Source organism: Streptomyces sp. NPDC041940 (assembly GCF_055589465.1).
Window position 1 is genome coordinate 513099 of the sequence record NZ_JBVJBP010000001.1, and the last position, 108377, is coordinate 621475.

Consider the following 108377-nt stretch of genomic DNA (forward strand, 5'->3'; position numbering starts at 1 on the left):
CAGGCCCTGCCCCGCCTCCGTCCACACGATCAGCTTCCGCTTGTCCCACGCGTCGGCGAGAGCCCCGCCGTACAGCCCGAACACGACCAGCGGCACCAGTTCCACGGCCCCGATGGCCCCGACCGCCGCGGCCGACCCCGTCAGCTCCTTCAGCTGCACCGGCAGGGCGACGAACGTCAGGAACGTCCCGAAGTTGGAGATCAGCCCCGAGATCCACAGCCGGCGGAAGTCGGCGGAGGCCCGCCAGGGGGACAGGTCGGGGAGCAGGGCGCGCGGGCCGGGGGAGCGTTCTGGGGAGTCGTCGGTCACGAAGGGCCATGCTCTGGGTCGGGGTGGCGACGGACAACTGCTTTTCGGGACCGGAGAGGGCCGCGGCCGGGGTGGGGCCTTGACTGTGGCCGCTGATCAGGATCGGCAGGCCGGCTGCGGAGATGTCACCAGCGGGCCGGAGGGGGCGCCGTCAGGTGTTCCGCCAGTCTCGACACCCTGTCCCGGAAGCGGTGGCGGCCTCGTGGGGTCGGCAGGGCGTTCTCGCCGGCTGCCGCGCTGACCAGGTGCTGGACCGTGTCCAGGTCCAGTTCCGAGCCGGTGGGGACGGCCAGGTTCTCGTGGGCCATCGCCGGCAGTTCGCCCGCGTCGGGGCCGAGGGTCAGGACCGTCGCACCGGCGCGCCGGGCGTCGGACACCCGTTCGAGGAGTGGCGCGGCGGGTCCGGGTCCTTCGGGGGACACCACCAGCAGCGTCTCGCCCCGCCGGGCCGCCTCCAGTCGCCCGAGGCCGACCGCCAGGTGCGCCGGGTCGCAGGGGCGCGCGTCGTGCCGTACCAGTGTCGGGGCCAGCTCCGGCGTGCCCGACCACGCGGCCTCGTCCACCAGATGCGCGGCCAGATGCCACGGCTCGTACTCCGGCGTGCCCACGAGCAGCAGCCCGCCCCCGTGCGACACCACCGACCCGCGCAGCGCCCCGGCGAACCGCCGCGTGGCGCCCAGCCACTCGGTTCCGGCGAGCACTTCCCGCAGCAGCGCGACCCGTACGGCATCCATGCGCCGCATCCTGCCCGAGCCGGTCGCGGGTGAGGAGGGAGTCGCCACGGATTCGCCCGGCCCGGGCAGTTGGGTCGCTCACCCGTGCCAGAGGCGAACGGCCGGGGGAGACATCGGGCCCACCGGGGCGGACGTAGAGTCGGGGCCATGACCTCTACCGACAGTGCTGCCACCGACAACGCCCAGAAGGCCCCCGCCAAGGACCCCTGGGACCTGCCCGACGTCTCCGGACTCGTCGTCGGTGTGCTCGGCGGAACCGGCCCCCAGGGCAAGGGCCTCGCCTACCGGCTCGCCCGGGCCGGCCAGAAGGTGATCATCGGTTCGCGTGCCGCCGAGCGCGCCCATGCGGCGGCCGGGGAACTCGGGCACGGCGTCGAGGGCGCCGACAACGCCGAGACCGCGCGCCGCAGCGACATCGTGATCGTCGCCGTGCCGTGGGACGGCCACGGCAAGACCCTCGAATCCCTGCGCGAGGAACTGTCCGGCAAGCTCGTCGTCGACTGCGTCAACCCGCTCGGCTTCGACAAGAAGGGCGCCTACGCGCTCAAGCCCGAGGAGGGCAGCGCCGCCGAGCAGGCCGCCGCCCTGCTGCCGGACTCCCGGGTCACCGCCGCCTTCCACCACTTGTCGGCCGTGCTGCTCCAGGACCCGGAGATCGACGAGATCGACACCGACGTGATGGTGCTCGGCGAGGTGCGGGCGGATGTCGAGATCGTCCAGGCGCTGGCCGGCCGTATCCCCGGTATGCGCGGCATCTTCGCGGGGCGGCTGCGCAACGCCCACCAGGTGGAGTCGCTGGTGGCGAACCTGATCTCCGTGAACCGCCGCTACAAGGCACACGCCGGGCTGCGCGTCACCGACGTGTGAGCCGGTGAGGTGCATGGGGGACACTGGGCGTCGTAGCAGTGTCCCCCGACAGGAGTCGACCGAAATGCCCCGCCTCGCCGTTTACGCCCTGATCGTCTGCGTCCTCTCCGTGGCCGCCGCCGTGGTCTCCTTCGTGCAGGGCAGCTGGCTGGGGATCGTCTGGGTGCTGCTCGCCGGGCTGTCGTCGAACATGACCTGGTACTACCTGCGGCGCGCCAGGGCCCAGAAGTCGGTCACGGACTGACTGAGCAGAACTCGCTGCCGCCCTGCCAGAAGCGGTACAGCTCCTGACCGCAGTACGTCTCCAGGTCGCTGATCCCGAGCGACTTCAGAATCGTGTCGATCACGTCGAAGAACACGCCGTTCACCGCGGGCAGCCACAGCAGCGCGAACACGAACAGCAGGCCGAACGGCGCGAACGGCTCCACCTGGCGCCGGATCTTGTACGACAGCCACGGCTCGATCACGCCGTAGCCGTCCAGGCCCGGCACCGGCAGGAAGTTCAGCAGCGCGGCCGTCACCTGGAGCAGGGCGAGGAAGGCCAGGGCGAACCGGAAGTCGCTCGGCACGCCGTCCAGGGCGTCCAGCCAGAACGGGGCCGTGCACACGATCGCGAACAGCACGTTCGTCAGCGGACCCGCGGCCGAGATCAGGCTGTGCTTCCAGCGCCCCTGGATCCGCCCCCGCTCGATGAACACCGCGCCACCGGGCAGGCCGATCCCGCCCATGATCACGAAGATCACCGGGAGCACGATGCTGAGCAGGGCGTGTGTGTACTTCAAGGGGTTCAGGGTCAGATAGCCCTTGGCGCCGATCGAGATGTCGCCGCTGTGCAGGGCGGTGCGCGCGTGCGCGTACTCGTGCAGACACAGGGAGACGATCCAGGCCGCCGTCACGAAGAGGAACACGGCGACGCCGGGCTGCTCCGCGAACCCGGTCCAGGTCGCCCAGCCCGTGACCGCCGTCACGGCCATGATCCCGACGAACACGGGACTGATCCGGCGCTCGCTGTGGCGGCTGGTGGCGGTGGTCATGGGGCTCCCTGCACTCTTCGGACACGTGATGGGACTGCCCGACCGTACCGGGCCGACGGATAAAACGTCTCGCGCGGGGCGGTCGGTTCCGGAGAGGGTGGGGGCATGGGGCTCTGGCACGTGTTCTACGCGGACTGGCAGATGGAGTGCTGCGGCACGGTGTTCGCGGTGGGGGAGGAGGTGAGCTGGCCGCTGCTGCTCCAGGACTCGGACCTGGTGCTCGGCGGCGGCTGGCACGACCAGCTCACGAAGGTCGCCGGGCCGGTGGAGGACGTGGGCGGCGTCCGGGTCCTGCGGGAGGAGACCGGCCTCACAGTGGCCCTGGGCGGGGACCCCGACAGCGACGAGGACCGGCGGCCGAGGCCTGGGGACTGGGCCAGGTCGGCCGGGCTGCTGTCGGTCGAGCGGCACGGGGCGAGGTGGCCGGAGGCCCGGGGCCGGGTGCGGGCCGTGCAGGTGTTGACCCAGGCCTGGGCGGAGACCGCGCCGGGCTCGCGCTCCTACGAGCCGGTCGCGGGGGAGCGGTGGCTGCGGGGGGTGGAACGGTGCCCGGAGTGGTTCACCGAGACCGACGACGGACGCGGCGGGCGACAGCGCGAGTCCGGGGTGATCGCGACCCTGGAGATACCGGCCACGGACTCCCCGAGCCCGACCCCGAGCCCAGCGCCCTGACCCTGTCCAAGCTCCTCCCCACCCCCACCCCCACCCCCACCCCGACCCCGTCCACCCGCCGCACGGCATATCGCCGTGACCCCGCTCGTACCACCGGAGACAATGGACCCCGTGCGCTACCGCATCCTCGGCACCACGCAAGCGCTCCGCACCGACGGCACGGTCGTCTCGGTGGGCGGGGCGCGGTTGCGTGCGTTGCTGACCGTGCTCGCTCTGCGGGCCGGCCGTACCGTGCCCGTGGGGCTGCTCGTCGACGAGGTGTGGGACGGTGCGCCGCCCGCCGACGGCCCGGCGGCGCTGCAGGCGCTGGTCGGGCGGTTGCGGCGGGCGCTCGGGGCGGACGCGGTCGCCTCCGCCGAGGGCGGGTACCGGCTCACGGCCGCGCCCGACGACGTCGACCTGCACCGGTTCGAGCGGCTGGCCGGCGAGGGACTGCGGGCCCTGGCCGACGGTGACCCCGCCAAGGCCGCCGTGATCCTCGACGACGCCCTCGCCCTGTGGCGCGGCCCGGCCCTGGCCGACCTGCCCGACCGCACCGCCGAGGCGGCCCGCCGGGACACCCGCCGCCTGGACGTCCTGCGCGCCCGCCACACCGCCGCCCTCGCCCTCGGCCAGGCCGAGCAGTCCCTGCCGGAGCTGACCGCCCTGTGCGACAGCCACCCCCTGGACGAACCCCTCCAGACCCTGCGCCTGCGCGCCCTGCGCGACGCCGGCCGCACGGCGGAGGCCCTGGACGCCTACGAGGAGGCCCGGCGGCTGCTCGCCGACCGGCTGGGGGCCGACCCGGGGCCGGAACTGCGCTCCCTGCACGGGGAGTTGCTGAGCCTCGGAGAGAATCCCGCGTCCGCCGCCGAGCACCGGCCGGTCGGCAACCTGCGGGCCCGGCTCACCTCCTTCATCGGCCGTGAGAGCGACATCGAGACCATCCGCGGCGATCTCACCGCCGCCCGGCTGGTCACGCTGCTCGGGCCCGGCGGGGCCGGCAAGACACGGCTGTCGCAGGAGGCCGCCGAGACCGTACGGCCCGCCATGTCCGGCGGCGTCTGGCTGGCCGAACTCGCCCCGGTCGACGACCCGGCCGCTGTTCCGGAAGCCGTGCTCACCGCCGTAGGAGCTCGGGAGACCGTGCTGTACGGCGCCGGCGCCGAGGGCATGCGGGCCGCCGTCGCCGACCGGCTCGACGACCCCGTCGAGCGGCTCGCCGAGCACTGCTCCCGCCCCGGCATGCTGCTGATCCTCGACAACTGCGAGCACGTCGCCGACGCCGCCGCCCGGCTCGCCGAGGAACTGCTGGAGCGCTGCCCGGGCCTGACCGTCCTCGCCACCAGCCGTGAACCCCTGGGCGTACCGGGGGAGTTGCTGCGGCCGGTGGAGCCGCTGCCCGAGCCGGTCGCGCTGCGGCTGCTCGCCGAGCGGGGCGTGGCGGCCCGGCCCGGTTTCCGCGTCCAGGACGACCCCGGGGCGTGCGCCGAGATCTGCCGGCGCCTCGACGGTCTGCCCCTGGCCATCGAACTCGCCGCCGCCCGGCTGCGGATGCTCACGCCCCGCCAGATCGCGGACCGGCTCGACGACCGCTTCCGTCTCCTCACCTCCGGCAGCCGTACCGTCCTGCCCCGGCAGCAGACCCTCAGAGCCGTCGTCGACTGGTCCTGGGATCTGCTCGACGAGGACGAACGGGACGTGCTGCGGCGGCTGTCGGTGTTCGCGGGCGGCTGTGACCTGCCGGCCGCCGAGGCGGTGTGCGGGCCGGTCGCCCTGGAGGCGCTCGGCTCGCTCGTCGACCGGTCCCTGGTCGTGGCCGCCCCGCCCCAGGAGTCGGCCGACGGCGAGATGCGCTACCGGCTGCTGGAGACCGTCGCCGAGTACGCCGCCGAGCGGCTGGACGAGGCCGGACAGCGCGCCGGGGCCGAGCGGGCCCATCTGACGTACTTCCGTGAACTCGCCCGTACCACCGACCCGTTGCTGCACGGCCCGGGCCAGCTCGCCGCCATCCACCGGCTGGAGCGGGAGTACGAGAACCTGCGCACCGCCCTGCGCCACGCCGTCGCCCTGCGTGACGAGCAGGAGGCGCTCTGCCTGGCGCTGTCCCTGGTCTGGTACTGGCAGATGCGCGACCTGCGCATCGACGCCCGCACCTGGTGCCGCGAGGTCATGGCCCTCGGCCCGGACCCCTTCACCGAGCCCGTGCGCCCCGCCGCCCCGGTCTGGCGGCGCTGCACGGACGCCCCGCCCCCGATGACCGGCGAGGTCCTCCTGGAGGCCCGGCGCGGGGTCCACCTGGCCCATCTCGCCTGCATGGACACCGAGCTGGACGCCTGGCAGACCCCGCTGGCGCAGCGGAAGCTGCAGATCATCGCCGAGACCTACGAGCCCGGTCTCCCGCAGACCTGCCGGCTCCCCGGCCTGCTCTGGTTCTTCGCCGTGATGCTGACCGGCGACATGGACCGGCTGCGCGTCGTCATGGAGGCGTCCATCCGCACCTGCCGGGAGACCCCCGGCTTCGAATGGGAGCTGGCCTCCGGTCTCCAGATGCGGGCCAACTTCCTCGCCAACCGCACCGACTGGGCGGGCGACGCCGCCCGGGACGCCGGTGAGTCGCTGGAGATCTACCGGCGTCTCGGCGACGCCTGGGGCACCGCGGAGGCCCTGTCCGCACGCGCCGAGACCCATGAACGCAGGGGGGCCTACGCCCTGGCCGCCGCCGACTACGAGGCGGCCATCGGGCACGCGGAACACCTCGGCGCCCACGGCCAGACGGCCGTGCTCACCGCCCGGCTCGGCAACGCGCTGCTGGAGTCCGGCGAGGCCGAGCGCGGCGAGCGGCTGCTGCGCGAGGTGATCGCCGAGCGCGGGGACTCGATCAGCGAGGCCATGCCCGCCGCCCGCCTCTTCCTGGCGGTCTGGCTGGGGCTGACGAGCCGGGTCCCCGAGGCACGCGAGCAACTGCGGCGGCTGCGGCGGGACTTCCGTATCGCCCACTTCATCGTCTTCGACGCGTTCATCCTCGGCGCCGAGGCCTGGCTGGACGCCATGGAGGGGCGGCACGCGGAGTGCCTGGACCTCATCCGCAAGGCGCTGGAGCGTGCCGCCGACCCGCGTTCGCAGGTCATCGCCCCCCATATGCGGGCGGTGTACCTGACCATCGGGGCCGGGGCCCTGGCCGGCCTCGACGGCGGGCACCGCGCCCGCGACGCGGCCCGCTGCCTCGGCGCCGCCGACGGTCTCCTGCCGCCGGGCCATGTCGCCCCGCGGCAGGAGCGCGAGACCCGCGAGCGGGCGGAACGGCGGGCCCGCGCGGTGCTCGGCGACCCGGCGTACCAGGCCGCGTACGCGGAAGGCGGCGGCCTCTCCGCCGAGGAGGCCGCCGCCTTGGTCTGACGCGAGCCGGGACCGTCCGCTCAGCTCTTCGTGCGGAACTTGTGGATAGCGATCGGAGCCATCACCGCAGTGATCGCCACCGACCAGCCGAGCGTCACCCACAGATCGTGCGCGACCGGCCCGCCGACCATCAGACCGCGCGCGGCGTCCGCCAGCGTGGACAGCGGGTTGTAGTCGGTGAAGGCCTGCAGCCAGCCCGGCATCGAGGTCGTCGGCGCGAAGATCGACGAGCCGAACTGGAGCGGGAACAGCACCAGGAAGCCCATCGCCTGCACGGACTGCGCGTTCTTCATGATCACGCCCAGGGTGAGGAACACCCACATGATCGACGAGGCGAACGCGGTGGACAGGGCCACCGTCGCGAGCAGACCGGGCCAGTTGGTGATCTCGAACCCGACCGCCACGGCGACGATCATCAGCACGGCGGTCGCGAACAGCATCCGCAGCAGTTCCACCGAGATCTTCGCGAAGAGCACCGAGCCGCGGCCGATCGGCAGCGACCGGAAGCGGTCCATGACACCGGAGTTGAAGTCCTGGCTGAAGCCGGTGCCGACGCCCTGGGACAGCGTCATGCTCATCATCGCGATCATGCCGGGGATCACGTACTGCACGTACTGGTCCTGCCCGCCGCCCAGCGCCTGCCCGATCGAGCCGCCGAACACGAACACGAACAGCAGGGTGAAGATGACCGGCATCAGCAGCGCGTCGGCCATCGACTCCGGGTCCTTGCGGATCCACAGCAGATTGCGGCGTATCAGGGCCCCGGTGTGGCGCAGGTGGGCGCGCGGCGAGATCCGGGCGTCCGCCTCGCCTTCGTGGAGGGCTGCGGTGGCGGCGCTCATACGGCGACCTCCTGACGGTCGTCGGCGGGCGTGGTGTCCTGCGGCGCACTGGCGCGGTGACCGGTGAGGGACAGGAACACCTCGTCCAGGCTGGGCAGTTCGGTGGTGATGGAGGAGAGCGTGATGCCGCGCGAGGTGACCGCGCCGACCACGGCGGTGAGCTGCTCGTCGCTGAGGATCGGCACGAGGACGTCGCCCCGGTCGGTGTCCACGGTCGTGGTCGCGAGCCCGGTGATCCCCAGTTCGTCCAGCGCGGCGGCGAGGGGCCGCAGGTGCACCGGATCGGCCGGGCGTATCCGCAGCGCACGGCCGCCGACCTTCGCCTTCAGCTCCTCGATGGCACCGCCCGCGATGACCTGTCCGCGGTCGACGACCGTCAGCTCGGTGGCGAGCTGCTCGGCCTCCTCCATGTACTGGGTGGTGAGCAGCACGGTGACGCCGTCGCCGACCATGCGCTTGACCTCGTCCCACACCTCGTTGCGGGTGCGCGGGTCGAGCCCGGTGGTCGGTTCGTCCAGGAAGAGCACGGCCGGCCGGCCGATCATCGACGCGGCCAGGTCCAGCCGCCGCCGCATGCCTCCGGAGTACGTGGCCGCGGGCCGCTTGGCGGCCTCGGTGAGCGAGAAGCGCTCCAGCAGCTCGTCGGCCCGGGCCCGGGAGCTCTTGCGGGGCAGGTCGAGCAGCCGCCCGATCATGTACAGGTTCTCCCAGCCCGAGAGCTTCTCGTCCACGGAGGCGTACTGCCCGGTGAGCCCGATGACCCGGCGCAGCTGCCGGGGCTGCCGTACGACGTCGTAGCCGACGACGGTGGCCCGGCCGGTGTCGGGAGCGAGCAGCGTGGACAGGATCCGCACCAGGGTCGTCTTGCCGGCCCCGTTCGGGCCGAGCACCCCCATGACGGTGCCCTCCCGCACGTCCAGGTCGACCCCGTCCAGTGCCTTGGTCTCGCCGTAGTGCTTCACCAGCCCCCGCACGGTGACCGCGGCGCCGCCGGCGTGTGTGTCGATTCGCGTCATGAGACAGACGGTCTCAGTGCCCACCGACAAACCACCGACAAGCAACCGACAGACCGGTGGCGGGGCCTCGACACGGGAACGGCCCGCCGACTGGGGGAAGGTCGACGGGCCGCCCGTGGTACCGCTGTGGCTCTAGTGGACGGAGTGCTCCTCCTGCGGGAACGTTCCGCCGACGACGTCCTCGGCGAACGCCTTCGCCGCGCCGCTCATGACCTCACGCAGGTCGGCGTACTGCTTCACGAACTTGGGGACGCGCCCGCCGGTCAGACCCAGCATGTCGGTCCACACCAGCACCTGCGCGTCGGTCTCGGGGCCGGCCCCGATGCCCACCGTCGGAATCTGCAGCACCCGCGTCACCTCGGCCGCCAGCTCCGCCGGAACCAGCTCCAGCACCACGGCGAACGCGCCCGCGTCCTGCACGGCCTTCGCGTCCCGCAGCAACTGCTGGGCCGCCTCCTCGCCCCGCCCCTGCACGCGGTAGCCCATCGCGTTGACGGACTGCGGGGTCAGGCCGATGTGTGCCATGACCGGGATGCCGGAGTCGACGAGCAGCCGGATCTGCTCGTGCGACCGCTCGCCCCCTTCCAGCTTCACGGCCTGCACGCCCGCCTCCTTCACCAGCCGGGTCGCCGAGCGCAGCGCCTGCACCGGACCCTCCTGGTAGGAGCCGAAGGGCAGGTCGCCGACGATCAGGGCGCGCGAGGTGCCCCGTACGACCGCCGCCGACAGCATGGTCATCTCTTCGAGGGTGACGGGCACGGTCGACTCGTACCCCAGGTGGCAGTTGCCCGCCGAGTCGCCGACGAGCATGACCGGGATGCCGGCCTCGTCGAACACGGACGCGGTCATCGCGTCGTAGGCGGTGAGCATGGGCCACTTCTCGCCCCGCTCCTTGGCGGCGGCGATGTCCCGCACGGTGATACGGCGGGTGCCCTTGCCCCCGTACAGCGTCTTGGCGCTCTGGGCAGCCGAAAGCTGCGTCATTGCACGGCTCCTCACACGTCATCTCGAGGCGCCCTGACGGCGTCCCCGGACCACGTCCATGGTGGCACCTCGTGCCAGTCAGGGCTAGGGGAGCCCCTGTGAGTTCCGTCGGCGCCCCGAGGCGCGGCGCGAGTAAGAGCTCGGTAAGGGTATTCCAATACGAGACGGTCTCGTATCGAAATGGTTCTACGCTCGACGGTATGACTACTCCTGCCGACCGCGCCGCCCCCACCGGCCCCCGGATACCGGAAGCGGTGCACCGACGCCGCTGGGCGATCCTCGGTGCGCTGATGCTGAGCCTGCTGATCGTCGTCCTCGACAACTCGATCCTGAACGTCGCCATCAAGACGATCTCCACCCCGGCCCCGACCGGCCTGGGGGCCACGCAGAGCGAGCTGGAGTGGGCGATCAACGCCTACACCCTCGTCTTCGCCGGCCTGCTGTTCACCGCCGGGCTGCTCGGCGACCGGCTGGGCCGCAAGAAGGTGCTGCTCGGCGGCCTCGCCGTGTTCGGCATCGGCTCCGCGCTCGCCGCGTTCTCCGGCTCGCCGGGGGAGCTGATCGCCTTCCGGGCCGTGATGGGCCTGGGGGCCGCGTTCGTCATGCCCGCCACCCTCGCCGTGCTCATGAACGTCTTCGAGCGCGAGGAGCAACCGAAGGCCATCGGCATCTGGGCGGGCGGCGTCGGCCTCGCCATCGCCATCGGCCCCATCACCGGCGGCGTGCTCCTCGACCACTTCTGGTGGGGCTCGGTCTTCCTCATCAACGTGCCGATCGTGCTGCTCGCCCTCGCACTGATGCTGTGGCTGGTGCCCGACTCCCGCGACCCGAAGCCGGGCCGTGTCGACCCCGTCGGCGTCGTGCTCTCCGTCGTCGGCCTGGTCCTGCTCGTCTACGGCATCATCAAGGGCGGCCAGCTCGCCGACTTCACCGACGCCACCGTGCTGTCGACGATCGGCGCCGGTCTCGCCGTCCTCGTCGCCTTCGTGGTGTTCGAGAAGCGCAGCGACCATCCGTCCATCGACGTCACGTACTTCAAGGACAAGGTCTTCTCGTCCGCCATCGCCGCCATCGCGCTGGTGTTCTTCGCACTGATGGGCGTCACCTTCTTCTCCGTCTTCTACACGCAGAGCGTGCGCGGCTACTCGCCGCTGCAGACCGGCCTGCTGATGCTGCCGCTGGCCGCCGCCCAGTTGATCTTCGCGCCGCGTGCGCGGCTGCTGGTCGACCGCTTCGGCAACAAGGCCACCACGACCGCCGGAATGCTGCTCATCGCCGCGATGCTGGCCGCCTTCGCCACCCTGGACGCGGACACGCCCATCTGGATCCTGGAGGTCGTCTTCTTCCTCATGGGCACCGGCATGGCGCACATCATGACCCCGGTCAGCGTCGTCATCATGCAGGCCCTGCCCCGCGAGAAGGCCGGCTCCGCCTCCGCGCTCAGCAACACCTTCCGGCAGGTCGGCGGCGCCCTCGGCATCGCCGTCCTCGGCTCGGTGCTGTCCACGGCGTACCGCAACGGCATCGAGGACAAGCTCGGCGCGCTGCCGCCCGCCGTACGCCACACCGCGGGCGAGTCCATCGAGGCCACGCTCGGCGTCGCGGCGAAGCTCGGCCCCGAGGGCAAGTCCCTCGTCACCCCCGCCTACGACGCGTTCCTGCACGCGATGCACATCACCGCCCTGTGGGGCGCGGGCGTCGCCCTCATCGGCACCGTTGTCGTGGCGCTGTTCCTGCCCGGGAAGCCCCCGGCCCCCGAGCAGGGGGAGGAGGAGAAGGAGTTGTCGGACGCGCGGTCGTGACCCTGCGCGACAATGCAACCCACGACAGCAACCCACCAGCCGGCAAAGGACGGAGCGACGTGAGCCTCGCCGAACGGCACCCCCCGAACGACGGCCCCCCGAGGGGCCGCCCCAGAAGCGAGGCCGTCGAACGCGCCATCATCGAGGGCGTGATGAGGCTCCTGGAGGAGGGCGTGCCCCTCGGGGAGCTGTCCATCGAGCGCGTCGCCCGCACCGCCGGCGTCGGCAAGGCCACCATCTACCGCCGCTGGAGCGGCAAGGAGGAACTCTTCGTCGACGTCGTACGCGCCGCCGAACTCCCGGACCCGCCGCTCCCCGGCACCTCCATGCGCGACGACCTCGTGGTCCTGCTGGAACAGGTGCGGCTGCGCGGACTGGCCAACCGCTCCTCGGCGATCCTGCACAGCGTGCACGCCCAGATGAAGAGCAGCCCGAAGATCTGGGCGGCGTACCACGCCACCGTCATCGAACCGCGCCGCCGGCGTGGCATGGAGGTCATGCGCCGCGGCCAGGAGAACGGCGAACTGCGCACGGACGTCGACCTCGACCTGCTCAACGACCTGTTCGTCGGCCCGCTGCTGCTGCGCGCCGTCCTGCACCCGGACGCCGACCTGCCGGAGAGCCTCGCCGAACAGGTCGTCGACACCCTGCTCGAAGGGCTGCGCCCCGGCGGGCGCCCTGATGGCTCACCGTCCGTCAGTTCCGTCTCGCGGTCGTCCTAGTGTGCGCGTTTCGTCACAGAGGGCGCTTTCACAGGCGGTGACCGGAACTCGCCGCGCGGACTCGTTCGTCCTCGCCCCCGTACGGCCGTCGACGGACGGCGGGAACGGAACGGATCATCCCCTAGGGTCGTAAGGACACGGGGGCGATGGTGTGCACGGCAGGCAGTGAGGCGACGGTATGGCGCAGCAGGCGTACATGACGGAGACGGACAACGGCGGCTCGGGGCCCGAGCGCCGGGGAAACCGGCTTCGGCGCCTGTTCGACCGTTTGGCGGGCGGCCGACGGGGCGACCCGAGGATGTGGCGGCGCGGTCTGTTCGTGGCCCTGTGCGCGGTGCTGCTGGCCGTGGTCATGCTGGTGCACTCGCACATCCCCAACACCATCGGCAACCTGGGCAGCCTCATCGAGACGTTCCTGCCCTGGCTGGGGCTGTTCGTCCCGGTGCTGCTCGTGCTCGCCGTGGTCCGCAGGTCGGCGACCGCGCTGGTCGCGCTGCTGCTGCCGTCGCTGGTCTGGCTGAACCTCTTCGGCGGCCAGCTCAGCGACAAGACCGCCACCGGCGGCGACCTCACCGTGGCCACGCACAACGTCAACGCCGACAACCCGGACCCGTCCGGCACCGCCCGTGACGTGGCCGCCTCCGGCGCGGACGTCGTGGCCCTGGAGGAACTGACGGCGTCCGCCGTCCCGACGTACGAGAAGGCGCTGGCGTCGACCTACCGCTACCACTCGGTGCAGGGCACGGTCGGAGTGTGGAGCAAGTACCCGCTGACCGGCGTGCGGGACGTCGACATCGACCTGGGCTGGACCCGGGCGATGCGCGCCACCGTGACCGCCCCGTCCGGGCAGGTCGCGGTCTACGTCGCCCACCTGCCGTCGGTACGCGTCAAGATGGAGGCCGGCTTCACGGCCCGGCAGCGTGACCGGAGCGCGGAGTTCCTGGGTGAGGCCATCTCCCGCGAGCCGCTGAGGAACGTCGTCCTGCTCGGCGACCTGAACGGCACCATGAACGACCGCGCGCTCAACGCCGTCACCTCGCAGATGCGCTCCACGCAGGGCGCGGCCGGCAACGGCTTCGGGTTCAGCTGGCCGGCGTCGTTCCCGATGGCGCGCATCGACCAGATCATGGTCAGGGGCCTGAAGCCGGAGAGCTCCTGGACCCTCCCGGAGACGGGCAGTGACCATCTGCCGATCGCCGCCCGTGTGAAGGTCGCCACAGACGGCTGAGTGCGGCCGTACGAGGAATAGCAGCCCTGAGAGACTTTGTTCCGTACTTGAACATACAAAGTACGGATCCCCCAGCAAGACTCGAAAGGCTTCCTCATGCCCCTGGCCCTGCTCGCCCTCGCCGTGGGCGCCTTCGGCATCGGTACCACCGAGTTCGTGATGATGGGGCTGCTGCCCGATGTCGCGGACGACCTGCACATCTCGATACCCAGCGCCGGCCATCTGGTGTCGGCGTACGCGCTGGGCGTCGTCATCGGCGCCCCCCTGCTGGCCGCGGTCACGGCCCGGATGTCCCGCCGCACGGTCCTCATCAGCCTGATGGGACTGTTCGTCGTGGGCAACGCCCTGTCGGCCCTCGCGCCCGACAACGGCTGGCTGCTCGCGGCCCGCTTCCTGAGCGGCCTGCCGCACGGCGCCTTCTTCGGTGTGGGCGCCGTCGTCGCGACGAACATGGTCGCCCCCGAGCGCAAGGCGCGCTCGGTCTCCCTGATGTTCCTCGGCCTGACGGTCGCGAACGTCGCGGGCGTGCCCGTGGCGACCCTCATGGGCCAGAACCTCGGCTGGAGGGCGACCTTCCTCGGCGTCAGCGCCATCGGCCTGGCGGCGATCGCCGCGCTCGCGTTCCTGATCCCGCACGACCACGAGCACACCACCGCCCAGGGCCTGCGCGGCGAACTCGCCGCCCTGCGCTCCCTCCCGGTCTGGCTGTCGCTCGGCACGACGGTCGCCGGCTTCGGCGCCCTCTTCTCGGCGTACAGCTACATCACGCCGATGCTCACGGACGCCGCCGGCTACGCCGGTGCCAGCGTGACCCTGTTGCTGGCGCTGTTCGGCGTCGGCGCGACCGCGGGCAACCTGCTCGGCGGCCGGCTGGCCGACCACTCCCTGCGGGGCACGCTGTTCGGCGGCCTGGGGTCCCTCGTGGTGGTGCTGGCGTTCTTCCCGCTGCTGATGCGCACGGAGCCGACCGCGGCCGTGGCCGTGATCCTGCTCGGCATGGCGGCCTTCGCCACCGGCTCCCCGCTCCAGCTGATGGTCATGGAGAAGGCCTCCTCGGCCCCGTCCCTGGCCTCCTCCGCCAACCAGGCCGCCTTCAACCTGGCCAACGCCGGCGGCGCCTGGATCGGCGGCCTCGCCCTGGCTGCGGGCTTCGGCGTCACCTCCCCGGCCCTGGCCGGCGCGGCCCTGGCCGTCCTCGGCCTGGCCGTGGCGGCGCTGGCGTACACGGTGGACCGGCGCCGGGCGCCGGCCGCCGGACGCGAGCGGATCGTGGCGAGCCATGTTCCGCAGGAGGCGGAGGCGGTGCGCCACTGACGGTCGCCGGTACGCCGGTGCTGTGACTCGGGCGGCAGTCCGTGGGGTCGGTCCCACGGGCTGCCGCTCTGTGTGTCCGTGGGCTGTCAGGGCGTTGGCGTCGGCGTCGGCGCCACATGCTCGTTCTCGTGCAGGGGGATGCTTTGGGCGTAGCTCGTGCACGCGTCGCACCTGGTGAGCAGATCGTGCTCGCAGTTGATCACATGGCCGAGGAATCGTTCGGCATCCTCGAGCTGCGCTCGCTGCGTCCGGATCCGGTGGAGTTGCCGCTCGATCGCGCCCTGCCGCTCCGATTCATCTCGGTGCAGAACCTGGCGGATCTCCGGCAGGCTCATGCCGACGCCCTGGCAGGCCCGCAGGACCCGCAAGCGGTGGAGGTGCTCCTCGCTGTAGACGCGCTGACCTGACGCTGTGCGGTCGGGCACGACGACGCCCATGTCGTCCCAGTGCCTGAGCACATGCACCGCCACTCCGAGACGCTGTCCGACCTCTCCGATCTTCATGAGGTCATTGTCCCCGCTTGACCTCAGGTCGACCTGAGGTTCTAGCTTCGCCGTATGAACACGATTGAATCCTCCCCCTCGTGAACGAGGGGGATTCCTGGCTCAGGCTGCCTGGCGGAACAGCGTTCCGCCAGGTCTTGCGCCATCAGCACCAGCCGGGGTGAGACCAGCCCGGGCCAGCATCACGCGGGCGGAGTTCTTGTCTCTGGGCGAGACGGTTCCGCACGCGGTGCAGGCGTAGGTTCGTTCTGAGAGCGGTAGTGCGTGCTTGGTTCTCGCTCCGCACTGCGCGCAGTCCATCGTGGTGTGCGCGGGATGGACCAGGTGCACGATCCTGCCGTGCTTGTGGGCCATTTCCAACAGGGCCTTCTTGGTGGCGCCGATGGCGGCATCGGCGGCCTTCCTCGCCATGGTCGACCTCGCGAGGAACTTCGGGCGGAAGTCCTCCACGGCAATGGCGTCGTGGTCGGCCACCACGCGCTTGGCCCACTTGCGGCCGGTGTCCTGGCGCTGCCGGGACACCTTCTTGTACACCTTGGCCCGCAGCTTCCTCGCTTCGCGGTAGCCCTTGGACGCTGCCTGTCCCTTGACGGGTTTACGGCGGGCCATCATGCGGTCGTAGCGCGACAGCTTCGTCCGGGCCTTCTCCCCGTGCCGGGAGTGGGGTAGGTCGTGGGCGTCGCTGGTGGTGGTCGCGGTCTCCCGGACGCCCCAGTCGATCCCGATCACCTGGCCGGTCCGGGGCAGCGGCTGGACCTCGGCGGGCACGACGAACGAGGCGTACCAGTGCCCGAGGCTGTCGCGGTACACGCGCACCGAGGACGCTTCGCCGGGAAGATCCCGCGACCACACGACCGTCAGGACGATGCTCCCGGCGAGGTGCAGACGGCCGCCCTTCAGCCGGAAGCCACGCTTGGTGTAGTTCAGACTCGGGTCGGCCTCACGTTTCTTCTTGTACTTCGGCATCCCGGCCCGGCGATGCTGCGGCAGACGTTCGCGGATGTCCTTGTGCGCCTTCGCGCGGGACTTGCCGAAGTCGCGGATGATCTGCTGCTGGGGAACCGATGAGCCCTCACGCAGCCACGGCGTCCGCGCGCGGGCTTCGGTCAGCATCGTGTCGAGCCGGGCCGGACCACACGTCGCCTTGTCCGCTTCCTCGGGGCGGTTCTTGTTCCAGAGGTCGGTCTGCTTGGACTTGGCGACGGACTCGTTCCAGATCCACCGGCACCGGTCCCACTCCGCCAGCAGTGCACGCTCAGCGGTCGACGACACACGCAGCCGGAACGTCCACCGGGCATGCCCGGCGTCCCCGGCTTCCTTCACCACCGACACGACATCCCCCTCCCACGCCCCGACCGATCGCCCCGACTTCCCCGAAGAGACCGTACGTGCGACATGCGCACACTCGTGCCCTCACTACGACAAAGGCACCCCAACCAGCGAACACGGGCACACCCGTTCGCATCTTCGCGTCGCCGTCACACGAGGCGATTCCTCCCCGGCGTGAACGCCGGGGCATCCTCGCAAGAATCAGGTGAATGGCGGCTTCCGGATCCTGTCCACGTCACCGTCGACGGGGCGAGTGTCGCGACCTACGTACTGGCTCCCGAGGGGCGAGCTCCGCTGGGGGATGTGGTGTTCTGCCACGGCACGCCGTGGTCGTCCCAGGTGTGGGCGGCGGCCGCACGGCACCTGAGCGGCAGTCATCGGGTGTTCCTGTGGGACATGCCTGGCTACGGCCGATCGACGCAGGATCCGGCGGTACCGGTCGACCTCGCCTCCCAGATGTCGCGGTTCGCTCAGCTGCTCACGCACTGGGGCTTGGACAGGCCCCACGTCGTCGCACACGACATCGGAGGAGCCGTGGCACTCGGGACGCATCTGCTCCACGGCGTCGAGTACGCGAGTCTGTCTCTCTGGGAGGCGCTGACACTCGATCCCTGGGGATCGCCCTTCTTCCGTCTGGTCGCCGACCACGCCGACGTGTTCGCGGAACTCCCAGCCGCGCTCCACACGGCCCTGGTCAGGGAGTACATCGCCGGGGCGGCACATCACCAGTTGTCAGCCGGCTGGGTGGACGCGTTGACTCAGCCGTGGTCGGGGGCGTCGGGCCGGCCGGCGTTCTACCGGCAGATCGCCGCGCTCCGGCCTGAACACACTCGCCCGGTCGCGGAACGCCTGCCGCAGGTGAGCTGCCCGGTGACGATCGGCTGGGGCGAACAGGACCCCTGGCTTCCCGTCGACCAGGCCACTCGCTTGCGCGACCTGCTCCCCGGAAGTCCCCCCGTCCTTCTGCTGGGCGAGGTCGGGCACCTGGCCCCTGTCGAAGCGCCGTCGCGTGTGTCTCGCGCTCTCGGCGACTGGCTCGGCGAGCCGCACGCGTGAGGCTCATCCGGGCCGGAGCGATGCGAGGATGACGGCTCCCGGGGAGAAGCGGGCCGTGCCGCCTGGTGGATCCCCTCCGGCCTGCCCTGATCCCGGAGCCCGCATTGCCTTTACGGAGAGACACCACCCGCCCCGTCCCCCTGCTCCTGTCGATCGTGCTCGCCGCCGGCGCGCTCACCGGCTGTGCGCTGCAGGAACTCGCCAGGGACTGCGGGGGGACCGACGACCGGGTCAAGGAGATGGCCGCGCTCGGCATCCTCGACTCCCGGCCCGCCGGTGCCGCCGTCGCCCGGGGCTTCGAGGAGGTCGACGCCGGCTGCTGGGCGGACAGCGGCGATGTCTCGGTGTACGCCCACCGGACATACGTCTTCCCCGGCACGCGGGCCGAAGTCGCCGCGCACTACCGGACGGCAGCGGAACGAGACGGATGGACTCCGGCCCCCGAAGCCTCGTCCGACGACCTGTGCTTCGCGAAGGAGCGGATGTCCCTGCGGATCGACTTCCTCACCGCTGAGGGCCTCGCGGAGGACGGCCACGGAAGCCGCCCCGACCTGACCACCGGGGCCGGCTACTCGATCAGCGCCGACTCCTTCGTGAACAGCGGCACCGAGGCGGACTGCTAGAGGCCGCGCCTCTCAGACCGACTCCCGCCACCCGTTCGTGATCGGCAGCCGTCGGTCCTTCCCGAAGCCCTTCGCCGAGATCTTCGTGCCCGGCGGGTACTGGCGCCGCTTGTACTCCGCCGTGTCGACCATGCGGAGGGTCTTCGTGACCAGCTCTCGGTCGTAGCCGGCCGCCACGATCTCGTCCGCGCCCTTGTCGTGGTCGACGTACAGGTCGAGGATCGCGTCCAGCACCGGGTAGTCGGGGAGCGAGTCCGTGTCGACCTGGCCCGGGCGGAGTTCCGCGCTCGGGGGCTTGGTGATGGAGTTCTCGGGGATCGGCGGGGTCTGGCCGCGTTCCCGGGCGGCCCTGTTGCGCCACTCGGCCAGGCGGAAGACCGACGTCTTGTACACGTCCTTGATGGGGCCGTACGCCCCGACGGAGTCGCCGTAGAGCGTCGAGTAGCCGACCGCCAGTTCCGACTTGTTGCCGGGTGCCAGGACGATGTGGCCCTCCTGGTTGGAGATGGCCATGAGGAGTGTGCCGCGCAGCCGCGACTGGAGGTTCTCCTCCGCCAGGCCCGTCAGGCCCAGTGCACCCATGTACGCGTCGAACATCGGCTCGATGGGCACGGTCCGGAAGTTCAGGCCCGTGCGGTGGGCCATCTCCGCCGCGTCGTCCTTGGAGTGGCCCGAGGAGTACTTCGACGGCATCGACACGCCGTACACGTTCCGCGCGCCCACCGCGTCGCACGCGATCGCCGCGACCAGCGCCGAGTCGATGCCGCCGGACATGCCGATCAGGACCGACTCGAAGCCGTTCTTCGCGACGTACGCCCGCAGGCCCACGACCAGCGCCGAGTAGACCTCCTCGTCGTCGTCCAGACGGTCCGCGTAGCCACCGGGGAGCTCCCGTTCGTAGGGGGCGAGCGGCTTCTCCGAGAGGACCACGCGGTCGATGCGCAGACCGTCGTCCACCCCGCCCGTCGGCGCGTCCTCCGACGCCTCCGGCAGGTCCAGGTCAAGGACCACACAGCCCTCGTCGAACTGCGGCGCCCGCGCCACGACCTCGCCGTCCTTGTCCACGACGATCGAGTCGCCGTCGAACACCAGCTCGTCCTGGCCGCCGATCATGGCCAGGTACGCGGTCGTGCAGCCGGCCTCCTGGGCGCGCTTGCGGACCAGGTCGAGGCGCGTGTCGTCCTTGTTGCGCTCGTAGGGCGACGCGTTGATCGACACCAGCAGGCCCGCCCGCGCCGAGCGCGCCGCCGGGACGCGGCCGCCGTCCTGCCAGAGGTCCTCACAGATGGCCAGGGCGACATCCACGCCATGGACGCGCAGCACCGGCATGCTGTCGCCGGGCACGAAGTAGCGGAACTCGTCGAAGACGCCGTAGTTCGGCAGGTGGTGCTTGGCGTAGTTCAGGACCACCTCGCCGCCGTACAGCACCGCCCCCGCGTTCTGCGGCGCGCCGGCCGGCTGGCCGTACTTCGGCTGGGCGGTCGCGCTGCGGTCGAGGTAGCCGACGATCACCGGCAGCTCGCCGAAGCCCTCGTCGGCCAGGCGGGTGGCCAGAGCGCGCAGCGCCGCCCGGGAGGCCTCCACGAAGGACGACCTGAGGGCCAGGTCCTCGACGGGATACCCGGTCAGCACCATCTCCGGGAACGCCACGAGATGCGCTCCCTGCTCGGCGGAGTGCCGGGTCCAGCGGACGATCGACTCGGCGTTCCCGGCGAGGTCGCCGACGCTCGAATCGATCTGGTTCAGGGCGAGACGTAGTTGAGGCACGCCGCCCAGTGTAATCGTCAGTGCGACGCAATGGGGTGGTGTGAGTCACCCCACACCACCCCGTCCACTGTCGGAGATCAGCGACGCCGGTACGACTCGACGTAGCCGCTCGCGGGCGTACCCACGCCGGTGACGTCGTCGTAGCCCTTCACGGCCGCGAGCGAGCTGTCCTTGCCCAGGCCGCGCACGGACGTGGTCAGACCGCCGGTGGCGTCGTAGCCGTTCACGAAGTCGACGCGGGCCACGGCGAGGCCGGAGCCCGTCGGGTCGTCGGTGACGTCGTGGTAGACCTTCGAGCCGGCCTTGGCGTAGATCGCCGGGTTGGCGAAGCCGATCGGCTTGCCGCCCCGGGCCTCCTGGGCCAGGGCCTGGACGGCCGCGACGGTCGGCGCGGCGAGCGAGGTGCCGCCGATGCGGTACTCGCTGTACGCCTGCGTCTTCCCGTCCGGCCGGGTCTGCGTCTGGCCGACCAGGAAGCCCGTGTTCGGGTCGGCGATCGCCGCGATGTCCGGGACGACCCGGTTGCCGGTCGCACTGTTGGCCTTGGCCAGCGCGTCCGGTACGACGCCCCGCTGGTAGCCGGGCTCCGCCACCGTCCTGCTGGTGCCGCCGCCCGCGCCGGAGGTGAAGGCGCCGGGGAAGTCCGTCCAGCTCTCGCCGTCGGCCGACAGGTTGGCCTTCTCGGTGCCCCAGCCGGTCTCCCACAGGTACGTGTCACCCTTGCCGACGGCCAGCGAGGTGCCGCCGACGGCGGTGACCCACGCCGAGTTGGCCGGGGAGTCGACCTGCTTCGTCCCGGAGCTCGCGACCTCGTCGCCGTCGTCGCCGGAGGAGAAGTAGAAGCCGATGCCCTCGACCGCGCCCAGCTGGAAGACCTGGTCGTAGGCCGCCGCGAGGTCGGGCGTCTGCGCGGCCTCGACCTCGCCCCAGGAGTTGGACACGATGTCGGCCAGGTGGTGGTCGACGACCTTGCCGAGCGCGTCGAGCAGGTCGGCGTCGGTGCAGGACGCGGCACCCACGTAGGTGACGTCCGCGGCCGGCGCGACCGCGTGCACGGCCTCGACGTCCAGGGTCTCCTCGCCGTACCAGCCGGAGGCCGAGCAGTCCGTGGTGTCGGTGTACGTCGCGGGCAGCACCTGGTGCAGTTGCCCGGTCTTCCACGCCGCGTCGCCGTGGCGCTTGGCGTAGGTGCCGGCGTCGTAGGCGATGGTCGGGGAGGCGTACGCGTCCGTGATGGCGACCCGGACGCCCTTGCCGGTGCGCTTGCCCGCGCCGTAGGCGGCCCGCAGCTGCTTGCCGGTGTAGCCCTTGACGGCGTACGGGATCTTCGTGCCGTAGGCGTCCGGCAGCGTGCTCGCGGTTTTGGAGCCGTAGTACGAGGAGAACGGCCCGGCGTTGCGGAACACGGTGTCCGGCGGCGGCAACTGGTCGTCGTGCGTGACCATGTGCGGCGCGTCGTCCAGGCCGGTGACGGTCAGCACGGCGTCGGCCAGGCCCGCCGGGACGGAGGCGGTGCCCGCCGGGGCCCGGTAGGTCTTCGCGCCCTTGGCGAAGTCGTGCAGCTGGGTGCCGAACGCCTTCTCGGCGGCGGCCACGTCGCCGGTGACGGAGACGTAGTGCCGCGTGACCCCGGTGACCTTCAGGCCCGCGGCCGTCAGCCAGGACGTCACCGCCGCCACCTGGGCCTCGGTCGCGCCGAAGCGGGCCTGCGCCTTCTCGGCGCTGAGGTACTTGCCGTACGAGACCGACGCCGGGTCGGACACGGCCTTCGCGTAGGCGGCGAGACCGGCGGCGTCCCGGCCTCGGAGATACACCCGGGCCGACATCCGGGCGCCGTCGGAGGCTGCGCCCTTGTCGGCCTTGGCCGTGGCCCAGGCGGGCCGGGTCCCGGCCAGCGGGTCGCGGAGCGGGTGGTCGGCGGCGTGCGCCGCGGGTATGCCGAGCGCCAGCGCGCCGGCGAGCATCGGCAGTGTCGCCGCGATGCTCACTCCGGCGCGCGCCTTGGCGCGGTTGGATCTCATGGAACCCCCTGTGCGGTTCGTCGCGAGTGATCACTCGACGGTCGCCACTCTCGCGACGAACCGTTCATGTCAGGGGAATGCGAAACCCAAGAAGCGCCCTGCGCAGGCCAAGAAGTACCCAAGGCGCCGCAAGGCAGGGTGATTTGAGGCTTACGCCCCAAGGGGGCCGTGCGCTACGAGCGCGGCGCGGCGCCCCGCTCCTTCAGCAGGTCCGTCATCAGGCCGATCTCCGACTGCTGCGCTTCCACCATGCCCTGGGCGAGCCGCTTCTCGACGCCGACCGTGCACCCCTCCACACAGCCCTCGGCCATGTGGACGCCGCCCTTGTGATGGTCCGTCATCAGCTGGAGGTAGAAGATCTCCGCCTGCTTGCCGTTCAGCGTGCCGAGCTTCTTCAGCTCGGTGTTGGTGGCCATGCCCGGCATCAGCGCGCCGTCCTTGCCGGAGGCCATGCCTCCCATGTCCATCCAGGCCATCGGCTCGGAGGACACCTTGGGCAGCCCCCACAGATCGAGCCAGCCGATCATCATGCCGCGCTGGTTGGCCTGCGTCTGCGCGATGTCGTACGCGAGGCGCCGTACGTCCTCGTCCTTCGTGCGGTCGCGCACGATGTACGACATCTCCACGGCCTGCTGGTGGTGCACCGCCATGTCCCGCGCGAACCCGGCGTCCGCGGACTCGGCGGAGGGGGTCCTGCTGTTGCCGTCGTCCCCGGCGACGGCGTAGCTGATCGCACCGGCCGCGACGAGCGCCGTCACGGCGGCCCCGGCGATCAGACCGACGTGCCTCACTGCGACAGCCCGTTCGTGCAGGCGGCACCCGGCTCGGGCGTCTGCTCGCCCTGCACGAACTTCTCGAAGAACTTGTCCACGTCCGGGTCGCTCGCGCCCTTCACCGTGCGCTGGTGACCCCACGCCGACAGCATGATCGGGTCCTTCTGGTCGTCCATCGGGCTCATCAGCGTGTACGGCGTCTTCTTCACCTTCGCCGCGAGCGCGTCGATGTCGGCCTTCTTCGCGTCGGCGTTGTACGTCACCCACACCGCGCCGTGCTCCAGCGAGTGCACGGCGTTGGTGTTGTCGAGCTGCTTGGTGTAGACGTCCCCGTTGCAGTTCATCCAGGCCTGGTTGTGGTCGCCGCCGACCGGCGGCTCGGAGGCGTACTTCACGGCCTTGGTGACGTGGTTGCGGGCCAGCTTCCCTTCCCAGGTCTTCACACCGTCCTCGCCGGTGACGAACTTCCCCTTGCCCGAGGTGTCCTTGGCTGCGGCGGCGTCACTGCCGCCGTCGCCGGACTGGGACCGCACGAGCACGACACCGCCGCCGACGAGACCGCAGACGACCACCACGCCGGCCGCGATGACGAGGATCCGGTTGCGACGCTCACGGGACTGCTCGGCGCGCCGCATCTCCTCTATCCGCGCCTTGCGTGCCGTGCTGCTCTTGTTGGCGGAGCCCATGAGGTGTCCTTCGTGGGAAAGGTGGGACGGTCGGGTGAGCTGATCGTAATGGGGGGAACAGGGCGCCTCGTAGAGCGGCGGAGGGAATGGGCTGAATCGATACGGCACCGACAGGTGCCCGACAGCTTCGGGAGCTTCGGGGATCGGAAGCTTGGGGGATCGGGAGCTTCGGGGATTCGGGACCCGGATAATTTGAACCGCAGATTCCCATTACCTACGCTGCGTGTATGCGGCTGCTGCGCTCCACCGACCTCGCCCTGCGGGTTCTCATGCGGCTCGCCGTCGCGGGCGAGTCGAGTCCGACGACCCGGGAGGTCGCGGACGGCATGGACGTGCCGTACACCCACCTGGCGAAGGTCGTCGCCGAGCTTCAGCACATGGGGCTGCTGGAGGCCCGGCGCGGCCGCGGTGGCGGCCTCACCCTGACGGAGCAGGGCCGTACGGCGTCCGTGGGCGCCGTGGTGCGCGCCTTCGAGGGGGACGGCGACGTCGTCGACTGCGAGGGCTCCACCCCCTGTCCCCTGAACTCCGCCTGCCGGCTGCGCGGCGCCCTGCGCCGGGCCCAGGAGGCGTTCTTCGCCTCACTGGACCCGGTCACGGTCCGGGACATCGTGGCGGAGCCGACGGGGGCGCTCCTGCTGGAAATCTCCCGGGGAAGCTAGCGGGCTACGACGACGTTCAGCTCTGCCCCGCCAGCCACAGGTCCGGCCCGAACACCTCGTAGTGGATGTCGGCCGGGGTCACGCCCTTCGCGATGAGCTGGGCCCGTACCGCCCGCATGAACGGCAGCGGCCCGCACAGGTACGCGCGCGTGCCCGGCGCGACCGGGACGCCGGTGAGGTCGACCAGCCCGGAGTGGGTGCCCGAGGGGGTGTCCTGCTCATACCAGAGGTGGACGGCCGAGTCCGGCAGCTTGGCCGCGTAGGCCTCGTGGTCGGCGCGCAGGGCGTGGGTGGCGGGTGAGCGGTCGCCGTGGACGACGGTGACCGGGGCGCGATGTCCCGAGTCGGCGAGGTGCGCCAGCATCGCGGTCATCGGAGTCACGCCGATGCCCGCCGAGGCCAGCAGCAGCGGAGTGTCGGGGCCGGCGTCCAGGACCAGGTCGCCGTAGGGCTCCGACAGCTCGAGGACGTCGCCCTCCTCCACGCGCGCGTGGAGGTGGTTGGAGACCTCGCCGTCGGGGGCGGCGCCGTCCCCGTGCACGCGTTTCACGCTGATCTGCCGGAGCAGCGGGCCGGGCGCGCCGGAGAGGCTGTACTGCCGTATCTGCCGAGCGCCGTCCGGGAGGGCGACGCGGACGGAGACGTACTGGCCCGCGAGGAAGTCCCGCACGTCGGAGCCGTCGACGGGCCGCAGCCGGAAGGTGACGACGTCCGCGGTCTCGGTGACGCGCTCGGCGACCTCCCAGGTCCGCCAGCCGGGCCCGCCGCTCTCCTCGCGCAGCCGCTTCTCCACGGCGATCAGGGCGTTCGCCATCAGCCAGTAGACCTCGTCCCAGGCGGCGGCGACCTCGGGCGTCACGGCGTCGCCGAGCACCTCGGCGATGGCGGCGAACAGGTGCTCGTGGACGAGGCCGTACTGCTCGGGTGTGACGCCGAGCGAGGCGTGCTTGTGGGCGATGCGGTGCAGCATCGCGTCCGGCCGCTGCTCCGGACGGTCCAGCAGGTGCGTCGCGAAGGCGGCGACGGAACCGGCGAGCGCCTGCCGCTGAGTTCCGGCGGCCTGGTTGCCCCGGTTGAACAGGTCCCGCAGCAGGTCGGGGCGGGCCGCGAACAGGCCGGCGTAGAAGCGCTCGGTGATCGCGCCGAGGGCCCCGCCGACGGCGGGGAGTGTGGCGCGGACGGTGGCGGCGGACTGCTCGGACAGCATCGGGGCTCCTCGGTGCTCGACTGCGGCGTACGGTAATTAAACTTGCATCTGAGATGCAAGTTTAAGCGACTGGAGCAGCGAAGCGGACCGGCCGTTACGGATGTCACTGCGAGCAGGCACTATGGGCGGAAGAGCAGTTCACCTGCCGTATGTGAGGCGTTCGGCCCGGAGCCGGCCGGGCGATCATGGTGCGCAACGCGTACGAAATGGTGGTGTGGTGGGATGCTCAGGTGCCCGACCGCCTCCCGTGGTACGGAAGAGAAGGCGGCCTGACCAGCAAGGATGGGGAAGCGGAAGATGGACAAGCAGCAGGAGTTCGTGCTCCGGACCTTGGAGGAGCGCGACATCCGGTTCGTACGCCTGTGGTTCACGGACGTGCTGGGCTTCCTCAAGTCCGTCGCCGTGGCCCCGGCCGAGCTGGAACAGGCCTTTGACGAGGGCATCGGCTTCGACGGCTCCGCCATCGAGGGCTTCGCCCGGGTCTACGAGTCCGACATGATCGCCAAGCCGGACCCGTCGACCTTCCAGATCCTGCCCTGGCGTGCGGAGGCCCCGGGCACGGCCCGCATGTTCTGCGACATCCTCATGCCGGACGGCTCCCCGTCCTTCGCGGACCCGCGCTACGTCCTCAAGCGCGCCCTGGCCCGCACCTCCGACCTGGGCTTCACGTTCTACACCCACCCGGAGATCGAGTTCTTCCTGCTGAAGGACCGCCCGCTGGACGGCTCCCGCCCCACTCCGGCCGACAACTCCGGCTACTTCGACCACACCCCGACCAACGTCGGCATGGACTTCCGCCGCCAGGCGATCACCATGCTGGAGTCGATGGGCATCTCGGTCGAGTTCTCCCACCACGAGGGCGCCCCGGGCCAGCAGGAGATCGACCTGCGGTACGCGGACGCGCTCTCCACAGCCGACAACATCATGACGTTCCGCCTGGTCATGAAGCAGGTGGCGCTGGAGCAGGGCGTGCAGGCCACGTTCATGCCGAAGCCGTTCTCCGAGCACCCCGGCAGCGGCATGCACACGCACCTCTCCCTCTTCGAGGGCGACCGCAACGCCTTCTACGAGTCGGGCTCGGAGTACCAGCTCTCCAAGGTGGGCCGCTCCTTCATCGCGGGTCTGCTGCGGCACGCGGCGGAGATCTCCGCGGTCACCAACCAGTGGGTCAACTCCTACAAGCGCATCTGGGGCGGCGCGGAGCGCACGGCGGGCGCGGGCGGCGAGGCCCCCTCGTACATCTGCTGGGGCCACAACAACCGCTCGGCGCTGGTCCGCGTCCCGATGTACAAGCCCGGCAAGACCGGCTCGGCGCGGGTGGAGGTCCGCTCCCTGGACTCGGGCGCGAACCCCTACCTGGCCTACGCCCTCCTCCTCGCCGCCGGCCTCAAGGGCATCGAGGAGAGCTACGAGCTCCCGCCGGGCGCCGAGGACGACGTCTGGGCCCTCTCCGACGCCGAGCGCCGCGCGATGGGCATCGAACCCCTCCCGCAGAACCTCGGCGAGGCCCTGACCCTGATGGAACGCAGCGACCTGGTCGCCGAGACCCTCGGCGAGCACGTCTTCGACTTCTTCCTGCGCAACAAGCGGCAGGAGTGGGAGGAGTACCGCTCCGAGGTGACCGCGTTCGAGCTGCGGAAGAACCTGCCGGCGCTGTAGGCGCGGGGCCGCCGCGGTTTCGCTCGCCACGACGACAGAGAGGGCCGACGGTCGCGGACCGTCGGCCCCTCGTCCGCTCCCTCGGCGTCCGGCGGCGTCACGCCTGCTGGCGCTTGAGATCCGCCAGCAGCTGATGCAACGGCTCCGTCGCCCGCCGCCGGTACTCCTGGATCGCCCAGCCGTTCCCGTCCGGGTCCGTGAAGTGCATGAACGTGGCTCCGTCGTCCGGCGCGTACTGGACCGGCGCCGAGACGTCGAGGCCGCGTTCGACCAGCTCCGCGTGGGCCGCCTTGATGTCGGCGACGCACAGTTGCAGACCCTGGTACGAGCCGGGGGCCGGGGTGGGGCCGGGTGTCATCTCCCAGATCGACTCGCCGAGGGCGATCGAGCAGCCGGAACCCGGAGGGGTCAGCTGGACGATCCGCATCCCGGGCATGACCTCCTGGTCGATGTCGACGTGGAAGCCGACCTTGTCCCGGTAGAAGTCCCGGGCACGGTCGATGTCGGTGACGGGCAGCGGGATCACTTCGAGAGTGAAGTCCATGGCATGACTCCTTCGTCAGGCATCCGTTTCGTCAGGCATCCGTCGGGCGTCGGACTACGGCTCAGGCGAACCGCCACCTCGTCTGGCTGAACGGCTCCCCCTTACCGAAGCCGAAAACCGTGCGCGGCGCCACCGCGTAGACGGCCGCGTGTCCCGCGCCGTGGTGGAAATAGCCCTCCCGTACCTCGAAGTGCCAGAAACTGCCGTACTTCGTCTCCCACGCGGTGGCCAGTTCGCGTAGCCGGGCTTCGTCGGACACGCGCCTCGCCTCGCCCTCCACCACCAGGTCGTAGCCCTGGTCCCACGTGGGCGTGCCGGTGGTGAGCACGACGTGCGGGTTCTCCGCGAGGTTCCGCGCCTTGCGCTCCTCGGGGCCTGTGCAGAAGTGCAGGGCGCCGTCCGACCAGATCGCCGGCAGCGGGGTGACATGCGGGCGCCCGTCCGGTCGTACCGTGGTGATCCAGAACAGCTCCGCCGCCGTGAGCCGCGCTTCGGCCTCCTGCCAGTCGGTCGCGGTGGCCGTCGCGTCGCTGTAGCGGCGGTCCAGCCTGGTCTCGGGGTGCATGGTGGTCATGAGGGTCCTCCCGGCCTCTCGCTCCACAGGGCAGACCCCGTCCGTCCACCGAACTCATCGGAGCCTTCCCCGGACTCTGCGGCTACGCTCAAAGCCGTACGACCTTGATCCGAAGAAGACCGAAGAAGTCCGAGACGAGTCCGAGGGAGGCCCGGGATGACGGCGGCGCCGGGGCGCAGGAGCAGTACCTTCACACGGCTGCTGCGGCACGGCTTCACCGACGCCACCGCAGCCGAACGCCTCCTGGACAGCGCCGAGCTGGTCCCCCTGCGCGACGACCCGGTGCTGCTGGAAGCGCTGGGCGGGACCGCCGACCCCGATCTCGCGCTGCTCGGCCTCGTCCGGCTGCTGGAGGCCCAGCCGAACCCCGGCGCCCGCCAGGAACTGCTCGACACGCTGATCGCGGCCAAGCCCCTGCGCGACCGGCTGCTCGGCGTGCTCGGCGCCTCCACCGCCCTCGCCGACCACCTCACCCGGCACCCGGACGACTGGCAGGCGCTGGTCATGTACGAGGCCTACGACCTGCACCCCGGGGTGGAGGAGTTCGAGGCCGGCCTCGCGGAGGCCACCGACCCGGTCTCCCTGCGCGTCGCCTACCGGCGCTGCCTGCTGTCCATCGCCGCCCGGGACGTGTGCGGCACGACCGGCGTCGCCGAGTCCGCGGCCGAGCTGGCCGACCTCGCCACCGCCACCCTGCGCGCCGCCCTCGGTATCGCCGAGGCGGCCGCGCCCGAGGACGCCGGCCTGTGCCGGCTCGCCGTCGTCGCGATGGGCAAGTGCGGCGGCCACGAGCTGAACTACGTCTCCGACGTGGACGTCATCTTCGTGGGGGAGGCGATCGAGGGGGCCGACGAGACCAAGGCCGTGCGGGCCGCGACCCGGCTCGCCTCGCACATGATGCGGATCTGCTCGGAGACCACGGTCGAGGGCTCCATCTGGCCCGTGGACGCCAACCTCCGGCCCGAGGGCAGAAACGGTCCGCTGGTGCGGACCCTCTCCAGCCACCTCGCCTACTACCAGCGCTGGGCCAAGACCTGGGAGTTCCAGGCGCTGCTCAAGGCCCGCCCGGTGGCCGGCGACCTCGACCTCGGCGCGGAGTACGTCGCCGCCGTCCAGCCCCTGGTGTGGAAGGCCGCCGAGCGCGAGAACTTCGTCCCCGACGTGCAGAAGATGCGCCGCCGGGTCGTGGAGAACATCCCCCTCGCCGAGGTCGACCGCCAGCTGAAGCTGGGCCCGGGCGGCCTCAGGGACGTCGAGTTCGCCGTGCAGTTGCTCCAGCTGGTGCACGGCCGGACCGACACCTCCCTGCGCAGCGGCACCACCCTCGACGCGCTCAAGGCCCTCGCCGCCGGTGGCTACGTCGGCCGTGCCGATGCCGCCCAGCTCGACGAGGCCTACCGCTTCCTGCGCTCCATGGAGCACCGGATCCAGCTGTTCCGGCTGCGGCGGACCCACCTCGTCCCCGAGGAGGAGGCCGAGCTGCGCCGCATCGGCCGCTCCCTCGGTCTGCGCGCCGACCCGGTCGCCGACCTGCACCGCGAGTGGCGGCGGCACGCCACCGTCGTACGCCGGCTGCACGAGAAGCTGTTCTACCGGCCGCTGCTCGACGCGGTCGCCCAGCTCGCTTCCGGAGAGGCCCGGCTCCGGCCCGAGGCGGCCCGGGAGCGCATGGTCGCCCTCGGCTACGCCGACCCGGCCTCCGCCCTGCGCCATCTGGAGGCGCTGGCCTCCGGCGTCACCCGCAAGGCCGCCATCCAGCGCACCCTGCTGCCCGTCCTGCTGGGCTGGTTCGCCGACTCCGCCGACCCGGACGCGGGCCTGCTCAACTTCCGCAACGTGTCGGACGCCCTCGGCAAGACGCCCTGGTACCTGCGGCTGCTGCGGGACGAGGGCGCCGCCGCGCAGAACCTCGCCCGTGTGCTGTCCGCCGGGCGGCTCGCACCGGACCTGCTGATGCGTGCCCCGGAGGCGGTGGCACTGCTGGGCGACGGGGACGGCGGCGGTCTGGAGCCGCGCTCCCGCGCCCATCTGGAGCAGGAGATACTCGCCGCCGTGAAACGGGCCGACGGGGCCACCCAGGCGGTCACCGCCGCACGCGGGGTGCGCCGCCGCGAACTGTTCCGTACGGCCGCCGTCGACATCGTCGGCTCCTACGGCACCGAGGAGCAGCCCGCCGAGGCCGACCAGGGCGCGCTGGTGGACCAGGTCGGCGGCGCGGTGTCGGACCTGACGGCGGCGACGCTCGCCGGCACGCTGCGGGCCGTGGTGCGGGAGGGCTGGGGCGACAGTCTGCCCACCCGGTTCGCGATCATCGGCATGGGCCGTTTCGGCGGGCACGAGCTGGGCTACGGCTCCGACGCGGACGTGCTGTTCGTGCACGAGCCGCGTGACGGCGTCGACGAGCACGAGGCCGGGCAGGCCGCCGGCAAGGTCGTCTCCGAGATGCGCCGCCTGCTCCAGATCCCCAGCGCCGACCCGCCCCTGCTCATCGACGCCGACCTGCGCCCCGAGGGCAAGTCCGGGCCGCTCGTGAGGACCCTCAAGTCGTACGAGGCGTACTACCGCCGGTGGTCCCTGACCTGGGAGTCGCACGCGCTGCTGCGGGCCGAGCCCGTCGCCGGGGACGAGGACCTGGGCCGCCGGTTCATCGAGCTGGTCGACCCGCTGCGCTACCGGGCGGACGGACTCGACGACGAGGCCGTCCGCGACATCAGGCGGCTCAAGGCCCGTATGGAGTCCGAGCGGCTGCCGCGCGGCGCCGACCCCAAACTGCACGCCAAGCTGGGCCCGGGCGGCCTGTCCGACGTGGAGTGGACCGTGCAGCTGCTGCAACTGCGGCACGGCTCGGCGGAGCCGGGCCTGCGCACCACCCGCACCCGGGAGGCCCTGGCCGCCGCCCGCACGGCCGGGCTCATCACGGAGGAGGACGCCGCGACCCTGGACGAGGCCTGGGTCCTCGCGACCCGCGTCCGCAACGCGGTGATGCTGGTCCGCGGCCGGGCCGGCGACACGTTCCCCACCGAGCCCCGAGAACTGGCCGCCGTCGGCCGCTACCTCGGCTACGGCCCCGGCCACGCGGGCGACATGCTCGACGCCTACCGCCGCACGGCACGCAGGGCCCGGGGCGTGGTGGAGGAACTGTTCTACGGGGCGGCGGAGCGGTAGCCACCCGGTGGGCCTGTTCCTTCCCGAGGCCCCTCCCGTCGGCTCCCGGCCCCCGGAAGAGCAGCCCACGCCTGACGGCCACGGGACCCGGGCGCGGCCCATGCTCGTCGGGCCGGCCACGCCGTGTTCCCCGCGCCCCCGGCGTCATGCTCGTCGGGCTCGCTATCCCCGTGCTGCCCGCACCTCCCGGCGCCGCTCACCACGACCGCTCCCTCTGGCGCCCGCACCACCCGCGGCGCCCGCCACCCTGGCCCGCCGAGGACGACGTCCCGGCGCAGGGCGGGCCGCCGGTCGGCCGGGGCGCGAGGCCGGGGCGCGGACAGGGGCGTGCCGTGGGTCAGGGTCTAGCCGGTACCAGGCGTGGCAGTGCGTACGGCTGGGTGCCGTACCAGAGCCTTGCCACCGTGAATCCGAAGGCCAGGCAGAGCATGCCGCCCACCGCGTCGAGCCAGAAGTGGTTCGCGGTGGCGACGATGACGACCAGGGTCAGCGTCGGGTACAGCAGGCCCAGCACCCGCACCCAGGGGATCGTCGCCAGGGCGAAGATCGTCAGGCCGCACCACAGGGACCAGCCGATGTGCATCGACGGCATCGCGGCGTACTGGTTGGACATGTGCTTCAGGTCGCCGGAGGCCATCGATCCCCAGGTCTGGTGGACCATGACGGTGTCGATGAAATCGCTGCCGTTCATCAGCCGCGGGGGCGCCAGCGGATACAGGTAGTAGCCGACCAGGGCGACGGCGGTGGTCGCGAACAGCACCAGCCGGGTCGCCGCGTACCGGCCGGGATGCCAACGGAACAGCCACACGAGCACACCCAGCGTCACCACGAAGTGGAGCGTCGCGTAGTAGTAGTTCATGCCGATGATCAGCCAAGTCACCGCGTTCACGGCGTGATTGACCGACTCCTCGACGGCGATGCCCAGATGCTGCTCGACCTTCCAGAGCCAGTCGGCGTTGCTCAGTGCCTCGGCCCGCTGCTCGGGCACGGCGTTGCGGATCAGCGAGTACGTCCAGTAACTCACCGCGATCAGCAGGATCTCGAACCAGAACCGGGGCCGGCGCGGGGCCCGCAGCCCGCGCGGCGAACCCGGTCCGCTCTCGGCCGTAACAGTCTGCGGAAGGGCCGATTCCCGGCCTTCCACCTTCGTCACGGTCGTATCACCCATAGGCACAAAGTCTGCCAGAAAAGGACTTCCCCACCGATCATCCCCCGGCGAGGCCCGGGTCGCATGTTCTCTCTACGACGAGATCAGGCCACGACGTCAGGAACGACCGCGATCCCCGGGTGCCGAAGCGGTCGAACCGCGCACCACCAGCTCGGGCATGAACACGAACTCGCTGTGGGGGGCCGGAGTCCCGCCGATCTCCTCCAGCAGCGTGCGGACGGCGGCCTGGCCCATCGCCGGGACCGGCTTGCGGATCGTGGTCAGCGGCGGATCCGTGAAGGCGATCAGCGGCGAGTCGTCGAAGCCGACCACCGAGATGTCCTTCGGCACGTCCAGGCCCAGCTGCCGCGCCGCCCTGATCGCACCCAGCGCCATCATGTCGCTCGCGCACACCACGGCCGTGCAGTTCCGCTCGATCAACGCCGTGGTCGCGGCCTGGCCGCCCTCCAGCGTGTACAGGGAGTGCTGGACCAGCTCCGACTCGACGGCCTCGGCGCCCAGACCCAACTGGTCCTGCATCGTGCGCACGAACCCCTCGATCTTGCGCTGCACCGGCACGAACCGCTTCGGCCCCAGGGCCAGCCCGATCCGCTGGTGCCCCAGGGACACCAGGTGCGTGACCGCCAGGCTCATCGCGGCACGGTCGTCGGGGGAGATGAACGGCGCCTGCACCTTCGGCGAGAAGCCGTCGACCAGCACGTACGGCACGCCCTGCGCGCGCAGCCGGTCGTAGCGCTGCATGTCGGCGGTGGTGTCCGCGTGCAGCCCGGAGACGTAGATGATCCCGGCGACCCCGCGGTCGACGAGCATCTCCGTCAGCTCGTCCTCCGTCGAACCGCCCGGCGTCTGGGTGGCGAGGACGGGCGTGTAGCCCTGCCGCGTCAGCGCCTGGCCGATGACTTGGGCCAGGGCCGGGAAGATCGGGTTCTCCAGCTCCGGGGTGATCAGGCCCACCAGGCCCTCGCTGCGCTGGCGCAGACGCACCGGGCGTTCGTAGCCCAGCACGTCGAGGGCGGCCAGCACGGACTGGCGGGTGGTGGCGGCGACGCCCGGCTTCCCGTTGAGGACGCGGCTGACGGTCGCTTCGCTCACCCCCGCCTGAGCGGCGATGTCGGCAAGCCGTGTGGTCACAGCACCGGACTGTAGCGGCCGGGGATCTCCTTGCGCACCGACGGGACGCCTGGTGCGTGCCGTCCCACGGCCGGCGGCGGGTTGCTGGGTCATCGCGGTCCCCAAAAAGGTCGAGAAGAGGTCGTGGCCGGCGTCCGATCCGCAACGGATGATTCCCCCGACGGAAGCGGATGGCAAGTGCTTGCAGAGTCTTGCACAGCTGTCCGAGTCCCCGCCGAACAGCCGGAAATCGGGGCCCCGCAGGGGCAGCAGCGAGGTCACGGCGGGGTAACCATCCGCACCGCTTGCAACTTTTTGCTGCAAGGTCTTTCGCAAGTCCGTGAAGCGCGGCTAATCTCACCGACGCCCGGCGGCCAACGGCGCAGTCGGCAGCACGAACGGGCTTTCACCCTCAAGGAGAACTCATGCGGCGTGGCATAGCGGCCACCGCGCTGGTGGCGTCACTCGCCCTGGCGGCGACGGCGTGCGGCGGAAGCGACAGCGGCGACGAGGCCGGCGGCCCGGTCACCATCACCTGGTGGGACACCTCCAACGCGACCAACGAGGCGCCGGCGTACCAGGCCCTGGTCAAGGAGTTCGAGGCCGCCCACAAGGACGTCAAGGTCAACTACGTCAACGTCCCCTTCGACCAGGCGCAGAACAAGTTCGACACCGCCGCCGGTTCCAAGGGCGCCCCCGACGTGCTGCGTTCCGAGGTCGGCTGGACCCCGGCCTTCGCCAAGAAGGGCTTCTTCGCGCCGCTCGACGGCACCGAGGCCCTCGCCGAGCAGGACAAGTTCCAGCCCAGCCTGATCGAGCAGGCCACGTACGACGGCAAGACCTACGGCGTCCCCTTCACCACGGACACCCTCGCCCTCGTCTACAACAAGGCCCTGTTCGAGAAGGCCGGCGTCGAGGCCCCCAAGACCTGGGACGACCTGAAGAAGGCCGCCGCCACGATCAAGGACAAGACCGGCGTCGACGGCTACTGGGGCTCCACCCAGGCCTACTACGCGCAGAGCTTCCTCTACGGCGAGGGCGCCGACACCGTCGACGTCGACGCCAAGAAGATCACCGTGACCTCGCCGGAGGCCGAGAAGGCCTACGGCACCTGGCAGGGCCTGTTCAAGGGCAAGGGCCTGCACAAGGCCGACACCACCGCCGACGCCTACGCCCACATCCAGGAGGCGTTCGTCAGCGGCAAGGTCGCCTCGATCGTCCAGGGCCCGTGGGAGATCACCAACTTCTACAAGGGCTCCGCCTTCAAGGACAAGAACAACCTCGGCATCGCCACCGTCCCGGCCGGCTCCACCGGCAAGGCGGGCGCCCCGACCGGCGGCCACAACCTCTCCGTGTACGCGGGCTCGGACAAGGCCCACCAGGAGGCCTCGCTGAAGTTCGTGAAGTTCATGACCTCGGCGAAGGCCCAGGAGACCATCGCGCTGAAGAACTCCACGCTCCCCACCCGCGAGGACGCCTACACCGCGAAGGTCAAGGCCGACCCCGGCATCGCCGGCTACCAGGGCGTGCTGTCCGCCGCCCAGCCGCGCCCGGCGCTGCCCGAGTACAGCTCCCTGTGGACCCCGCTCGACGACGAGCTGCTCAAGATCGCGAGCGGCAAGGAGTCCCTGGACAAGGGCCTCGGCAATGCCGAGACCGCCATCACCAAGCTGGTGCCCGACTTCTCCAAGTGACGGCCACCGGCCCGCGCCCGGGCAGTCCCTGAAGGCTGCCCGGGCAGCCCCCTTGACCTCCTTGAACTTCCAGAAGGTGTCGAACCATGACAGTCGTCATCGACCGAGCGACCGGCAAGCGGCGCGGTGAGCGGGAACCGCGTCCCGGGCCGGGCCGGCGGCTGAAGAACGGCTTCCACAAGCACTGGTACGCCTACGCGATGATCGCCCCGGTGGCGATCGTCCTCGGCGTCCTCGTGCTGTACCCGCTGGCGTACGGCCTGTACCTCACGCTCACCGACGCCACCAGCCTCAACACCGCCCGCACGATCGGCGTCAACGAGATCGACGCCACCTACAAGTTCATCGGCCTGGACAACTACGCCGACATCCTGTGGGGCCCGACGTCGTACGACCGCTTCTGGTCGCACTTCCTGTGGACGGTCTTCTGGACGGCCGCCTGTGTCACCCTGCACTACGGCATCGGCCTCGGTCTCGCGCTGCTGCTCAACCAGAAGCTGCGCGGCCGCACCCTCTACCGGATGATCCTGGTGCTGCCCTGGGCGGTGCCGACCTTCGTCACCGTCTTCGGCTGGCGGTTCATGCTCGCCGACGGCGGCATCATCAACTCCGGCCTGGAGTTCCTGCAGCTGCCGACGCCGCTGTGGCTGGAGGACACCTTCTGGCAGCGGTTCTCCGCGATCATGGTCAACACCTGGTGCGGTGTGCCGTTCATGATGGTCTCGCTGCTCGGCGGACTGCAGTCGATCGACGCGAGCCTGTACGAGGCCTCCGAGATGGACGGCGCCAGCGCGTGGCAGCGGTTCCGCTACGTCACCCTGCCCGGTCTCAGGTCCGTCAGCACGACGGTCGTACTCCTCGGCGTCATCTGGACCTTCAACCAGTTCGCCATCATCTTCCTGTTGTTCGGCAACACCGCGCCCGACGCCCAGATCCTCGTGACCTGGGCCTACCACCTGGGCTTCGGTCAGCAGCCGCGCGACTACGCCCAGTCCGCCGCCTACGGAATCCTCCTCCTGTCCCTCCTGATCGTCTTCACCTCGTTCTACCGCCGCTGGCTTAACCGCAACGAGCAGCAGCTCGCGATCTGAGGCAGGAGTTCCCATGAGTACGACGAGTACGACCACCGTCGAGACCCCCGCCCGGGCCGGCGAGCGGCGCCCCGCGGGCGCCCCGCGGGGGGTCCGCCGCCGCGGCGAGCAGAGCCGTGCGGGCTCCCTCGCCTCGCACGCCGTGCTGATCGGCGCGAGCCTGACCGCGCTCTTCCCGATCGCCTGGCTGGTCTTCCTGTCCCTCGGCCCGGACAAGGACGACTACCTCCACCCCGGGCGCATCTGGAGCAAGATGACGCTCGACAACTACGCGTTCGTCCTCCAGGACACGGGCTTCTTCGACTGGCTGACGAGCACGCTGGTCGTGGTGCTGGGCACGACGCTCATCGGCGTCGTCGTCGCGGCGTCCACCGGCTACGCGGTCTCCCGCATGCGCTTCCCCGGCTACCGGAAGCTGATGTGGGTGCTGCTGGTCACCCAGATGTTCCCCATCGCGGTACTGATCGTGCCGATGTACCAGATCCTCTCGGATCTCCAGCTCATCGACAGCTACCTTGGTCTCATCCTTGTCAACTGCACCACGATCGTGCCGTACTGCGCCTGGCTGATGAAGGGCTATTTCGACACCATCCCGTTCGAGATCGACGAGGCCGGGCGCGTCGACGGGCTGACCCCCTTCGGCACGTTCGCGCGGCTCATCCTGCCGCTCGCCAAGCCGGGCCTCGCGGTCGCGGCGTTCTACAGCTTCCTCACGGCCTTCGGGGAGGTCGCGTTCGCCTCGACGTTCATGCTGAGCGACGACAAGTACACGTTTGCCGTCGGTCTGCAGACCTTTGTGAGCGAGCATGACGCGCAGCGGAACCTGATGGCCGCGACCGCTGTACTGATCGCGATACCGGCTGCCCTGTTCTTCTATCTCGTGCAGAAGAACTTGGTGACCGGGCTCACTGCCGGTGGCACCAAGGGGTGACCGTTGTTGAGTGACCGGCTGCGGCGCCGTCGTGGCTGGTCGCGCGGTTCCCCGCGCCCCTGACCGGGCGGCCGTGGTGCCCATCCGACCCCGCTGTGCCGCGGCCGCCCCAACATCACGCCCACGCCTTCCATGACCGACATCCTGTTACGCATCAAGGACGACATGAGCCAGCAGCCCTTTGCCGCCCCTGCCATGACCCCCACCGTCGCCAAGCGCCGCGACTGGTGGCGGGACGCGGTGATCTACCAGGTGTATCCGCGCAGCTTCGCCGACAGCAACGGCGACGGCATGGGCGACCTGGAAGGTGTCCGTACCCGTCTGCCGTATCTGCGCGACCTCGGCGTGGACGCCGTGTGGCTCAGCCCCTTCTACGCCTCGCCGCAGGCCGACGCCGGCTACGACGTCGCCGACTACCGGGCCGTCGACCCCATGTTCGGCAACCTCCTGGACGCCGACGCGCTGATCCGCGACGCCCACGAGCTGAGCCTCAGGATCATCGTCGACCTGGTCCCGAACCACTCCTCCGACCAGCACGAGTGGTTCAAGCGGGCCGTCGCCGAGGGCCCCGGCTCCCCGCTGCGGGAGCGCTACCACTTCCGCCCCGGCAAGGGGAAGAACGGCGAACTGCCCCCCAACGACTGGGAGTCGATCTTCGGCGGCCCGGCGTGGACACGGGTGCCGGACGGCGAGTGGTACCTGCACCTCTTCGCCCCCGAGCAGCCCGACTTCAACTGGGAGCACCCGGCGGTCGGCGACGAGTTCCGCTCCATCCTGCGCTTCTGGCTGGACATGGGCGTCGACGGCTTCCGTATCGACGTCGCCCACGGTCTGGTGAAGGCGGAGGGGCTGCCCGACCTCGGATCCCACGACCAGGTGAAGCTGCTGGGCAACGATGTCATGCCGTTCTTCGACCAGGAGGGCGTGCACGAGATCTACCGGCAGTGGCGGATCGTCCTCGACGAGTACGCGGGGGAGAGGATCTTCGTCGCCGAGGCCTGGACCCCGACCATCGAGCGCACCGCCCACTACGTCCGCCCGGACGAGCTGCACCAGGCCTTCAACTTCCAGTACCTCAGCACCCACTGGGACGCCGAGGAGATGCGCGAGGTCATCGACCGCACCCTGGACGCCATGCGCCCGGTCGGCGCACCCGCCACCTGGGTGCTGTCCAACCACGACGTGACCCGGCACGCCACCCGCTTCGCCAACCCGGCAGGGCTCGGTACCCAGATCCGGCTGGCCGGCGACCGGGAACTGGGGCTGCGCAGGGCCCGTGCCGCGTCCCTGCTGATGCTGGCGCTGCCCGGCTCGGCCTACGTCTACCAGGGCGAGGAGCTCGGGCTGCCCGACGTCGTCGACCTGCCGGACGAGGTGCGTCAGGACCCGGCGTACTTCCGGGGCGCCGGCCAGGACGGCTTCCGCGACGGGTGCCGGGTGCCGATCCCGTGGACCCGGACCGGGTCGTCGTACGGCTTCGGAGACGGAGGCAGCTGGCTGCCGCAGCCGGACGGCTGGGGCGAGCTGAGCGTCGAGGCGCAGACCGGGGAGCCGGGCTCGACCCTGGAGCTGTACCGGGCCGCGCTCGCCGTGCGCCGCGACCAGCCCGACCTCGGCGCCGGAACGTCCGTGGAGTGGCTGCGGGCGCCCGAGGGCGTGCTCGCCTTCCGGCGCGGGGAGTTCGTGTGCGTCGCGAACACCACCGGGGAGTCGGTGGCGATGCCGGCCTACGGCAGGGTGCTGGTCGCGAGCGGCGAGGTCGTCCTGGTCGACGACGAGGCGAAGGTCCCGGCCGACAGCACGGTGTGGTGGACCACGGCGACCGCGGGGGACCGCGCCTGATTTTCCTTTGAATTTCGTACGGCCCGCTGCCCTTTCGGGCGGCGGGCCTCTACTATCTGCGTCACCGCAAGCTTTCTGAAGCTTGCTGCAAGAACCTTCAACGAAGAAGGAAACCCCACATGGCACGCAGATACCTCGCCGTCGCGGTCGCGCTCACCACTGCTTCGGTTGTCATGAACCCGACGAGTGCACAGGCCTCCCCACCTGGCACCAAGGACGTCACCGCCGTCCTCTTCGAGTGGAACTTCGCCTCCGTCGCCCGCGAGTGCACCAACACCCTCGGGCCCGCCGGCTACGGCTATGTCCAGGTCTCCCCGCCCGCCGAGCACATACAGGGCTCCCAGTGGTGGACGTCGTACCAGCCGGTCAGCTACAAGATCGCCAGCCGGCTCGGTGACCGCACGGCCTTCCGGAACATGGTGAACACCTGCCACGCGGCCGGTGTGAAGGTCGTCGCCGACACGGTCGTCAACCACATGGCGGCGGGCAGCGGCACCGGCACCGGCGGCTCGTCGTACAGCAAGTACAACTACCCGGGTCTGTACTCCGCGCCCGACTTCGACGACTGCACGGGCCAGATCACCAACTACCAGGACCGCTGGAACGTCCAGCACTGCGAACTGGTCGGCCTCTCCGACCTCGACACCGGTGAGGGCTACGTCCGCGGGGCCATCGCCGGGTACATGAACGACCTGCTCTCCCTCGGCGTGGACGGCTTCCGCGTCGACGCGGCCAAGCACATGGATACGGCCGACCTGGCGAACATCAAGTCCCGGCTGAGCAACCCGTCGGCGTACTGGAAGCAGGAGGTCATCCACGGCTCCGGCGAGGCCGTCCAGCCCACTGAATACACGAGTAACGGCGACGTCCAGGAGTTCCGCTACGCCTACGACCTCAAACGGGTCTTCAACAACGAGAACCTCGCCTATCTGAAGAACTACGGCGAGGGCTGGGGCTACATGAACAGCGGCGTCTCCGGCGTCTTCGTCGACAACCACGACACCGAGCGCAACGGCTCGACCCTCAGCTACAAGGACAACGCGAACTACACCCTCGCCAACGTCTTCATGCTCGCCTGGCCCTACGGCGCCCCGGACATCAACTCCGGCTACGAGTTCACCGACCACGACGCCGGCCCGCCCAACGGCGGCCAGGTGAACGCCTGCTGGCAGGACGGCTGGAAGTGCCAGCACAACTGGCCGGAGATCAAGTCGATGGTCGCCTTCCGCAACGCCACGCGCGGGGAGGCCGTCACCAACTGGTGGGACAACGGGGGCGACGCCATCGCGTTCGGGCGGGGGAGCAAGGGCTTCGTGGCCATCAACCACGAGTCGGGCTCGCTGAGCCGGACCTACCAGACCTCCCTGCCGGCGGGGACGTACTGCAACGTGCAGAACAACACGACCGTGACCGTGAACTCCAATGGTCAGTTCACCGCCATCCTCGGCGCGAACACGGCTCTCGCGCTCCACGCGGGCCGGTCCAACTGCTGAGCGCTGAACTCCAGTTGCGGTGCGTGAGGGATTGACGCTTCCGGAACCCTGCCCTACGTTCCCTGCACAGTGGCAACTCCCTGAACGCTGTTCAGCATCTCGAACACTCGCCCCTCGGAAACCCCGGGGGGCGACCTCATACCTCTGGGAGCGCTCCCATGACGGGACGGATCACGCTGCGCGGGCTCAGAACGTGGACGGTCACCTCCCTCGCGATGCTGCTCGCGACCGCCGGAGTCACCGCTGAGGCGACACCCACCAGGGCGGACGCCTCTGCCACCATCGACGGGGCCACCCGGCACCAGCCCATCGACGGCTTCGGCATCTCCGAGCACTTCGGCCGGGCCCAGATCATGCGGGGCTCGCAGGGCCTGCCCGCCCAGCGCCAACGCGAGATCCTCGACCTGCTGTTCAGCCGCAGCACCGGCGTCGGGCTGAGCATCCTGCGCCTCGGCATCGACTCGGGCATCCAGCCGACCGACCCCGGCGGGCCGAACGCGACCCCCAGGTACGTGTGGGACCGCGACGACAAGGGCCAGGTCTGGCTCGCCCAGCAGGCCAAGGCGTACGGCGTGAACCGCTTCTACGCCGACGCCTGGACGGCCCCCGGCTATATGAAGACCAACGGCACCGACGCGAACGGCGGCACCCTGTGCGGCCTGGCGGGCGCGAGCTGCGCGAGCGGCGACTGGCGCAAGGCGTACGCGAACTACCTGGTCCAGTACGCGAAGTTCTACGCCCAGGAGGGCATCCGGATCAACGATCTCGGGTTCACCAACGAGCCCGACTGGACGGCCACCTACGACTCCATGCGGCTCACACCCGCGCAGGCGGTGGAGTTCACCAAGGTCTTCGGGCCGGTGGCGAGGGCCGGCGGCTACCAGGTCGTCTGCTGTGACTCCTTCGGCTGGAACCAGCAGAAGAACTACACCAGCGCCATCGAGGCCGACGCGACGGCCCGGGGCTTCGTCGACACCCACGCCGGCCACACGTATGCCAGCAAGGTCGACGGGCCGCTGCCGACCGGCAAGCGGACCTGGATGTCGGAGTGGTCGCCCGACGGCACCACCTGGAACGAGGCGTGGGACGACGGCAGCGGCTACGACGGCTTCACGGTCGCGGGCGCCGTGCACGACGCCCTGACCAAGGGGAACACCAGCGGCTACGTGTACTGGTACGGCGCCTCGACCGGCGCCACCCGCGGGCTGATCCAGATGGACGGCGCGAACTACCACGTCTCCAAGCGCCTGTGGGCCCTGGCGAACTACAGCCGCTTCATCCGGCCCGGGGCCACCCGCATCGGCGCCACCACGTCCGACGGCAACCTCAGGCTCTCGGCGTTCCGCAACACCGACGGCACGGTGACGGTCGTGGCGCTCAACGCGGCGACCGGTGCCACCCCGGTGTCCTTCGGCCTCCAGAACATCGGGTTCACCGCCGGAACGGCGACCCCGTATCTGACCAACGGCTCCCAGAGCACCGCCCGGCAGTCGGCCGTGCCGGTCACCGGCGGGTCGCTGAAGGCCACGGTTCCGGCCCGCTCGCTCGTCACCTACACCCTCAGCCGATAGGAGACACGATGCGCCTGACAAGGCACCTGGGAGTCCTGATCGGAGGCCTGGCCCTGTTGTTGGGTGCCCTGGTGGCGCCGTCCGCGGCGTCCTCGGAGCAGCGGGCGGCGGCCCTGCCCGGCAGCTTCAAGTGGAGTTCCAGCAATGTGCTGATCTCCCCGAAGTCGGACGCGGCCCACCAGCTCAGCGCCGTCAAGGACCCGTCGGTCGTGTACCACAACGGCCGCTGGCACGTGTTCGCCAGCACCGCCAGCACCAGCGGCGCCTACAACATGGTGTACCTGAACTTCGCGAGCTGGCAGGAGGCCGCCTCCGCGCAGCACCACTACCTGGACCAGACGGCGATCGGCGCCGGGTACAAGGCGGCACCGCAGGTGTTCTGGTTCGCGCCGCAGAAGCTCTGGTACCTCGTCTACCAGACCGGCGACAACGCGGCGTACTCGACCACGGCGGACATCGCCAACCCCAAGTCCTGGACCGCGCCGAAGAAGTTCTACGCGAACGGCATGCCGCAGATCATCAGGGACAACATCGGCAGCGGCTACTGGGTCGACTTCTGGAACATCTGCGACAGCGCCAAGTGCTACCTGTTCTCCTCCGACGACAACGGCCACCTGTACCGCTCGGAGACCAGCCTGGCCGCCTTCCCGAACGGCTTCACCAACACCGTCATCGCGCTCCAGGACTCCAACAAGTACCGCCTCTGGGAGGCCGCCAACGTCTACAAGCTCAAGGACTCGAACACCTACCTGCTGCTCAACGAGGCGATCGGCGGCAACGGCAAGCGGTACTTCCGCTCCTGGACGTCGAACAGCATCGCCGGCAACTGGACCCCGCTGGCCGACACCGAGTCCAACCCCTTCGCGCGCTCGAACAACGTCACCTTCAGCGGCACCCCCTGGAGCCAGGACATCAGTCACGGCGAGATGGTCCGCCACACCAACGACCAGACCCTCACGGTCAATCCGTGCCGGCTCCAGTACCTCTACCAGGGCCTGAACCCCTCGGCGAGCGGCCCCTACAACACGCTCCCGTGGCGGCTGGGCCTGCTGACACAGACCAACTCCACTTGTTGAAAGTTCTTTCCGATGGTTTCAGGACTCTTGCTGTAAGCGTTTCGGCGGCGATACGGTCGCGCGGGGTCGGACCCGTGAGAGCCGCAAATCGCAAGGAGTCCACGTCAGTGATACCGAGATGGCGTGCGCCCTCAAGGCGCCGAACCCACCGTGCCGGACGGGTCGCAGCGGTCACCGCCACCGCGCTGGCCGCAGCGCTCGTCCAGCCTCTCGCCGCCGGAGCGGCAACCCCGCCGGCGCCCCCGTCCGACGCGAAGCTCGCCGCCGAGCCCGCCCGCCACGACGCCACCCGTGAGCAGTTCTACTTCGTCCTGCCGGACCGCTTCGCCAACGGCGACCCGCGCAACGACAAGGGCGGTCTGACCGGCTCCCGGCTGTCCACCGGCCACGACCCCACCGACAAGGGCTTCTACCAGGGCGGCGACCTCAAGGGCCTGACCAAGAGGCTCGACTACATCAAGGGCCTCGGCACCACCGCCCTGTGGATGGCCCCGATCTTCAAGAACCAGCCCGTGCAGGGCACCGGGGCGAACGCCTCGGCCGGGTACCACGGGTACTGGATCACCGACTTCACCCAGGTCGACCCGCACTTCGGCACCAACAAGGACCTCGAGACCCTCATCGACAAGGCCCACGCCAAGGGCATGAAGGTCTTCTTCGACGTCATCACCAACCACACGGCCGATGTCGTCGACTACGAGGAGAAGTCGTACGACTACCTCTCCAAGGGCGCCTTCCCGTACCTGACGAAGGACGGCAAGCCCTTCGACGACGCGGACTACGCGGACGGGCGGCGGGACTTCCCCGAGGTCGACCGCGACTCCTTCCCGCGCACACCCAAGGCGGTCAGGAACAACAAGGTCCCGTCGTGGCTCAACGACCCGACGATGTACCACAACCGCGGCGACTCCACCTTCGCCGGTGAGAGCTCCGAGCACGGCGACTTCTCCGGGCTCGACGACCTGTGGACCGAGCGGCCCGAGGTCGTCGAGGGCATGGAGAAGATCTACCAGCGCTGGGTGCGGGACTTCGACATCGACGGCTTCCGGATCGACACCGTGAAGCACGTCAACATGGAGTTCTGGACCCAGTGGGCCACCGCCCTCGAGGCCTACGCGGCCGAGCAGGGGCGCGACGACTTCTTCATGTTCGGCGAGGTGTACTCGGCCGACACCGCCGTCACCTCCCCCTACGTCACCCAGGGGCGGCTCGACGCCACGCTGGACTTCCCCTTCCAGGAGGCGGCCCGCCAGTACGCCTCGCAGGGCGGCAGCGCGCAGCGGCTCGCGGGCGTCTTCGGCGACGACTACACGTACACGACCGGCAAGGCAAACGCGTACGAGCAGGTCACCTTCCTCGGCAACCACGACATGGGCCGGATCGGGACCTACCTGAAGCAGGACAACCCCAGGGCCACCGACGCGCAGCTCCTCGCCAAGGACCGGCTCGCCAACGAGCTGATGTTCCTCAGCCGTGGCAACCCCGTCGTCTACTACGGCGACGAGCAGGGCTTCACGGGCGCGGGCGGCGACAAGGACGCCCGGCAGAGCATGTTCGCCTCACGCACCGCCGACTACCTCGACGACGACCGGATCGGCACCGACCGCACCCACGCCGAGGACGCCTACGACACGAAAGCACCGCTCTACCGGCAGATCAGCGCCCTCGCGAAGCTCCGCAAGGCCCACCCGGCCCTCACCGACGGCGTCCAGCAGGAGCGGTACGCGGCCGACGGCCCGGGGGTGTACGCCTTCTCCCGTACGGACGCCAAGCGCGGCACCGAGTACGTCGTCGCCTTCAACAACGCCGCCGAGAAGAAGACCGCGACCTTCGCCACCGGCTCGGCCGGCATGGCCTTCAAGGGTGTCCACGGCACCGACGACTCCCTGAAGAGCGACGGCGACAAGAAGCTCACCGTCACCGTCCCGGCCGGCTCGGCGATCGTCCTCAAGGCGGCCCGCAAGCTCGCCGAGCCCGCCACGAAGCCGACCATCACCCTGAAGGCCCCGGCGGCCGGTGCCACCGGCACGGTGGAGCTGTCCGCCGACGCCGAGGGCGGACAACTGAACCGGGTCGTCTTCGCGGCCCAGACCGGCAACGGCACATGGCAGACCCTAGGCTCCGCCGACCACGCCCCCTACAAGGTCACGCACACCGTCGCCGAGGACGTACCGCCCGGCACCGCCCTGCGCTACAAGGCAGTGGTGGTCGACTCGGCCGGCCGCACGGCGAGCGACCTGGCCGCCTCCACCACCGGCACCCCGCCCGTCGAGGAGCCGCCCAGCGCCTCCTCCCGTGACCACGCGATCGTCCACTACAAGCGCGCAGACGGGAACTACGCCGACTGGGGCCTGTACGCCTGGGGCGACCTCGCCGAGGGCGAGGCCACGCCCTGGCCCGAGAGCCACCCCTTCACCGGCCGTGACGCCTATGGCGCCTTCGCCTACGTCAAGCTCAAGCCCGGCGCCTCCAACGTCAGCTTCCTCGTCATCGACAAGGACGGCGACAAGGACGTCTCCGCCGACCGCACCATCGACGTCACGAAGACCGGCGAGGTCTGGATCGAGCAGGGCGAGGAGACCGTCCGCACGGAGAAGCCGGCCGCCGACTACCCGGCCCCGGACAGGACCAAGGCCGTCCTGCACTACCACCGCGCCGACGGGAACCACGACGGCTGGGGCCTGCACGTCTGGACCGGCGCCGCGAACCCCACCGACTGGTCGAACCCCCTCAAGCCGGTCAAGACTGATACCTATGGTGCGGTCTTCGAGGTACCGCTCACCGACGGTGCCACCAGCCTCAGCTACATCCTCCACAAGGGCGACGAGAAGGACCTGCCCTCCGACCAGTCGCTCGACCTCAAGGCGAACGGCCACGAGGTGTGGCTGTTGAGCGGCCAGGAGAAGTACCTGCTGCCGCAGCCGGTGGGTGCCGCCGCCGCGCTCGACCTGACCACGTCCAAGGCGGTCTGGATCGACCGGAACACCCTCGCCTGGAACGGCTCCGACGCGGCCGCCTCCACCCAACTGCTCTACGCCCGCGACGGCTCGATCGCCGTCGAGGACGGCGCCCTGACCGGTGACGCCAAGTGGCTGCGCCTGGCGAGGACCGAGCTCACCGATGCCCAGAAGGCCGGTTTCCCGCACCTGAAGGCGTACGACGCCTGGACCGTCGACCCGCGCGACCGCGACCGGGTCCGCGAGGCCCTGCGCGGCCAGGTCGTAGCCACCCAGCATGCCGCGACCGGAGCCGTCCTCGCGGCCACCGGCGTCCAGCTCGCCGGTGTCCTCGACGACCTGTACTCCGGCGCGACCAGGGCAGACCTGGGGCCGACCTTCTCCCACGGCCGCCCCACGCTGTCCGTCTGGGCGCCGACCGCTCAGCGGGTGTCCCTGGAGATCGGCGACTCCACCGTCCCGATGCGGCGCGACGCCACCACCGGCGTCTGGTCCGTCACCGGCCCGCAGTCCTGGAAGGGCAAGCCCTACCGGTACGTCGTCGAGGTCTGGGCCCCCAGCGTCCGCAAGGTCGTCACCAACAAGGTCACCGACCCCTACTCCCTGGCCCTCACCGCCGACTCGGAGCGCAGCCTGGTCATGGACCTGGACGACAGGGCGCTGAAGCCGTCCGGCTGGTCGTCGTACAAGAAGCCCAAGGCCGTACCGCTCAGGGACGCCCAGATCCAGGAGCTGCACATCCGGGACTTCTCCGTCGAGGACCGCACGGCGAAGCACCCCGGCAGCTACCTCGCCTTCACCGACCAGGACAGCGACGGCTCGAAGCATCTGCGTGAGCTGGCGAAGGCGGGCACCTCGTACGTCCACCTCCTGCCCGCCTTCGACATCGCCACCATCCCGGAGAAGAAGGCCGACCAGGCGACGACCGACTGCGACCTCGCCTCCTACCCGGCCGACTCCGACCGGCAGCAGGAGTGCGTCGGGAAGATCGCCGCGAAGGACGCCTACAACTGGGGCTACGACCCGTACCACTACACGGTCCCCGAGGGTTCCTACGCCACCGACCCGGACGGCACGGCCCGCACGGTCGAGTTCCGCAGGATGGTGAAGGCCCTCAACGACGACGGACTGCGGGTCGTCATGGACGTCGTCTACAACCACACCGCGGCCAGCGGCCAGGAGCGGACGAGCGTCCTCGACCGGATCGTGCCCGGCTACTACCAGCGGCTCCTTGCCGACGGCTCGGTCGCGAACAGCACCTGCTGCGCCAACACGGCCACCGAGAACGCCATGATGGGCAAGCTCGTCGTCGACTCGATCGTCACCTGGGCCAGGCAGTACAAGGTCGACGGCTTCCGCTTCGACCTCATGGGCCACCACCCGAAGGCCAACATCCTCGCGGTCCGCAAGGCCCTCGACGCGCTCACCCTCGCCAAGGACGGCGTCGACGGCAAGAAGATCATCCTCTACGGCGAGGGCTGGAACTTCGGCGAGATCGCCGACGACGCCCGGTTCGAGCAGGCCACGCAGAAGAACATGGCCGGCACCGGCATCGCCACCTTCTCCGACCGCGCCCGTGACGCCGTGCGCGGCGGCGGCCCCTTCGACGAGGACCCCGGCGTCCAGGGCTTCGCGTCCGGCCTGTACACCGAACCCAACTCCTCGCAGCACAACGGCACCCCGGCCGAACAGAAGGCCCGCCTGCTGCACTACCAGGACCTCATCAAGGTCGGCCTCTCCGGCAATCTCGCCGGCTACCGGTTCACCGGCACCGACGGCAAGGAGGTCACCGGCGCCGACGTCGACTACAACGGCGCGCCCGCCGGCTATGCGGACGCCCCCGGTGACGCCCTCGCCTACGCCGACGCGCACGACAACGAGTCCCTGTTCGACGCCCTCGCCTTCAAACTGCCCGCCATGACGAGCGCGTCCGACCGGGCCCGGATGCAGGTCCTCGCCATGGCGACGGCCACCCTCTCGCAGGGCCCGGCCCTCTCCCAGGCGGGCACCGACCTGCTGCGCTCCAAGTCCCTGGACCGCAACTCCTACGACAGCGGCGACTGGTTCAACGCCGTCCACTGGAACTGCGCCGACGGCAACGGCTTCGGCCGCGGCCTGCCCATGGCGGCCGACAACAAGGACAAGTGGCCCTACGGAAAGCCCCTGTTGAGCACCGTCAAGGTCGGCTGCCATGAGATCGAGGGCACCTCGGCCGCGTACCGGGATCTGCTGAGGATCCGTTCCACGGAGCCGGCGTTCTCCCTCGCCACGGCCGGCCAGGTGCAGTCGAAACTCTCCTTCCCGCTGTCCGGCAAGGACGAGACCCCCGGCGTGATCACCATGCGGCTCGGCGATCTCGTCGTCGTCTTCAACGCCGCACCCGAGCGGCAGGAACAGCGGGTCACCGCGCTCGCCGGAACCGGCTACCGGCTGCACCCGGTGCAGGCGGCGGGGGCGGACCCTACCGTCAAGTCGTCCACCTACGCCGCTGAATCGGGCACGTTCGCCGTTCCGGGGCGCACGGTCGCCGTCTTCACCCGGGCCGGCGCGTAGCGCACTACGTTGGGGGACGGGCCGTGACCGACGGCCCGCCCCCCACACGCAGGCCCCGAGGTGCTCCTCGAGATGGACGGCAACGGCACGCAGCACACCCCCGGCACCACCGTGCTGGTCGTGGACGACGTCGCGGCCAGCCGGTACGCCATGGGCGCGGTGCTGAGCCGGGCCGGCCACCGGGTCGTGCCCGTCGCCAGCGGCGGCGAGGCGCTCGTCGAACTCGACGTCCGGCTGCGCGACGGCACCCTGCCCGACGTGGCCCTCGTCGACGTGGGCCTGCCGGACATGAGCGGCTTCGAAGTGTGCCGCAGGCTCCGGGCCCGGCCGCCCATGGCCGCCCTGCCCGTCGTGCACTTCTCGGCAGCCCGGACCGCGCCCGGGGACCGGTGCCGGGGTCTTGACGCGGGCGGCGACGCCTATCTGACCGTGCCCGCCGAACCGCTGGAGATCCAGGCCGTCGTCCGGGCCGCCGTGCGCGGAGCGCGCCGCACCGCGGGCGCCGAGACCGTCGTCCACCGGCTGACCCTGCTGTCCGAGGCCGTCATCACGGTGCAGACGGCGCGCTGCCCCCGGGAACTCGCCACCGCGGCCGCCGACGGCACCGCACGCCTCACCGGATCGCCCGCCGTGGTGTTCGTGATCGCCCCGGACGGCGAGCCCTACGAGGGCACGGCCCGCAGCCGCCCCGCACCGGCGGACAGCGGCGCGCATCAGGCGGCGGCCCGGCTGGCCGCCCGGCTCGCGGAGGGCCGGACGGGCGTGCACAGCGCCGTCGTCCCCGCGCCGCTGTGGCCGGCCGGGATCTTCCGGCCGGGCGTCGAGGAGGACGCCCTCCTGACCGTGGCGACCGCCCAGGACGGCCGTACGGCCGTGTGCCTGGCCACACCCGTGCGGCGCGCGGCGATCAACGGCCCGGCGGACGACGGGCTGCTCGCCCGGCTCGCCCAGGCCGCCGCGCTCGCCGCCGAACCGTTGCTGCTGTACCAGGTGGAGCGGCATGTCGCCCTCACCCTCCAGCACAGCTTCCTGCCCCGGCCGCACAAGCTGCCCCACCTGCCCGGCGTCGACATCGAGGTCCGCTATGTGCCCGCCTCCCGGCAGGCCGAGATCGGCGGCGACTTCTACGCCGCCCTGCGCACCCGTGACGGGGTGCTCACCGCGGTCGGTGACGTCGTCGGGCACTCGCTGGACGCCGCCACCGTCATGGTCGAGATACGGCACGCGCTGCGCGCCTACTGCGTGGACGAGAGCGACCCGGTCGTGCTGGCCGGGCGGCTCGACCGGATGCTCCAGCGGTACCACCCCGACATCACGGCCACCGTGTGCCTGGCCCTGGTCGACCCCGGCAGCGGCCGGGTGCGGATCGCCAACGCCGGTCACATCCCGCCGCTGATCCTGCGCGAGGGCGGCGGCGCGGAGTACGTCGACGCGTGCGGTCCGCTGCTCGGCCTGGGCCTGGAACGCCCCCCGCCGACCGAGCACCACCTGAGCCCCACCGACCGCCTGCTCATGGTCACCGACGGCCTCATCGAGACCCGCGGCATCCCTCTGGAGGTCTCCATGGAACAACTCCGCACGGCCGCCGCCGACGCCCCCACCTCCCTGGACACCCTCTGCGACGTGCTCCTGGGCTGCTTCGGCCACGACCGGGAGGACGACATCGCCATGCTGGCCCTGCGGTTAGGGTGAGGCCGTTGCCCGCCCAGACCAGGAGTCACCGATGCCGCAGATCACCGTCGACTATTCCGCCGACCTCGCGGACGGCTTCGACCGGCCCGGATTCGCCAAGGCGCTGCACGAGGCGACCGTCGACATCGCGGCAGCCAAGCCGCCGGCGTGCAAGAGCCGGTTCCGCCCCACCGAGGACATCGTGGTCGGCCCCGACACCGAGGGACATGCCCATGTGCACGTCCACATCGCGCTGCTCGCCGGCCGCACCGAGGACACCAAGGCCCGGCTCACCGAAGCCGCGCTGGAGTTGCTGCGCACCCATGTGAAGACCGCCGACGGGATCGTGCTGCACGCCTCCGCCGAGGTGCGCGACCTGGACGCCTCCTACCGCAAGTACGAAGGCTGAGCAGGGTCAGGTGGCCAGCGTCAGGAGCCGGCCGGCCAGGTCGGCGAACGGGCCGTCGGCCGGCTCCTCCTTGAAGATGCGGCGCAGCAGGCCGCCCATCTCCTCGTCGTAGGCGGCGCTCACGGAGGCCAGCGCGGCGAAGTCGTGCACCAGCTGGATCTCCAGCTCCGCCCGCGGGATGCGCCGGCCGTCCAGCCAGATCAGCGCCGTCGACTCGGCGAGCGAGATCCAGGACCGGACGACCAGTTCCAGACGCGCGGGCGGATCGGTCACGCCCAGGTGCGAAAGGATCTGGACATACGCGGCCTGCCGTACGGAGTCGACGAGCGCGTTGGTCGTCGAGGAGCCGACGGCGGGTCCGCCGCGCATGAGGGCCGAGAAACCCGGCCCGTGCTCGTCCACGAAGTCGAAGTAGCGGCCCATCACGCGCAGCAGCCGCGCCCCCAGCGGCCCCTCGTGCGGCTCCACGAAACGAGCCGCGAGTTCGTCCGCCGCCCGCTGCAACGCGGCCTCGTACAGGCTGAGTTTGCCGGGAAAGTAGTGATAGACCAACGGCCGCGAAATGCCCGCGGCCGACGCTATCTCGTCGATGGAGACCTGGTCGGGCGAGCGGCGGCTGAACAGTTCGAGGGCGACGCCGATCAACTGCTGCCGCCGCTCCTCGACTCCCAATCTGCGGCGAACCCCGGTAGTCATACGAACACCTTACCGATCGATTCCAGCCTTGAACGGACCGGATCGATCGCGGATGTTCAGCCGGGTGCGCCGGGCTGGCACGAGAACGGGCCGGTCAGCGCAGCCCGCCGAGCGAACGCCCGTCCCGCAGCGTCCCCTTCAGCTCGGCCCGCGCCCCCTGCTCACCCGGCACCGTCAGCAGACTGCTCCGCGCCGACCCGCTGATCCCGCCCGTCGCCCGGATCGACGCGGTCCGACGACTGCCCGCGGCCAGCAGATACCAGGTGCCCGCCTCCGACTTCCACAGCACCCCGGCCAGCACATGCGGATCACGCGCCCCGCACGCCGGGACGTTCTCGGCCTTCGCCGCCACCGCCCCGTACCGCCCGCCCGGCGTGTGGAACTGCGCCAGCACCCGCGCCCCGCCGCCCCGCCAGGTCTCGGCCCGTGTGCACACCCACGCCGCCGACCCGCTCGCGTCCGGCAGCGGCTGCTCGTTGAACGCCCAGGCGTTGACACTCCGCACACCCGCCGAGCGCACCGCGCCCAGCGAGCAGGCGTACGGCTGCCAGGTGCGCAGCGCCGCCGCGCCGGACGCCTCTGACGGCGAACCGGGCCGGCCGCTGGTGAGCCGGGCCGGGACCAGCTCGCCGAGGTCGCTCAGCAGCCGGGTCCGCTTGCCGTCGGCCACCTGCAGCACGTTCCACGAGGTGCACGGACCGGTCCGCAGGGCCGGGCTGGCCAGCGGCGCGGTCACCCCGTCGGTGAGGGCGAGGTCCATCGCCCCGGAACCCGGCTTCAGCAGATCCCGCTCGCCCGCCTTCGACACCCAAGGGGCCGTCAGATAGCGCACGTTGCCATCGGTCCGGCCCAGGACCACCGCGCCCGCCTCGGCCCGCCCCGCGCCGTCGACCCGGGCGAAGTCCAGGGCCGCGCCCTGCGTGCCGTCCTCGGGCTCGGCGTACCGGGCGATGCGCAGACCGTCGTAGAGGATCACCACGCGCGCGGCGTCGACCGTCCCCGCGTACAGCAGCTGGGGAGGTCCGGCCGGGCCGCCGGACAGGGTGCCGGGCGTCGCCGACACCTGGACCCGCCCGCCGGGACGTGCCCACACGGCCAGGGCGCGGCGCAGCAGGGCCGAGTCGCGGGTGAGGCCGCCGCGGGCCGGCCACACCGAGAAGTCGGTGCGCGCCGAGCTCTGCCACGCGGCAGGGGGGACCCGGGTCAGCTTCGCCGGGTCCAGGGCGGCCTGTGCGGCCGGGTTGCGCGCGTACGGGGGTGCGGCGGCGCCGTCGGGACCCCAGCCCTCGCCGGGCAGACCGAGCAGTGCCCCGCACACCAGCAGCGCCGCCCCGGCGGCCAGCGCGGCCTTCAGGTGCTGGCGGCGCCGCATCAGGTCGGTGGGCCGGGCCTGGAGTGAGCAGGGGTCGAACTCGGGGGAGTCGAGCAGTCCGTACTGCGCGGGGACCCCGTCGGCCTCCAGCAGGGCGCCGTCCGGGTCGGCGACACCCGCCGCCGTGAGCACCTTGCGCGCCCCGTCGTCCGCGAGCCGCTCCAGGCCGCGCAGCGCGTAGGCGGCCCGGGCCGGTCCCGACAGGGTGGACAGCCGCTGGTCCAGGGCGAGTTCGTCGGCACCGCCGGACCGGGGGAACAGCTTCAGGCCCCACACCTGGGGCAGCAGCGGCGGCACCTGGGAGCGCTTGGGCCATGCCCTGCGCCGCAGCGGCAGCCCCGCCTCCAGTGCCGTGCGCAGCACCTGGAGGCGGACCAGGGCGTAGCCAGGGTCGCCGTCACGCCCGGTCGACTGGGCCGGGATCACCGGTGCCGGTGTGCGGTTGCGGGGGAGTGCGCGCTGGGTGAGGGCGTGTGCGGTCACGACGCGCCTGCTGCGGCCCAGGCCCGGCGGCAGCACCAGATAGGCCAGCCGCACGAGCCGCGGGTAGTGCTCGACGAGCGCGGCCTCGGCCTGCTCGACGTCGACGACCGGGCCGGCGGGGGAGGAGGGTGCGGGGCGCTGGGCGACATCCTGTGACTGCACGTTCAGCAGAACGAGCGAATGGTCGGATGGTCACCTGACCGCGGAGCGTCAGCCCCGCGGCTGCTCCTGCTCCACGAGCAGCCGGGCGTAGTTCGCCATCGACCGCTGGTAGCGGGGCAGGTGCGGGGCCAGGGCACCGAGCGCCAGCGACAGCGCCTCGCGGTCCCGTCCCAGGCTGGACAGGCACAGCGCGAGACAGGCACGCACCGGGTCGTCCAGCTCGTCGGACGGGGCGAGAAGCTCGGGTGTCAGCAGCGCGACGGCCTCCTCCGCCCGGCCGACGTTCCGCAGCGAGCTGGCCAGCTGGATCTTCGTCCGGCGGGCCTTGTAGGGGCTGGCGTCGGAGAGTCCCCGCCGCAGCGCCTCCTGGTACAGGGGCACCGCCAGGTCCGAGCGGCCCGTGGAGTCCCAGGCGCAGGCCTGCTCGAACGGCCCGAGCGGGCTGCCGTCCGGCAGCTCGGCGACGAGGGCGTCGACCTCGGCACGGAAGCGCGCCTCCTCCGCTTCCTCATCGGCGTAGTCGTCGAAGCGGGCCCACAGGGCGGTTACGCGATCTTCCCAGTCCTGGTTCACCGTGCCACCCTCGCACAGGCGTGCCTACGGAGGCAGCGGAATTTGAGCGCTGTGGGCTCCGCAGCCGTATCGAAGGCGAGAGCCCTTGCCGGGGCTCCGTGCGGCATGCGTCCGGACCGTGCCGTGACAAGGACCGGAGGAACAGATGAGGGTGACCCGACCGATGCTCGCGCTGAGCGGCGCGGTGGCGATACTGGCGCTGGCCGGCTGCGGATCCGGCGGCAAGGACGAGGCAGCCGTGCCGAAAGAGGTGAGCGGCAGCCTGGAGCACATCGCGGCCGAGGCCAAGTGCAAGCCGAACATGCAGACCGACGCCGACACCATCCGCCAGGCCCTCTGCAAGAAGGGCAAGGAGAAGTACGTCCTCGCGACCTTCTCCACCGACCGCGGCCAGCGCGAGTGGCTGAACGGCGCGAAGGACTACGGCGGCTACTACCTCGTCGGCCGCAAGTGGGTCGCCGTGGGCCAGCAGAAGACGGTCACGGCGCTGCAGAGCACCCTCGGCGGGACCATGGAGGAAGGCTCCGAGCACATGAACCCCGGCGGCAGCCACAACAAGGGCGGTCACACCGGCGCCAGCCACGGCTGAACACGGACGAGAAAGCCGGCGGTGGGAATTCCCACCGCCGGCTTTCTACTGGCTGAGGACTACTGGCAGTTCTCGCCGTTGTTGATGCACTGGACCATCTCGTTCATCGTGTTCTCGTCGAAGAAGTTGATGAAGTCGTTGTGGTCCGTGATCGGCTTGTGCAGCTGCTCCGGGAAGGAGTCCACCGCGAACGCGTTCTGGACCTGTCCATTGTTGATCTGCGGCGCCGGGACGTCGTAGACCAGACGGACCTGGAGCTGGGGGATGGCCTGGAAGCCGTTCGAGCAGCTGCCGTCCGCTTCCACGAAGTCCACGTGGGTGCGGTGGTTGGCGCTGTCGATGTTCTGGCCGTCCCAGCAGCTCTGGAAGTTGGACAACCGGACCATGTTGCTGCCCTCGGGGCAGATCGGGTACTTGTCCGTCACCTGACGGTCCTCGAAGCCGGTGCACGTCCAGGACGTGTTGGCGTTGTTCAGGCCGTTGGTCAGGGACTTGGCGTCACCGGTGATGATCCGCAGGGCCTTCGGCATCGCGACGACGTCGCTGGTGCGGTTGCCCACGAACTTCAGCTCCGCCTGCGCGGGCTCGACGATCTTGCCGACGTTGCCGTCCTGGCCACCGCCCGGCTGACCCGCGTCGATGTCGTCCGAACCGTCCTGGATCCGGATGACCGGCCAGAAGTACGTCGACTTGTCACCCTGGTTCTGGCAGGTCGTCTCGCCGTTCTCCAGGTCCTCGTCGCTCGCGAAGGCGGTGTTGGCCTGGTTGCCGACGTAGTCGTGCTGGTGCTGGGCACCGTTGGAGACACCCGGCGCCACGATCACGTTGTCCGAGTTGCGGTTCTCGTTCTCGTTGGTGCCGCACTGCGTGGTGAAGGTGCCCGCGGAGCCGCCGTCACCGTTCGCCGCCAGACCGTTCGGCAGGTTGCGGGAGTTCGGCTGGACCTCTTCGATGTTGACGAAGTCCGCGGCCGCCGGGCCGTTGCCGCCCTGACCGCCGTTGCCGCCCTGGCCCTGGTCCTGGCCGTTGTCCTGACCACCCTGGTCCTGGCCGCCCTGGTCCTGGCCCTGGCCGTTGTCCTGGCCGCCGTTGTTCTGGCCCTGGTCCTGACCGTTGTTGTTCTGGCCGCCGTTGTTGTTCTGGCCGCCCCCGGCCTGACCGTCGTTGGTGTTCACGTCGGCGTTCATGCCCTGGCACTCGGCCATCTGGGCGAGGTTGCCCGGAGCCTGGCCACCAACACGCTTGATGTTGATGCCGATCCGGTCGATGGCCGCGGTCCGCTTCGACTTCAGCGGGCCGAGGATGGCGTTGTTGACGAAGCCGGAGTCACCGGCCTGAGCCTGACGCGTGGAGGCGAGCCGGGTGTAGGCCTCGCTGATCTGCTTGTCGAGGTTCGCCAGCTCCTTGTCCACGCCCTTGCGCGCGCCGTCCGGCACGTCGGTCAGGCTCTGGCCCACGTCCGGGCACTGGATCGTGGCGACCTGAGCGCCCGCGGACTTCGTCTGGTTCGCCGAGTTCTCCTCATGCGCCGAGGCATAGAAGTTTGCCCAGATCAGCCCGCCCCCACCGAGCGCTAGGGCCGCCGATGCGGCTATGGCCTTGGTGGCCATCGGCGTCCGGCGTTTTCTTGTGTTGCGTCCCATGGAACTCCTCTGACTTCCTTTTTCGGGGGCATGAGGCGCCCGACAGGAGTGAAGCGGCTCCCATCCATACGCAGGGGGTCCCACGGGTGTTCAGAGGTCCCGGAAATTGATGCGAGATTCGTGAGGACTCTGTGTTCTCAACAACCGCTTTCATACCGGGAGTTGCCGATCCCCCACGGTCGGTGAACCAGCGAGTCCGGTTTCACCGGCCGTGGTCGAGATACGCCAGAACCGCCAGCACGCGGCGGTTGTCGTCGTCCGAGACCTCCAGTCCCAGTTTGGCGAAGATGTTCGCGGTGTGCTTGGCGATGGCCCGTTCCGTCACCACCAGCCGGCCGGCGATCGCCGCGTTGGTCCGGCCCTGTGCCATCAGCTCCAGCACCTCCCGCTCCCGGGGCGTCAGCCGCGCCAGCGGCCCGTCGTCGCTCGACTGCCGGGCCAGCAACTGCTGGATGACCTGCGGATCCATCGCCGTACCCCCGTCGGCGACCCGCCGTACGGCGTCCACGAACTGCTCGGCGTCGAACACCCGGTCCTTCAGCAGGTACCCGACCCCGCCGCTGCCGTCGGCGAGCAGCTCACGCGCGTACAGCTGCTCCACGTGCTGCGAGAGCACCAGCACCGGAAGGCCGGGCCGCCTGCGGCGGGCGTCGAGCGCGCACTGGAGCCCCTCGTCGGTGTGCGTGGGCGGCAGGCGTACGTCGACCACGGCGACGTCGGGTTCCAGCTCGGCCAGCGCGGCGGCCAGTTCGGGGCCGGACTCGACGGCCGCCGCGATCTCGAAGTCGTGCGCCTCGAGCAGCCGGACGAGCCCGTCACGCAGCAGGAAGAGGTCTTCGGCTAGGACAACGCGCAAGGGATCTCCATGGTGACCATGGTGGGACCGCCCGCGGGGCTGCTGACGGCCAGGACGCCGTCGAATGTACCGAGCCGCCGCTCGACTCCGGAGAGTCCGGAACCGGCTCCGATCACCGCACCTCCCTTGCCGTCGTCGGTGACGGACACCCGCAGCATCCCGTCGGCGTGGTGCAGGTCGGCCCAGATCCGGTCGGCCCCGGAGTGCTTCACCGCGTTGGTGAGCACCTCGCTGACGGCGAAGTAGGCGGCGGACTCCACGGGCGCCTCCGCCCGCCCGGGCAGGTCCACGCTCACCTCGGTGGTCACCGGCAGCCGCAGCGCCAGCGCCCGTACCGCGTCGCCGAGGCCGCGCTCGGCGAGGACCGGCGGATGGATGCCGCGCACCAGCTCACGCAGTTCGGCCAGGGCCTCGACGGAGGACGTGCGGGTCCGCGCGATCAGCTCCTTGGCCTTGGCCGGGTCCTTGTCGAGGAGCGCCTCGATGGTGCTCAGGTCCATGCCGACCGCGACCAGCCGGGCCTGCGCCCCGTCGTGCAGGTCCCGCTCGATGCGCCGCAGCTCCGCGGCGGAGGTGTCGACGGCGTCGCGCCGCGTCTCGGTCAGGACCCGCACCCGCTCGGCCAGTTCGCCCTGGCCGGAGCCCAGGACGGCCTGGGTGAGCCGGAAGTGGACGTCCAGCAGGCGAGGGGTGAGGAAGTGCGCGAAGAAGAGGAGGACCAGGCCCAGCAAGGCGGCACCGAGCGCGGACACCTGCCCGGTGACCTTGACGAACCCGTACCAGTACCCGTCGGGAAAGACCCGCCACAATCCGGCCCCGAGCGCGAAGCCCTCCAGCGGGTACAGCCACAGCGCGGCCGGCAGCAGCGCGGTGAGGAACCCCGCCGTCATGTCGACCGGCAGCCACATCAGGTCCCGCCAGGTCGCCGGGTCGCGCAGCATCCCGAACGTGGCCGCCCACGGGTTGGCGTCCTTCGGCAGCGGCCGGTACGCCGGCGGGATCCGCACCCCGCCCCACTCCGCCGCGAGCACCCGCCGCCAGTTCGCGAACGCCCGCACCCCCTTCAGTACGTACGGCGTGGTGACGAGCCCGACGCCGATCGGGATGAGCGCCATGGACACCAGCGACAGGGTGAAGCACAGCACCGCCCCCGGCAGCGATATGAGGGCCACCCCCAGCCCCCGTAGCGCGGCGAGTGCGACGCCCCGCCCCTTTGCTCCCCTGTAACCGCTCTTCGTGTCGATGGTCATGACGTCAGTCTCGCCGAGCGGGGGTGCGGGGTCACTGGGCCGGGACACCCGGTCAGGGGGTGGTGCTACGTACACCCCAGGAGGCGGCGCGGTGGTTCACGGGGCGGTTCGCATGCCTCCGCCGGTCGCGAGCACCTTCGCCTCCTTCTCCGGGTCGAGGCCCACCGGCGGCCGGTCCGGCCGCTGTGGGGCCGTGCCGCCGATGTCCCGGAGCCAGCTCCAGGTGTCGGCCACGGTCTCCGCGACGGGCCGGCAGGTCAGCCCCGCCTCCACCGCCCGGGAGACGTCAGCCCTGTGCAGGGCGTCGTGCAGGTCGCTGCCCGGCGGCACCCACACCGGCAGCTCGGTCCACGGCTCGACGCCCGCCTCCAGGATCACCTCGGGCTCGGTCCACCGCGGTTCGGCACCGCCGCCGGTGACCCGTACGCACGCGTCCAGCAGTTCGCCCATCGTGGCGTGCCCCTGCGGACCGGCCAGGTTGTACGGGCCGCTCAGCTCCCGCTCCGCCGCGCGCAGGATCCACTCGGCCAGGTCCCGGACGTCCACGTACTGCAGGGGCAGCTCGCGCGGGCCCGGGGCGAGCACCGGACCACCGCGCGCCGTGCGGCCCAGCCACCAGGGCAGCCGGCCGATGTTCTCGTACGGGCCGAGGATCAGCCCGGCCCGGACGAGCACCGACCGGTCCTCGCCGAAGGCGTCCAGCACGGCCAGTTCACCGCCGCGCTTGTCCTGCGGGTACGCCGTCTGCTCCGCGTCGGCCGAGGCGCCCTCCACCAGGGGCGCGTCCTCGCCGTACCCGGCGGGCGGGGCCCACGCGTACACCGAGCAGCTCGACACGTACACGTACCGGCCGGCGCGGCCCCGCAGCAGCCGCGCCGTGTCCCGCACCGCGCGGGGCGCCGCCGACCAGGTGTCGACGACGACGTCCCACTCGCCCGGGTCGTCGTCGAGGGCGGCGAGACCGCCGGGCGCGGTGCGGTCGCCGAGCAGCGACCGCGCGCCCTCCGGCGCCTCGTGCCGCCCCCGGTGGAAGACGGTCACGTCCCAGCCCCGCCCCAGGGCCGCCTCCACGACGGCCCGCCCTGCGAACTCCGTACCACCCAGCATCAGAAGTCTCATGCCGCTGACTCTGCCCGGTGGGGCGGCGGCAGGGAACGGGGATCTGCCGTCAGCAGACGGATGAGGGCCGGTGGCTCAGTGACTCACTGGAGGCACGTACTTGTAGCCGACCCGGCGTACCGTCCGGATGGTGTCGCGGTGCTCCGCGCCCAGCTTGCGGCGCAGCCGGGCGACATGGACGTCGACCGTACGGCCGTCCCCCACGTGCCCGTAGCCCCACACCGTGCCGACCAGCTGGTCGCGGGTGTGCACCCGGCCCGGGTGCGCCACCAGGTGGGCGAGCAGCTCGAACTCCAGATACGTGAGGTCGAGCGGCCGGCCGGCCACCTGGGCGGTGCGCTGCACGGTGTCGACGCGGATCAGCTGCTCGCCGCCCGGCTCGGGGCCGGCCTCGGGGGCGACGGGCTCCGGCCGGTCCGGCACCGCCACCGGGAACGGCGGCTGCTGGTCGGCCGGGACGAGCACCAGATAGCCGACCATCGGCGGCCGGCCCGGCAGCGTGGGCAGCGTGTGCTGCGGCGCCGGCAGCCAGGTGGCACCCGGCGGCAGCAGATCCGCGACGGTCACCACCTCGTCCCGGTCGACGGCACGCAGCCGATGCCGGGCGCTGTTCGTCGCAGGGGTGCCGAGGGTGGCGGTGGACAGAGAACGAGTGGTCGCCATGAGAGGTCAGCTCTTTCGCGCGAGGAGTTCGTCGGAGAGGTCGACGGCCGCGAGTTCGTGGTCGGGGTCGCCGAGGACGTACGCGGTTCGCGCTGGCCGAAGGCCGGGGTGTACGGCGTTAGAGGGCCGGCGCGTTCGTCGCGCGGCAACACACCCGGTCGAAGTCGTGGTCCTGACGGGACGGCCAGAAGGGCTCGAGGTCATGACGACCCGTCGCGGTGCACTTCTGGTAGCTGGCCATGGCCCCATTGAAGCAGAGAGGCCCCCGCGCCGGGACCCTCCTCTCACACCTTGGACACATGCCGGACATCCGGCCGGCCTGCCGAAACCTCACCCCACCAGGCGCTTCCGCCACTCCAAGGGCGCGACATCGATCGCCCGGCCCGGGTCACCGTCCCACTCCGCGGACAGCCCGGCAGCGGTCAGCGCGGCCACGACCTCCTGCCCGACGGCCTTCGTGGTCTCCTCGGAGCCGTCGAACCCGCCGTAGTACAGCGACAGGCCGTGCCCCTCCGCCGCACCGCGCGTGCCCTGGTGGTGGAAGAACACGAACCCCCGCACCCCCGGCTCGCCGTCCGCCTCCGCGCCGATCTCCGCCATGCCACAGCCCCGGCAGCAGGTGAAGTTCTCGCGGGCGACGACGCCGGCGCGGTCCAGGGCCGCGAAAGCACGCTCCAGCCGGTCAGGGCCGGTCGGTTCGCTCCACGACTCCTGCTCGTCGACGCGCTCCAGCCACAGCCGCTCGACGATCTCGCGGGCCTGCGCCGGGGAGACGGGGGAGGAGTCCTCCTTGCCCGGCATCAGGTACACCGTCTCGCGGACCATCCTCTCGATGCCCAGGTAGCCGTCCCGGAGCATCTCGTGGACGTACCCCTCGGCCCGCGCCGAGACCTCGGGGGCGAGCGGGGGCGGAGGGTCCGGCAGCCCGAACTCCTCGCGCTCCCAGGTCACTCCGGTGTCCCAGCCGTCCTCCTGGCGCGCCCAGCGGACCATCACCTCGGCGACGAGGCCCGGATCGGTCAACCGGGTCACCCACATGTGCGGAACGGACCCCGTGCGGTGCTGGAGGTCGTAGGCGCCGTCCCCGTCGCGTGCCGTCTGGATGAAGACCATCGGCCGGTCCGGTATCCGCTGCACGATGAGGAAGTGGTCGTCGTCCCCGCCGATCCGCTCCACCAACTCCCGCAGCTCCGGCGCCGCGATCCGCGCGTACGCCCGCCCGCTCTCCGTCTTCACCTTGACCGCGAGGCCCCCGTCGATCTCCATGCGCCCCACCCTGGCATGCCCCACTGACAACGAGGGGGCGCCCACCGTGAACGGTGAGCGCCCCCTCGGGAGCCGGGTGGTGCCGGTCAGACCTGGCCGGCCTTCTCCAGGGCCGAGCAGCAGGTGTCGACGAGCAGGCGGGTCACCACGTACGGGTCGACGTTGGCGTTCGGACGGCGGTCCTCGATGTAGCCCTTGCCGTCCTTCTCGACCTGCCAGGGGATACGGACCGAGGCGCCGCGGTTGGAGACGCCGTAGGAGTACTCGTTCCACGGGGCGGTCTCGTGCAGACCGGTCAGACGGTCGTCGATGCCGGCACCGTAGTTCTTGACGTGGTCGAGCGGCTTGGAGCCCTCGCCGAGGGACTCGGCGGCGGTGATGATCGCCTCGTACGTCTCGCGCATCGCCTTCGTGGAGAAGTTGGTGTGCGCGCCGGCGCCGTTCCAGTCGCCCTTGACCGGCTTCGGGTCGAGGGTGGCGGCGACGTCGAAGTCCTCGGCGGTGCGGTAGAGCAGCCAGCGGGCCACCCACAGGTGGTCGGAGACCTCCAGCGGGGAGACCGGGCCGACCTGGAACTCCCACTGGCCGGGCATGACCTCGGCGTTGATGCCGGAGATGGCGAGACCCGCCTCCAGGCAGTTGTCCAGGTGCGCCTCGACGACGTCACGGCCGAAGATCTCGTCCGCGCCGACGCCGCAGTAGTAGCCGCCCTGCGGGGCCGGGAAGCCGCCCTTGGGGAAGCCGAGCGGGTAGCCGTCCTGGAAGAACGTGTACTCCTGCTCGATACCGAAGATCGGCTCCTGGGCGGCGAACCGCTCGGCGACCTCGGCCAGCGCGGCACGGGTGTTGCTGGCGTGCGGGGTGAGGTCGATGTTCAGGACCTCGCACAGCACCAGGATGTCGTCGCCGCCGCGGATCGGGTCCGGGCAGGTGAAGACCGGCTTGAGGACGCAGTCCGAGGCGTGGCCCTCGGCCTGGTTGGTGGACGACCCGTCGAAGCCCCAGATCGGCAGCGCGTCGAGACCGGCGGGCGAGCCCGTGATGATCTTGGTCTTGGAACGCAGTTTGGCCGTCGGCTCGGTGCCGTCGATCCAGATGTACTCAGCCTTGAAGGTCACGGCCACATCCTCCGGGGGTGTGTCTGGGCGCGTATCGCGGGTGCTGCGGCGCTGCGGCACCGATGCGCCGCGTCAACTGCCCGGCAGCCTGTCAACAGGCGATTTCCCGGCCATTGCTCGAATGTGAACCCCGTGTTACCGGGTGTGCCCGCGCCGTTCTTCAGGCCGAGAGGGCGTTCTCCGCCCGGGGAGGGGGGGGCGGTCACCGGCTTCCCTCCGTCAAGCCGGTGACCGGCGCCCGTATGACCCGGACGTGCCGGTCCTGCTGCTCCTGGCCGGGAGCAGCAGGACCGGTGACACGTACCGAGGGGGCGGCCGAGGGGTTGGCCGCCGCCTCAGTGACCCGTTCGGCCGTCCGGCATCACCCCACCTTCTCGATCACGGCCCGGCGGATCAGGAACTTGCCGGGCTCACGCACCTGTTCGAAGGCCGCGTTGTTGAGCAGTGCACAGCTGCCGGAGGCCGAAGTGACCTCCACCGTCGTGGACTTGTTGTTGTCCAGGTTGGTGACCTTCAGCTGCGTGCCCACCGGGAACTGGTTGCTGGACGCGGCGGGCGCACCGCCCTCGCCGGAGAGCGTGACCGTGGAGCCGTTGCACACCTGCTGCCCGGAGGCCGCGGCGCCACCGCCGGCGTCTTCCGCCGGAGCCGACTCCGCGGGCTCCGCCGGCTGCGAGGCCTCGGCGCCACCCTCGGCTGCGTCCTGACCGCCGCCGGCCTGCTCACCGCCGGCCTGCTCACCGCCCTGCGCGGGCTGCGACGGCTGCGCGGCCTGGGAGTCCTGAGCCGACTCCCCAACCGTGCACCCCGACGCCTCCTGCTTCCGCTTGATCTCCTCGATGACCGCCTCGCGGTTGGCGATCCGGGCTTCCGACTGCGCGTCGGGGTTGGCCTGCTGGTCGGCGATGAACTTCTCGTTGTTGCCGAGCGCGGTGGCGAGTCCCAGGCAGGCCGTCGACTCCGCCGCCGACTTGGTGTTCGTGGCCGGCGGCGTGGCGTTCGACGTGCTCGCCATGACGAAGGCCCCGCCTCCCGCCACGGTCACCGCGCTCACCAGCAGCGCGATCTTCTTCTTCGGACCGAGAGTTCTCCTACGCGACATGCGCGCCTCCTGAAGAGGTAGGGGAGCGTACGCCGCTATGTACGAGATACCGAACGAAGTTACTCAGCGGTTACAGGAGTCAGTGAAGTGACCTGCGCCACATGCGAAAAGAGAGGTGGTCAGCGCGACAGTGCGTCCCGCACGGCCTCGTCCGTCCGGCCCACCACGGCCGTGCCGTCCTCCGCGGTGATGATCGGGCGCTGGATCAGCTTCGGGTGCTCGGCGAGCGCCTTGACCCACCGGTCGCGCGAACCGGCGTCCCGCGGCCACTCCTTGAGCCCGAGCTCCTTGGCGGCCGCCTCCCCGGTGCGGGTGATGTCCCAGGGTTCGAGCCTGAGGCGCGTGAGAACGCCACGGATCTCGTCCTCGCTCGGCACGTCCTCCAGGTAGCGGCGGACGGTGTAGTCGGCTCCCTCGGCGTCGAGCAGCGTCAGGGCGCTACGGCACTTCGAACAGGCCGGATTGATCCAGATCTCCATGCGCCCACGGTACGCGCTGCCGCCGTTGTTCGATTTTCAGCCGACCTCAGGCGCCCCTCGCGGACCTGCTGTGACGTAGCGCCAATTTCCTTGCTCACCTGGGCTTTTGCTGTGCTTGGCGGACTCCCCGTTGTCAGTGCCCGGCGGTAGAATATAAGCAGTGTTCGAGGGTGGCGCCGGGGTCGCAGAGGACTCCGGTGAGCGCCCGTCGCGACAGGAGGATGCCTGTGCCCGCTGCCGCTCTGAAGTCGAAGCCGTTGCCCACCCAGTCCACCGCGAAGCGTCCCGTCCTGCTCGACCTGCCGTACGCGCCCGTGGAGAAGCGGCCGCTGCCGCCGGGCCGGCCGCGCGAGTGGTATGTCACGCACAACCGTCGCCTTAAGGCGATGCGCCTCGCCATCGCCCTGCTCGACTCCGGCGTCTACATGCCGAACCAGGCCCGCAACGAGACGATCCGCGCTGCGGCCGAGCAGATCGGCGTCCACCCGCCGTCGGAGACGACGTGCCACATGGTGCGGGCGTTCATGCGCTACGCGCGCTGAAGCTGTCCCGCCGGTGTTCCCGGCGCGGGGAACACCGGCGGGTTCAGCCGGGCGAAGCCCTCCTGGCGTTCGTAGGGGAAGTAGGGGTACGGCGCCGGGCGGTGGCTCGCCGCGTCGAGCCTCGCCAGCTGCCCGGGGGTCAGGCTCCAGCCGACGGCGCCGAGGTTCTGGCGCAGTTGCCGCTCGTCACGGGCGCCGATGAGGACGGAGGACACCGTCGGCCGCTGGAGCAGCCAGTTGAGGGCGATCTGCGGCACGGCCTTGCCCGTCTCCTCCGCGATCTCGTCCAGCGCGTCGACCACGGCGTAGAGGTGCTGGTCGGCGACGGGCGGGCCCTGGTCGGCGGTGCGGTGCAGCCGGCTGCCGGCCGGGAGTGGTGCCCCGCGGCGGACCTTGCCGGTGAGGCGCCCCCAGCCGAGCGGACTCCAGACGATCGCGCCGAGGCCCTGGTCGAGGGCGAGCGGCATGAGCTCCCACTCGTAGTCCCGGCCGATGAGGGAGTAGTACACCTGGTGGGCCACATGGCGCGGACGGCCGTATCTCTCGGCGGTCGCGAGGGACTTCATCACCTGCCAGCCGGAGAAGTTGGAGACGCCCGTGTAGCGCACCTTGCCCGCCTGGACGAGCGTGTCGAGCGCGGCCAGCACCTCTTCGACCGGCGTCCCGGCGTCGAAGGCGTGGAGCTGGAACAGGTCGATGTAATCGGTGCCCAGCCTGCGCAGGGCGTCCTCGCAGGCGGTGATCAGCCGGGAGCGGGAGGAACCCGCGTCGCCCGGTCCGTCCCCCGTCGGCAGGCCGGTCTTGGTGGAGACGATCACCTGGTCCCGGCGGCCCTTGATCGCCTGCCCCAGAACCTCCTCGGAGGCGCCGGCGGAGTAGACGTCGGCGGTGTCGAACATGGTGATCCCGGCGTCCAGGCAGATGTCCACCAGGCGGCGCGCCTCCTGCGCGTCGGTCGTGCCCCACGCGCCGAACAGCGGGCCCCGCCCGCCGAAGGTGCCGGCTCCGAGGCTCAGCGCGGGAACCATGAGTCCGGACGCGCCCAGTCGCCTGTATTCCATCGTGACCCCTCCAGGGTATTTAACGGGTCTATGGTTCCGTTAGTGGTCACTAAGGTAGCAGGGCGAACCGCTTAATGGAACAGGAGTGCCGTTATGGCTGACGGAGGCGAGCCGGGGACCCTACGGCCGGGAGGGCGCACGGCACGGGTACGGGAAGCGGTGCTGCGGGCGGCCGAGGACGCCCTGACCGAGCAGGGCTTCACCGGCCTGGACCTGGCCGACATCGCCCGCCGCGCCGGAGTCGGCAAGACGACCGTCTACCGCCGCTGGGCGACGGTCACCGGGCTGGTGGCCGACCTCCTGCTGGACATGGCCGAGCAGTCCGCGCCCCGCACCGAGACCGGCTCGCTCCTCGGCGACCTCACGGCCAACGCCCGGCTGGTGCAGCGCACCTTGACGGACCCCCGCCAGGGGCCGCTGTTCAAGGCGCTCATCGCCGCCGCCACCGGCGATCCCAGGACGGCCGCGGCGCTACGGCGCTTCTACGACATCCGCGTCCGGGAATGGGCTCCCTGTGTGCGGCAGGCCGTCGACCGGGGCGAGGTGCCCGAGGGCACCGACACGCATGAGGTGATCCGTGCCGTCTCCGCCCCGCTCTACTACCACCTGCTGATCAGCGGCGGCCGGCTCGACGGCGCCACGGCCGACCGGGCCGCCGAGGCCGCCGCGACCGCGGCACGCGCGGGTGTCTACGTACGGGCCTGAGGCCCCGGGGCTTCAGGTGTACCGCTCCAGCAGCCTCGTCACGTAAGCCTCCAGCCGCCCTGCCAGCACCTCAGGCGTCAGGTCCGTCCGCCCCAGCTCCCGCCAGGGGACCGCCAGCTTCGCCGCGTCGGGGACGTAGGCCAGGGCGTCGAGCAGCCGCCAGTACAGATGGTCCGGGCCGTCGGCCAGGCGCCGGCCGCCGTGCGCCTCGTAGCGCTCCCGGAATCCGAGGCCGTACTCCGGGCCGTGCAGCAGCGCCAGCGCCGTCGAGCAGTGGGCGACGTCCAGGTCGGCGGGCCCCCACGAGGTCTCCACCCAGTCGACGACACCGCCGATCCGCAGACCGGCCCCCGAGCCCGTGAACAGCACGTTCCCGGGGTGGAAGTCCCGGTGCAGGAAGCAGCCCTCGTACGGCGGGGGATCGCGGCGGATGACGTCCACGGCCCGCTCCCACCCCGGCGGGACGCCCTCCGGCGACGTCCACGCCTGGTAGGCGCGCGGACGCTCCCCGGGGACGACCCGGTGGATCCCGGCCAGTTGAGCCGCGAGCAGCTCCACGCGAGCGTCGAGGTCCTCCTCGTCGACCCGGACCCGCCCCGGCAGCACGGACATCAACAGGGACGGATGGTCACAGTGCTCGGCGGTCGCGTCCGCACCGATCAGCTCGGGGGCCGGCACACCCTCCTGCCCGGCCAGCAGCGTGAGCACGTCCGCCTCGCGGGCCAGCAGCCCGGGGGCGTGCCGCCGGAAGAAGGGCTTCACGAAGGTCCGCAGGGCGAGTGAGGTGCCGTCGTCGAGGGTGAGCCGCCGCATCTGGGCGCTCCAACCACCGGTCAGGAAAGACGACTTGTCGACTGTACGGCCCTCCGGGAGCTGCTTGGCCACCCACGCCCGGGTCGCCGTCCAGCCCTGCTCGCCGAGCCCGGTCAGCAGGGCGGCGACGAACGCCCGCCGGTCGTCGGGACGGTCCCGGAACCACAGGCCCAACCGGTGCTGAGCCTCGGGGAGTTCCCAGTGGGTGAACTGGGCGCGCCGGGCCAGCGCCTCCGAGACGGCCTCCGTCACGGCGGGCGGGATGACCTCGTCCGTGCCCGGCACCGCGAGCACCGCCCGCCCCTCGTACGCCCGCAACGCGTCGAGCGCGGGCGACTCACGCCAACCACCGGGCCGCCGGATGATCTCGCTGAACCGCCCGTCGCCCTGCCCGAAGGGCACGTCCCACGCCTCGGCCGCGTACACCGCGGGCGCGCACAGCCCCAGGGCCGCCACCCGGTCCCCGTAGTGCCGGGCGAGATCGGCCACCGTCTGACCGCTCATGCTGAACCCGACCAGAACCAGCGGCCCGTCCCCGTGCACGTGCGCGTCGATCACGGACACGGCCTGCTCGAAACGGCGGCGCAGGCTCAGCTCCCGAAGCAGGCCGGTGCTCTCCCCGTGGCCCGAGAAGTCGAAGGCGAGGGCATGGCAGCCGTGCGCGGCGAACTCCGACAGCAGCGGCACCAGCCGCTCCTTGCTGCCGTTGCCCGCGCCGTGCAGGACCACGGCGGTCGTCCTCGCCGACGCACCGGCACCGGCGTACAGCCCGCTGAGTCGTTCACCGTCGAGGGTGTGCGTGAAAGGGACCAACTCCGGCTCACCTGTTCTTCTTGCGAGAAGGCTCATCCGACCCGATGCAGGGCGTTGTCCCCACACCGGACCGAACGGTCAACTCCCGCCCCGGAAAGGGGCATCGGCGTCGATCCACCCCTTCGTGTCAGCCTTTGTCAGGCGCTGAACACGCCCAACGCCACGTTCTTCACACCCGTGATGCCCTGCGGGCCCTCGGACCAGTCCGACGGGTCGTAGTCGAAGGCCACGTATGCGCCCCCCGCATGCCCGCAGGCCACGGGCGCGAAACTGAATTCGTCTCCGGCGGCGGTTTTCCAGGTCATGTACCAGGCCACGCAATCCCCATCCACCCAACCGCCCGGCTTCAGGTCCTCCACCCATCCGGTCACACGCGCCCGGCCGTTCTCGATGCAGATGCTGATCTCGCCACGGCCGAAGGCCTTCGTCGCACTGTCGGTGACGCAGGTGGGCGCGGCAGTCCTGGCGGGCGTGGCCGAGGCCGTCGGCGCCACCGCGAGGCACGCCGCCGCCGCCGAGAGTGCCGCTAACGCCTTCACACGAGTCGATCGCTTCATGGTCGCTTGCCTTCCTGACAGTCCGGGACAAGACTCGAGTCATGCGGGCACGGTCCAGGGGATCCGACCGCCTTCGTAGCCACCGGCATCAACCGGGCGGAGCCAGCGCAGCGTAGCTCGCGGCCGGAATGTCGGCCAACAGCTGTTCAACTGCTTCCCTCGGGTTTTGGCCACGGCTCTACGGCCACACAGGCGGTGCCGCCCGCTCCAGGTCGGCCGGCAGGACCCGGCGGGCGGTCACAGACCGGGCGCTCCCCATACCGGGAACCAGCGGCTCAGGTCCTGTTCGATCCGCAGATCGTCCGCGAGCGCCGAGCGCACCTGGAGCTCCAGCGCGTTGTCGCGCCGCTGCGCCTCGCCGCCCGGCAGGGGCGCGAACGGGTAGAAGGTGCCGCGCTTGTAGAGGTAGACCAGCGCGAGCCGCCGCCCGGCCCGGTCCTGGAACCCGGCCAGGGAGCAGAGCAGTTGCGGGCCGAAGCCGTTGACCTCCATCTGGCTGTTCACGGCGTGCAGGTCGTTCACGAGCGCGTGCAGCTGGTCGGGGGCGCGGTGCGAGACCAGCCAGGAGTAGCCGTAGTCGTCCTGCCGCAGTTCCACCGGTGGGCCGTCGCGGTCGGTGTCGGCGTCCAGCAGGGCCTGTACCTCGCGGTGGCTCTGCTCGAAGGCCGCGCCCTCGACCGTGGCGAAGCACACCGCGCCCTGCCCGGTCGGGGTGAAGCCCGCCGCGGCCTCCAGGGTCACGGCCGCCGACGGCAGCGCGAACAGCCGGTCGAGATCCGCCACGACCGGCTTGGTCCGGCCGAGCAGGATGTCCAGCAGCCCCATGCCCCGCTCACACCCCTCCGGGTGCCGCCGCCTCGCCCAGCTCGGCGGAGATCCGGCCCAGTTGGTCGAGACGCTGCTCCAGGCTCGGGTGGGTCGAGAAGAGCCGCGCGACACCGGGCTCGCGGCCCAGCGCCGGGGTGAAGTAGAAGGCGTTGAAGGCCTGGGCCGTGCGCAGGTCCTTCGTCGGGATGCGGGCGATGTCGCCGGAGACCTTGGTGAGGGCGGAGGCGAGCGCCGAGGGCCGGCCGGTGAGCAGCGCGGCGGCCCGGTCGGCGGCCAGTTCCCGGTACCGGGACAGGGCCCGGATCAGCAGGAAGCTGATCGCGTACACGGCGGCGGCCACCCCCATCACCGCGGCGAAGACCGCGGCCGTGTTCTGGTCCCTCCTGGCCCCGCCGAACAGCTGCGAGTAGAAGGCGAATCGCACGATCAACCCCGCGATCACCCCCAGAAAGGACGCGACCGTGATCACGGCGACGTCCTTGTGCGCCACATGCGACAGCTCGTGTGCGAGGACGCCCTCCAGCTCGGCCGGCTCCAGCCGCCGCAGCAGCCCGGTCGTCACACAGACCACGGCGTGGTCGGGGTTCCGCCCGGTCGCGAACGCGTTCGGCATGTCCATCTCGGACACGGCCACCACCGGCTTGGGCATGTCCGCGATGGCACACAGCCGGTCCACGACCCCGTGCAGCCCGGGAAACTCCTCCCGCTCCACGACCCGCCCGCGCATGGCGTACAGCGCGATCCGGTCCGAGAACCAGTACTGAGCCCCCAGCAGCCCCGCCGCGACCACCACGACCAGCACCCAGGACTTCAGCAGCACGATCAACGCCGCGACGAACCCCACGTACAACAACCCGAGCAGGAACAGCGTGATCCCCATACGGGTGGTCAACCGCCGGTCGCTCCGGAAGCGGCTGTGCATCTGCATCACCCCGCAGTCAGGCACTCGTCCCACTGCCAGTGTGCACCCGGCCCCGCCCATGAACGGGTCGTGATCACCCCCAGGACAGGCAAAGGCGTCAGCCGCCCGCGTCCACCGCGTACCCCGGCACGGACGGCCACCGAACGGTCAGCACCACCGACTCCTCCTCCGCGACCCAGGCGTGATCGACCCCGCGCCCCCACACGACGTAGTCCCCCTGCCGCTCCAGCAGCACACCGCGCCCGGGAAGCTCCACCCGGAACCGCCCGCTGATCAGCACCAGCAACGCGGTCCGCTCCTCACCCCGCACCCACTCGGCCCGCTCGTCACCCCGGGGATGAACCCCCCACTTGATCTCCACGGCCTCGCTGCGCCGGGGGTCCCCGACGTCCTTGAAGTGCCCGAGGATCCACCCACGGTCCAGCGCGGCGTCCTTGCCCGCGTTGCCCACATACACACTGTCGTCCACGCCCGGGGACGCTAGCAGCCGCCTGGCCGGCCCTCTCGGCGCACGCTCCGCTACGGCGTCCGGAAGTTGATGTACCCCAGCAGCACGATCACCGCCGCCACACAGCCGAACACCACGGCCGTGGAGATCCACGACGAGCGGTGGGGGGAGCGGGAGCGTGAGCGGCGGCCGCGTGAGCGGTGGTCGGGGTCGGGGCGGAACGGCACGGGGCCGGGAGGGTTGTGCTTCCAGCGCGCGGCGAGCATACGGGCCCGGGCCGAGGGCTCCTTGTGCTCGGCGTCGTCCGCCCATCTGAGGTCGAACTCGCGCTCCTGGCCGTCCTGTTCGTGCTCCGACATGCCCACTCCACCCCCGTGTGGTCCTGTCAGCAGAATAGAACATACGACCGCGCCCCCGCTGCCGGTACGGCGGCGGGGGCGCGGCGTGATGCCTCGATCAGGCGTCGATCACACGTCGAAGTACAGCTCGAACTCGTGCGGGTGCGGACGCAGCTGCAGCGGCGCGATCTCGTTGGCGCGCTTGTAGTCGATCCACGTCTCGATCAGGTCCGGCGTGAAGACGTCGCCCGCGAGCAGGAACTCGTGGTCGGCCTCCAGGCGGTCGAGGACGGCCGGGAGGGAGGTCGGGACCTGCGGGACGCCCGCGTGCTCCTCGGGGGCGAGCTCGTAGAGGTCCTTGTCGATCGGCTCGGCCGGCTCGATCTTGTTCTTGATGCCGTCCAGGCCCGCGAGGAGCAGCGCCGAGAAGGCCAGGTACGGGTTGCCGGAGGAGTCGGGCGCGCGGAACTCGACGCGCTTGGCCTTCGGGTTCGAGCCCGTGATCGGGATACGCATGGCCGCGGAGCGGTTGCGCTGCGAGTACACGAGGTTGACCGGCGCCTCGAAGCCCGGCACCAGGCGGTGGTACGAGTTCACCGTCGGGTTGGTGAAGGCCAGCAGCGACGGGGCGTGCTTGAGGATGCCGCCGATGTAGTAACGGGCGGTGTCCGACAGGCCCGCGTATCCGGCCTCGTCGTAGAAGAGCGGCTGGCCGCCCGTCCACAGCGACTGGTGGACGTGCATGCCCGAGCCGTTGTCACCGAAGATCGGCTTCGGCATGAAGGTCGCCGTCTTGCCGTTCTGCCACGCCACGTTCTTCACGATGTACTTGAAGAGCTGCAGGTCGTCGGCCGCGGCGAGCAGCGTGTTGAACTTGTAGTTGATCTCGGCCTGGCCGGCGGTGCCCACCTCGTGGTGCTGGCGCTCGACCTGAAGGCCGGCCCGGTCCAGCTCCAGGGAGATCTGGGCACGCAGGTCGGCGAAGTGGTCGACCGGCGGGACCGGGAAGTAGCCGCCCTTGTAGCGGACCTTGTAACCACGGTTGTTCTCGACGGCACCGGTGTTCCAGGCGCCGGCCTCGGAGTCGATGTGGTAGAAGGACTCGTTCGCGCTGGTCGCGAAGCGGACGCTGTCGAAGACGTAGAACTCGGCCTCCGGACCGAAGTACGCCGTGTCGGCGATCCCGGTGGAGGCGAGGTAGGCCTCGGCCTTCTTCGCCACGTTGCGCGGGTCACGGGAGTACTGCTCACCCGTGATCGGGTCGTGGATGAAGAAGTTGATGTTGACCGTCTTGTCGCGGCGGAACGGGTCGACGCGCGCGGTGGACAGGTCGGCGCGGAGCGCCATGTCGGACTCGTGAATGGCCTGGAAGCCGCGGATGGAGGAGCCGTCGAAGGCGAGCTCCTCGGCCGGGTCGAAGGCCGATGCGGGGATCGTGAAGTGCTGCATCACGCCCGGCAGGTCACAGAAGCGGACGTCGATGAACTTGACGTCCTCGTCCGCGATGAACTTCTTGGCCTCGTCGGCGTTCTGGAACATCCAGCTCCTCCTACTCCCGACCGTCCCGCCGGGGTGGTAGTTCGTTCGTGCTGCCAGTGCGGGTGGCACACGCTGACGTAGACCCTAGGGACGGGTGATTTCTCTGGCGTGACTCATTTGTTTCGCACAAGTTAACCGGCTCACCCTCCACCGTAGCCCGACCACACCCCGCCGTGCCCTGGTCATTTACGGGCGCAGTACCGTGGACGGGTGGACAACAGGCAAGCACTCGGATCGTGGCTTTCCGGGCCCCGCGCGGCCGCGGAAGAGGCCGGTGTCGACTTCGGATACCGGGGCGAGCAGCTCGGTCTGCCCGAGGAGGGACCCGGCTCGATCGCCCGTCCGGGGCGCCGGCTCGGCGCCCTCGCCGTGGACTGGGGTCTGAGTCTCCTGATCGCATACGGTCTCATCACGCAGAGCTACAACGAAGCGGCCCAGATCTGGGCGCCGCTCATCCTGTTCGCCCTCATGGTGCTCACGGTCGGCACGGTCGGCTTCACCCCGGGCAAGCGGCTCCTCGGCCTGCGGGTGCTCGCCCTGGACACCGGCCGCGTCAGCCCCTGGCGCACCCTCCTGCGCACGGTCCTGCTCTTCCTCGCGATCCCCGCCCTGATCTGGGACCGCGACGGCCGCGGTCTGCACGACCGGCTGGCGGGCACGGTCGAGGTCCGCATCTAGCGACCCGAGGACCTCTCGCTGGTCCTTTCACTGACGACGAAGGGGCGCCCGGTGATCCGGGCGCCCCTTCGTCGTCAGCGTGTGAGGAGTGTCAGCGGGCCTTCGGCCCGCCCTTCGGCAGCTTCATGCCCTTCGGCATGGGCCCCTTCGGCAGCGGCATGTTGCTCATCAGGTCGCCGAGGGCGCGCAGCCGGTCGTTCGTGGCCGTGACCTGCGGTCCGGTCAGCACGCGCGGCAGCTTCAGCATGGTCGTCCGCAGCTTCTTCAGGTCGACCTGGCCCTCGCCCGTGCCCACCACCAGGTCGTGCACGGGCACGTCCGCGACGATGCGGTTCATCTTCTTCTTCTCGGCGGCGAGGAGGGACTTCACCCGGTTCGGGTTGCCCTCGGCCACCAGGACGATGCCGGCCTTGCCGACCGCGCGGTGCACCACGTCCTGGCTGCGGTTCATCGCCACCGCGGGGGTCGTCGTCCAGCCCCGGCCGACGTTGTCGAGCACCGCCGCCGCGGCGCCGGGCTGTCCCTCCATCTGCCCGAAGGCCGCTCGCTCGGCCCGGCGCCCGAACACGATCGCCGACGCGAGGAAGGCGAGCAGGAGGCCCAGGATGCCGAGATAGATGGGGTGACCGATCAAGAAACCGATCGCGAGGAAGACACCGAAGGTGACGATGCCGACTGCCGCGAGTACAAGACCGATCTTCTTGTCGGCCCTGCGGGTCATCTTGTAGGTCAGAGCGATCTGCTTCAGTCGCCCGGAGTTCGCAGCGTCCGCTGCAGGTTCCTTCCTCGCCATGCCACGAAGTCTACGTGGCCCCACAAGCGCCGACGACGGCAGTGCCCGCGGGGGCCCATGGGGGAGGGCCCGGCCTCAGGGGCGGACGGAGACGGACCGGGAAACGGACTGGTCGAGGACGCGCTGCGTCTCGACGCGGTCCTTGGCGCGACGGCGGTCCTCCAGCACGGAGGTCCACGCGTTGCGGCGGGCGGTGCGGTGACCGCTGCTCATCAGCAGCGACTCGACGGCACGCAGTGCGGTGGTGAAGGACGGAATCGCGGTGGCGCGGACCGGCGCGGCCTGCATGGGTGAGGTCCCCCCTCGGTATGGGTGTACGTGCTGTGAGTTCAGCGTCACTGATTGGTGTTACCAGGGCGTGACCGGCCGGTCAAACACCCATGAAGCCCCGGTGGGGACTGGTGAAACGCCGACGCGGTCCTGACATGTGCCCTCATCTGCGAGGACGGTCAGGACCGCGTCGAATCGGCCGCTACTGGTGAGTAGCGTCTTGTGCGGGAATTCACACGCTTGTCCCGCCCTGTGGTGGGCGGGGGTGGTGACGATGCGTCAGACGGCCTGGGCCGCGATGCGCGCGTCCCGCTGCTCCATGGCCATCTTGAAGAGCCGTCCCGCGCGGTACGAGGAGCGCACCAGCGGGCCGGACATCACACCGGAGAAGCCGATCTGCTCGGCCTCCTGCTGCAGTTCCACGAACTCGTGGGGCTTCACCCAGCGCTCCACGGGGTGGTGGCGCACTGAGGGCCGCAGGTACTGCGTGATGGTGACCAGCTCGCAGCCCGCGTCGTGCAGCTGCTTGAGCGCGTCGCTGACCTCCTCGCGGGTCTCGCCCATGCCGAGGATCAGGTTCGACTTGGTGACGAGGCCGTAGTCGCGGGCCTCGGTGATGACCTTCAGGGAGCGCTCGTAGCGGAAGCCGGGGCGGATGCGCTTGAAGATGCGCGGGACCGTCTCGACGTTGTGTGCGAAGACCTCGGGGCGGGAGGAGAAGACCTCCGCCAGCTGCTCCGGGACGGCGTTGAAGTCGGGCGCGAGCAGCTCGACCTTCGTCCGGCCCTCCTCGCGGCCCGCCGTCTGCTGGTGGATCTGGCGGACCGTCTCGGCGTAGAGCCAGGCGCCGCCGTCCTCCAGGTCGTCGCGGGCGACGCCGGTGATCGTGGCGTAGTTCAGGTCCATCGTGACCACGGACTCACCGACCCGGCGCGGCTCGTCGCGGTCGAGCGCCTCGGGCTTGCCGGTGTCGATCTGGCAGAAGTCGCAGCGCCGGGTGCACTGGTCGCCGCCGATGAGGAAGGTCGCCTCGCGGTCCTCCCAGCACTCGTAGATGTTGGGGCAGCCGGCTTCCTGGCAGACCGTGTGCAGGCCCTCGCTCTTCACGAGGTTCTGCATCTTGGTGTACTCGGGACCCATTTTCGCCCGGGTCTTGATCCACTCGGGCTTGCGCTCGATGGGGGTCTGGCTGTTGCGGACCTCCAGGCGCAGCATCTTGCGTCCGTCGGGTGCGACTGCGGACACGACCGGCTCCCTAGCGATTGATTCTTCGGCGCCCTCTAGGGTACGCCCGTTGATTTGAAAGCCTGCGTGGGTGCTAGCCCCTCTAGCTCCTGCGCGGGCCGATTTATGCCGCCGGCGTCTTCTCGATCTCCCGCGGCTTCAGGTCCGCGTTCTCCAGTACGTCCCTCAGATGCCGCTCGACGACCGGCAGCGTGTCGGCGATCGTCACGTCGCGGCCGAGTTCGTTCGCCAGGGACGCGACGCCCGCGTCGCGGATGCCGCAGGGGATGATCCGGTCGAACCACTTGTTGTCGGGGTTCACGTTGAGCGCGAAGCCGTGCATGGTGACGCCCTTGGCCACGCGGATGCCGATCGCGGCGATCTTGCGGTCCTCGCGGCGCTGGCCCGCGTTGGACGGGGCGTACTCCGGGCCGTCCAGGCGCGGGTCGAACTCCTCGTCGTGCAGCCGCGGGTCGAAGTCCAGGGCCAGCCCGCCGAGCGCGGGGCGCTGCTCGACCGGGTCGCCCAGGACCCACACGCCGCTGCGGCCCTCGATCCGGGTGGTCTCCAGGCCGAACTCCGCGCAGGTGAGGATCAGGGCCTCTTCGAGGCGGCGTACGTGCGCCACGACGTCCACCGGGCGGGGAAGCTTCTGGATCGGGTAGCCCACCAGCTGGCCGGGGCCGTGCCAGGTGATCTTGCCGCCGCGGTCCACGTCGACGACCGGCGTGCCGTCCAGGGGCCGCTCGTTGTCCGCCGTGCGCCGGCCCGCGGTGTAGACCGGGGGGTGCTCCAGGAGCAGGACCGTGTCGGAGATCTCGTCGGCGAACCGCGCCGCGTGCACCCGGCGCTGCTCGTCCCAGGCCTCCTGGTACTCGACGGCCTCGTCACCGAACCCCATGCGGACGAACCGCAACCCACTCACGGCAAGCGCCTCCCTCGGACAGGTGTGTCAGACACGTATCGCGCCCAAGCCACTGTACGTCCGGCCCGCACACGTCAGTCCCGGGGCCAATCCTCACACGATCGGATGAATGTCCGCCAAAATGTGTGATGGGGTGCTTACTCTCCGCTACATTCGCGCCGTCCAGCAAGCCAAAAGGCCTGCTCACACGCAATCCGGCACCGCACCGACACCGGAAGGCAGGAGACCGCACCGCACCATGACGGAACGACCCGCGCAGCGCACCCCCAACCGACAGCTCGCCGCGCTCATCGCAGAAGCGGGGTTCTCCAACGCGGGACTCGCCCGTCGCGTGGACCAGCTCGGTCTCGAACACGGGCTCGACTTGAGATACGACAAGACCTCCGTCACCCGGTGGCTGCGCGGCCAGCAGCCCCGCGGCACCACGCCCGCGCTCATCGCCGAGGTCTTCACCCGGCGCCTGGGCCGCCGCCTCACCGCCCAGGACCTCGGCCTGGACGCCTGCGCCCCCGTCTACGCGGGGCTGGAGTTCGCGGCCGCCCCCGAGGAGGCCGTCGACATCGTCAGCGGGCTGTGGCGCAAGGACTCCGGCAGCCACGCCGAGCTGCGCAAGATCGCCTTCACCCCGGCCGGGCTCGTCGTGCCGAGCCGGGACTGGCTGATCGGGCGGGCCGACGAGAAGGTCGCCCGGGGCGAGCCGCCCGCCGCCCGCATCCCGGCGCAGGGCCGCGTCCCCGTCCGGCTCCCGGCGATGGACGGCCCGGGCGTACCGTCCCTGCCCCGCCAGCGCGGCCAGGCCGAGCGCGGCCCCGGCCAGAAGGTGACCGGCGGCGACATCGCCGCCCTGCGCTCGGTGGGCGAGCTGTTCCGCACCCTCGACGACGCCTACGGCGGCGGTCACGCCCGCCAGGCCCTGGTGCGCTATCTGGAGCACGAGTGCGAGCCGATGCTGCGCGGCACCTACGGCGAGCAGACCGGCCGCCGGCTGTTCGCCGCCGCCGCCGACCTGACCCGGCTCGCGGGCTGGACGTCGTACGACATCGCCGCGCACGGACTCGCCCAGCGCTACTTCGTGCAGGCGCTCCGGCTCGCCCAGGCGGCCGGGGACCGGACGTACGGGGCGTATGTGCTGGTCACCATGAGCCGGCAGGCCGTCTACCTCGGGCACGGGCGGGAGGCCGTGCAGCTCGCCCGCGTGGCACAGCAGGGCGTCGGCACCTCGGCCCCGCCCGTCGTGCAGACGCTGCTGCACGCCTCCGAGGCGCGTGGGCACGGGGTGCTCGGCGAGGTCCGGGCCTGCACCGCGGCCCTGGTCCGCGCCGAGCGCGCCCTGGAGACGGCCCGGCCCGGGGACGACGTACCGCACTGGGCGAAGTTCTTCGACGAGGCCCAGCTCGCCGACGAGTTCGGCCACTGCCACCGCGACCTGCAGCAGTTCCGCGCCGCAGCCCAGCACGCGGAACGCTCCCTGCAACTACGCGCCCCCTCCTACGCCCGCAGCCGCCTCTTCTGCCGCGTCGTCCTGGCCACCGCACGCCTGGGCCTGGGCGAACTCGACCAGGCCTGCCAGCTGGGAGCGGAGGCGGCGGGCCAGGCCGCCGAGATGCGCTCGGTGAGGGCGGTGGAGTATGTCAGAGACTTCGAACGAAGGCTGGAGCCCTATAGGGACGCGGCCCCGGTGCGGAGCTACCGCGACAAGGTAGCGGCCCTTCTTTAGGGGCGCGGGGAACTGCGCGAACAACCCCCGCGCACCCGCAGCCGACGAATCACCTATGCAGCCCGAGGAACAGTCGGCAGCGGATCGGCAACATGCATCGACCGCCCCGCCCCCAAGTCCGCCAAAATCGCCGCCGAAGCCCGATGTCCAGAGTGCAAAGCCCCCTGGACCGTACTGGTATCCCGGTGATCCCCACACACATACAGCCCGGCGATCAACCGCACCGGCCGCCGCAGATCATGCGGCGGCCGCATCGCCGGCACAGCCTCCACCGTCCGGTGCACGGCCAGCGTCTCCCACCGAGCCGTCGGCATCCCGTACAACCGCGCCAAGTGCATCCGCACCGCCGTGTCGACATCCCCCGGCGCCCGCCCCAGCACCGTCGAGGACACCAGCGCCCGCCCGGCCGGCGCCCGGGACGGATCGACATGACTCACCACCGCCGTATGCGCGACGGGCCCGCCGAGATCCGCGTCGAGCAGCAGCGACGCCCCCGTCTCCGGCGGCTCGTCGGTCGTGTGATGCACCACGGTCACCGGGTGGAACTCCGGCACCCGCAGCCCGGGCAGCAGCTCGGCGGCGGCCCGGGCATCGGTCGCCACCAGCACCGCCCGGCAGCGGATCTCGCCGTGCTCGGCGGTGGTCACCGAGGTCGTGGAGACGGAGGTGACGCGCACGCCGGTGTGCACGGTGCCCGGCGGCAGCGTGCGGGCCAGCTGCTCCGGCAGGGCCTCGGCGCCGCCCTCCGGCACACAGAGCCGGCCGCTCGCGAAAGCCCGCAGCGCCAGGTCGGCGCACCGGCTGGACGTGGTCAGGTCCGGGTCGCACAGCAGGGCGGCGAGCAGCGGACGCAGGAAGCCGTCGATCGTACGGGCGGGCAGCCCGCGCGCCGCCAGGGCCTCACCGGCGGGCCGCTCCGGGCGGGCCAGCAGCCGTTCGGCCGGGGTGCTCGCCAGCCGGGTGAGGGCGGCACCCAGCCGGGCCTGGTCGACGGCCGTGCCGAGCGGGGCGCCGGACCGGCTCCGGGGCACGGAGACCTGTCGGCCCGGTACCGCCACCGGCCTCCTGGGCGGCCTGGGTGCGACGGGCGACCGGGGAGCGCTCGCCAGGGCGCGCACCGCGTGGAGTGCGCCCCGCGCGCCCCCCGCGCCCGGCTGGACGCCCGCGCGATGGTGGCGTCCGTCGCCGTGCAGCAGGACACCGGGCGCGAAGGGGCGCAGTACCAGCCCGCCCAGGCCTGGTGTCCGCTGTAGTTCCGGATACGCGGTGGACAGCAACTGGCCGATCCTGTCGAGCCGGAAGCCGTCGACCTTCTCCGTCGCCATGCGGCCGCCGACGCCGTGGGCGGCCTCCAGGACCATGGTCGTCACTCCTGCGCGGGTGAGCCGGTTCGCGGCCGAGAGTCCGGCGACCCCGGCCCCCACGACGACCACGTCCGCCTGGTACGCGGGCTCAAGCACGTGCCCCTCCTCGAGGTTGCGCGGGCGCTGGAGACGTCATGCCCTCAACAGGCCGCAGGGATACGCGAGTTCTGGTCGAGGGTAGGGCTGTGATCGGTCAAATGGGGTCGCGCATCAACAGGGCACGGTCGCACGGCGGTCGCATACGGATGCCTTGTGGGCATGAAGTGGTCGCAGACTGCTTGTGGGTGACTCGAGGAGCTGTCGCGGAACGGCCGGGACCCGTACCGGACCCGTCACAGAGCCGCCCGGATCGCCCCCTCGATCTCCGGGAAGGCGAACCGGAAGCCCGACTCCAGCAGCCGTGTCGGCAGCACCCGGGCGCTGCCGAGCACGTCCCCGGCCATCTCGCCGAGCACGCTCCGCAGGACGGGCGCGGGCACGGCGAAAAGCGTCGGGCGGCGCAGCACGCGTCCCATCGCCGCGACGATCTCACGGTTCGTCAGAGGATTCGGGGCGGTGAGGTTGAACGGCCCGGACAGACCGTCGGTCTCGATGAGATGCCGGATCGCGGCGACCTCGTCGTGCAGCGCGATGAACGACCAGTACTGCCGCCCGTCGCCCATCCGCCCGCCCAGTCCCGCCTGGAACAGCGGGAACAGCCGCCCCCACGCACCGCCCTCGCGGGACACCACCAGGCCGGTCCGCGTGAACACCGTGCGCACACCGGCCTCCTGGGCCGGTGCCGTGGCGCCCTCCCACTCCACGCACAGCGAGGGCAGGAAGCCCTCACCCGCCGGAGCGCTCTCGTCGACGGCCCGGTCCCCGGTCTCGCCGTAGTAGCCCATGGCGCTGCCGTTCACGAAGACCCGCGGCCGGTCCTTCTCGTCCAGCGAGGCGACGGCCTCGGCGAGCGCCGCCGTGCCGTTCACCCGGCTGTCGCGGATCCGCCGCTTGTAGGCGTCCGTCCAGCGGCGGTCGCCGACCCCGGCCCCCGCCAGGTTCACCACCCCGTGGCACCCGGCGAGCCCGGCCGCGTCCACCCGCCCGCCCTCCGGGTCCCAGCGGACCTCGTCCGCCGCCCGGCGCTCATGGCGCACCAGGCGCACCACCTCGTGCCCGTCCGCGGTCAGGGACCGCACCAGAGCGCTGCCGATCAGACCGGAGGCGCCGGTCACCGCGATGCGTCGCATGGCTCAATCTTGCCGGTCGCGCCCGTAAAAGCCTCGTCGGGAACCGGCCTCGCCGACATAACGTGACCGCCATGCCGACTCCGCACATACGACCCGCACGGCCCGACGACGGGGAGGAGCTCGGGCGGCTCGACCGCGCCGCCTGGTCGCCCCTGCACGCCGTGATGCCCGAGCCCCAGCCGCCGTACCCGCCCTTCTTCAACGAGCGGCACGCGCCCGAGGACTGCCTCGTCGCCGAGGTCGGCGACCTCCTCGCGGGCTATGTCCACCTCGGCTTCCCCACCCCGGTCGACGCCAACCGGCACGTCCGCCAGATCCAGGGCCTGGCCGTCGGCGAACACGCGCGCGGCCGGGGCGTCGGGCGGGCGCTGGTCCGCGCCGCCGTCGACGAGGCCCGCCGGCGCGGCGCCCGCCGCCTCACCCTGCGCGTCCTCGCCCACAACCTTCCGGCCCGGGGGCTCTACGAGTCCGAGGGGTTCGTGGTGGAGGGGATCCTGCCCGAGGAGTTCCTGCTCGACGGGACGTACGTCGACGACGTACTGATGGGGCACACCCTCTGAGCCGGCCCTACGACGCGGCCAGCTCGCCCGTGTCCACCGGAGCCGTCGCGTCCGCCGCCCGGCGCGCGTCGGCGGCGACCTCGGCCGCCGTCAGGACGTAACCGGTCTCGGCGTCCGAGGTGGAGCGGGCGAAGACCACGCCGTAGACCCGGCCGTCGGTGGTGAGGAGCGGGCCGCCGGAGTTGCCGGGGCGGACGGTGGAGCGGATCGAGTAGATCTCGCGGGTGACCGTCCCGTCGTTGTAGATGTTCTGGCCCGTCGCCCGCACGCGGTTCGCGACCGTCGCCCCCTGGAGGTTCAGGTCGCCGTCCTGCGGATAGCCCGCGACGACCGCCGAGTCGCCGCGCTCCGCCGCGTCGTCGAACCGCAGCACCGGCGCCCTGAGACCCGGCACGTACAGCACGGCCACGTCCTTCTGCGAGTCGAAGAGCACCACCCGCGCCTCGTACGTCCGCCCGACCCCGCCGATCTGCACGGTCGGCTCGTCGATGCCGGCCACCACATGGGCGTTGGTCATCACGTGCTCCCGGGAGTACACGAACCCGCTGCCCTCGCGGCCCTGGGTGCCTGCCACGCCCTCGACCTTCACCGTGCTCCGCTTGGCGGCGTCGGTGGCGGCCGCGGTGACGCTGTCACCGGAGGGTGCGGCGACCTCGGCGGTCGACTCGTTCTCGAACGGGTTGAAGACCTGCGGGAAGCCCGCCTGGGTCAGCGCGGAGGTGGCCCCCGAGAACCAGTCCGGGGTGGTCTCCGGCATCGTCCGCTGCACGGCGTCGAGCAGCCGCGAGTCCCGGATCGCCGAGGTGACCAGCGGTGACGAGGACACGCCCAGGACGCTCGCGGCCACCCACGCCACGATCAGCACGGCGACGGCGTTGGCCACGGCCCCGCCGATCCCGTCCGCCACTCTGAGCGGCCCTCTGTCCAGCTCCCGCCGCAGCCGCAGCGCGAGGCGTCCCGCCAGCTCGTGCCCCACCACCGCCGGGAGCAGCACCGTGAACACCGCTGTCAGCGTCGCCCCCGTCGTGCCCGGCGTCACCAGGTCCATCACCCACGGCAGGACCCACACGCCGATGGCCGCGCCGCCCACGAAGCCCGCCAGTGACACACAGCCGGCCACCAGCCCGCGCCGGTACCCGGACGCCGCATAGGCCAGGACGACCAGCAACAGCAGGATGTCGAGCAGGTCCACGCACGCCGCCTTTCATTCGGAACCCCTTAGTACGTGGGGGGAGGGCCCGGTGATCAGTCACACGCGCGTGGATGATCAGAACCGGCCACGCGTCCGTGCACCTGGAAAAACGTCGCGGACCGTGACGATGGTTCCACCGGGTGGCACATCACACATCGCGGACGGACCGGATCGGGTCGACAGTGAGCACATGCGTGTCTTCCGAAGACGGCAGGGTGCGCGCAGGCACCGCGCCGCCAGGACACCCGGCATAGCCGGACTGCCGCGCGCCGCCCGGGTGGGCCTCGGCTGCCTGCCGGGCCTGAGTGCCGCCGTGGCACTGGTGCTGTGCGCCTACGGCGTCGAGAACGCCGCCGACAGCGCCCCCGAGCCGGCTGCGGCCCGCCCCACCGCCAAGCCCCACACCGCCCCCCGGCCGCACATCGTGCCCCGAGCGCACTGGCTGGGCGACGCCGCCCGCAGGCAGCCGCGCCCCCGCTACGACGACCGGGTCGGCGCCGTGTTCGTCCACCACACCGACACGCCCAACGGCTACGACTGCGCCGACGCGCCCCGCATCATCCGGGACGTGTACACCGGCCAGACCGGCACCCGCGACTGGGACGACATCGGCTACAACTTCGTCGTCGACCGCTGCGGCACCATCTACGAGGGCCGCGCCGGCGGCGTCGAGCGTGCCGTCACCGGCGCCCACACCCAGGGCTTCAACCACGGCACCACGGGCATCGCCGCCCTCGGTACCTTCACCGAAGGCCTGCCCGTGCCGCAGGCCATGATCCACGCCATCGCCGCGCTGTCCGCCTGGAAACTGGGCCTGTCCGGCACCGACCCCCGGGCCAGCGTCCGCCTGGTCTCCAGCAACGGCCTGAGCCGGTACGCGGCCGGCACCTCCGCGAAACTCCCCGCCCTCGCGGGCCACAACGACGGCTACATGACCAGCTGTCCCGGCGCCGCCCTGCACGCCCGCCTGCCGGAGATCAGAGAGCTGGCGGCCCGTCTGCAACACCGGCCCAAGGACCCACAGCAGGGCCACAGCCGGCGCGCAGCGTCCTCAGATCACGGCGCCCTACGGTCACCCACACAGGCAGCCGACCGGAGGTGGGGACCATGAACGACGGCCGTACGAAGAACCCGCACACCTGGATCACGGCCACGCGCGGCCCCTGGGCGGTGCTCTGCGCGGCCGCGACCGTCGTCCTGGGCCCGGCGGCGGCCACCGCGTCCGCCCTCGACCAGGCCAACGCGGCCCCGCTGTACCACGCGGTGAAGAGCGACACCCGGACCCTGGCGGTCAGCCCCTGAAGCGCTCCCACAGCCGGGGATAGCGCTCGGCGAGGAGCCGCTCGTTCTCGAAGTCGAGCGACGTGCCCTCCGGCTCCGGGGGCGCCGGCGGGATCTCCAGATCCGGGGCGACCACGCCGGTGAGCTGCTCGTAGGCCTCGTCCGCCGCGTAGCCGAGTTCCTCGCCGTCGCCGTCGATCTCCTCGTCGAACTCGCCCAGCAGCTCGGCGAGCGAGTCCGGCTCGTGCACGGCGCCCTCGAAGACATGGCGGCCCTGGCCGATCAGCCAGCACCGGAAGAAGTCGAAGGCGTCGTCGCTCGCCCCGTCGAGCAGCACCCAGGCGGCGCCCCACAGGTCCCACCGGTAGGCGCGGTTGTAGCGCGACTCGAAGTGACGGGCGAAGTCCAGGACCGAGTCCGGGTCCAGCTGCGAGAGCCGCTCCACGAGCAGGTCGGCCTGTTCCTCCGGGTCGCCTTCGGCGGCCTCGCGAGAGTCGTCCACCAGCTCCCAGAACTCCGTCTCGTCCATCACGGGTCAAGCATCGGCCCTGGGACACACGGGCGCACCCGGAGTGCGCGGGATCGTTATGCGCCGTCCGCGCGGTGGTACAGCCCGGCCAGCCGCAGCGCGTCCGCCGCGAACCGCCCGCGCAGGATCTCGGGCGCCAGCACCTCCACCTCCGCGCCGAGCGCCGTCAGCTGGGTGTGGGCGACCTCCTCGGACTCCACCGGCAGCGCCACCGTCACCCATCCGTCGGCGTCCGGAGCGTCCGCGTCCGCCAGAGCCTCCCGCGCGGACAGTGAGTCGAGCGCGTACGGCAGCCTGCGCACCCCGTCGGGGGACAGCCGCACCACCACCCGCGCCCGCAGGATGGACCGGGCGAACTGCTCCGCCCGCTCCTCCCAGAAGGCGGGCAGCTCGAACCCCGGCTCCCGTGCGAAGCGCTCCTCGCCCGGGTCCACCGCCGTGAACCGGTCGATCCGGTACACCCGGAAGGACCCGCCCCCGGCCACCCGCGCGCACAGGTACCAGACGCCCGCCTTCAGCACGAGCCCGTACGGCTCCAGCTCCCGGACGACCTCGTCCTCCCCGCGCCGGTACCGGGCGACGACCCGCCGGTCGTCCCACACCGCGTCGGCGACGGCCGGCAGCAGCGCGGGTGTCCTCGGCTCGTTGAACCAGTTCGGCGCGTCCAGATGGAACCGCTGCGCCGCCGTCTTCGAGGCGTCCCGCAGGGACGGCAACAGGGCCGCCGACACCTTCAGCTGAGCGGCCGAGGCGGCGTCCTCCAGGCCCATCTCGCGCAGCGCCCCCGGCACCCCGGACAGGAACAGCGCCTCCGCCTCGCCGCGGTGCAGCCCGGTCAGCCGCGTCCGGTACCCGCCGACCAGCCGGTACCCGCCGGCCCGGCCCCGGTCCGCGTACACCGGCACACCCGCCTCCGACAGCGCCTGGGCGTCCCGGGTCACCGTCCGCTCCGACACCTCCAGCTCACGGGCGAGTTCGGCGGCCGTCATGGCGGGCCGGGACTGGAGCAGCAGCACCATCTTGATGAGCCGGGCAGCACGCATGGGCACATCATGCAGCAGGGCCCCCGACCGAAGCCGGGGGCCCTGCTGATCACCGGTCGGTGCTCACAGACCGTACTTCTCGCGCGCTTCCTTCACGGCCGTCGCCTTGACCTCGCCGCGCTTGGCGAGCTGGGCCAGGGCCGCGACGACGATGGACTCGGCGTCCACGCCGAAGTGGCGGCGGGCCGCCTCACGGGTGTCCGAGAGGCCGAAGCCGTCGGCGCCCAGCGAGGAGTAGTCCTGCTCGACCCACTGCGCGATCTGGTCCGGGACCTGGCGCATGTAGTCGGAGACCGCCAGCACCGGACCCTCGGCGCCCTGGAGCGCGGACCGGACGAACGGCACCCGCTCCTCGCCGCGCAGCAGCGCCTCGTCCGCATCGAGGGCGTCCCGGCGCAGCTCGCCCCAGGACGTCGCCGACCACACGTCGGCCGCCACGCCCCACTCCTCGGCGAGCAGCTGCTGCGCCTTCAGCGCCCAGTGGATCGCCGTACCGGAGCCGAGCAGCTGGATCCGCGGGGCGTTGGCCGGGGGCGTGATGCCCGCCGACTCCGCCGTGTTGAAACGGTACAGGCCCTTGACGATGCCCTCGTCGACCCCGTCCACGGACGGCTTCGCCGGCTGCGGCATCGGCTCGTTGTAGACGGTCAGGTAGTAGAAGACGTTCTGGTCCTCGCCCGGGGCCGCCTCGCCGTACATTCGGCGCAGACCGTCCTTGACGATCGCCGCGACCTCGTAGGCGAACGCCGGGTCGTACGACAGGGCCGCCGGGTTGGTCGCCGCGATGACGGGGGAGTGGCCGTCGGCGTGCTGGAGGCCCTCACCGGTCAGGGTGGTGCGGCCGGCCGTGGCGCCGACGAGGAAGCCGCGGCCGAGCTGGTCGCCGAGCTGCCACATCTGGTCGGCCGTGCGCTGCCAGCCGAACATCGAGTAGAAGATGTAGAACGGGATCATCGCCTCGCCGTGCGTCGCGTACGACGTCGAAGCGGCGATGAAGTCGGCCATCGAACCGGCCTCGGTGATCCCCTCGTTGAGGATCTGGCCGTTCTTGGCCTCCTTGTAGTACATCAGCTGGTCGCGGTCGACCGGCTCGTACGTCTGGCCCTTGGGCGAGTAGATGCCGAGCGACGGGAACAGCGACTCCATACCGAAGGTGCGCGCCTCGTCCGGGACGATCGGCACCCAGCGCTTGCCCGACTCCTTGTCGCGGACCAGGTCCTTGACCAGGCGGACGAACGCCATCGTCGTCGCCACGTTCTGCGAGCCGGAGCCCTTGTCGAAGGAGGCGAACGCCTTCTCCGCCGGGGCGGGCAGCGGGGCGACCGGGTGCACACGACGGGCCGGGGCCGGACCGCCGAGGGCGGCGCGGCGCTCCTGGAGGTAGCGGACCTCGGGGGAGTCGGCGCCCGGGTGGCCGTAGGGCACCACGCCGTCGGTGAAGTCGCTGTCCTTGATCGGCAGTTCGAGCAGGTCGCGCATGCTCTTGAACTCGTCCACCGTCAGCTTCTTCATCTGGTGGTTGGCGTTCTTCGACGCGAAGCCCTCGCCGAGGGTGTGGCCCTTGACCGTCTGGGCCAGGATCACGGTCGGCGCGCCCTTGTGCTCGACGGCCGCACGGTAGGCGGCGTACACCTTGCGCGCCTCGTGACCGCCGCGCGAGAGGTGGAAACACTCGAGGATCTTGTCGTCGCTCAGCAGCTTCGCCAGCTCCACGAGCGCCGGGTCGGCGCCGAAGAAGTCCTGGCGGATGTAGGCGGCGTCGCGCGTCTGGTACGTCTGGATCTGCGCGTCCGGTACTTGACGCAGACGGCGTACGAGCGCGCCCGTGGTGTCGAGCTGGAACAGCTCGTCCCAGGCCGTGCCCCACAGCGTCTTGATCACGTTCCAGCCGGCGCCGCGGAACTGGGCCTCCAGCTCCTGCACGATCTTGAAGTTGGCGCGGACCGGGCCGTCGAGGCGCTGCAGGTTGCAGTTGATGACGAACGTGAGGTTGTCCAGCTCCTCACGGGCGGCGAGCGCGAGGGCCGCGGTCGACTCGGGCTCGTCCATCTCGCCGTCGCCGAGGAACGCCCACACGTGCGAACCGGCGGTGTCCTTGATGCCGCGGTTGGCGAGGTAGCGGTTGAAGCGCGCCTGGTAGATGGCGGAGAGCGGGCCGAGGCCCATCGACACCGTCGGGAACTCCCACAGCCAGGGCAGGCGGCGCGGGTGCGGGTAGGACGGCAGGCCGTCGCCGCCCGCCTCCCGGCGGAAGTTGTCGAGCTGGCCCTCGTTCAGCCGGCCGTCGAGGAAGGCGCGGGCGTAGATGCCCGGGGAGGCGTGGCCCTGGATGTAGAGCTGGTCGCCGGAGCCGTCGGCCTCTTTGCCTTTGAAGAAGTGGTTGAAGCCGGTCTCGTAGAGCCAGGCCGCCGAGGCGAAGGTGGCGATGTGGCCGCCGACGCCGTACTTGCTGCCCCGGGTCACCATCGCGGCCGCGTTCCAGCGGTTCCACGCGGTGATCCGCTGCTCCATCGCCTCGTCACCGGGCACGCCCGGCTCGGCGGCGGTGGGGATGGAGTTGACGTAGTCGGTCTCGAGGAGCTTCGGCAGCGCCAGGCCGGCGCCCTCGGCGCGCTCCAGCGTGCGCCGCATGAGGTATGCGGCGCGATGTGGTCCGGCCGCCTCGGTCACCGCGTCCAGGGAGGCCTGCCATTCGGCGGTCTCCTCCGGGTCCCGGTCCGGGAGCTGGTCGAGCTCGCTCGGCTGGATGGCTTTGGGGTCGGTCATGTCGCCGCCTTCCTCAGTCGAAGGGGGTTCCCTCATCGGTAAGGGTTCGGGGGTGCCCTTTGTCTTTGGCAGGACAGGGCTGGGGCTTGGGTGGCAAGCCCGTCGGTGACTGTAACCCTCTGATCGATGATCGATCAAAGGGTTGAGCGGCAAAACCTCTTGATCACGAGAAAGTAGGCACGCGGTGCCTTCAGCGGTGGCACGCGGTGACCGATTCTCGAATGGTTTTCGCAGGTCGGAGCTGTTTGAGCGGGAATGTGCTCGAGTGTCACGCCCGGGGCGCGCAGCCCAGGACGTGGGCCTTCACCAGTTCGGCGATCCGGGGGTCGCGGCGCTTGAAGGCGGCGACCAGCTCCTCGTGCTCCTCCGCGTACGACTGCTGCTGGGTGCCCAGCCAGCGGATCGACAGGGCCGTGAACACCTCGATGCCGAGGCCTTCCCAGGTGTGCAGCAGGACGGAGTTGCCCGCCGCGCGGACCAGTTCGCGGTGGAAGGCGACGGTGTGGCGGACCTGCGCCGTGCCGTCCGACCTGCGGTCGGCCTCGTACAGGGCGTTGACATGAGGTTCCAGCGCCGAGCAGTTCTCCGCCAGGCCCTGCGCCGCCAGCTCCGCGGCGATGGCCTCCAGACCGGCCCGGACCGGGTAGCTCTCCTCCAGGTCGGCGGCGGTCAGGTTCCGTACCCGGACGCCCTTGTTCGGAGCGGACTCGATCAGGCGCAGTGACTCCAGTTCGCGCAGGGCCTCGCGGACCGGGGTCTGGCTGACCTCCAGCTCCGTGGCGATCCGGCGCTCGACGATCCGCTCGCCCGGCTGCCAGCGTCCGCTGATGATCCCCTCCAGGATGTGCTCGCGGATCTGCTCGCGCAGCGAGTGGATGACGGGCGCGGTCATGTGAGCTCCTTAAAGGGGTTTGACGTTTAGACAATAAGGCCGGGTCGCTCCGTGGGCGGGGTGGGTGGGGGTGTCTTGGTGCAGGTGAGACGAGACTTACATGGGGGGTGTGAGCTTGTCGTTCGGCTCACGGTGGTGTGTTGCTTGTCGCGCAGTTCCCCGCGCCCCCAAGCACAGTGCCCCCGCTCGGAAACGATCCGAGCGGGGGCACCGTACAGCCGTACCGGCGAGGGAGATCAGAGGCCGAGCTCGACCTCGAACTCGCCCGCCTCCAGGATGGCCTTGACCGCCGTCAGGTAGCGGGCGGCGTCGGCGCCGTCCACCAGGCGGTGGTCGTAGGACAGGGTCAGGTACGTCATGTCGCGGACGCCGATGACCGTGCCCTCCTCCGTCTCGATGACGGCGGGGCGCTTGACCGTGGCGCCGATGCCGAGGATCGCGACCTGGCCGGGCGGCACGATGATCGTGTCGAAGAGCGCGCCGCGCGAACCGGTGTTGCTGATGGTGAAGGTCGCGCCGGACAGCTCGTCCGGGGTGATCTTGTTGGCGCGGACCTTGCCCGCCAGCTCCGCCGTGGCCTTGGCGATACCGGCGAGGTTGAGGTCACCGGCGTTCTTGATGACCGGGGTCATCAGGCCCTTCTCGGAGTCCACCGCGATACCGACGTTCTCGGTGTCGAAGTAGGTGATGGTCCCCTCGGCCTCGTTGATCTTGGCGTTGATCGGCGCGTGCGCCTTCAGCGCCTGGGCCGCGGCCTTGACGAAGAACGGCATCGGGGAGAGCTTCACGCCCTCACGGGCCGCGAAGGAGTCCTTGGCCCGGCCGCGCAGCTTCATCAGCCGCGTGACGTCGACCTCGACGACCGAGGACAGCTGGGCCTGCTCCTGCAGGGCCTTGACCATGTTGTCGCCGATGACCTTGCGGATCCGCGGCATCTTGATGGTCTGGCCGCGCAGCGGCGAGGTCTCCAGGACCGGGGCCTTCTTCGCTGCCGGAGCGGCGGCCTGGGCCGGAGCCGGGGCAGCGGCGGCGGCCTTCGCGGCCTCGGCGGCGGCGATGACGTCCTGCTTGCGGATACGGCCGCCGACGCCGGTGCCCTTGACGCCGGCCAGGTCGACGCCGTTCTCGGCGGCGAGCTTGCGCACCAGCGGGGTGACGTAGGCGCCGTCGTCACCGGAGGTGGCGGCGGGCGCGGGAGCCTGGGCCGGGGCGGGCGCCGGAGCGGACGGGACCGGCTCGGGAGCCGGGGTGGTCTGCTGCTGCGGGGCCGGAGCCGAGGGCGCCTGCGGGGCGGGCGCCGGAGCGGCCGGAGCCGGAGCGGCGGGGGCGGCCGGGGCGGGGGCCTCGGCAGCCGGGGCCGGGGCGGCGGGAGCCGGGGCAGCGGCCGGGGCCGCACCCGCGACGCCGATGACGGCGAGCTTGGCGCCGACCTCGGCGGTCTCGTCCTCGCCGACCACGATCTCCAGCAGCGTGCCCGCGGTGGGCGCCGGGATCTCGGTGTCGACCTTGTCGGTGGAGACCTCGAGCAGCGGCTCGTCGGCCTCGACGCTGTCACCGACCGACTTCAGCCAGCGGGTGACGGTGCCCTCGGTGACGGACTCGCCGAGCGCGGGCAGGACGACGTCCGTGCCCTCGGCGGAGCCGCCGCCGGCGGCGGCGTCGGCGGTGGGAGCGGGCGCCGGAGCGGCCTGCTCGGTGGACGGGGCGGCCGGAGCCGGCTCCGGAGCGGGCTCGGCGGCCTGCTCGGCGGCCGGGGCCGGGGCGGCGGCGGGCGCACCGCTGCCGTCGTCGATGAGGGCCAGCTCGGCGCCGACCTCGACCGTCTCGTCCTCGGCGACCTTGATGGAGGCCAGGACGCCGGCTGCGGGGGAGGGGATCTCGGTGTCGACCTTGTCGGTCGAGACCTCGAGCAGGGGCTCGTCGGCCTCGACGCGCTCACCCTCGGCCTTCAGCCAGCGGGTGACAGTGCCCTCGGTGACGCTCTCGCCGAGCGCCGGAAGGGTTACGGAAACCGCCATGGTTTCGGTTGCTCCTTACGGAAAGTGCGGAAGTCTGTGTCGTCGCTTCTCGACCGAGGGGGTCAGTCGTGCGAGTGGAGGGGCTTGCCGGCCAGGGCCAGGTGGGCCTCGCCGAGCGCCTCGTTCTGCGTCGGGTGGGCGTGGACGAGCTGCGCGACCTCGGCGGGCAGCGCCTCCCAGTTGTAGATCAGCTGGGCTTCGCCGACCTGCTCGCCCATGCGGTCGCCGACCATGTGGACGCCGACCACGGCACCGTCCTTGACCTGGACGAGCTTGATCTCGCCCGTGGTGTTCAGGATCTTGCTCTTGCCGTTGCCCGCGAGGTTGTACTTCAGAGCGACGACCTTGTCCGCGCCGTAGATCTCCTTGGCCTTGGCCTCGGTGATACCGACGGAGGCGACCTCCGGGTGGCAGTACGTCACCCGCGGGACACCGTCGTAGTCGATCGGAACGGTCTTCAGACCGGCCAGACGCTCCGCCACCAGGATGCCCTCGGCGAAGCCGACGTGCGCGAGCTGGAGGGTCGGGACCAGGTCACCGACGGCGGAGATGGTCGGGACGTTGGTGCGCATGTACTCGTCGACCAGCACGTAGCCGCGGTCCATGGCGACGCCCTGCTCCTCGTAGCCGAGGCCGGCGGAGACCGGGCCGCGGCCGACGGCGACCAGCAGGACCTCGGCCTCGAACTCCTTGCCGTCGGCGAGGGTGACCTTGACACCGTCCTGGGTGTACTCGGTCTTCTCGAAGAACGTGCCCAGGTTGAACTTGATGCCGCGCTTGCGGAAGGCGCGCTCCAGCAGCTTGGAGGAGTTCTCGTCCTCGACCGGGACGAGGTGCTTCAGGCCCTCGATCACGGTGACGTCCGTACCGAAGGACTTCCAGGCGGAGGCGAACTCGACGCCGATGACTCCGCCGCCGAGGACGATGGCCGACTTCGGCACACGGTCCAGGACGAGGGCGTGGTCGGAGGAGATGATCCGGTTGCCGTCGATCTCCAGGCCGGGCAGCGACTTCGGCACGGAGCCGGTCGCGAGGAGGATGTGGCGGCCCTGGACGCGCTGGCCGTTCACATCGACGGAGGTGGGGGAGGAGAGCTTGCCCTCGCCCTCGATGTACGTCACCTTGCGGGAGGCGACGAGGCCTTGCAGACCCTTGTACAGGCCGGAGATCACGCCGTCCTTGTACTTGTGGACGCCGGCGATGTCGATGCCCTCGAAGCTGGCCTTCACACCGAACTGCTCGCTCTCGCGGGCCTGGTCGGCGATCTCGCCCGCGTGCAGCAGGGCTTTGGTGGGGATGCATCCCCGGTGCAGGCAGGTGCCGCCGACCTTGTCCTTCTCGATCAGGGCGACGTCCAGGCCCAGCTGCGCTCCGCGCAGGGCCGCGGCGTAACCACCGCTGCCACCGCCGAGGATCACTAGGTCGAAAACGGTGCTGGCGTCGTTCGCCACGTCACGTCCTCCATGCATGTGCGCCGTACGCCGGTCTTCACTGACCGGCAGGCGGCTGGTGTCCGGCCGCTCGTTCTTCGGCCCTTCGGTGGGGCCCTGTCCTGCCGAGCCCCATCTTCGCACTTGTCGACACACAAAGAGACGCCGGGCTGCTGTGTGAGACGCCCCACGTTCAGATGAGAGCGCCCGGCGGGGCACGCCCTCAGGGGCGCGGGGCTGTGCTCGATCTGCGGCTCCGCCGCGCGGGCGCGAGGGCATCCGACCCCAGGGGCGCGGGGAACTGCGCGAACAACCCCCACGCCCCCGCACTCGCCACACAGCGGACGAGCCCGAGCTCTCAGGCGAAGGTCAGCCCAGATCCCCGGCAGCCGTCAGCTCGGCAAGCCGCAGCAGCGTCCGCACAGCCGACCCCGTCCCACCCTTCGGCGTGTACCCGAAGGGCCCGCCCTCATTGAACGCCGGCCCCGCGATGTCGAGGTGCGCCCAGGTGATCCCCTCGCCCACGAACTCGCGCAGGAACAGACCGGCGACCAGCCCGCCGCCCATCCGCTCGCCCATGTTCGCGATGTCGGCCGTGGGGGAGTCCATCCCCTTGCGCAGGTGCTCCGGCAGCGGCATCGGCCACGCCGGCTCCCCGACCTCCTCGGCGGCCTCGTGCACCGCGGAGCGGAACGCCTCGTCGTTGCCCATGATCCCGAACGTCCGGTTGCCCAGCGCCAGCACCATCGCCCCGGTCAGCGTCGCGACGTCGACGATCGCGTCCGGCTTCTCCTGGGAGGCCGCCCACAGCGCGTCGGCCAGCACCAGCCGGCCCTCGGCGTCGGTGTTGAGCACCTCCACCGTCTTCCCGCTGTACATCCGCAGCACGTCACCCGGACGGGTAGCGGAACCGGACGGCATGTTCTCGGCCAGGGCCAGCCAGCCCGTGACGTTGACCTCGAGACCCAGCCGCGCGGCGGCGACGACCGCGGCGAACACGGTGGCCGCGCCGCTCATGTCGCACTTCATCGTCTCGTTGTGACCGGCCGGCTTCAGCGAGATGCCGCCCGAGTCGTAGGTGATGCCCTTGCCGACGAAGGCGAGGTGCTTCTTCGCCTTCGAGGAGGTGTACGACAGCTTGACCAGGCGCGGTCCCGCCGCCGAGCCGGCCCCGACGCCGAGGATGCCGCCGTAGCCGCCCTTCTCCAGGGCCTTCACGTCGAGCACCTGCACCTTGATGCCGTGCTCCTTGGCCGCGGCCTGCGCGACGGCGGCGAACGCCTCGGGGTTCAGGTCGTTCGGCGGGGTGTTGATCAGGTCGCGGGCGCGGTTCAGCTCCTCGGACACGGCGGCGGCACGCTCGATCGCCGCCTTGTACGCCTTGTCGCGGGGCTTGCCGCCCAGCAGGGCGACCTCGGCGAGGGGAGCCTTGCCGTTCTTCGCCTTGGGGTCCTTGCCGTTGCCCTTGTAGGCGTCGAACGAGTACGCGCCGAGCAGCGCGCCCTCGCCGATCGCGGCGGCGTCGGCGGCGTCCGTGAGAGGCAGCGCGAACGCGGCCTTCTTGGTGCCGGACAGGGCGCGGGCGGCGACGCCGGCGGCCTTGCGCAGGGCCTCGGTGCCGTAGTCGGCGTCCTTCTCGGGCACCGCGCCCAGGCCCACCGCCAGTACGAGCGGTGCCTTGAAGCCGGACGGTGCCGGCAGCTTCGTCATCTCGCCCTCGGCACCGGAGGCGCCGAGAGTCTCCAGGACGCCGGCGAGCTTGCCGTCGTACGCCTTGTCCACGGCCTCGGCGCCCGGTGCGACGACCGGCCCCTTGGCACCCTTGGCGACACCGATCACGATCGCGTCGGCGCGCAGACCGGGCGCCGCGGCGGTGCTGAGAGTGAGAGCAGTCACGGTGGTGAAATCTCGCTTCCGATGTGAAGTTGCGATGGTCGAACGGTGTGGGTCGACCGGGCCCGAGCCGACCCTATTCCGACTCAGGGCCTGGCGATCACGGGGCCTTCCCCGGTACGGCGAACACTCGACGACGAGACTACGCGCGTGGCCGCGTTCGCTCATTACTGCGGGTGTTCATCTGCCGGTCGCGTAGTAGCCATTTCTTGATCTTTCAAGGCGGTGAACTCGGTCACACTCGCTCGGATCCGGCAAGAGTCCCGCTCGCGGCTTTGCATGATTTTCACTGATCCTCCTCTGCTCGGCCTCTGTTCGACCGCAAGGGGAGCTCTGGGATCTTCTGGGGGAGGAACCATGGCGCAACGTGCGCGCAGGTGGAGAAACACGGCCGCGGCGATGACGGCGGCAGGCATGATCACGGCCGGGGCGGTGGCGCCCGGGGCGGCGGCCGCGGAGGAACCGCGCATCGACCTCAAGGTGCTCGTGGTGGACAACGGCGACAGCCCCGTCGAGGCCGTCACCGCCCAGCTCAGAAGCACGGGCGTCCCGTACACCACCGTCGACCTGAACGACTCCGGCCGCCCGAAGATCACCGAGTCGTTCCTGAGCGACACGGTGAACGGCAGGCCCCGCGCCAAGTACCAGGGCGTCGTCCTGCCCAACGAGGCCCCGTTCGGCGCGGGCTCCGCCGAGCAGACCGCCCTGGAGGCGTACGAGCGGACGTACGGCATCCCGCAGGTCGACGCCTACACCTGGGCGCACCCGGGGGTCGGCCTCGACTACACCAGTGAAGGCGGCTGGGCGGGCTCCCTCGACGGACGCGAGGCATCCGTCACCGCGGCCGGGAAGGCGGGCCGGTTCGGCTACCTCGAAGGAACGTTTCGCTTCGAGGACAACGCCCCGGCCGTGCAGGAGAGTTACGGCTATGCCGCCCGGCCCCGCGCCGGCTTCACCAGCTATGTCGACATCCCCGTGCCCGGCGGCACCGGCCGCGGCAGCCTCGTCGGCGAGTACGCCCACGACGGCCGCCGCGAACTCGTGGTGACCTTCGCGTACAACAACAACCAGCAGCAGTTCCGCCTGCTGGCCCGGGGCATCGTCGAGTGGCTCACCCAGGGCGTGCACCTGGGGCAGACCCGTAACTCCTTCGCGGTGCACGTCGACGACGTGTTCGCCCCGGACAGCCGCTGGAACACCGAACGCGACTGCACCCCGGGCGACTTCGACTGCGCGGGCGGCGACGGCGAGGGCACCACGCCCATCCGCATGACCGCGGACGACGCCGCCTACGCCGCCCAGTGGCAGCGCGAGCACGGCTTCACCATGGACATGGTCTACAACGCCGGCTCCGGCGAGGAGTGGAAGGCCGAACACGGCGGCACCGACGCCCTCACCGACCGGCTGGTCGCCGACAAGGCGCAGTACCGCTGGGTCAACCACACCTACACGCACCCGTTCCTCGGCTGCGTCCAGGACACCTCCAGCGTGCCGTGGAGCTGCGCGAAGAACGCAGACGGCTCGGTGAAGTACATGAGCCGCGCCGAGATCGCCGCGCAGATCCGCGACAACCACGACTGGGCGGTGGGCAAGGGCCTCCCCGTCGACCGCGCCGAACTCGTCACCGGCGAGCACTCCGGCCTGAAGACGCTGCCCCAGCAACCCGCCGACAACCCCAACCTCGCCCGCGCCCTCGCCGACACCGGCGTCAAGTGGATCGCCTCGGACAACTCCCGCGAGCCCGCGCAGCGGGCGATCGGCACCGCGCTGACCGTCCCGCGCCACCCGATGAACGTGTACTACAACGTGGGCACGGCGGCCGAGATGGCCGACGAGTACAACTGGATCTACACCTCGCGCGGCGACGGCGGCAGCGGCGTCTGCGAGGACAACCCCACCTCGACCTGCCTGGACGAGCCGCTCGACACCACCACCGGCTACGCCGAGCACATCGTCCCGCAGGAGGCGCGCACCGCCCTCGGCCACGCCCTCGCGGGCGACCCCAGACCGCACTACGCCCACCAGTCCAACCTGGCCGAAGACCGGCTGCTCTACCCGGTCATGGAGAAGGTGCTCGCCGACTACCGGGCCCTGTTCGCCGACGACACCCCGCTGGAGAACCCCCGGCACAGCGCCATCGGCACCGAGATCCAGCGCCGCGCCGCCTGGCAGACCGCCCTGACGAACGGCCGCGTGACGGCGTACCGCATCGGCACCACCGTCACGGTCACGGCCCCGTCCGGCACCCAGATCCCGGTGACCACCCCGGAGGGCACGAAGAAGCAACTCCTGCTCGGCACCAGCGCCTTCGGCACCCCGTACGCGGGTTCCCGCTCGGCCTGGACGACCCCGGCAGCACTCCAATCGGCCCTCACTTTGAAGCTGCCGTAGGGCTACGTACTTCAGGGGCGCGGGGAACTGCGCGACCAGCCCGAACGAGACCGGCACTCGGCATCCGGGCAGCAGCTCCCCGCACCAATTCCGCATCACAAGGGGGAACCACGCATGAGGCGAACAGGCCGTCATGTCTCGATGCTCACGGAAGGCACCTACCCACACGTCCACGGCGGCGTCAGCACCTGGTGCGACCAACTCGTCAAGGGCATGCCGGAGGTCGACTTCCACATCGTCTCCCTCACCGGCAACGGCCGCGAACCCGTCACCTGGGACCTCCCGCCCAACGTCTACGCACACACCTCGGTCCCCACCTGGGGCCCCCGCCCCGGCCGCGCAAGGCCCCCTTACGGCAAGTCCCGCCGCCGCTTCACCGACACCTACGAGCGCTTCCTGCTCTCCTTCCTCGACCCCGGCTCGCCCACCGACTTCGGCACGTCCCTGATCGAGCTGGCCGAACTCGCCCGGGACGGCCGCCTGTCGGCGGCCCTGCGCACCGAGTCGGCGCTGAAGTCCCTGATGTGGATCTGGACGATGCCGCATCTGCCGACCGCCGCCGCCCGGCCCACCGTGCACGACGCGCTGACCGCGACCGACCTGCTGGAACACGCCCTGCGCCCGCTCGGCGTCCGCATCCCCGAGGACTCCGTCGCGCACGCCGTCAGCAGCGGCCTCGCGACCCTGCCCGCGCTCGCCGCCCGCCACCTGGACGGCGTACCGTTCCTGCTCACCGAGCACGGCATCTACCTGCGTGAGCGCTACCTCGGTTACCGCAACGACGCCCAGCGCTGGCCCGTGAAGGCGTTCATGCTCGGCTTCTACCGCGAGCTGAACTCCTACGGCTACCGCGCCGCCGATCTGATCACCCCGTGCAACCAGTACAACCGCCGCTGGGAGGAGCGGGGCGGTGCCGATGCCGGCAAGATCCGCACGGTCTACAACGGCGTCGACCCGGCCGCCTTCCCGCACGCCGGCCCCGAGCCCGAGGTGCCCACCCTCTCCTGGTGCGGCCGGATCGACCCCATCAAGGACCTGGAGACCCTGCTCCGCGCCTACGCGATGGTGCGCGCCGAGATGCCCGCGACCCGGCTCAGGCTCTTCGGCCCGGTCCCGCCCGGCGGCGAGGCGTACCGCACGCGGCTGGAGAAGCTCGCCGCCGAACTGGGCGTCACCGACGGCCTGACCTTCGAGGGCCGGATCACCGAGGTCTGGCGGGCCTACGCCGCCGGGCACGTCGTGATGCTGTCGTCGATCTCCGAGGGCTTCCCGTTCTCCATCATCGAGGCCATGTCCTGCGGCCGTACGACGGTGTCGACGGATGTCGGCGGGGTGTGCGAGGCCGTCGGCGACACGGGCCTGGTCGTGCCCCCGCGCGAGCCGGAGAAGATGGCCGCCGCCGCGCTGACCCTGCTCAAGGACGACGAACGGCGCCTGGAACTGGGCGCGTTGTCACGTCAGCGCGTCATCGACCGGTTCACGCTGCGCCGCTCGGTGGACGCCTTCCGCACCATCTACAAGGAACTCGCGGGCGAGGACGAGGTGTACGAGCCCACGCTGGAGATGGTCGCCGACTGGACCCTGGAACTGCGCGATCCCTGGTACGTGGCCGTGGCGACGGACGGGACCGGCTGGTGAGCGGAAGCGTCTGGCTCCCGCCGGGCTCCCGCCCGGACACCCTGCCCTACATCCCCCGCCAGCGCGCCACCCCCAGCTGGGCCCGGCCCGACCCGGTCGACGAACTCGCCGCCCGGCTGGAGGAATTCATCGCCGCGGCCGTCCACCCGGACGAGATCGCCGCCCTGCTGGAGTCCGACGGCCTCTCCGACGACCAGATACGCGAGCGGTACGGCGTCAAGAACTCCTTCGCGCTCGCCGAGACCCTCTACGAGCGCGTCGAACGCCGCTACCCCGAGCCCGACGGCCCCGCCGCCGACCCCTGGCGGACGGGCCTGCTCGGCTGTCTGCTGCGCGGCGTCGTCTTTGCCCTGCCCGGCCTCGCCTACGTCCTCGGCGCGCCCCTGTTCGCCGGCGACGACGACTTCGGCCTCCCGCCCGGCACGGTCCCGCTCCTCGCCGGCGCCCTGTGCGGCTGGACGTGGAACCAGGGCCTCGCCCACCGGGCGTACGCGTGGCTGGGGCTGGGTGACCGGACGGCCGCGCGGCGCGCCCTGCTGCTCGGCGCCCCGGCCGGTGCTCTGCTCGGCTCGGTGGTCGCCCTGGCCTGCGCCGCCGGTGCCGCTCCGGCCGCGGTCGCCTTCGCCGCCGGGCAGTCCTGCTATCTGGCGGCGGCGACCGTCCTTCTGGTGATGGGCCGCGAACGGCTCCTGCTGGCCGCCCTCGCCCCGATGGCCACGGGCGCGGTCTTCTCCCTGGCCGACCCGCTGCCCGAGGCCGTGAGCCCGGTTCTCCTGCTGGGCTCCCTGGCGGCCGTGGCGGCCCTCGCCGCGCGCGAGGTGGCACCGGCCGTGAAGGCGGAGGGCGGGTGGACCGTCAGCCTCGTCGCCCTGCTCCCGCCGGGCGCGTCCGGCACCGCCCCCGCACCCCGTCGCCCCGCCGGACCCCGGCTCGCCGGCTCCCTGCCGTACGCCCTGTTCGGGCTCGCCACCGGCGTTCTCGTGCTGTACGCGGCCCTCGGTGACGTCCTCGCCGGTGACAACGGCAGCGCGGTCGCCGCACCCGCCGCCGTGGCGCTGACCCTCAGCATGGGCCCCGCCGAGTGGCTGCTGTATCGATTCCGCAGCGGCAGCCTCGCCGCACTGCGCTCCAGCGGCACCGCCGGGGCCTTCCGGCGTACCACCGTTCTCACCGTCGTCGCGTGCCTGGCCGCCTACCTCGCCGCCCTGCTCCTACTGAGCCTCGCCGCCTCCGCCCTGTGGCCGCACTCCCCAGTGCCCAGCGGCGTCCGGCTGGCCGGGCTGCTCCTGCTGGGCGTGGTGCTGTGGACGGGGCTGCTGCTCCAGTCGTTCGGCGCGGTGACCGGCGCGACGGCGGTGTGCTGCGCGGCGGCCCTCGCCCAGACCCTGCTCCTCGTCACGCGCACCGGGGACCCGCACCTGACGGGCCCGACCGTGTACGGCACGGCGGCCGTCGTCCAAGGCGCTCTGGTGTGCGCCCTGCTGGGAAGGGCAACAGCCCACCGATGAGCACTCTCCTGGTTCCGTACTACGAGCACCCGTCCGTCCGCCCCGCCGAATGGGAGGCGATCCTGGCCGCCGCGCCCCGCCTCTACGGGGTGGTCCTCAACCCGGCCAGCGGGCCCGGCGACCGCCCCGACGCGGCCTTCGCCGAGATCGCCGCCCGGCTGCGGGCCGCGGGAGTCCGGGTCCTCGGGTACGCCGACACCGACTACGGCCGCCGCGCCACCACCGACGTCGTCCGCGAACTCACCCGGCACCGCGACTGGTACGGCACCGACGGCGCCTTTCTCGACCAGGTCCCCTCCGGGCCCGAGCAGTTCGAGTACTACCAGCGACTGGCGGTGGCCGCCTGGGGCGTCGGCTGCGGCACCCTCGCCCTCAACCACGGCACGGCACCGCACCCCTGCTACGCCCGCATCGCCGATGTCCTCGTCACCTTCGAGGGCACCTGGGCGTCGTACCGCGCGCTGCGCCCAGAGCCCTGGCCCGGCGGCGGCGACGTGCGGCTGTGCCACCTGGTGTACGGCGTGCCGCCCGACGCCGACCCGGAGGGCCTGGCCAGGGCGCGGGGCGCGGCGGTGCATTGTGCGGTGCCCGGCACCGGCGATCATCCTTGGGGCACACTGCCGTACACCCTGCACAACCCGGAGAACACCCCGTGAGACGCACGTCCTTGCTCGTCACCCTGCTCGTCCTGCTGCTCGCCGGCTGCACCCAGAAGGCCGCCGACGACAAACCGGGCCCCCGCTGGCAGCCCCGGCCGGGCACCGCCTGGCAGTGGCAGCTCAGCGGGAAGCTGGACACCTCCGTCGACGTGCCGGTCTACGACATCGACGGCTTCGACCACACCGAGGCCACCGTCACCCGCCTGCACCGCGAGGACCGCAAGGTCATCTGCTATCTGTCCACCGGCGCCTGGGAGGAGTTCCGCCCGGACGCCGGGAAGTTCCCGAAGGCCGTCCTCGGGCGCGGCAACGGCTGGAAGGGCGAACGCTGGCTGGACATCCGCCGCACCGACGTCCTGGAGCCCCTCATGGCGGCCCGGATCGACATGTGCCGCGACAAGGGCTTCGACGCGGTGGAGCCCGACAACATGGACGGCTACCGCAACGAGACGGGCTTCCCGCTGAAGGCCGCCGACCAGCTCCGCTACAACCGCCTCATCGCCCGCCTGGCCCACGACCGGGGCATGGCCGTCGGCCTGAAGAACGACCTGGACCAGATCCCCGAGCTGGTCGGGGACTTCGACTTCGCGGTCAACGAACAGTGCGCCCAGTACGGCGAGTGCGCGGCCCTGAAGCCGTTCGTCGACGCGGGCAAGGCCGTCTTCCACGTCGAGTACGAGGTGCCCACCCGCCGCTTCTGCGCCGAGTCCCGCCGCCTGAAGCTGAGTTCACTGCTCAAGAAGTACGAACTGGGGGTGTGGCGACAGGCCTGCTGAGCCCGGGCCCGGGCTGTCAGCCCAGGGCCAGGACGACCAGCGCCGTCGTCGCCGCCGTCTCCGCCAGCCCGCCGAACACATCCCCGGTGACCCCGCCGAAGCGGCGCGTGCAGTGCCGCAGCAGCGCTTCGGCGGCGGCCAGGGAGAGGACGACCGCGCACCCGGTCCGGACCACGTCGTACGGCCCCCCGGAGGCGCTCCCCGCTGCCGCCGCCACCGTGACGGCGGCGGCGGTGAGCAGCGCCCCGCGCGGGGGCACCACGCCCGCGACCGCCGCCCCCAGCCCCTCCGGCCGGGCCGCCGGAACCCCGGCCCGGGCCGCCAGGGTCAGGGCCAGCCGGGCGACCGTCGCGGAGACGACCGCGGCGAAGGCGCCCCGGGCCCAGGAGGCGTCGTAGGCCTGGGCGAGCGCGGTGACCTGCGCGAGCAGGACGAGGACCAGGGCGATGACCCCGAACGGCCCGATGTCCGACTGCTTCATGATCCGCAGCGCGTCCTCGGCGGGCTTCCCGCTGCCCAGCCCGTCGGCGGTGTCCGCGAGCCCGTCGAGATGCAGCCCCCGGGTGAGGACGGCCGGCACGGCGACGGTGGCCACGGCGGCGAGCGGCCCGCCCGCGCCGAGGAACAGCAGCACCAGCCCGACGGCGGCGGCAGCGGCACCGACCGCCAGCCCGGCCAGGGGAGCGCACAGCATGCCGCCGCGCGCGGCCTCCCGGTCCCACCGGGTCACCCGGACCGGGAACACGGTCAGGGTGCCGAAGGCGAAGCGGAGGCCGTCGAGGGGCGAGGTACTGGACACCGGCGCAGGCTACCGGCCGGTCAGGAGAGCGGGCGCGCCGGCCGAGGATAAAGTTCACATATGGGATGGTTCGAGCGGAACATCATGGAACCCGGCAAGCTGCCGCTGCTCCTCGCTCTCGTCTCCTTCGTGCTGACCTTCGTGATCACCCGGGGCATCACCCGCCTCATCCGGGCGGGCAAGGGCCCCTTCCGCAACATCAGCAGCAGCGGCGGTGTCCATGTCCACCACGTGGTGCCCGGCGTCATCCTGACGATCATCGGCGGCTTCGGCGCGGTCGCCGGCGGCCAGTACGGCTTCGGCTCCTGCCTGGCCGCGGTGCTCTTCGGCATCGGGGCGGGACTCGTCCTCGACGAGTTCGCCCTGGTCCTGCACCTCGCCGACGTCTACTGGACCCCGGACGGCCGCAAGAGCGTCGAGATGGTCGTCCTCACCGCGTCCCTCGTCGGCCTGCTCCTGCTCGGCTTCTCGCCGCTGGGCGTCAACGACCTCTCCGAGGACCAGCAGCAGAACCGCGCCGTCGTCCTCGGGAACATCGTCGTGAACTTCGGGTTCGCCCTCATCGCCCTGTTCAAGGGCAAGGTCCGCATCGCCGTCCTGGGCGTGATCATCCCCCTCGTCGCCCTGGTCGGCGCCGTACGGCTGGCCCGCCCCACCTCCCCGTGGGCCAAGCGGTTCTACCGGAACCGCCCCCGCGCCCGGGCCAGATCCGGCTTGCGGGCCTACCACCACGACCGCCGCTGGGTGGGCCCCCGGCGCAGATTTCAGGACTGGATCGGCGGCGCGCCCGACCCCGAGCCCGTACGGTCCCTCGAACACCACTGACGCAGCGCACCGGCCGCGCACAGCGCCAGCACGGCCGTGATCGCCGCCAGGTGCTCCTTGCCCGCGAGGTTCTCCTTCAGGGCGACCTCGGCCACCATGGCCACGATCACCACCGCCGCCGTGACATACGCGCGGTAGCGCAGCCCCAGGTAGACGGCAAGGCCCACCACCGCCGCCGACGGCCCGGTGTCCACGACCCGCGCGTCCGAGGCGGGCAGGCCCAGCGGGGAGTCGGGGCCCAGCCAGATGCCCAGGCGGGCGTAGAGGGTGCCCGCGAGCGTCGCCAGGTAGGCGATGAGCAGGGTCCGCCGCCACCCCAGACAGATCTCCGCGATGCCGAACACGAGCAGGATCTGCGCCAGCGCGCCCCACACCGGCAGATCCAGCGCGGGCACGAACAGCGACAGCGGCGTCCGCAGCAGCGCCAGCCACAGCGGGTCCTCGGCCCGTACGGCACCGATGTCCTGCACGAACCCGTAGCCCCACGACTGGTTGTGCGTGAAGTGCAGTACCGAGGTCAGGCACACGGCCCCGGCCGCCATGGGCACCGCCCGCAGACGCCGCTCCCGCAGCGGCCCGCGCACCGCGGCGTACAGCGGCCCCCATTCGGCGCGGGCCCAGCGGGCGAGCGTGGTCATCGGGTCGTCCTCGTCCAGGGGCCGGCGCGGCGGCAGCGGGTGTGCGCGGTGTCTGTGGCTCAGTCAAACCGACACCACACGCGAAGACCGACCGGAACGGGACGAAGTTGAGCCAGGTGTGCGTGACCTGGATCTCCCGGACGCTACTGCTCGGAGGGAACCTCCGGGGCCTCGGGCTCGTCCGGCCGCTCGGACTCCTTCGGCTTCTCGGGCAGCTCCGCCGCAAGGGCCGCCGCGGCCTGCACCAGGGGGAGCGCGAGCAGCCCGCCCGCGCCCTCGCCGACGGTCACGCCCTGGGTCAGCAGCGGCTCCAGGGCCATCCGGTCCAGCGCCTTCGCCTGCCCGGGCTCTCCGCTGTCGTGTGCCGCCAGCCACCAGTCCGGCGCCCGGAACGCGATCCGCTGCGCGACCAGCGCGCACGCGGCCGTCACGACCCCGTCGAGCACCACGGGCAGCTTCCGCACGGCGCTCTGCAGCAGGAAGCCCGTCATCGCCGCGAGATCGGCCCCGCCGACCGTCGCCAGCAACCTCAACTGGTCCCCGAGCACCGGCCGGGCCCGGCGCAGCGCGTCACGGATCGCCGCGCACTTGCGCATCCACGCCAGGTCGTCGATCGCCAGCCCGCCACGCCCGGTGACGACCGACGCGTCGACCCCGCACAGCGCCGCGACCAGCACGCCCGCGGCCGTCGTCCCGCCGACGCTCACATCGCCGAGCACCACCAGATCCGTACCGGAGTCGGCCTCCTCGTCGGCCACCGCGACCCCGGCCCGGAACGCCGCCTCGGCCTCCTCCAGGGTCAGCGCGTCCTCGATGTCGATCCGTCCGCTGCCGCGCCGCACCCGGTGCCGTACGACGTCCTCGGGCAGGGCCTCGGGATCGCAGTCCAGGCCCATGTCGACGATCCGCACCGGCACGCCCAGCCGCCGCGCGAGCACCGAGACGGGCCTGCCGCCCTCCAGCACCTCGCGCACCAACTCCCCGGCACCGCCCGCGGGCCGGGCCGAGACACCCAGTTCGGCGACGCCGTGGTCACCGGCGAAGAGCACCACCCGCGGGCGTTCGACCGGCCGCACCGGCACCGCGGACTGCGCCGCCGCCAGCCACTCACCCAGGTCGTCGAGCCGGCCCAGCGACCCTGGCGGCACGATCTGCCGCTCCCGGCGTGCCTCGGCGTCACGGCGGATCCCGCCGTCCGGACGCTCGATCAGATCGGTGAAGTCGTCGAGATTAAGCGAGCTCATTCGCCGAACAGTACCGGCACCTATCGAACAGCACGGCGCCACATCGCGACTCCGTCAAGGCGACGTCGTTGCACCCAAGATCGGCATCCCATACGTTCCCGTTTGCAGCGGATTGTCGTACGTCCCTGCCGTACGCCTCGCGCCCGGGAGCCGCCCATGCCCGAACTTCCCGCCCCCTCCGTCCCCCAGGCGCCCGCGCCGGTGCACGAACCGCGCCGCGAGGACTGCCCCTGGTGCGGCTCCGGCCGGCTGCGCAACCGGCTGCGCACCGGTGACCTGCGGCAGTACAAGCCGGGCAGCTTCACCGTCGACGACTGCCGCGACTGCGGCCACACCTTCCAGAACCCCCGCCTCACGGCCGAGGGCCTCGTCCACTACCAGCGGACCGTGCGCGGGGCGCCCATGGACCCCACGGCCGACGCCCTCGTCGCCCGGCGCGGCAGCCGGCAGCGCCACCTGTCGGCCGCCCGGGCGATGCGGCGGTTCGGGGAGCCGGAGAGCTGGCTGGACGTGGGGACGGGCCTCGCGCGCTTCCCGGAGACGGCCCGGGAGTTCTTCCCGTACACCTCCTTCGACGGCCTGGACGCCACCCCGGGCGTGGTCCGGGCCATCGCGGCCGAACGTGTCGAGGAGGCCCACGTCGGCCGCCTGTCCGACCCCCGGATCTCGGGCCCGCTGCGCGCCCGCTACGACGTGGTCAGCATGCTCCACCACCTGGAGGGCGCCCCCGACCCGCGCGCGGAACTCCACGCCGCCCTCCGCGTCCTGCGCCCCGGCGGCCACCTGCTCATCGAGACCCTCGACCCCCGCAGCGTCTTCGCCGCGCTCCTGGGCCGCTGGTGGCTCCTCTACGACCAGCCCCGCCACCTCCACCTGCTGCCCCCGCGCAACCTCCGGGCCGAACTGGAGACGGCCGGCTGCACGGTCCTCACCCTCGACCACCGCCCCACCCACATCCCCCACGACCTCGCCGGCGCGACGTCCCTGGCCCTCTCCCACGCCCTCCCCACCCCGGACACCCCCTGGCGCGCCATCCCCCCACCCCCCTTCCAACGCCACGCCCGAGAGGCCCTCCTCCGAGCGGGCCTCCCCCTGGTGGGCGTAGCAGCCCTGGCGGACCACCTACTGGCCCCACTGGCCCGCCGCACCCGCTTGGCGAACACGTACCGCGTCATCGCCCAAAAGGCCCCGTAGCCGCGGGTCCGAACCCCGCCCTCCGCTGCGGGCACGCGCCCCGCCCTCCGCTGCGGGCATGCGTTGCCGCCCGAGCTGCGGGCATGCGTGCCGCTGGGGGCGGCACGGGTGGGCGCAGCGGCACCCCGCTACGCCGGGCTGCGCACCCACCCGCCCTCAGCCCCCACCCACAGCACCTGTCACCCCCGCAGAACAACCGCCTGCCCCGCCACCACCAACAGCACCTGCTCACACTGATCCGCGAACCCCGCGTTCAACCGCCCCAGTTCATCCCGATACCGCCGCCCAGACGCAGTCGCCGGCACAATCCCCGACCCCACCTCGTTGGACACGGCCACAACGGCCCGCCGACTAGCCCGCACCGCCTCCGTCAACTCCCGCACCCGCTCCCGCAACACCTTCTCCCCCCGCTCCGCCCACACCGCGTCGTCCCACGCCCCGGCGGCATCCATCGCGTCCGTCAACCACAACGACAGACAGTCGATGAGCAGAGGCGGCCCCTCCTCCGCCAGCAGCGGCACCAGATCACAGGTCTCCACCGTCCGCCACGACCCCGGCCGCCGCTCCCGATGCGCGGCCACCCGCACAGACCACTCGGTGTCCCCGTTGCGCGACCCGCCCGTCGCCACGTACAGCACGTCGGGGAAGGCCTCCAGCCGGCGCTCGGCCTCCACCGACTTGCCCGACCGCGCCCCGCCCAGCACCAGCGTGCGCCGCGGTACGTCCGGCACGTCCTCGTACGCCCCCACCGACAGCGTCGCCCCGTCCGGCACCGCCCGCGCCCCGGCCGCCGCCAGCCGCCGCCCGAGCTCCGGGCCCGGCGGCACGTCGTGGTCCAGATGGACGGCGACCACATCGGTGGTCGGCCCCACCGCCCCGACCGCCCGCAGCTTCGCCAGCGCGTCCGGCCGCCCCGCGACATCCGCGAGGACCATGTCGTACGGCTCGGCCGGTTCCGCCAGCCCCGCCGGCGCCCCGCCCGGCGGCAGATACAGCAGCCGCTGCCCCTCCGGCCCGGTCACCGCGTACCCCGTGCCCGGCGCGTCCATCGCCACCGCCCGCACCCGGTGCCCCGTCAGCAGCGTCAACTCCTGCCCGTCCGGCACCCGTCCGGGCTGCGGAACCCCGGCAGGCACCTCGACCGCGGGCCCGTCATGCGGATGCGACAACAGCACCTGCCGCACGCCGGTCAGCGAATGCCCCGCCCGAGCCGCCGCGAACGCCGCTCCGGGCGTCAGATCGAGCAACAGCGCCCCGTCCAGAAGCAACGCGGTGGCCGCCCGAGCGTCCGGCCCGAGAGCGGCGGCACAGGCCGCACAAGGACAGTCAGGGCGGGGAAGCCCCGCAGGAGCGCCGGTGCCAAGCAGAGTAAGTTCCACGCCCCGATTCTCACCCGCCGCCCTGTGTCATGCCCCAAGGGGCGCGGGCCGTATCGATGTGCGGCTCCGCCGCGCGGGCGCGACCAGCCCAATGCGACCCGCACAAGCCCGATCACCCGCACTCCCGCAACGCCTATAACGCCCCACCCGGCGAAACGCTTAGGCTCGACACAGGAGCCGGACCAAGATCCGGCTCCTGCTGTGCAGTGTGCTCACACATGGGAGGCGTACATGGCGGCATGGACGTGGCGGTTCGAGAAGACCGACGGGACTGAGGTCCAGCCCGCGGTGCCGCCGGAGGACTTCCCCACCCAGGGGGATGCCGAGTCCTGGATCGGGGAGCACTGGAAGGAGCTGCAGGAAGGCGGCGCCGACCAGGTGCGGCTGTTCGAGGACGCCACGGAGATCTACGGCCCGATGAGTCTGCACGCGGCCGAGGCGTGAGCCCCGGGGCGGGGGGGGGGGGGACCCGCCCCCCCCCCCCCCCCCCCCCCCCCCCCCCCCCACAACCCCCACCAGGTCCGGAGAAACGCCACCCCCCCTGTCGG

At 71.4% G+C, this 108377-nt stretch carries 93 protein-coding genes and 2 pseudogenes (1 of these 95 only partly in view); 40 read left to right on the plus strand and 55 right to left on the minus strand.

The window, feature by feature from the left end; translation table 11 throughout:
• Both ACZ6I3_RS02195 and ACZ6I3_RS02200 read right to left on the minus strand, forming a co-directional pair.
• Positions 1 to 309, minus strand: partial view of an MFS transporter gene (locus tag ACZ6I3_RS02195; protein WP_469410946.1) — the 5' portion only. Its footprint begins 990 nt before the window's first position; 309 of the gene's 1299 nt are visible here — the first part of the coding sequence; its start codon is at positions 307 to 309; its stop codon lies off the left edge, out of view.
• 125 nt (positions 310 to 434) lie between these two features.
• The gene (locus ACZ6I3_RS02200) at positions 435 to 1043 is read right to left on the minus strand and encodes a hypothetical protein (protein WP_469410947.1); all 609 of its coding nucleotides are present in this window, start codon (positions 1041 to 1043) and stop codon (positions 435 to 437) included.
• A gap of 147 nt (positions 1044 to 1190) precedes the next feature.
• On the opposite strand from ACZ6I3_RS02200, the gene npdG reads away from it, so the two are divergent.
• Complete coding sequence (npdG, locus tag ACZ6I3_RS02205) at positions 1191 to 1910, plus strand: NADPH-dependent F420 reductase (protein ID WP_469410948.1); 720 nt, start codon at positions 1191 to 1193, stop codon at positions 1908 to 1910.
• Between the two features lie 13 nt (positions 1911 to 1923).
• Positions 1924 to 2154 carry a hypothetical protein gene (locus ACZ6I3_RS02210; protein WP_469410949.1) on the plus strand — a complete coding sequence of 77 codons (231 nt, stop codon included), beginning with the start codon at positions 1924 to 1926 and terminating at the stop codon, positions 2152 to 2154.
• Here ACZ6I3_RS02210 and ACZ6I3_RS02215 read toward each other — a convergent pair.
• Complete coding sequence (locus ACZ6I3_RS02215; protein ID WP_469410950.1) at positions 2144 to 2944, minus strand: site-2 protease family protein; 801 nt, start codon at positions 2942 to 2944, stop codon at positions 2144 to 2146. The two genes, ACZ6I3_RS02210 and ACZ6I3_RS02215, sit on opposite strands and share 11 nt — an antisense overlap.
• A 105-nt stretch (positions 2945 to 3049) precedes the next feature.
• Here ACZ6I3_RS02215 and ACZ6I3_RS02220 point away from each other — a divergent pair, with 105 nt between their 5' ends.
• Positions 3050 to 3616 carry a DUF6578 domain-containing protein gene (locus ACZ6I3_RS02220; protein ID WP_469410951.1) on the plus strand — a complete coding sequence of 189 codons (567 nt, stop codon included), beginning with the start codon at positions 3050 to 3052 and terminating at the stop codon, positions 3614 to 3616.
• Between the two features lie 102 nt (positions 3617 to 3718).
• Positions 3719 to 6994: a BTAD domain-containing putative transcriptional regulator gene (locus tag ACZ6I3_RS02225; RefSeq protein ID WP_469410952.1), complete on the plus strand. Its 3276-nt coding sequence runs from the start codon at positions 3719 to 3721 to the stop codon at positions 6992 to 6994.
• A 20-nt stretch (positions 6995 to 7014) separates the two neighbouring features.
• On the opposite strand, the gene ACZ6I3_RS02230 is transcribed toward ACZ6I3_RS02225, so the two are convergent.
• The 3 genes from ACZ6I3_RS02230 to panB all read right to left on the minus strand — a co-directional run bounded on the left by ACZ6I3_RS02230 (position 7015) and on the right by panB (position 9836).
• Positions 7015 to 7836 (minus strand): ABC transporter permease, encoded by an 822-nt coding sequence (locus ACZ6I3_RS02230; protein WP_469410953.1) that lies wholly within the window; start codon positions 7834 to 7836, stop codon positions 7015 to 7017.
• Positions 7833 to 8852, minus strand: a complete 1020-nt coding sequence (locus ACZ6I3_RS02235) for an ATP-binding cassette domain-containing protein (RefSeq protein ID WP_469410954.1) — start codon at positions 8850 to 8852, stop codon at positions 7833 to 7835. The genes ACZ6I3_RS02230 and ACZ6I3_RS02235 overlap by 4 nt, the downstream gene beginning before the upstream one ends.
• Positions 8853 to 8984: 132 nt before the next feature.
• Entirely contained in the window at positions 8985 to 9836 is an 852-nt protein-coding gene (gene panB, locus ACZ6I3_RS02240) for a 3-methyl-2-oxobutanoate hydroxymethyltransferase (RefSeq protein WP_469410955.1), read from the minus strand.
• 200 nt (positions 9837 to 10036) lie between these two features.
• Here panB and ACZ6I3_RS02245 point away from each other — a divergent pair, with 200 nt between their 5' ends.
• The 4 genes from ACZ6I3_RS02245 to ACZ6I3_RS02260 all read left to right on the plus strand — a co-directional run bounded on the left by ACZ6I3_RS02245 (position 10037) and on the right by ACZ6I3_RS02260 (position 14902).
• Positions 10037 to 11638, plus strand: coding sequence for an MFS transporter (locus ACZ6I3_RS02245; protein WP_469410956.1), 1602 nt, complete (start codon positions 10037 to 10039; stop codon positions 11636 to 11638).
• 59 nt (positions 11639 to 11697) lie between these two features.
• The gene (locus ACZ6I3_RS02250) at positions 11698 to 12360 is read left to right on the plus strand and encodes a TetR/AcrR family transcriptional regulator (protein ID WP_469410957.1); all 663 of its coding nucleotides are present in this window, start codon (positions 11698 to 11700) and stop codon (positions 12358 to 12360) included.
• Between the two features lie 298 nt (positions 12361 to 12658).
• The gene (locus tag ACZ6I3_RS02255) at positions 12659 to 13588 is read left to right on the plus strand and encodes an endonuclease/exonuclease/phosphatase family protein (protein ID WP_469411670.1); all 930 of its coding nucleotides are present in this window, start codon (positions 12659 to 12661) and stop codon (positions 13586 to 13588) included.
• Positions 13589 to 13684: 96 nt separating this feature from the next.
• Complete coding sequence (locus ACZ6I3_RS02260) at positions 13685 to 14902, plus strand: MFS transporter (protein WP_469410958.1); 1218 nt, start codon at positions 13685 to 13687, stop codon at positions 14900 to 14902.
• Between the two features lie 86 nt (positions 14903 to 14988).
• On the opposite strand, the gene ACZ6I3_RS02265 is transcribed toward ACZ6I3_RS02260, so the two are convergent.
• Complete coding sequence (locus ACZ6I3_RS02265) at positions 14989 to 15405, minus strand: helix-turn-helix domain-containing protein (protein WP_469410959.1); 417 nt, start codon at positions 15403 to 15405, stop codon at positions 14989 to 14991.
• 102 nt (positions 15406 to 15507) lie between these two features.
• The gene (locus ACZ6I3_RS02270; RefSeq protein ID WP_469410960.1) at positions 15508 to 16737 is read right to left on the minus strand and encodes an RNA-guided endonuclease InsQ/TnpB family protein; all 1230 of its coding nucleotides are present in this window, start codon (positions 16735 to 16737) and stop codon (positions 15508 to 15510) included.
• 63 nt (positions 16738 to 16800) lie between these two features.
• Between ACZ6I3_RS02270 and ACZ6I3_RS02275 the strand changes: the two are divergent.
• The 3 genes and pseudogenes from ACZ6I3_RS02275 to ACZ6I3_RS02285 form a co-directional block, all read left to right on the plus strand.
• Positions 16801 to 17265, plus strand: a pseudogene (locus tag ACZ6I3_RS02275) (alpha/beta fold hydrolase); the annotation flags it as partial.
• A gap of 3 nt (positions 17266 to 17268) precedes the next feature.
• Positions 17269 to 17790 (plus strand): alpha/beta fold hydrolase, encoded by a 522-nt coding sequence (locus ACZ6I3_RS02280; RefSeq protein WP_469411695.1) that lies wholly within the window; start codon positions 17269 to 17271, stop codon positions 17788 to 17790.
• Between the two features lie 104 nt (positions 17791 to 17894).
• Positions 17895 to 18413 carry a hypothetical protein gene (locus ACZ6I3_RS02285; RefSeq protein WP_469410961.1) on the plus strand — a complete coding sequence of 173 codons (519 nt, stop codon included), beginning with the start codon at positions 17895 to 17897 and terminating at the stop codon, positions 18411 to 18413.
• Positions 18414 to 18425: 12 nt separating this feature from the next.
• On the opposite strand, the gene ACZ6I3_RS02290 is transcribed toward ACZ6I3_RS02285, so the two are convergent.
• From ACZ6I3_RS02290 to ACZ6I3_RS02305, 4 genes are all read right to left on the minus strand, one after another.
• Positions 18426 to 20180 carry an NAD+ synthase gene (locus tag ACZ6I3_RS02290; protein ID WP_469410962.1) on the minus strand — a complete coding sequence of 585 codons (1755 nt, stop codon included), beginning with the start codon at positions 20178 to 20180 and terminating at the stop codon, positions 18426 to 18428.
• A gap of 77 nt (positions 20181 to 20257) precedes the next feature.
• Positions 20258 to 22201, minus strand: a complete 1944-nt coding sequence (locus ACZ6I3_RS02295) for a S53 family peptidase (RefSeq protein ID WP_469410963.1) — start codon at positions 22199 to 22201, stop codon at positions 20258 to 20260.
• A 173-nt stretch (positions 22202 to 22374) separates the two neighbouring features.
• Positions 22375 to 22992 carry a DUF305 domain-containing protein gene (locus ACZ6I3_RS02300; protein ID WP_469410964.1) on the minus strand — a complete coding sequence of 206 codons (618 nt, stop codon included), beginning with the start codon at positions 22990 to 22992 and terminating at the stop codon, positions 22375 to 22377.
• A complete protein-coding gene (locus ACZ6I3_RS02305) occupies positions 22989 to 23660 on the minus strand; it encodes a DUF3105 domain-containing protein (protein WP_469410965.1) in 672 nt (223 codons plus the stop codon). The genes ACZ6I3_RS02300 and ACZ6I3_RS02305 overlap by 4 nt, the downstream gene beginning before the upstream one ends.
• Before the next feature lie 227 nt (positions 23661 to 23887).
• On the opposite strand from ACZ6I3_RS02305, the gene ACZ6I3_RS02310 reads away from it, so the two are divergent.
• Entirely contained in the window at positions 23888 to 24322 is a 435-nt protein-coding gene (locus ACZ6I3_RS02310; RefSeq protein ID WP_469410966.1) for an RrF2 family transcriptional regulator, read from the plus strand.
• A 16-nt stretch (positions 24323 to 24338) separates the two neighbouring features.
• Here ACZ6I3_RS02310 and ACZ6I3_RS02315 read toward each other — a convergent pair whose 3' ends face one another.
• Positions 24339 to 25529 (minus strand): globin domain-containing protein, encoded by a 1191-nt coding sequence (locus tag ACZ6I3_RS02315; protein ID WP_469410967.1) that lies wholly within the window; start codon positions 25527 to 25529, stop codon positions 24339 to 24341.
• Between the two features lie 297 nt (positions 25530 to 25826).
• On the opposite strand from ACZ6I3_RS02315, the gene glnA (ACZ6I3_RS02320) reads away from it, so the two are divergent.
• Entirely contained in the window at positions 25827 to 27188 is a 1362-nt protein-coding gene (gene glnA, locus ACZ6I3_RS02320; RefSeq protein WP_215121869.1) for a type I glutamate--ammonia ligase, read from the plus strand.
• A 97-nt stretch (positions 27189 to 27285) separates the two neighbouring features.
• Here the strand turns inward: glnA (ACZ6I3_RS02320) and ACZ6I3_RS02325 are convergent, their stop codons facing one another.
• The gene (locus ACZ6I3_RS02325) at positions 27286 to 27732 is read right to left on the minus strand and encodes a VOC family protein (protein ID WP_469410968.1); all 447 of its coding nucleotides are present in this window, start codon (positions 27730 to 27732) and stop codon (positions 27286 to 27288) included.
• A 61-nt stretch (positions 27733 to 27793) separates the two neighbouring features.
• Positions 27794 to 28306: a pyridoxamine 5'-phosphate oxidase family protein gene (locus tag ACZ6I3_RS02330; RefSeq protein ID WP_469410969.1), complete on the minus strand. Its 513-nt coding sequence runs from the start codon at positions 28304 to 28306 to the stop codon at positions 27794 to 27796.
• A gap of 156 nt (positions 28307 to 28462) precedes the next feature.
• Between ACZ6I3_RS02330 and ACZ6I3_RS02335 the strand changes: the two genes are divergently transcribed.
• Positions 28463 to 31471, plus strand: coding sequence for a bifunctional [glutamine synthetase] adenylyltransferase/[glutamine synthetase]-adenylyl-L-tyrosine phosphorylase (locus ACZ6I3_RS02335; protein ID WP_469410970.1), 3009 nt, complete (start codon positions 28463 to 28465; stop codon positions 31469 to 31471).
• Between the two features lie 337 nt (positions 31472 to 31808).
• Here ACZ6I3_RS02335 and ACZ6I3_RS02340 read toward each other — a convergent pair whose 3' ends face one another.
• The gene (locus tag ACZ6I3_RS02340; protein ID WP_469410971.1) at positions 31809 to 32639 is read right to left on the minus strand and encodes a phosphatase PAP2 family protein; all 831 of its coding nucleotides are present in this window, start codon (positions 32637 to 32639) and stop codon (positions 31809 to 31811) included.
• A gap of 96 nt (positions 32640 to 32735) precedes the next feature.
• Positions 32736 to 33770: a LacI family DNA-binding transcriptional regulator gene (locus tag ACZ6I3_RS02345; protein ID WP_193477606.1), complete on the minus strand. Its 1035-nt coding sequence runs from the start codon at positions 33768 to 33770 to the stop codon at positions 32736 to 32738.
• A gap of 404 nt (positions 33771 to 34174) precedes the next feature.
• Between ACZ6I3_RS02345 and ACZ6I3_RS02350 the strand changes: the two genes are divergently transcribed.
• The 10 genes and pseudogenes from ACZ6I3_RS02350 (at position 34175) to ACZ6I3_RS02395 (ending at position 51037) form a co-directional block, all read left to right on the plus strand.
• Positions 34175 to 35443: an extracellular solute-binding protein gene (locus tag ACZ6I3_RS02350; RefSeq protein ID WP_469410972.1), complete on the plus strand. Its 1269-nt coding sequence runs from the start codon at positions 34175 to 34177 to the stop codon at positions 35441 to 35443.
• 86 nt (positions 35444 to 35529) lie between these two features.
• Entirely contained in the window at positions 35530 to 36534 is a 1005-nt protein-coding gene (locus ACZ6I3_RS02355; protein ID WP_469410973.1) for a carbohydrate ABC transporter permease, read from the plus strand.
• Positions 36535 to 36547: 13 nt separating this feature from the next.
• Positions 36548 to 37465: a sugar ABC transporter permease gene (locus tag ACZ6I3_RS02360; protein ID WP_469410974.1), complete on the plus strand. Its 918-nt coding sequence runs from the start codon at positions 36548 to 36550 to the stop codon at positions 37463 to 37465.
• 165 nt (positions 37466 to 37630) lie between these two features.
• Positions 37631 to 39307: a glycoside hydrolase family 13 protein gene (locus ACZ6I3_RS02365; RefSeq protein ID WP_469411672.1), complete on the plus strand. Its 1677-nt coding sequence runs from the start codon at positions 37631 to 37633 to the stop codon at positions 39305 to 39307.
• A 119-nt stretch (positions 39308 to 39426) separates the two neighbouring features.
• Positions 39427 to 40800, plus strand: a complete 1374-nt coding sequence (locus ACZ6I3_RS02370; RefSeq protein ID WP_469410975.1) for an alpha-amylase — start codon at positions 39427 to 39429, stop codon at positions 40798 to 40800.
• A 158-nt stretch (positions 40801 to 40958) separates the two neighbouring features.
• The gene (locus tag ACZ6I3_RS02375; protein ID WP_469410976.1) at positions 40959 to 42371 is read left to right on the plus strand and encodes a glycoside hydrolase family 30 protein; all 1413 of its coding nucleotides are present in this window, start codon (positions 40959 to 40961) and stop codon (positions 42369 to 42371) included.
• A gap of 101 nt (positions 42372 to 42472) precedes the next feature.
• Positions 42473 to 43447 (plus strand): annotated as a pseudogene (locus ACZ6I3_RS02380) (glycoside hydrolase family 62 protein); the annotation flags it as partial.
• A gap of 107 nt (positions 43448 to 43554) precedes the next feature.
• Positions 43555 to 48957, plus strand: coding sequence for a pullulanase-type alpha-1,6-glucosidase (gene pulA, locus ACZ6I3_RS02385; RefSeq protein WP_469410977.1), 5403 nt, complete (start codon positions 43555 to 43557; stop codon positions 48955 to 48957).
• Between the two features lie 72 nt (positions 48958 to 49029).
• On the plus strand, positions 49030 to 50649 hold the full coding sequence (locus ACZ6I3_RS02390; RefSeq protein ID WP_469410978.1) for a SpoIIE family protein phosphatase: 1620 nt from the start codon (positions 49030 to 49032) through the stop codon (positions 50647 to 50649).
• Between the two features lie 31 nt (positions 50650 to 50680).
• Positions 50681 to 51037, plus strand: coding sequence for a 5-carboxymethyl-2-hydroxymuconate Delta-isomerase (locus tag ACZ6I3_RS02395; RefSeq protein WP_469410979.1), 357 nt, complete (start codon positions 50681 to 50683; stop codon positions 51035 to 51037).
• A gap of 6 nt (positions 51038 to 51043) precedes the next feature.
• On the opposite strand, the gene ACZ6I3_RS02400 is transcribed toward ACZ6I3_RS02395, so the two are convergent.
• The 3 genes from ACZ6I3_RS02400 to ACZ6I3_RS02410 form a co-directional block, all read right to left on the minus strand.
• Entirely contained in the window at positions 51044 to 51733 is a 690-nt protein-coding gene (locus tag ACZ6I3_RS02400) for a TetR/AcrR family transcriptional regulator (RefSeq protein ID WP_469410980.1), read from the minus strand.
• Positions 51734 to 51827: 94 nt separating this feature from the next.
• Positions 51828 to 53750 (minus strand): hypothetical protein, encoded by a 1923-nt coding sequence (locus tag ACZ6I3_RS02405; protein WP_469410981.1) that lies wholly within the window; start codon positions 53748 to 53750, stop codon positions 51828 to 51830.
• A gap of 48 nt (positions 53751 to 53798) precedes the next feature.
• A complete protein-coding gene (locus ACZ6I3_RS02410) occupies positions 53799 to 54323 on the minus strand; it encodes a tetratricopeptide repeat protein (protein ID WP_469410982.1) in 525 nt (174 codons plus the stop codon).
• 145 nt (positions 54324 to 54468) lie between these two features.
• On the opposite strand from ACZ6I3_RS02410, the gene ACZ6I3_RS02415 reads away from it, so the two are divergent.
• Positions 54469 to 54912 (plus strand): hypothetical protein, encoded by a 444-nt coding sequence (locus tag ACZ6I3_RS02415; protein WP_469410983.1) that lies wholly within the window; start codon positions 54469 to 54471, stop codon positions 54910 to 54912.
• A gap of 59 nt (positions 54913 to 54971) precedes the next feature.
• Here the strand turns inward: ACZ6I3_RS02415 and ACZ6I3_RS02420 are convergent, their stop codons facing one another.
• The 9 genes from ACZ6I3_RS02420 to ACZ6I3_RS02460 all read right to left on the minus strand — a co-directional run bounded on the left by ACZ6I3_RS02420 (position 54972) and on the right by ACZ6I3_RS02460 (position 64408).
• Positions 54972 to 56555: a DUF1996 domain-containing protein gene (locus tag ACZ6I3_RS02420; RefSeq protein ID WP_469410984.1), complete on the minus strand. Its 1584-nt coding sequence runs from the start codon at positions 56553 to 56555 to the stop codon at positions 54972 to 54974.
• A gap of 202 nt (positions 56556 to 56757) precedes the next feature.
• Positions 56758 to 57411 carry a LuxR C-terminal-related transcriptional regulator gene (locus tag ACZ6I3_RS02425; protein ID WP_469410985.1) on the minus strand — a complete coding sequence of 218 codons (654 nt, stop codon included), beginning with the start codon at positions 57409 to 57411 and terminating at the stop codon, positions 56758 to 56760.
• Positions 57396 to 58661 carry a sensor histidine kinase gene (locus ACZ6I3_RS02430; protein ID WP_469410986.1) on the minus strand — a complete coding sequence of 422 codons (1266 nt, stop codon included), beginning with the start codon at positions 58659 to 58661 and terminating at the stop codon, positions 57396 to 57398. The genes ACZ6I3_RS02425 and ACZ6I3_RS02430 overlap by 16 nt, the downstream gene beginning before the upstream one ends.
• A 96-nt stretch (positions 58662 to 58757) precedes the next feature.
• Positions 58758 to 59780 (minus strand): NAD-dependent epimerase/dehydratase family protein, encoded by a 1023-nt coding sequence (locus tag ACZ6I3_RS02435; RefSeq protein ID WP_469410987.1) that lies wholly within the window; start codon positions 59778 to 59780, stop codon positions 58758 to 58760.
• A gap of 75 nt (positions 59781 to 59855) precedes the next feature.
• Positions 59856 to 60443 (minus strand): winged helix-turn-helix domain-containing protein, encoded by a 588-nt coding sequence (locus ACZ6I3_RS02440; RefSeq protein WP_469410988.1) that lies wholly within the window; start codon positions 60441 to 60443, stop codon positions 59856 to 59858.
• A gap of 330 nt (positions 60444 to 60773) precedes the next feature.
• Positions 60774 to 61709 carry a DUF6891 domain-containing protein gene (locus tag ACZ6I3_RS02445; RefSeq protein ID WP_469410989.1) on the minus strand — a complete coding sequence of 312 codons (936 nt, stop codon included), beginning with the start codon at positions 61707 to 61709 and terminating at the stop codon, positions 60774 to 60776.
• Between the two features lie 86 nt (positions 61710 to 61795).
• Positions 61796 to 62827, minus strand: coding sequence for a glutamine synthetase (gene glnII / locus ACZ6I3_RS02450; protein ID WP_469410990.1), 1032 nt, complete (start codon positions 62825 to 62827; stop codon positions 61796 to 61798).
• A 361-nt stretch (positions 62828 to 63188) separates the two neighbouring features.
• Positions 63189 to 63929, minus strand: a complete 741-nt coding sequence (locus tag ACZ6I3_RS02455; RefSeq protein WP_469410991.1) for an RlpA-like double-psi beta-barrel domain-containing protein — start codon at positions 63927 to 63929, stop codon at positions 63189 to 63191.
• 119 nt (positions 63930 to 64048) lie between these two features.
• Positions 64049 to 64408 (minus strand): arsenate reductase family protein, encoded by a 360-nt coding sequence (locus ACZ6I3_RS02460; RefSeq protein WP_469410992.1) that lies wholly within the window; start codon positions 64406 to 64408, stop codon positions 64049 to 64051.
• A 227-nt stretch (positions 64409 to 64635) separates the two neighbouring features.
• Here ACZ6I3_RS02460 and ACZ6I3_RS02465 point away from each other — a divergent pair, with 227 nt between their 5' ends.
• On the plus strand, positions 64636 to 64950 hold the full coding sequence (locus ACZ6I3_RS02465; protein ID WP_469410993.1) for a hypothetical protein: 315 nt from the start codon (positions 64636 to 64638) through the stop codon (positions 64948 to 64950).
• Here the strand turns inward: ACZ6I3_RS02465 and ACZ6I3_RS02470 are convergent.
• Complete coding sequence (locus ACZ6I3_RS02470) at positions 64938 to 66011, minus strand: aldo/keto reductase (RefSeq protein WP_469410994.1); 1074 nt, start codon at positions 66009 to 66011, stop codon at positions 64938 to 64940. The genes ACZ6I3_RS02465 and ACZ6I3_RS02470 overlap by 13 nt on opposite strands.
• Before the next feature lie 93 nt (positions 66012 to 66104).
• On the opposite strand from ACZ6I3_RS02470, the gene ACZ6I3_RS02475 reads away from it, so the two are divergent.
• Positions 66105 to 66716, plus strand: coding sequence for a TetR/AcrR family transcriptional regulator (locus ACZ6I3_RS02475; protein WP_469410995.1), 612 nt, complete (start codon positions 66105 to 66107; stop codon positions 66714 to 66716).
• A gap of 12 nt (positions 66717 to 66728) precedes the next feature.
• Here ACZ6I3_RS02475 and ACZ6I3_RS02480 read toward each other — a convergent pair whose 3' ends face one another.
• From ACZ6I3_RS02480 to glnA (ACZ6I3_RS02510), 7 genes are all read right to left on the minus strand, one after another.
• Positions 66729 to 68378, minus strand: coding sequence for an alpha/beta fold hydrolase (locus ACZ6I3_RS02480; protein ID WP_469410996.1), 1650 nt, complete (start codon positions 68376 to 68378; stop codon positions 66729 to 66731).
• A gap of 101 nt (positions 68379 to 68479) precedes the next feature.
• Entirely contained in the window at positions 68480 to 68899 is a 420-nt protein-coding gene (locus ACZ6I3_RS02485) for a hypothetical protein (protein WP_469410997.1), read from the minus strand.
• A 237-nt stretch (positions 68900 to 69136) separates the two neighbouring features.
• Positions 69137 to 69724 (minus strand): PspA-associated protein PspAB, encoded by a 588-nt coding sequence (pspAB, locus tag ACZ6I3_RS02490; protein WP_469410998.1) that lies wholly within the window; start codon positions 69722 to 69724, stop codon positions 69137 to 69139.
• 7 nt (positions 69725 to 69731) lie between these two features.
• Entirely contained in the window at positions 69732 to 70649 is a 918-nt protein-coding gene (htpX, locus tag ACZ6I3_RS02495) for a zinc metalloprotease HtpX (RefSeq protein ID WP_469410999.1), read from the minus strand.
• Positions 70650 to 70746: 97 nt separating this feature from the next.
• Positions 70747 to 71118 (minus strand): cupin domain-containing protein, encoded by a 372-nt coding sequence (locus ACZ6I3_RS02500; RefSeq protein WP_469411000.1) that lies wholly within the window; start codon positions 71116 to 71118, stop codon positions 70747 to 70749.
• Positions 71119 to 71168: 50 nt separating this feature from the next.
• Complete coding sequence (locus ACZ6I3_RS02505) at positions 71169 to 71456, minus strand: SCO2583/SCO2584 N-terminal domain-containing protein (RefSeq protein ID WP_469411001.1); 288 nt, start codon at positions 71454 to 71456, stop codon at positions 71169 to 71171.
• A gap of 108 nt (positions 71457 to 71564) precedes the next feature.
• Positions 71565 to 72974: a type I glutamate--ammonia ligase gene (gene glnA, locus ACZ6I3_RS02510; RefSeq protein WP_376647837.1), complete on the minus strand. Its 1410-nt coding sequence runs from the start codon at positions 72972 to 72974 to the stop codon at positions 71565 to 71567.
• 210 nt (positions 72975 to 73184) lie between these two features.
• Between glnA (ACZ6I3_RS02510) and ACZ6I3_RS02515 the strand changes: the two genes are divergently transcribed.
• On the plus strand, positions 73185 to 73652 hold the full coding sequence (locus ACZ6I3_RS02515; protein ID WP_184596315.1) for an RDD family protein: 468 nt from the start codon (positions 73185 to 73187) through the stop codon (positions 73650 to 73652).
• 91 nt (positions 73653 to 73743) lie between these two features.
• Here the strand turns inward: ACZ6I3_RS02515 and ACZ6I3_RS02520 are convergent, their stop codons facing one another.
• The 4 genes from ACZ6I3_RS02520 to lipB all read right to left on the minus strand — a co-directional run bounded on the left by ACZ6I3_RS02520 (position 73744) and on the right by lipB (position 76864).
• Positions 73744 to 74445 carry a DUF4191 domain-containing protein gene (locus tag ACZ6I3_RS02520; protein ID WP_469411002.1) on the minus strand — a complete coding sequence of 234 codons (702 nt, stop codon included), beginning with the start codon at positions 74443 to 74445 and terminating at the stop codon, positions 73744 to 73746.
• 75 nt (positions 74446 to 74520) lie between these two features.
• Positions 74521 to 74733 carry an SCO2195 family GlnR-regulated protein gene (locus tag ACZ6I3_RS02525; protein ID WP_469411003.1) on the minus strand — a complete coding sequence of 71 codons (213 nt, stop codon included), beginning with the start codon at positions 74731 to 74733 and terminating at the stop codon, positions 74521 to 74523.
• 261 nt (positions 74734 to 74994) lie between these two features.
• Positions 74995 to 75960, minus strand: a complete 966-nt coding sequence (gene lipA / locus ACZ6I3_RS02530; RefSeq protein WP_469411004.1) for a lipoyl synthase — start codon at positions 75958 to 75960, stop codon at positions 74995 to 74997.
• 103 nt (positions 75961 to 76063) lie between these two features.
• A complete protein-coding gene (gene lipB, locus ACZ6I3_RS02535) occupies positions 76064 to 76864 on the minus strand; it encodes a lipoyl(octanoyl) transferase LipB (protein ID WP_469411005.1) in 801 nt (266 codons plus the stop codon).
• 238 nt (positions 76865 to 77102) lie between these two features.
• On the opposite strand from lipB, the gene ACZ6I3_RS02540 reads away from it, so the two are divergent.
• On the plus strand, positions 77103 to 78581 hold the full coding sequence (locus ACZ6I3_RS02540) for a regulator (protein ID WP_469411006.1): 1479 nt from the start codon (positions 77103 to 77105) through the stop codon (positions 78579 to 78581).
• Between the two features lie 53 nt (positions 78582 to 78634).
• On the opposite strand, the gene ACZ6I3_RS02545 is transcribed toward ACZ6I3_RS02540, so the two are convergent.
• Both ACZ6I3_RS02545 and ACZ6I3_RS02550 read right to left on the minus strand, forming a co-directional pair.
• Positions 78635 to 80041: an NAD(P)/FAD-dependent oxidoreductase gene (locus tag ACZ6I3_RS02545; RefSeq protein WP_469411007.1), complete on the minus strand. Its 1407-nt coding sequence runs from the start codon at positions 80039 to 80041 to the stop codon at positions 78635 to 78637.
• Between the two features lie 236 nt (positions 80042 to 80277).
• Positions 80278 to 81174, minus strand: coding sequence for a TIGR01777 family oxidoreductase (locus tag ACZ6I3_RS02550; protein ID WP_469411008.1), 897 nt, complete (start codon positions 81172 to 81174; stop codon positions 80278 to 80280).
• Between the two features lie 71 nt (positions 81175 to 81245).
• Between ACZ6I3_RS02550 and ACZ6I3_RS02555 the strand changes: the two genes are divergently transcribed.
• A complete protein-coding gene (locus ACZ6I3_RS02555; protein WP_469411009.1) occupies positions 81246 to 81734 on the plus strand; it encodes a GNAT family N-acetyltransferase in 489 nt (162 codons plus the stop codon).
• 7 nt (positions 81735 to 81741) lie between these two features.
• On the opposite strand, the gene ACZ6I3_RS02560 is transcribed toward ACZ6I3_RS02555, so the two are convergent.
• Positions 81742 to 82926 (minus strand): MarP family serine protease, encoded by a 1185-nt coding sequence (locus tag ACZ6I3_RS02560; RefSeq protein WP_469411010.1) that lies wholly within the window; start codon positions 82924 to 82926, stop codon positions 81742 to 81744.
• Positions 82927 to 83116: 190 nt separating this feature from the next.
• Here ACZ6I3_RS02560 and ACZ6I3_RS02565 point away from each other — a divergent pair, with 190 nt between their 5' ends.
• Both ACZ6I3_RS02565 and ACZ6I3_RS02570 read left to right on the plus strand, forming a co-directional pair.
• Positions 83117 to 84037: a peptidoglycan recognition protein family protein gene (locus ACZ6I3_RS02565; RefSeq protein WP_469411011.1), complete on the plus strand. Its 921-nt coding sequence runs from the start codon at positions 83117 to 83119 to the stop codon at positions 84035 to 84037.
• Positions 84034 to 84228, plus strand: a complete 195-nt coding sequence (locus ACZ6I3_RS02570) for a hypothetical protein (RefSeq protein WP_469411012.1) — start codon at positions 84034 to 84036, stop codon at positions 84226 to 84228. The genes ACZ6I3_RS02565 and ACZ6I3_RS02570 overlap by 4 nt, the downstream gene beginning before the upstream one ends.
• On the opposite strand, the gene ACZ6I3_RS02575 is transcribed toward ACZ6I3_RS02570, so the two are convergent.
• The 7 genes from ACZ6I3_RS02575 to ACZ6I3_RS02605 all read right to left on the minus strand — a co-directional run bounded on the left by ACZ6I3_RS02575 (position 84218) and on the right by ACZ6I3_RS02605 (position 94781).
• Positions 84218 to 84739, minus strand: coding sequence for a DUF4240 domain-containing protein (locus ACZ6I3_RS02575; protein ID WP_382841116.1), 522 nt, complete (start codon positions 84737 to 84739; stop codon positions 84218 to 84220). The two genes, ACZ6I3_RS02570 and ACZ6I3_RS02575, sit on opposite strands and share 11 nt — an antisense overlap.
• Before the next feature lie 53 nt (positions 84740 to 84792).
• Entirely contained in the window at positions 84793 to 85779 is a 987-nt protein-coding gene (locus tag ACZ6I3_RS02580; protein WP_469411013.1) for a helix-turn-helix transcriptional regulator, read from the minus strand.
• Between the two features lie 63 nt (positions 85780 to 85842).
• On the minus strand, positions 85843 to 88545 hold the full coding sequence (gene aceE, locus ACZ6I3_RS02585; RefSeq protein ID WP_469411014.1) for a pyruvate dehydrogenase (acetyl-transferring), homodimeric type: 2703 nt from the start codon (positions 88543 to 88545) through the stop codon (positions 85843 to 85845).
• Positions 88546 to 88813: 268 nt separating this feature from the next.
• On the minus strand, positions 88814 to 89437 hold the full coding sequence (locus tag ACZ6I3_RS02590; protein ID WP_399019283.1) for a GntR family transcriptional regulator: 624 nt from the start codon (positions 89435 to 89437) through the stop codon (positions 88814 to 88816).
• Positions 89438 to 89673: 236 nt separating this feature from the next.
• Entirely contained in the window at positions 89674 to 91455 is a 1782-nt protein-coding gene (gene sucB / locus ACZ6I3_RS02595) for a 2-oxoglutarate dehydrogenase, E2 component, dihydrolipoamide succinyltransferase (RefSeq protein ID WP_469411015.1), read from the minus strand.
• 62 nt (positions 91456 to 91517) lie between these two features.
• On the minus strand, positions 91518 to 92906 hold the full coding sequence (lpdA, locus tag ACZ6I3_RS02600; RefSeq protein WP_189724626.1) for a dihydrolipoyl dehydrogenase: 1389 nt from the start codon (positions 92904 to 92906) through the stop codon (positions 91518 to 91520).
• 348 nt (positions 92907 to 93254) lie between these two features.
• Entirely contained in the window at positions 93255 to 94781 is a 1527-nt protein-coding gene (locus ACZ6I3_RS02605) for a leucyl aminopeptidase (RefSeq protein WP_469411016.1), read from the minus strand.
• A 396-nt stretch (positions 94782 to 95177) separates the two neighbouring features.
• On the opposite strand from ACZ6I3_RS02605, the gene ACZ6I3_RS02610 reads away from it, so the two are divergent.
• The 5 genes from ACZ6I3_RS02610 to ACZ6I3_RS02630 all read left to right on the plus strand — a co-directional run bounded on the left by ACZ6I3_RS02610 (position 95178) and on the right by ACZ6I3_RS02630 (position 101750).
• Positions 95178 to 97169: a hypothetical protein gene (locus tag ACZ6I3_RS02610; protein WP_469411017.1), complete on the plus strand. Its 1992-nt coding sequence runs from the start codon at positions 95178 to 95180 to the stop codon at positions 97167 to 97169.
• Between the two features lie 114 nt (positions 97170 to 97283).
• The gene (gene pelF / locus ACZ6I3_RS02615; protein ID WP_469411018.1) at positions 97284 to 98807 is read left to right on the plus strand and encodes a GT4 family glycosyltransferase PelF; all 1524 of its coding nucleotides are present in this window, start codon (positions 97284 to 97286) and stop codon (positions 98805 to 98807) included.
• Positions 98804 to 100315 carry a hypothetical protein gene (locus tag ACZ6I3_RS02620; RefSeq protein WP_469411019.1) on the plus strand — a complete coding sequence of 504 codons (1512 nt, stop codon included), beginning with the start codon at positions 98804 to 98806 and terminating at the stop codon, positions 100313 to 100315. The genes pelF and ACZ6I3_RS02620 overlap by 4 nt, the downstream gene beginning before the upstream one ends.
• A complete protein-coding gene (locus ACZ6I3_RS02625) occupies positions 100312 to 100971 on the plus strand; it encodes a spherulation-specific family 4 protein (protein WP_469411020.1) in 660 nt (219 codons plus the stop codon). Before ACZ6I3_RS02620 ends, ACZ6I3_RS02625 begins: the two co-directional genes overlap by 4 nt.
• Positions 100968 to 101750 carry an endo alpha-1,4 polygalactosaminidase gene (locus ACZ6I3_RS02630; RefSeq protein WP_469411021.1) on the plus strand — a complete coding sequence of 261 codons (783 nt, stop codon included), beginning with the start codon at positions 100968 to 100970 and terminating at the stop codon, positions 101748 to 101750. Before ACZ6I3_RS02625 ends, ACZ6I3_RS02630 begins: the two co-directional genes overlap by 4 nt.
• 16 nt (positions 101751 to 101766) lie before the next feature.
• Here ACZ6I3_RS02630 and ACZ6I3_RS02635 read toward each other — a convergent pair whose 3' ends face one another.
• Entirely contained in the window at positions 101767 to 102549 is a 783-nt protein-coding gene (locus ACZ6I3_RS02635) for an adenosylcobinamide-GDP ribazoletransferase (protein WP_469411022.1), read from the minus strand.
• Between the two features lie 60 nt (positions 102550 to 102609).
• Here ACZ6I3_RS02635 and ACZ6I3_RS02640 point away from each other — a divergent pair, with 60 nt between their 5' ends.
• A complete protein-coding gene (locus tag ACZ6I3_RS02640; protein ID WP_469411023.1) occupies positions 102610 to 103374 on the plus strand; it encodes a hypothetical protein in 765 nt (254 codons plus the stop codon).
• Here the strand turns inward: ACZ6I3_RS02640 and ACZ6I3_RS02645 are convergent.
• The gene (locus ACZ6I3_RS02645) at positions 103314 to 104012 is read right to left on the minus strand and encodes a hypothetical protein (protein ID WP_469411024.1); all 699 of its coding nucleotides are present in this window, start codon (positions 104010 to 104012) and stop codon (positions 103314 to 103316) included. The genes ACZ6I3_RS02640 and ACZ6I3_RS02645 overlap by 61 nt on opposite strands.
• A gap of 143 nt (positions 104013 to 104155) precedes the next feature.
• Positions 104156 to 105256, minus strand: a complete 1101-nt coding sequence (gene cobT, locus ACZ6I3_RS02650; protein WP_469411025.1) for a nicotinate-nucleotide--dimethylbenzimidazole phosphoribosyltransferase — start codon at positions 105254 to 105256, stop codon at positions 104156 to 104158.
• Between the two features lie 156 nt (positions 105257 to 105412).
• On the opposite strand from cobT, the gene ACZ6I3_RS02655 reads away from it, so the two are divergent.
• Positions 105413 to 106450 carry a class I SAM-dependent methyltransferase gene (locus ACZ6I3_RS02655; protein WP_469411026.1) on the plus strand — a complete coding sequence of 346 codons (1038 nt, stop codon included), beginning with the start codon at positions 105413 to 105415 and terminating at the stop codon, positions 106448 to 106450.
• A 179-nt stretch (positions 106451 to 106629) separates the two neighbouring features.
• Here the strand turns inward: ACZ6I3_RS02655 and ACZ6I3_RS02660 are convergent, their stop codons facing one another.
• A complete protein-coding gene (locus tag ACZ6I3_RS02660; protein WP_469411027.1) occupies positions 106630 to 107829 on the minus strand; it encodes a bifunctional adenosylcobinamide kinase/adenosylcobinamide-phosphate guanylyltransferase in 1200 nt (399 codons plus the stop codon).
• 231 nt (positions 107830 to 108060) lie between these two features.
• Here ACZ6I3_RS02660 and ACZ6I3_RS02665 point away from each other — a divergent pair, with 231 nt between their 5' ends.
• Positions 108061 to 108273 carry a hypothetical protein gene (locus ACZ6I3_RS02665; protein WP_382841179.1) on the plus strand — a complete coding sequence of 71 codons (213 nt, stop codon included), beginning with the start codon at positions 108061 to 108063 and terminating at the stop codon, positions 108271 to 108273.
• Positions 108274 to 108377: the final 104 nt, after the last annotated feature.

What these genes read in the sequence shown, in the direction of transcription:
- ACZ6I3_RS02390 (WP_469410978.1), top strand. Translation starts at nt 49,030, where the DNA reads ATGGACGGCAACGGCACGCAGCACACCCCCGGCACCACCGTGCTGGTC.
- ACZ6I3_RS02430 (WP_469410986.1), bottom strand. Translation starts at nt 58,661, where the DNA reads ATGACCATCGACACGAAGAGCGGTTACAGGGGAGCAAAGGGGCGGGGC.
- ACZ6I3_RS02625 (WP_469411020.1), top strand. Translation starts at nt 100,312, where the DNA reads ATGAGCACTCTCCTGGTTCCGTACTACGAGCACCCGTCCGTCCGCCCC.
- ACZ6I3_RS02350 (WP_469410972.1), top strand. Translation starts at nt 34,175, where the DNA reads ATGCGGCGTGGCATAGCGGCCACCGCGCTGGTGGCGTCACTCGCCCTG.
- ACZ6I3_RS02325 (WP_469410968.1), bottom strand. Translation starts at nt 27,732, where the DNA reads ATGGACTTCACTCTCGAAGTGATCCCGCTGCCCGTCACCGACATCGAC.
- ACZ6I3_RS02520 (WP_469411002.1), bottom strand. Translation starts at nt 74,445, where the DNA reads ATGGCGAGGAAGGAACCTGCAGCGGACGCTGCGAACTCCGGGCGACTG.
- ACZ6I3_RS02655 (WP_469411026.1), top strand. Translation starts at nt 105,413, where the DNA reads ATGCCCGAACTTCCCGCCCCCTCCGTCCCCCAGGCGCCCGCGCCGGTG.
- ACZ6I3_RS02665 (WP_382841179.1), top strand. Translation starts at nt 108,061, where the DNA reads ATGGCGGCATGGACGTGGCGGTTCGAGAAGACCGACGGGACTGAGGTC.
- ACZ6I3_RS02455 (WP_469410991.1), bottom strand. Translation starts at nt 63,929, where the DNA reads ATGTCGCGTAGGAGAACTCTCGGTCCGAAGAAGAAGATCGCGCTGCTG.
- ACZ6I3_RS02440 (WP_469410988.1), bottom strand. Translation starts at nt 60,443, where the DNA reads ATGGCGACCACTCGTTCTCTGTCCACCGCCACCCTCGGCACCCCTGCG.
- ACZ6I3_RS02505 (WP_469411001.1), bottom strand. Translation starts at nt 71,456, where the DNA reads ATGTCGGAGCACGAACAGGACGGCCAGGAGCGCGAGTTCGACCTCAGA.
- pelF (WP_469411018.1), top strand. Translation starts at nt 97,284, where the DNA reads ATGAGGCGAACAGGCCGTCATGTCTCGATGCTCACGGAAGGCACCTAC.
- ACZ6I3_RS02225 (WP_469410952.1), top strand. Translation starts at nt 3,719, where the DNA reads ATGGACCCCGTGCGCTACCGCATCCTCGGCACCACGCAAGCGCTCCGC.
- ACZ6I3_RS02330 (WP_469410969.1), bottom strand. Translation starts at nt 28,306, where the DNA reads ATGACCACCATGCACCCCGAGACCAGGCTGGACCGCCGCTACAGCGAC.
- htpX (WP_469410999.1), bottom strand. Translation starts at nt 70,649, where the DNA reads ATGCACAGCCGCTTCCGGAGCGACCGGCGGTTGACCACCCGTATGGGG.
- ACZ6I3_RS02265 (WP_469410959.1), bottom strand. Translation starts at nt 15,405, where the DNA reads ATGAAGATCGGAGAGGTCGGACAGCGTCTCGGAGTGGCGGTGCATGTG.
- ACZ6I3_RS02235 (WP_469410954.1), bottom strand. Translation starts at nt 8,852, where the DNA reads ATGACGCGAATCGACACACACGCCGGCGGCGCCGCGGTCACCGTGCGG.
- aceE (WP_469411014.1), bottom strand. Translation starts at nt 88,545, where the DNA reads ATGACCGACCCCAAAGCCATCCAGCCGAGCGAGCTCGACCAGCTCCCG.
- ACZ6I3_RS02460 (WP_469410992.1), bottom strand. Translation starts at nt 64,408, where the DNA reads ATGGAGATCTGGATCAATCCGGCCTGTTCGAAGTGCCGTAGCGCCCTG.
- ACZ6I3_RS02360 (WP_469410974.1), top strand. Translation starts at nt 36,548, where the DNA reads ATGAGTACGACGAGTACGACCACCGTCGAGACCCCCGCCCGGGCCGGC.
- sucB (WP_469411015.1), bottom strand. Translation starts at nt 91,455, where the DNA reads ATGGCGGTTTCCGTAACCCTTCCGGCGCTCGGCGAGAGCGTCACCGAG.
- ACZ6I3_RS02200 (WP_469410947.1), bottom strand. Translation starts at nt 1,043, where the DNA reads ATGGATGCCGTACGGGTCGCGCTGCTGCGGGAAGTGCTCGCCGGAACC.
- ACZ6I3_RS02215 (WP_469410950.1), bottom strand. Translation starts at nt 2,944, where the DNA reads ATGACCACCGCCACCAGCCGCCACAGCGAGCGCCGGATCAGTCCCGTG.
- ACZ6I3_RS02415 (WP_469410983.1), top strand. Translation starts at nt 54,469, where the DNA reads ATGAGGGTGACCCGACCGATGCTCGCGCTGAGCGGCGCGGTGGCGATA.
- ACZ6I3_RS02525 (WP_469411003.1), bottom strand. Translation starts at nt 74,733, where the DNA reads ATGCAGGCCGCGCCGGTCCGCGCCACCGCGATTCCGTCCTTCACCACC.
- ACZ6I3_RS02400 (WP_469410980.1), bottom strand. Translation starts at nt 51,733, where the DNA reads ATGACTACCGGGGTTCGCCGCAGATTGGGAGTCGAGGAGCGGCGGCAG.
- ACZ6I3_RS02355 (WP_469410973.1), top strand. Translation starts at nt 35,530, where the DNA reads ATGACAGTCGTCATCGACCGAGCGACCGGCAAGCGGCGCGGTGAGCGG.
- ACZ6I3_RS02370 (WP_469410975.1), top strand. Translation starts at nt 39,427, where the DNA reads ATGGCACGCAGATACCTCGCCGTCGCGGTCGCGCTCACCACTGCTTCG.
- ACZ6I3_RS02420 (WP_469410984.1), bottom strand. Translation starts at nt 56,555, where the DNA reads ATGGGACGCAACACAAGAAAACGCCGGACGCCGATGGCCACCAAGGCC.
- npdG (WP_469410948.1), top strand. Translation starts at nt 1,191, where the DNA reads ATGACCTCTACCGACAGTGCTGCCACCGACAACGCCCAGAAGGCCCCC.
- ACZ6I3_RS02335 (WP_469410970.1), top strand. Translation starts at nt 28,463, where the DNA reads ATGACGGCGGCGCCGGGGCGCAGGAGCAGTACCTTCACACGGCTGCTG.
- ACZ6I3_RS02475 (WP_469410995.1), top strand. Translation starts at nt 66,105, where the DNA reads ATGGCTGACGGAGGCGAGCCGGGGACCCTACGGCCGGGAGGGCGCACG.
- ACZ6I3_RS02210 (WP_469410949.1), top strand. Translation starts at nt 1,924, where the DNA reads ATGGGGGACACTGGGCGTCGTAGCAGTGTCCCCCGACAGGAGTCGACC.
- ACZ6I3_RS02590 (WP_399019283.1), bottom strand. Translation starts at nt 89,437, where the DNA reads ATGACCGCGCCCGTCATCCACTCGCTGCGCGAGCAGATCCGCGAGCAC.
- ACZ6I3_RS02570 (WP_469411012.1), top strand. Translation starts at nt 84,034, where the DNA reads ATGAACGACGGCCGTACGAAGAACCCGCACACCTGGATCACGGCCACG.
- glnA (WP_215121869.1), top strand. Translation starts at nt 25,827, where the DNA reads ATGGACAAGCAGCAGGAGTTCGTGCTCCGGACCTTGGAGGAGCGCGAC.
- ACZ6I3_RS02305 (WP_469410965.1), bottom strand. Translation starts at nt 23,660, where the DNA reads ATGGGCTCCGCCAACAAGAGCAGCACGGCACGCAAGGCGCGGATAGAG.
- ACZ6I3_RS02435 (WP_469410987.1), bottom strand. Translation starts at nt 59,780, where the DNA reads ATGAGACTTCTGATGCTGGGTGGTACGGAGTTCGCAGGGCGGGCCGTC.
- pspAB (WP_469410998.1), bottom strand. Translation starts at nt 69,724, where the DNA reads ATGGGGCTGCTGGACATCCTGCTCGGCCGGACCAAGCCGGTCGTGGCG.
- ACZ6I3_RS02580 (WP_469411013.1), bottom strand. Translation starts at nt 85,779, where the DNA reads ATGCGTGCTGCCCGGCTCATCAAGATGGTGCTGCTGCTCCAGTCCCGG.
- ACZ6I3_RS02310 (WP_469410966.1), top strand. Translation starts at nt 23,888, where the DNA reads ATGCGGCTGCTGCGCTCCACCGACCTCGCCCTGCGGGTTCTCATGCGG.
- ACZ6I3_RS02245 (WP_469410956.1), top strand. Translation starts at nt 10,037, where the DNA reads ATGACTACTCCTGCCGACCGCGCCGCCCCCACCGGCCCCCGGATACCG.
- panB (WP_469410955.1), bottom strand. Translation starts at nt 9,836, where the DNA reads ATGACGCAGCTTTCGGCTGCCCAGAGCGCCAAGACGCTGTACGGGGGC.
- ACZ6I3_RS02260 (WP_469410958.1), top strand. Translation starts at nt 13,685, where the DNA reads ATGCCCCTGGCCCTGCTCGCCCTCGCCGTGGGCGCCTTCGGCATCGGT.
- ACZ6I3_RS02395 (WP_469410979.1), top strand. Translation starts at nt 50,681, where the DNA reads ATGCCGCAGATCACCGTCGACTATTCCGCCGACCTCGCGGACGGCTTC.
- ACZ6I3_RS02565 (WP_469411011.1), top strand. Translation starts at nt 83,117, where the DNA reads ATGCGTGTCTTCCGAAGACGGCAGGGTGCGCGCAGGCACCGCGCCGCC.
- glnA (WP_376647837.1), bottom strand. Translation starts at nt 72,974, where the DNA reads ATGTTCCAGAACGCCGACGAGGCCAAGAAGTTCATCGCGGACGAGGAC.
- ACZ6I3_RS02485 (WP_469410997.1), bottom strand. Translation starts at nt 68,899, where the DNA reads ATGAAGCGATCGACTCGTGTGAAGGCGTTAGCGGCACTCTCGGCGGCG.
- ACZ6I3_RS02550 (WP_469411008.1), bottom strand. Translation starts at nt 81,174, where the DNA reads ATGCGACGCATCGCGGTGACCGGCGCCTCCGGTCTGATCGGCAGCGCT.
- ACZ6I3_RS02220 (WP_469410951.1), top strand. Translation starts at nt 3,050, where the DNA reads ATGGGGCTCTGGCACGTGTTCTACGCGGACTGGCAGATGGAGTGCTGC.
- ACZ6I3_RS02480 (WP_469410996.1), bottom strand. Translation starts at nt 68,378, where the DNA reads ATGAGCCTTCTCGCAAGAAGAACAGGTGAGCCGGAGTTGGTCCCTTTC.
- ACZ6I3_RS02470 (WP_469410994.1), bottom strand. Translation starts at nt 66,011, where the DNA reads ATGGAATACAGGCGACTGGGCGCGTCCGGACTCATGGTTCCCGCGCTG.
- ACZ6I3_RS02315 (WP_469410967.1), bottom strand. Translation starts at nt 25,529, where the DNA reads ATGCTGTCCGAGCAGTCCGCCGCCACCGTCCGCGCCACACTCCCCGCC.
- ACZ6I3_RS02255 (WP_469411670.1), top strand. Translation starts at nt 12,659, where the DNA reads ATGTGGCGGCGCGGTCTGTTCGTGGCCCTGTGCGCGGTGCTGCTGGCC.
- ACZ6I3_RS02640 (WP_469411023.1), top strand. Translation starts at nt 102,610, where the DNA reads ATGGGATGGTTCGAGCGGAACATCATGGAACCCGGCAAGCTGCCGCTG.
- ACZ6I3_RS02540 (WP_469411006.1), top strand. Translation starts at nt 77,103, where the DNA reads ATGACGGAACGACCCGCGCAGCGCACCCCCAACCGACAGCTCGCCGCG.
- ACZ6I3_RS02555 (WP_469411009.1), top strand. Translation starts at nt 81,246, where the DNA reads ATGCCGACTCCGCACATACGACCCGCACGGCCCGACGACGGGGAGGAG.
- ACZ6I3_RS02295 (WP_469410963.1), bottom strand. Translation starts at nt 22,201, where the DNA reads ATGAGATCCAACCGCGCCAAGGCGCGCGCCGGAGTGAGCATCGCGGCG.
- ACZ6I3_RS02445 (WP_469410989.1), bottom strand. Translation starts at nt 61,709, where the DNA reads ATGGAGATCGACGGGGGCCTCGCGGTCAAGGTGAAGACGGAGAGCGGG.
- ACZ6I3_RS02610 (WP_469411017.1), top strand. Translation starts at nt 95,178, where the DNA reads ATGACGGCGGCAGGCATGATCACGGCCGGGGCGGTGGCGCCCGGGGCG.
- ACZ6I3_RS02340 (WP_469410971.1), bottom strand. Translation starts at nt 32,639, where the DNA reads ATGGGTGATACGACCGTGACGAAGGTGGAAGGCCGGGAATCGGCCCTT.
- cobT (WP_469411025.1), bottom strand. Translation starts at nt 105,256, where the DNA reads ATGAGCTCGCTTAATCTCGACGACTTCACCGATCTGATCGAGCGTCCG.
- ACZ6I3_RS02365 (WP_469411672.1), top strand. Translation starts at nt 37,631, where the DNA reads ATGAGCCAGCAGCCCTTTGCCGCCCCTGCCATGACCCCCACCGTCGCC.
- ACZ6I3_RS02230 (WP_469410953.1), bottom strand. Translation starts at nt 7,836, where the DNA reads ATGAGCGCCGCCACCGCAGCCCTCCACGAAGGCGAGGCGGACGCCCGG.
- ACZ6I3_RS02645 (WP_469411024.1), bottom strand. Translation starts at nt 104,012, where the DNA reads ATGACCACGCTCGCCCGCTGGGCCCGCGCCGAATGGGGGCCGCTGTAC.
- ACZ6I3_RS02375 (WP_469410976.1), top strand. Translation starts at nt 40,959, where the DNA reads ATGACGGGACGGATCACGCTGCGCGGGCTCAGAACGTGGACGGTCACC.